Source organism: Ramlibacter sp. G4-7 (assembly GCF_057784995.1).
Window position 1 is genome coordinate 222,319 of sequence record NZ_JBYNTT010000003.1, and the last position, 112,421, is coordinate 334,739.

Annotated in this window: 103 protein-coding genes (2 of these 103 only partly in view); 52 read left to right on the top strand and 51 right to left on the bottom strand. The window is 69.1% G+C overall.

Annotated features, from left to right (window positions below; translation table 11 throughout):
- The 3 genes in view from AC3EGR_RS05960 to AC3EGR_RS05970 are tightly spaced (at most 18 nt apart) and all read right to left on the bottom strand, a layout consistent with a single transcriptional unit that may run on beyond the window.
- Window positions 1-773, bottom strand: the 5' portion of a protein-coding gene (locus AC3EGR_RS05960; RefSeq protein WP_488545526.1) for an aminopeptidase P N-terminal domain-containing protein. The gene continues 625 nt to the left of window position 1, outside the view; the window shows 773 of its 1,398 coding nt (coding positions 1-773); the start codon lies at window positions 771-773; its stop codon lies off the left edge, out of view.
- Between the two features lie 18 nt (window positions 774-791).
- Entirely contained in the window at window positions 792-1,490 is a 699-nt protein-coding gene (murU, locus tag AC3EGR_RS05965; RefSeq protein ID WP_488545527.1) for an N-acetylmuramate alpha-1-phosphate uridylyltransferase MurU, read from the bottom strand.
- Window position 1,491: 1 nt separating this feature from the next.
- The gene (locus AC3EGR_RS05970; protein ID WP_488545528.1) at window positions 1,492-1,866 is read right to left on the bottom strand and encodes an S-adenosylmethionine decarboxylase family protein; all 375 of its coding nucleotides are present in this window, start codon (window positions 1,864-1,866) and stop codon (window positions 1,492-1,494) included.
- A 191-nt stretch (window positions 1,867-2,057) separates the two neighbouring features.
- On the opposite strand from AC3EGR_RS05970, the gene tkt reads away from it, so the two are divergent.
- The 4 genes from tkt to AC3EGR_RS05990 all read left to right on the top strand — a co-directional run bounded on the left by tkt (window position 2,058) and on the right by AC3EGR_RS05990 (window position 5,684).
- A complete protein-coding gene (tkt, locus tag AC3EGR_RS05975) occupies window positions 2,058-4,073 on the top strand; it encodes a transketolase (protein ID WP_488545529.1) in 2,016 nt (671 codons plus the stop codon).
- Window positions 4,074-4,137: 64 nt separating this feature from the next.
- Window positions 4,138-5,139 carry a type I glyceraldehyde-3-phosphate dehydrogenase gene (gap, locus tag AC3EGR_RS05980; protein ID WP_488545530.1) on the top strand — a complete coding sequence of 334 codons (1,002 nt, stop codon included), beginning with the start codon at window positions 4,138-4,140 and terminating at the stop codon, window positions 5,137-5,139.
- 153 nt (window positions 5,140-5,292) lie between these two features.
- A complete protein-coding gene (locus AC3EGR_RS05985; RefSeq protein WP_488545531.1) occupies window positions 5,293-5,499 on the top strand; it encodes a hypothetical protein in 207 nt (68 codons plus the stop codon).
- On the top strand, window positions 5,496-5,684 hold the full coding sequence (locus tag AC3EGR_RS05990) for a hypothetical protein (protein ID WP_488545532.1): 189 nt from the start codon (window positions 5,496-5,498) through the stop codon (window positions 5,682-5,684). The genes AC3EGR_RS05985 and AC3EGR_RS05990 overlap by 4 nt, the downstream gene beginning before the upstream one ends.
- Before the next feature lie 46 nt (window positions 5,685-5,730).
- On the opposite strand, the gene AC3EGR_RS05995 is transcribed toward AC3EGR_RS05990, so the two are convergent.
- The 15 genes from AC3EGR_RS05995 to hydA form a co-directional block, all read right to left on the bottom strand.
- Window positions 5,731-6,765 (bottom strand): pirin family protein, encoded by a 1,035-nt coding sequence (locus tag AC3EGR_RS05995; RefSeq protein ID WP_488545533.1) that lies wholly within the window; start codon window positions 6,763-6,765, stop codon window positions 5,731-5,733.
- 44 nt (window positions 6,766-6,809) lie between these two features.
- Entirely contained in the window at window positions 6,810-7,286 is a 477-nt protein-coding gene (locus tag AC3EGR_RS06000) for an FKBP-type peptidyl-prolyl cis-trans isomerase (protein ID WP_488545534.1), read from the bottom strand.
- Window positions 7,283-8,557 (bottom strand): MFS transporter, encoded by a 1,275-nt coding sequence (locus tag AC3EGR_RS06005; RefSeq protein WP_488545535.1) that lies wholly within the window; start codon window positions 8,555-8,557, stop codon window positions 7,283-7,285. The genes AC3EGR_RS06000 and AC3EGR_RS06005 overlap by 4 nt, the downstream gene beginning before the upstream one ends.
- A 106-nt stretch (window positions 8,558-8,663) precedes the next feature.
- On the bottom strand, window positions 8,664-9,461 hold the full coding sequence (locus AC3EGR_RS06010) for a fumarylacetoacetate hydrolase family protein (RefSeq protein ID WP_488545536.1): 798 nt from the start codon (window positions 9,459-9,461) through the stop codon (window positions 8,664-8,666).
- A gap of 31 nt (window positions 9,462-9,492) precedes the next feature.
- Entirely contained in the window at window positions 9,493-10,560 is a 1,068-nt protein-coding gene (locus tag AC3EGR_RS06015; protein ID WP_488545537.1) for a hypothetical protein, read from the bottom strand.
- Between the two features lie 124 nt (window positions 10,561-10,684).
- On the bottom strand, window positions 10,685-12,094 hold the full coding sequence (locus AC3EGR_RS06020; RefSeq protein WP_488545538.1) for an amidase: 1,410 nt from the start codon (window positions 12,092-12,094) through the stop codon (window positions 10,685-10,687).
- Entirely contained in the window at window positions 12,095-13,135 is a 1,041-nt protein-coding gene (locus AC3EGR_RS06025) for a TRAP transporter substrate-binding protein (RefSeq protein WP_488545539.1), read from the bottom strand. It lies immediately after the preceding gene.
- 26 nt (window positions 13,136-13,161) lie between these two features.
- Entirely contained in the window at window positions 13,162-14,205 is a 1,044-nt protein-coding gene (locus AC3EGR_RS06030; protein WP_488545540.1) for a TRAP transporter substrate-binding protein, read from the bottom strand.
- Window positions 14,202-15,509, bottom strand: a complete 1,308-nt coding sequence (locus AC3EGR_RS06035; RefSeq protein ID WP_488545541.1) for a TRAP transporter large permease — start codon at window positions 15,507-15,509, stop codon at window positions 14,202-14,204. Before AC3EGR_RS06035 ends, AC3EGR_RS06030 begins: the two co-directional genes overlap by 4 nt.
- Window positions 15,506-16,171 carry a TRAP transporter small permease subunit gene (locus tag AC3EGR_RS06040; RefSeq protein WP_488545542.1) on the bottom strand — a complete coding sequence of 222 codons (666 nt, stop codon included), beginning with the start codon at window positions 16,169-16,171 and terminating at the stop codon, window positions 15,506-15,508. The genes AC3EGR_RS06035 and AC3EGR_RS06040 overlap by 4 nt, the downstream gene beginning before the upstream one ends.
- A gap of 37 nt (window positions 16,172-16,208) precedes the next feature.
- Window positions 16,209-17,489 carry a TRAP transporter large permease gene (locus AC3EGR_RS06045; protein ID WP_488545543.1) on the bottom strand — a complete coding sequence of 427 codons (1,281 nt, stop codon included), beginning with the start codon at window positions 17,487-17,489 and terminating at the stop codon, window positions 16,209-16,211.
- Window positions 17,486-18,016 (bottom strand): TRAP transporter small permease, encoded by a 531-nt coding sequence (locus AC3EGR_RS06050; RefSeq protein ID WP_488545544.1) that lies wholly within the window; start codon window positions 18,014-18,016, stop codon window positions 17,486-17,488. The genes AC3EGR_RS06045 and AC3EGR_RS06050 overlap by 4 nt, the downstream gene beginning before the upstream one ends.
- A gap of 19 nt (window positions 18,017-18,035) precedes the next feature.
- Window positions 18,036-19,028: a TRAP transporter substrate-binding protein gene (locus AC3EGR_RS06055; protein ID WP_488545545.1), complete on the bottom strand. Its 993-nt coding sequence runs from the start codon at window positions 19,026-19,028 to the stop codon at window positions 18,036-18,038.
- 12 nt (window positions 19,029-19,040) lie between these two features.
- Entirely contained in the window at window positions 19,041-19,787 is a 747-nt protein-coding gene (locus tag AC3EGR_RS06060; RefSeq protein WP_488545546.1) for an aspartate/glutamate racemase family protein, read from the bottom strand.
- Window positions 19,787-21,205: a dihydropyrimidinase gene (gene hydA / locus AC3EGR_RS06065; protein ID WP_488545547.1), complete on the bottom strand. Its 1,419-nt coding sequence runs from the start codon at window positions 21,203-21,205 to the stop codon at window positions 19,787-19,789. The genes AC3EGR_RS06060 and hydA overlap by 1 nt, the downstream gene beginning before the upstream one ends.
- 319 nt (window positions 21,206-21,524) lie before the next feature.
- On the opposite strand from hydA, the gene AC3EGR_RS06070 reads away from it, so the two are divergent.
- From AC3EGR_RS06070 to AC3EGR_RS06080, 3 genes are all read left to right on the top strand, one after another.
- Window positions 21,525-22,250, top strand: coding sequence for a maleate cis-trans isomerase family protein (locus tag AC3EGR_RS06070; RefSeq protein ID WP_488545548.1), 726 nt, complete (start codon window positions 21,525-21,527; stop codon window positions 22,248-22,250).
- Window positions 22,251-22,327: 77 nt separating this feature from the next.
- Window positions 22,328-23,038 carry a GntR family transcriptional regulator gene (locus tag AC3EGR_RS06075; RefSeq protein WP_488545549.1) on the top strand — a complete coding sequence of 237 codons (711 nt, stop codon included), beginning with the start codon at window positions 22,328-22,330 and terminating at the stop codon, window positions 23,036-23,038.
- A 134-nt stretch (window positions 23,039-23,172) separates the two neighbouring features.
- Entirely contained in the window at window positions 23,173-25,083 is a 1,911-nt protein-coding gene (locus tag AC3EGR_RS06080) for a DUF6600 domain-containing protein (protein WP_488545550.1), read from the top strand.
- 110 nt (window positions 25,084-25,193) lie between these two features.
- On the opposite strand, the gene fusA is transcribed toward AC3EGR_RS06080, so the two are convergent.
- Together fusA and AC3EGR_RS06090 are read right to left on the bottom strand one after the other, a co-directional pair.
- A complete protein-coding gene (fusA, locus tag AC3EGR_RS06085) occupies window positions 25,194-27,281 on the bottom strand; it encodes an elongation factor G (RefSeq protein ID WP_488545662.1) in 2,088 nt (695 codons plus the stop codon).
- Window positions 27,282-27,613: 332 nt separating this feature from the next.
- Window positions 27,614-28,459: an EamA family transporter gene (locus tag AC3EGR_RS06090; RefSeq protein WP_488545551.1), complete on the bottom strand. Its 846-nt coding sequence runs from the start codon at window positions 28,457-28,459 to the stop codon at window positions 27,614-27,616.
- A gap of 97 nt (window positions 28,460-28,556) precedes the next feature.
- On the opposite strand from AC3EGR_RS06090, the gene AC3EGR_RS06095 reads away from it, so the two are divergent.
- The 5 genes from AC3EGR_RS06095 to AC3EGR_RS06115 are packed head-to-tail and all read left to right on the top strand — an operon-like array spanning window position 28,557 to window position 33,698.
- On the top strand, window positions 28,557-29,918 hold the full coding sequence (locus AC3EGR_RS06095) for a glutamine synthetase family protein (RefSeq protein WP_488545552.1): 1,362 nt from the start codon (window positions 28,557-28,559) through the stop codon (window positions 29,916-29,918).
- A 5-nt stretch (window positions 29,919-29,923) separates the two neighbouring features.
- Window positions 29,924-30,424 carry a GNAT family N-acetyltransferase gene (locus tag AC3EGR_RS06100; RefSeq protein ID WP_488545553.1) on the top strand — a complete coding sequence of 167 codons (501 nt, stop codon included), beginning with the start codon at window positions 29,924-29,926 and terminating at the stop codon, window positions 30,422-30,424.
- Window positions 30,421-31,554: an iron-containing alcohol dehydrogenase gene (locus AC3EGR_RS06105; RefSeq protein ID WP_488545554.1), complete on the top strand. Its 1,134-nt coding sequence runs from the start codon at window positions 30,421-30,423 to the stop codon at window positions 31,552-31,554. The genes AC3EGR_RS06100 and AC3EGR_RS06105 overlap by 4 nt, the downstream gene beginning before the upstream one ends.
- Window positions 31,555-32,325 carry a gamma-glutamyl-gamma-aminobutyrate hydrolase family protein gene (locus AC3EGR_RS06110; RefSeq protein ID WP_488545555.1) on the top strand — a complete coding sequence of 257 codons (771 nt, stop codon included), beginning with the start codon at window positions 31,555-31,557 and terminating at the stop codon, window positions 32,323-32,325.
- Window positions 32,322-33,698, top strand: a complete 1,377-nt coding sequence (locus AC3EGR_RS06115; RefSeq protein WP_488545556.1) for an aldehyde dehydrogenase family protein — start codon at window positions 32,322-32,324, stop codon at window positions 33,696-33,698. Before AC3EGR_RS06110 ends, AC3EGR_RS06115 begins: the two co-directional genes overlap by 4 nt.
- 57 nt (window positions 33,699-33,755) lie before the next feature.
- Here the strand turns inward: AC3EGR_RS06115 and AC3EGR_RS06120 are convergent, their stop codons facing one another.
- On the bottom strand, window positions 33,756-34,796 hold the full coding sequence (locus tag AC3EGR_RS06120; RefSeq protein WP_488545557.1) for an AI-2E family transporter: 1,041 nt from the start codon (window positions 34,794-34,796) through the stop codon (window positions 33,756-33,758).
- A gap of 49 nt (window positions 34,797-34,845) precedes the next feature.
- Complete coding sequence (locus AC3EGR_RS06125; protein ID WP_488545558.1) at window positions 34,846-35,415, bottom strand: YbhB/YbcL family Raf kinase inhibitor-like protein; 570 nt, start codon at window positions 35,413-35,415, stop codon at window positions 34,846-34,848.
- Window positions 35,416-35,550: 135 nt separating this feature from the next.
- Between AC3EGR_RS06125 and AC3EGR_RS06130 the strand changes: the two genes are divergently transcribed.
- The gene (locus tag AC3EGR_RS06130; RefSeq protein ID WP_488545559.1) at window positions 35,551-35,946 is read left to right on the top strand and encodes a DUF3703 domain-containing protein; all 396 of its coding nucleotides are present in this window, start codon (window positions 35,551-35,553) and stop codon (window positions 35,944-35,946) included.
- 39 nt (window positions 35,947-35,985) lie between these two features.
- On the opposite strand, the gene AC3EGR_RS06135 is transcribed toward AC3EGR_RS06130, so the two are convergent.
- Window positions 35,986-38,988 carry a DNA topoisomerase III gene (locus tag AC3EGR_RS06135; RefSeq protein WP_488545560.1) on the bottom strand — a complete coding sequence of 1,001 codons (3,003 nt, stop codon included), beginning with the start codon at window positions 38,986-38,988 and terminating at the stop codon, window positions 35,986-35,988.
- Between the two features lie 120 nt (window positions 38,989-39,108).
- Between AC3EGR_RS06135 and AC3EGR_RS06140 the strand changes: the two genes are divergently transcribed.
- The 4 genes from AC3EGR_RS06140 (at window position 39,109) to AC3EGR_RS06155 (ending at window position 41,831) form a co-directional block, all read left to right on the top strand.
- Window positions 39,109-39,630 (top strand): SET domain-containing protein, encoded by a 522-nt coding sequence (locus tag AC3EGR_RS06140; protein WP_488545561.1) that lies wholly within the window; start codon window positions 39,109-39,111, stop codon window positions 39,628-39,630.
- 103 nt (window positions 39,631-39,733) lie between these two features.
- Window positions 39,734-40,495: a biotin--[acetyl-CoA-carboxylase] ligase gene (locus tag AC3EGR_RS06145; RefSeq protein ID WP_488545562.1), complete on the top strand. Its 762-nt coding sequence runs from the start codon at window positions 39,734-39,736 to the stop codon at window positions 40,493-40,495.
- A 5-nt stretch (window positions 40,496-40,500) separates the two neighbouring features.
- A complete protein-coding gene (locus AC3EGR_RS06150; RefSeq protein WP_488545563.1) occupies window positions 40,501-41,157 on the top strand; it encodes an SPOR domain-containing protein in 657 nt (218 codons plus the stop codon).
- A 14-nt stretch (window positions 41,158-41,171) separates the two neighbouring features.
- Window positions 41,172-41,831 (top strand): glutathione S-transferase family protein, encoded by a 660-nt coding sequence (locus AC3EGR_RS06155; RefSeq protein WP_488545564.1) that lies wholly within the window; start codon window positions 41,172-41,174, stop codon window positions 41,829-41,831.
- A gap of 5 nt (window positions 41,832-41,836) precedes the next feature.
- On the opposite strand, the gene AC3EGR_RS06160 is transcribed toward AC3EGR_RS06155, so the two are convergent.
- The 3 genes from AC3EGR_RS06160 to AC3EGR_RS06170 form a co-directional block, all read right to left on the bottom strand.
- A complete protein-coding gene (locus tag AC3EGR_RS06160; RefSeq protein ID WP_488545565.1) occupies window positions 41,837-43,303 on the bottom strand; it encodes a sensor histidine kinase N-terminal domain-containing protein in 1,467 nt (488 codons plus the stop codon).
- 100 nt (window positions 43,304-43,403) lie between these two features.
- Entirely contained in the window at window positions 43,404-44,075 is a 672-nt protein-coding gene (locus tag AC3EGR_RS06165) for a response regulator (RefSeq protein ID WP_488545566.1), read from the bottom strand.
- Between the two features lie 106 nt (window positions 44,076-44,181).
- A complete protein-coding gene (locus AC3EGR_RS06170) occupies window positions 44,182-45,573 on the bottom strand; it encodes an amidase (RefSeq protein WP_488545567.1) in 1,392 nt (463 codons plus the stop codon).
- Between the two features lie 74 nt (window positions 45,574-45,647).
- Here AC3EGR_RS06170 and AC3EGR_RS06175 point away from each other — a divergent pair, with 74 nt between their 5' ends.
- Window positions 45,648-46,595 (top strand): LysR family transcriptional regulator, encoded by a 948-nt coding sequence (locus tag AC3EGR_RS06175; protein WP_488545568.1) that lies wholly within the window; start codon window positions 45,648-45,650, stop codon window positions 46,593-46,595.
- On the opposite strand, the gene AC3EGR_RS06180 is transcribed toward AC3EGR_RS06175, so the two are convergent.
- From AC3EGR_RS06180 to AC3EGR_RS06195, 4 genes are all read right to left on the bottom strand, one after another.
- Window positions 46,586-47,596, bottom strand: a complete 1,011-nt coding sequence (locus tag AC3EGR_RS06180; protein ID WP_488545569.1) for an aldo/keto reductase — start codon at window positions 47,594-47,596, stop codon at window positions 46,586-46,588. The genes AC3EGR_RS06175 and AC3EGR_RS06180 overlap by 10 nt on opposite strands.
- A 4-nt stretch (window positions 47,597-47,600) precedes the next feature.
- Window positions 47,601-48,572, bottom strand: a complete 972-nt coding sequence (locus AC3EGR_RS06185; protein WP_488545570.1) for a Bug family tripartite tricarboxylate transporter substrate binding protein — start codon at window positions 48,570-48,572, stop codon at window positions 47,601-47,603.
- Between the two features lie 46 nt (window positions 48,573-48,618).
- Window positions 48,619-49,305 carry an RraA family protein gene (locus tag AC3EGR_RS06190; RefSeq protein ID WP_488545571.1) on the bottom strand — a complete coding sequence of 229 codons (687 nt, stop codon included), beginning with the start codon at window positions 49,303-49,305 and terminating at the stop codon, window positions 48,619-48,621.
- A 122-nt stretch (window positions 49,306-49,427) separates the two neighbouring features.
- The gene (locus AC3EGR_RS06195; RefSeq protein ID WP_488545572.1) at window positions 49,428-49,904 is read right to left on the bottom strand and encodes a MarR family winged helix-turn-helix transcriptional regulator; all 477 of its coding nucleotides are present in this window, start codon (window positions 49,902-49,904) and stop codon (window positions 49,428-49,430) included.
- Between the two features lie 158 nt (window positions 49,905-50,062).
- Here AC3EGR_RS06195 and recA point away from each other — a divergent pair, with 158 nt between their 5' ends.
- Genes recA through AC3EGR_RS06220 form a run of 5 tightly spaced genes read left to right on the top strand, consistent with a single transcriptional unit; the run spans window position 50,063 to window position 55,600 of the window.
- Complete coding sequence (gene recA / locus AC3EGR_RS06200) at window positions 50,063-51,124, top strand: recombinase RecA (protein ID WP_488545573.1); 1,062 nt, start codon at window positions 50,063-50,065, stop codon at window positions 51,122-51,124.
- Window positions 51,125-51,129: 5 nt separating this feature from the next.
- Window positions 51,130-51,591, top strand: coding sequence for a recombination regulator RecX (gene recX, locus AC3EGR_RS06205; protein ID WP_488545574.1), 462 nt, complete (start codon window positions 51,130-51,132; stop codon window positions 51,589-51,591).
- Window positions 51,592-51,632: 41 nt separating this feature from the next.
- Window positions 51,633-51,926 (top strand): hypothetical protein, encoded by a 294-nt coding sequence (locus AC3EGR_RS06210; RefSeq protein ID WP_488545575.1) that lies wholly within the window; start codon window positions 51,633-51,635, stop codon window positions 51,924-51,926.
- 1 nt (window position 51,927) lies between these two features.
- Window positions 51,928-53,769, top strand: coding sequence for a tetratricopeptide repeat protein (locus AC3EGR_RS06215; RefSeq protein WP_488545576.1), 1,842 nt, complete (start codon window positions 51,928-51,930; stop codon window positions 53,767-53,769).
- A gap of 13 nt (window positions 53,770-53,782) precedes the next feature.
- The gene (locus AC3EGR_RS06220; protein ID WP_488545577.1) at window positions 53,783-55,600 is read left to right on the top strand and encodes a tetratricopeptide repeat protein; all 1,818 of its coding nucleotides are present in this window, start codon (window positions 53,783-53,785) and stop codon (window positions 55,598-55,600) included.
- Here AC3EGR_RS06220 and argC read toward each other — a convergent pair.
- On the bottom strand, window positions 55,597-56,517 hold the full coding sequence (gene argC / locus AC3EGR_RS06225; RefSeq protein ID WP_488545578.1) for an N-acetyl-gamma-glutamyl-phosphate reductase: 921 nt from the start codon (window positions 56,515-56,517) through the stop codon (window positions 55,597-55,599). The two genes, AC3EGR_RS06220 and argC, sit on opposite strands and share 4 nt — an antisense overlap.
- 155 nt (window positions 56,518-56,672) lie before the next feature.
- Between argC and sucC the strand changes: the two genes are divergently transcribed.
- From sucC to AC3EGR_RS06290, 13 genes are all read left to right on the top strand, one after another.
- Complete coding sequence (gene sucC / locus AC3EGR_RS06230; RefSeq protein WP_488545579.1) at window positions 56,673-57,839, top strand: ADP-forming succinate--CoA ligase subunit beta; 1,167 nt, start codon at window positions 56,673-56,675, stop codon at window positions 57,837-57,839.
- An 11-nt stretch (window positions 57,840-57,850) separates the two neighbouring features.
- A complete protein-coding gene (sucD, locus tag AC3EGR_RS06235; protein WP_488545580.1) occupies window positions 57,851-58,744 on the top strand; it encodes a succinate--CoA ligase subunit alpha in 894 nt (297 codons plus the stop codon).
- 340 nt (window positions 58,745-59,084) lie between these two features.
- Window positions 59,085-59,378, top strand: a complete 294-nt coding sequence (locus tag AC3EGR_RS06240; protein WP_488545581.1) for a hypothetical protein — start codon at window positions 59,085-59,087, stop codon at window positions 59,376-59,378.
- Entirely contained in the window at window positions 59,375-60,160 is a 786-nt protein-coding gene (locus AC3EGR_RS06245; RefSeq protein WP_488545582.1) for a Stp1/IreP family PP2C-type Ser/Thr phosphatase, read from the top strand. Before AC3EGR_RS06240 ends, AC3EGR_RS06245 begins: the two co-directional genes overlap by 4 nt.
- 50 nt (window positions 60,161-60,210) lie before the next feature.
- On the top strand, window positions 60,211-60,909 hold the full coding sequence (locus AC3EGR_RS06250) for an FHA domain-containing protein (RefSeq protein ID WP_488545583.1): 699 nt from the start codon (window positions 60,211-60,213) through the stop codon (window positions 60,907-60,909).
- Window positions 60,910-60,934: 25 nt separating this feature from the next.
- Window positions 60,935-63,184, top strand: a complete 2,250-nt coding sequence (locus AC3EGR_RS06255) for a CHASE2 domain-containing protein (protein ID WP_488545584.1) — start codon at window positions 60,935-60,937, stop codon at window positions 63,182-63,184.
- Window positions 63,185-63,199: 15 nt separating this feature from the next.
- Window positions 63,200-63,991 (top strand): 3',5'-cyclic-nucleotide phosphodiesterase, encoded by a 792-nt coding sequence (locus tag AC3EGR_RS06260; RefSeq protein ID WP_488545585.1) that lies wholly within the window; start codon window positions 63,200-63,202, stop codon window positions 63,989-63,991.
- Between the two features lie 185 nt (window positions 63,992-64,176).
- A complete protein-coding gene (locus AC3EGR_RS06265; RefSeq protein ID WP_488545586.1) occupies window positions 64,177-64,329 on the top strand; it encodes a hypothetical protein in 153 nt (50 codons plus the stop codon).
- 132 nt (window positions 64,330-64,461) lie between these two features.
- Window positions 64,462-64,932 (top strand): pilin, encoded by a 471-nt coding sequence (locus AC3EGR_RS06270; RefSeq protein ID WP_488545587.1) that lies wholly within the window; start codon window positions 64,462-64,464, stop codon window positions 64,930-64,932.
- Window positions 64,933-65,124: 192 nt separating this feature from the next.
- Complete coding sequence (locus AC3EGR_RS06275; RefSeq protein WP_488545588.1) at window positions 65,125-65,595, top strand: pilin; 471 nt, start codon at window positions 65,125-65,127, stop codon at window positions 65,593-65,595.
- Between the two features lie 114 nt (window positions 65,596-65,709).
- Window positions 65,710-66,852, top strand: coding sequence for a glycosyltransferase family 2 protein (locus AC3EGR_RS06280; RefSeq protein WP_488545589.1), 1,143 nt, complete (start codon window positions 65,710-65,712; stop codon window positions 66,850-66,852).
- 22 nt (window positions 66,853-66,874) lie between these two features.
- A complete protein-coding gene (locus tag AC3EGR_RS06285) occupies window positions 66,875-67,657 on the top strand; it encodes a hypothetical protein (protein ID WP_488545590.1) in 783 nt (260 codons plus the stop codon).
- On the top strand, window positions 67,654-68,835 hold the full coding sequence (locus AC3EGR_RS06290) for a hypothetical protein (protein WP_488545591.1): 1,182 nt from the start codon (window positions 67,654-67,656) through the stop codon (window positions 68,833-68,835). Before AC3EGR_RS06285 ends, AC3EGR_RS06290 begins: the two co-directional genes overlap by 4 nt.
- A gap of 176 nt (window positions 68,836-69,011) precedes the next feature.
- Here the strand turns inward: AC3EGR_RS06290 and AC3EGR_RS06295 are convergent, their stop codons facing one another.
- The 6 genes from AC3EGR_RS06295 to AC3EGR_RS06320 form a co-directional block, all read right to left on the bottom strand.
- Window positions 69,012-69,602: a class I SAM-dependent methyltransferase gene (locus AC3EGR_RS06295; RefSeq protein ID WP_488545592.1), complete on the bottom strand. Its 591-nt coding sequence runs from the start codon at window positions 69,600-69,602 to the stop codon at window positions 69,012-69,014.
- Between the two features lie 259 nt (window positions 69,603-69,861).
- Entirely contained in the window at window positions 69,862-70,734 is an 873-nt protein-coding gene (locus AC3EGR_RS06300; RefSeq protein WP_488545593.1) for a glycosyltransferase family 2 protein, read from the bottom strand.
- The gene (locus AC3EGR_RS06305; RefSeq protein ID WP_488545594.1) at window positions 70,731-71,852 is read right to left on the bottom strand and encodes a glycosyltransferase; all 1,122 of its coding nucleotides are present in this window, start codon (window positions 71,850-71,852) and stop codon (window positions 70,731-70,733) included. The genes AC3EGR_RS06300 and AC3EGR_RS06305 overlap by 4 nt, the downstream gene beginning before the upstream one ends.
- Window positions 71,849-73,132, bottom strand: a complete 1,284-nt coding sequence (locus AC3EGR_RS06310; protein ID WP_488545595.1) for a lipopolysaccharide biosynthesis protein — start codon at window positions 73,130-73,132, stop codon at window positions 71,849-71,851. The genes AC3EGR_RS06305 and AC3EGR_RS06310 overlap by 4 nt, the downstream gene beginning before the upstream one ends.
- A 10-nt stretch (window positions 73,133-73,142) precedes the next feature.
- The gene (locus AC3EGR_RS06315) at window positions 73,143-74,129 is read right to left on the bottom strand and encodes a glycosyltransferase family 4 protein (protein WP_488545596.1); all 987 of its coding nucleotides are present in this window, start codon (window positions 74,127-74,129) and stop codon (window positions 73,143-73,145) included.
- Window positions 74,130-74,454: 325 nt separating this feature from the next.
- The gene (locus tag AC3EGR_RS06320; RefSeq protein ID WP_488545597.1) at window positions 74,455-75,315 is read right to left on the bottom strand and encodes an FkbM family methyltransferase; all 861 of its coding nucleotides are present in this window, start codon (window positions 75,313-75,315) and stop codon (window positions 74,455-74,457) included.
- A gap of 117 nt (window positions 75,316-75,432) precedes the next feature.
- Between AC3EGR_RS06320 and AC3EGR_RS06325 the strand changes: the two genes are divergently transcribed.
- Both AC3EGR_RS06325 and AC3EGR_RS06330 read left to right on the top strand, forming a co-directional pair.
- Window positions 75,433-76,635 (top strand): glycosyltransferase, encoded by a 1,203-nt coding sequence (locus tag AC3EGR_RS06325; RefSeq protein ID WP_488545598.1) that lies wholly within the window; start codon window positions 75,433-75,435, stop codon window positions 76,633-76,635.
- 16 nt (window positions 76,636-76,651) lie between these two features.
- On the top strand, window positions 76,652-78,259 hold the full coding sequence (locus tag AC3EGR_RS06330; protein WP_488545599.1) for a PglL family O-oligosaccharyltransferase: 1,608 nt from the start codon (window positions 76,652-76,654) through the stop codon (window positions 78,257-78,259).
- Window positions 78,260-78,554: 295 nt separating this feature from the next.
- Here AC3EGR_RS06330 and AC3EGR_RS06335 read toward each other — a convergent pair whose 3' ends face one another.
- Window positions 78,555-79,373, bottom strand: coding sequence for an FkbM family methyltransferase (locus tag AC3EGR_RS06335; RefSeq protein ID WP_488545600.1), 819 nt, complete (start codon window positions 79,371-79,373; stop codon window positions 78,555-78,557).
- A gap of 238 nt (window positions 79,374-79,611) precedes the next feature.
- Window positions 79,612-80,100 carry a cyclic pyranopterin monophosphate synthase MoaC gene (gene moaC / locus AC3EGR_RS06340; RefSeq protein ID WP_488545601.1) on the bottom strand — a complete coding sequence of 163 codons (489 nt, stop codon included), beginning with the start codon at window positions 80,098-80,100 and terminating at the stop codon, window positions 79,612-79,614.
- Here moaC and tfpZ point away from each other — a divergent pair.
- Both tfpZ and AC3EGR_RS06350 read left to right on the top strand, forming a co-directional pair.
- Window positions 80,099-80,896 (top strand): TfpX/TfpZ family type IV pilin accessory protein, encoded by a 798-nt coding sequence (gene tfpZ, locus AC3EGR_RS06345; RefSeq protein WP_488545602.1) that lies wholly within the window; start codon window positions 80,099-80,101, stop codon window positions 80,894-80,896. The genes moaC and tfpZ overlap by 2 nt on opposite strands.
- The gene (locus AC3EGR_RS06350) at window positions 80,893-82,395 is read left to right on the top strand and encodes a M48 family metalloprotease (protein WP_488545603.1); all 1,503 of its coding nucleotides are present in this window, start codon (window positions 80,893-80,895) and stop codon (window positions 82,393-82,395) included. The genes tfpZ and AC3EGR_RS06350 overlap by 4 nt, the downstream gene beginning before the upstream one ends.
- Here AC3EGR_RS06350 and AC3EGR_RS06355 read toward each other — a convergent pair.
- From AC3EGR_RS06355 to AC3EGR_RS06365, 3 genes are read right to left on the bottom strand one after another with little or no spacing between them, the layout of a single operon-like run.
- The gene (locus AC3EGR_RS06355) at window positions 82,363-82,719 is read right to left on the bottom strand and encodes a phage holin family protein (RefSeq protein ID WP_488545604.1); all 357 of its coding nucleotides are present in this window, start codon (window positions 82,717-82,719) and stop codon (window positions 82,363-82,365) included. The two genes, AC3EGR_RS06350 and AC3EGR_RS06355, sit on opposite strands and share 33 nt — an antisense overlap.
- 40 nt (window positions 82,720-82,759) lie before the next feature.
- The gene (locus tag AC3EGR_RS06360; protein ID WP_488545605.1) at window positions 82,760-83,167 is read right to left on the bottom strand and encodes a hypothetical protein; all 408 of its coding nucleotides are present in this window, start codon (window positions 83,165-83,167) and stop codon (window positions 82,760-82,762) included.
- 18 nt (window positions 83,168-83,185) lie between these two features.
- A complete protein-coding gene (locus AC3EGR_RS06365) occupies window positions 83,186-83,863 on the bottom strand; it encodes a TerC family protein (RefSeq protein WP_488545606.1) in 678 nt (225 codons plus the stop codon).
- 286 nt (window positions 83,864-84,149) lie between these two features.
- On the opposite strand from AC3EGR_RS06365, the gene AC3EGR_RS06370 reads away from it, so the two are divergent.
- Together AC3EGR_RS06370 and AC3EGR_RS06375 are read left to right on the top strand one after the other, a co-directional pair.
- Window positions 84,150-84,578 carry a DUF3717 domain-containing protein gene (locus AC3EGR_RS06370; RefSeq protein WP_488545607.1) on the top strand — a complete coding sequence of 143 codons (429 nt, stop codon included), beginning with the start codon at window positions 84,150-84,152 and terminating at the stop codon, window positions 84,576-84,578.
- Between the two features lies 1 nt (window position 84,579).
- Window positions 84,580-84,879: a putative signal transducing protein gene (locus tag AC3EGR_RS06375; protein WP_488545608.1), complete on the top strand. Its 300-nt coding sequence runs from the start codon at window positions 84,580-84,582 to the stop codon at window positions 84,877-84,879.
- 89 nt (window positions 84,880-84,968) lie between these two features.
- On the opposite strand, the gene AC3EGR_RS06380 is transcribed toward AC3EGR_RS06375, so the two are convergent.
- Together AC3EGR_RS06380 and purB are read right to left on the bottom strand one after the other, a co-directional pair.
- The gene (locus AC3EGR_RS06380; RefSeq protein WP_488545609.1) at window positions 84,969-85,529 is read right to left on the bottom strand and encodes a YaeQ family protein; all 561 of its coding nucleotides are present in this window, start codon (window positions 85,527-85,529) and stop codon (window positions 84,969-84,971) included.
- 95 nt (window positions 85,530-85,624) lie between these two features.
- On the bottom strand, window positions 85,625-87,004 hold the full coding sequence (purB, locus tag AC3EGR_RS06385) for an adenylosuccinate lyase (RefSeq protein ID WP_488545610.1): 1,380 nt from the start codon (window positions 87,002-87,004) through the stop codon (window positions 85,625-85,627).
- A gap of 136 nt (window positions 87,005-87,140) precedes the next feature.
- On the opposite strand from purB, the gene AC3EGR_RS06390 reads away from it, so the two are divergent.
- A complete protein-coding gene (locus AC3EGR_RS06390) occupies window positions 87,141-87,755 on the top strand; it encodes a glutathione S-transferase N-terminal domain-containing protein (RefSeq protein WP_488545611.1) in 615 nt (204 codons plus the stop codon).
- Window positions 87,756-88,032: 277 nt separating this feature from the next.
- Here AC3EGR_RS06390 and AC3EGR_RS06395 read toward each other — a convergent pair whose 3' ends face one another.
- Window positions 88,033-88,587, bottom strand: coding sequence for a glutathione peroxidase (locus AC3EGR_RS06395; protein ID WP_488545612.1), 555 nt, complete (start codon window positions 88,585-88,587; stop codon window positions 88,033-88,035).
- 142 nt (window positions 88,588-88,729) lie between these two features.
- Here AC3EGR_RS06395 and AC3EGR_RS06400 point away from each other — a divergent pair, with 142 nt between their 5' ends.
- On the top strand, window positions 88,730-89,590 hold the full coding sequence (locus tag AC3EGR_RS06400; RefSeq protein ID WP_488545613.1) for a ferritin-like domain-containing protein: 861 nt from the start codon (window positions 88,730-88,732) through the stop codon (window positions 89,588-89,590).
- 70 nt (window positions 89,591-89,660) lie between these two features.
- Entirely contained in the window at window positions 89,661-90,137 is a 477-nt protein-coding gene (locus tag AC3EGR_RS06405) for an adenylyltransferase/cytidyltransferase family protein (protein ID WP_488545614.1), read from the top strand.
- Between the two features lie 17 nt (window positions 90,138-90,154).
- Here AC3EGR_RS06405 and AC3EGR_RS06410 read toward each other — a convergent pair whose 3' ends face one another.
- From AC3EGR_RS06410 to glnE, 4 genes are all read right to left on the bottom strand, one after another.
- Window positions 90,155-93,241 (bottom strand): efflux RND transporter permease subunit, encoded by a 3,087-nt coding sequence (locus AC3EGR_RS06410; protein WP_488545615.1) that lies wholly within the window; start codon window positions 93,239-93,241, stop codon window positions 90,155-90,157.
- Window positions 93,238-94,395, bottom strand: a complete 1,158-nt coding sequence (locus AC3EGR_RS06415; protein WP_488545616.1) for an efflux RND transporter periplasmic adaptor subunit — start codon at window positions 94,393-94,395, stop codon at window positions 93,238-93,240. The genes AC3EGR_RS06410 and AC3EGR_RS06415 overlap by 4 nt, the downstream gene beginning before the upstream one ends.
- A 28-nt stretch (window positions 94,396-94,423) precedes the next feature.
- Window positions 94,424-95,833: an efflux transporter outer membrane subunit gene (locus AC3EGR_RS06420; RefSeq protein WP_488545617.1), complete on the bottom strand. Its 1,410-nt coding sequence runs from the start codon at window positions 95,831-95,833 to the stop codon at window positions 94,424-94,426.
- Between the two features lie 117 nt (window positions 95,834-95,950).
- Window positions 95,951-98,758 (bottom strand): bifunctional [glutamate--ammonia ligase]-adenylyl-L-tyrosine phosphorylase/[glutamate--ammonia-ligase] adenylyltransferase, encoded by a 2,808-nt coding sequence (gene glnE, locus AC3EGR_RS06425; RefSeq protein ID WP_488545618.1) that lies wholly within the window; start codon window positions 98,756-98,758, stop codon window positions 95,951-95,953.
- Window positions 98,759-98,782: 24 nt separating this feature from the next.
- Between glnE and AC3EGR_RS06430 the strand changes: the two genes are divergently transcribed.
- From AC3EGR_RS06430 to AC3EGR_RS06445, 4 genes are all read left to right on the top strand, one after another.
- A complete protein-coding gene (locus AC3EGR_RS06430) occupies window positions 98,783-102,913 on the top strand; it encodes a YhdP family protein (RefSeq protein WP_488545619.1) in 4,131 nt (1,376 codons plus the stop codon).
- A 15-nt stretch (window positions 102,914-102,928) separates the two neighbouring features.
- A complete protein-coding gene (locus AC3EGR_RS06435) occupies window positions 102,929-103,738 on the top strand; it encodes a carbon-nitrogen hydrolase family protein (RefSeq protein WP_488545620.1) in 810 nt (269 codons plus the stop codon).
- A gap of 127 nt (window positions 103,739-103,865) precedes the next feature.
- The gene (locus tag AC3EGR_RS06440; RefSeq protein WP_488545621.1) at window positions 103,866-105,854 is read left to right on the top strand and encodes an ATP-binding protein; all 1,989 of its coding nucleotides are present in this window, start codon (window positions 103,866-103,868) and stop codon (window positions 105,852-105,854) included.
- A gap of 2 nt (window positions 105,855-105,856) precedes the next feature.
- Window positions 105,857-106,483 (top strand): response regulator transcription factor, encoded by a 627-nt coding sequence (locus AC3EGR_RS06445; protein WP_488545622.1) that lies wholly within the window; start codon window positions 105,857-105,859, stop codon window positions 106,481-106,483.
- 101 nt (window positions 106,484-106,584) lie between these two features.
- On the opposite strand, the gene AC3EGR_RS06450 is transcribed toward AC3EGR_RS06445, so the two are convergent.
- Window positions 106,585-106,707 (bottom strand): hypothetical protein, encoded by a 123-nt coding sequence (locus AC3EGR_RS06450; RefSeq protein WP_488545623.1) that lies wholly within the window; start codon window positions 106,705-106,707, stop codon window positions 106,585-106,587.
- Between AC3EGR_RS06450 and mltA the strand changes: the two genes are divergently transcribed.
- Window positions 106,655-107,857 carry a murein transglycosylase A gene (gene mltA, locus AC3EGR_RS06455; protein ID WP_488545624.1) on the top strand — a complete coding sequence of 401 codons (1,203 nt, stop codon included), beginning with the start codon at window positions 106,655-106,657 and terminating at the stop codon, window positions 107,855-107,857. The two genes, AC3EGR_RS06450 and mltA, sit on opposite strands and share 53 nt — an antisense overlap.
- A gap of 6 nt (window positions 107,858-107,863) precedes the next feature.
- Here mltA and AC3EGR_RS06460 read toward each other — a convergent pair whose 3' ends face one another.
- Complete coding sequence (locus AC3EGR_RS06460; protein WP_488545625.1) at window positions 107,864-108,340, bottom strand: Lrp/AsnC family transcriptional regulator; 477 nt, start codon at window positions 108,338-108,340, stop codon at window positions 107,864-107,866.
- Between the two features lie 129 nt (window positions 108,341-108,469).
- Here AC3EGR_RS06460 and AC3EGR_RS06465 point away from each other — a divergent pair, with 129 nt between their 5' ends.
- Window positions 108,470-112,039: an indolepyruvate ferredoxin oxidoreductase family protein gene (locus AC3EGR_RS06465; RefSeq protein WP_488545626.1), complete on the top strand. Its 3,570-nt coding sequence runs from the start codon at window positions 108,470-108,472 to the stop codon at window positions 112,037-112,039.
- A gap of 125 nt (window positions 112,040-112,164) precedes the next feature.
- Window positions 112,165-112,421, top strand: partial view of a preprotein translocase subunit YajC gene (gene yajC / locus AC3EGR_RS06470; RefSeq protein WP_488545627.1) — the 5' portion only. 76 nt of this gene lie beyond the right edge of the window; only the first 257 of its 333 coding nucleotides appear in the window; its start codon is at window positions 112,165-112,167; the stop codon falls past the right edge of the window.

The following is a 112,421-nucleotide window of genomic DNA, read 5'->3' on the forward strand; positions in this document are numbered from 1 at the left end:
CCGGCGCGCACGGGGGCGACGTCGGCGCGGTAGTGCAGTACGCAGGCGTTCGGGCCCGAGGCGACGATCGAGCTGTAGGCCGGGTACTGCGAGCCGCCCATGCGGAACTCGTGCATCAGCTCCGCGTCGAGGTGGTACTCGCGCACGTCCTTGCCTTCGCGCAGCATGCGGGCGCTGGCCTGCATGGCACGCACGTGGGCGCGGGCGCTGATGGCGGCCGCGCGCCGCATGGTGTCCTGCTCGTGCGCGTCCTTCACCAGCCGCATCTCGTCGAGGACGGCGCACAGGTCGCGCTGCTGCTCGGGGCACAGGGCGCCGTAGCGCACGCGCGCGCGGACCTGGTTCAGCCAGCCGGCGACGCGCTGCTCCAGCCCCTGGTGGGTGGCAAAGGGGAACCACACCGTCTCGCGATTTTCCAGCAGGCGCGGCAGCTGCTGGTCCAGCTCCGCGATGGAGAGGGCGGCGTCGACGCCCAGCGCGCCGACGGCCGCTTCGGGGCCGAGGCGGTAGCCGTCCCAGATCTCGCGCTCCAGGTCCTTGGGCTGGCAGAAGAGCGTGCTCGTGCCCTCGCCCGTGACCACCAGCCAGGCGTTGGGCTCGGTGAAGCCGGTGAGGTAGTAGAAGTAGCTGTCGTGCCGGAACAGGAAGTCGGAGTCGCGGTTGCGCTGGCGTTCCAGCGCCGTGGGAAGCACGGCGATGCCGTTGGCGCCGAGCTGCGCGGCCATGCGGGCGCGGCGCTGGGCGTAGACCGAGGTGGGCACGGTGGTGTTCATGGATTCATTGTCCCGGAATCAGGCGTTGAGTTGCGCGAGCCGCTCGGGCGTGCCCACGTCCGTCCACGGGCCCTGGTAGAGCTCGGCGCTGACCTGGCCGCGGTCCATGGCGGCGCGCAGCAAGGGGGCCAGTTTCACGATCTGGCCCTGCGGGTTGCCGGCGGGCAGGCCGTCGAACAGCGTCCGGCGCAGCAGGGCGACGGTGGAATAGGTGTGGCGCTCCTCGGCCTGGTTCAAGGCGGTGCCGTCCGGGGCCAGCCCGAAGTCGCCCCTGGCGTTGTGCGGCGGGTTGGGCACGAGGAACAGGTGGGCCAGCTTGCCGCTGGCGCAAAAGCGGTCGTAGGCGGCGCGCGTGAAGCGGAACCCCGGCATGTAGACGTCCCCGGCCACCAGCCAGAAGGCGTCGGCCAGCTGCGGCAAGGCGCGGGCGATGCCGCCGGCCGTCTCCAGCGCACCGCCGAAGTCCTTGCCTTCGTGCGAGTACACGATGCGCGCGCCGGTGGCGGTTTCGTGGCCGTAGTGGTCCTCGATCTGCTCGCCCAGCCACGCGGTGTTGACCAGCACGTCGCGAAAACCGCCCTGGGCGAAGGCGTCGAGGTGGTGCTCGATCAGCGGCTTGCCCTTGACCTTCAGCAGGGGCTTGGGACAGGTGTCGGTCAGGGGCCGCATGCGCTCGCCCCTTCCTGCAGCCAGGATCATGGCCTGCGCGATGCTCATTTCATTCCTCTCCGCGGTCCAGGGAGCGTTGTTCGGTCCACTCCGGCTGGAAGCGGTCGACCAGGGCGGCCATCAGCTCCCGCGCCCGGGCGGAGTGGTCGCCGCCGAAATTGCAGACATACACGTCGAGGGTCACGGCGCGCTCGGCCGGCCAGGTGTGCAGGCACACGTGCGACTCGGCCAGCAGCACGGTGGCGCTGATCCGCCCCGGCGCGCCGGGCGTGGCCGCAAAGGCGTGGAACACCCGCGCCACGGGTTGCAGGCCCACCGCCTGCACGGCCTGCAGGCACCAGGCCCCCAGCTTGTCCGCATCGCTCAGCCACGCGGCCTCGCAGCGGCAGCGGTACAGGTCGGCGGTCAGGTGCAAGCCTTTCATGGGGGCAGTATGACAAAGGACGCCCTTCGCGCACGCATGACTGCGGCGCTTGTGGCGCCGGCCAGGAGAAATGACCCGCTCCTGCGCGAAGCGCGTGATCCTGGCGCGACGATGCCGGACACCGGGCGGTCCGGCCCGGTCATCTAAAATCGCGGGTTTTCCCCTGATCCTCCCCCGGAGCTGCATCCCCGATGGCCAATGAATCCCTGATGGCGAACGCGATCCGCGCGCTCGCCATGGACGCCGTGCAACAAGCGAACTCGGGGCACCCGGGCGCGCCCATGGGCATGGCCGACATCGCCGTCGCCCTGTGGCACCGCCACCTGCGGCACAACCCGAAGAACCCGCACTGGGCCGACCGCGACCGCTTCGTCCTGTCCAACGGCCATGCTTCCATGCTGGCGTACGCCCTGCTGCACCTCACCGGCTACGACCTGCCGCTGGGCGAGATCAAGGGCTTCCGCCAGTTGCACAGCAAGACGCCCGGCCACCCCGAGGTGGACGTGACCCCCGGCATCGAGACCACCACCGGTCCCCTGGGCCAGGGCGTGACGAACGCGGTGGGCATGGCGCTGGCCGAGAAGCTGCTCGCCAGCGAATTCAACCGCCCCGGCCACGCGATCGTCGACCACCACACCTACGTGTTCCTGGGCGATGGCTGCCTCATGGAAGGCATCAGCCACGAAGCGTGCTCGCTGGCCGGCGCCTGGAAGCTGAACAAGCTGGTCGCGATCTACGACGACAACGGCATCTCCATCGACGGCCAGGTCACGCCCTGGTTCATCGACGACACGCCGGCGCGCTTCCGTGCCTATGGCTGGAACGTGATCGGCCCGGTGGACGGCCACGACATCGAGGCCGTGGACCGTGCCATCGCCGACGCCCGGCGCAGCGCCGAGAAGCCCACGCTGATCGTCGCCAAGACCCACATCGGCAAGGGCTCGCCCAATCGCGCGAACACCGCCAAGGCGCACGGCGAGCCGCTGGGCGCCGACGAGATCAAGCTGACCCGCACCGCGCTGGGCTGGGAGCACGAGCCCTTCGTGCTGCCGCAAGGCGTGTACGAGGAGTGGGATGCGCGCGCCAAGGGCGACGAGCTGGAGTCCGCCTGGGAGCGGCGCTTCGACGTCTACCGCGCCGAGCATCCCGAGCTGGCGGCCGAATTCCGCCGTCGCATGCGCGGCGCGCTGCCCGCCAATTTCGCCGACATCGTCGCCCAGGCCGTGCGCTCGGCCAACGAGAAGGCCGAGACGGTCGCTTCGCGCAAGGCCTCGCAGATCGCGCTGGAAGCGTTCACGGCGGCCCTGCCTGAAATGCTGGGCGGGTCGGCGGACCTGACCGGCTCGAACCTGACCAACACCAAGAGCACGCCGCCGCTGCGCTTCGACCAGTCCGGCGACGTGGTGCGTGCCGAGGGCAGGATCGGCCGCCACATCAACTACGGCGTGCGCGAGTTCGGCATGGCGGCCATCATGAACGGCGTGGCGCTGCATGGCGGCTACATCCCTTACGGCGGCACCTTCCTGACCTTCAGCGACTACAGCCGCAACGCGATCCGCATGGCGGCGCTGATGAAGCGGCGCGTGATCCACGTGTTCACCCACGACTCCATCGGCCTGGGCGAGGACGGCCCGACGCACCAGTCGATCGAGCATGCGGCCAGCCTGCGGCTGATCCCGGGCCTGGACGTCTGGCGTCCGGGCGACACGGCCGAGACCGCGGTCGCCTGGGGCGTGGCCCTGGGGAACGCGAACCGGCCGACCGCGCTGCTGCTGTCGCGCCAGAACCTGCCGTATGCGCCCAAGTCGAGGCTGGGCGACATCGCCCGCGGTGCCTACGTGCTGGCCGGCGAGGACGAGGATGCGGACGCGGTGATCATCGCCACGGGCTCCGAGGTGCAGCTGGCGCTCAAGGCGCGCGAGCAGCTGGCCGCCGAAGGCGTGGCCGTGCGCGTCGTCTCCATGCCCAGCACGACGACTTTCGACCGACAGGAGCGCGACTACAAGGAAGGCGTGCTGCCCGCGGACCTGCCGCGCATCGCGGTGGAAGCCGGCGTGAGCGACTTCTGGTGGAAGTACGGTTGCGCTGCCGTGGTGGGCATCGATACCTTCGGCGAGTCGGCTCCTGCTAATGTGCTGTTCAAGCACTTCGGCTTCACGCCCGAAAACGTGGCGGACACGGTGCGGGCCGTTCTGCAAAAGGCTTAAGGCATGTCATGGCGGCCCGAGGCCGCGATGGCATCGGGGTGGTTCTTTCTTCAGGAGTAATCGAATGGCGATCAAGGTAGGCATCAATGGCTTCGGCCGCATCGGCCGCAACGTCCTGCGCTCGGCGGTGCAGAACTTCCCCGACATCGAGATCGTCGGCATCAACGACCTGCTGGAGCCGGACTACCTGGCGTACATGCTGCAGTACGACTCGGTGCACGGCCGCTTCAAGGGCACCATCGCCGTCGAAGGCAACACCCTGGTCGTCAACGGCAAGAAGATCCGCCTGACCGCGGAGAAGGATCCGGCCGCGCTCAAGTGGGGCGAGATCGGCGCCGAGGTGGTGATCGAATCCACCGGCATCTTCCTGACCAAGGAAGGCGGCCAGAAGCACCTGCAGGCGGGTGCGAAGAAGGTGATCCTGTCGGCCCCGTCCAAGGACGACACCCCGATGTTCGTGTTCGGCGTGAACGACCGCAAGTACAAGGGCGAGGACATCATCTCCAACGCCTCCTGCACGACCAACTGCCTGGCACCCATCGCCAAGGTGATGAACGACAAGTGGGGCATCAAGCGCGGGCTGATGACCACCGTGCACGCGGCGACGGCGACGCAGAAGACCGTGGACGGCCCGTCCAACAAGGACTGGCGCGGCGGCCGCGGCATCCTGGAGAACATCATCCCCTCGTCCACCGGCGCGGCCAAGGCGGTGGGCGTTGTGATCCCCGAGCTGAACAAGAAGCTCACCGGCATGTCCTTCCGCGTGCCGACCTCGGACGTGTCCGTGGTGGACCTGACGGTGGAGCTGGAAAAGCCGGCGACCTATGCCGAGATCTGCGCCGAGATGAAGGCGCAGAGCGAGGGCGCGCTCAAGGGCATCCTGGGCTACACCGAGGACAAGGTCGTGGCCACCGACTTCGTGGGCGATGCCCGCACCTCCATCTTCGACGCCGACGCCGGCATCGCGCTGGACAGTACCTTCGTCAAGCTGGTGAGCTGGTACGACAACGAATGGGGCTACTCCAACAAGTGCCTGGAGATGGTCCGCGTCGTCGCGGCGAAGTGACGCAGCGCTAGCTGCATCCTGCCCGCGCAGGCGGGAATCGATGAGGCGCCCCTAGTGGGCGCCTTCTTTATTCCTTCGCCGGATGGGACCATGGTCCCCTACCGCCGCGCAGCCGCGTCGCCGACCATGCACGCGCATTCCCAGGAGGCCCCCATGAAGCTTTCTGTTCCGCTGCTGCTGCTGCTGGCGGCCAGCGCCCTTCTCACCGGCTGCCAGAGCACCCCGCCCACGCCCGAACAGCGCGCCGACCAGTGCCGCCTCTTCCGCGGCTACCTGTCCACCCAGGAGCCGCAGTACGTCCAGGAGGCGTGCATCAAGCAGATGGGCGAAGCGGCCTGCCGGGAGTGCCTGTCCCGATGAGCGCCCTGCGAAGCTGGCTCGCGGCGGCGGCCGTGGTGCTCGCTGCCTGCGCCGCGCCGCCGGCCACCGACGCGGAGTGCTACGCCAACCGCAGCTGGTTCCCGCAGCGCGCGTCCGAAGGCATGTGGGACGAGTGCGTGCGCCAGTTCGGCGCCGCCTGGTGCCAGCGCTGCCTGTGGCAGTGAGCGCGTAGCCGACCGCGTGCGCGGCGATGCCGGCGGCGGGTGGGCTTCACCCGGCCCCCGATGTTTCCTCTCGTCCGTCCGGATAGCGGGCAAAGCGCCGGCCTTCGCTGCCATGCACCGGCGCCGGGTCGGGGAACGCCCAGCCGCCGAACTGCGTGCGGCGGTAGTCCTGCATCGCCTGCGCGATTTCCTGCTGCGTGTTCATCACGAAGGGGCCGTACTGCGCGACGGGCTCGGCGATGGGCTGGCCCTGCAGGACCAGGAATTCGCAGACGGCGTCGCCGGCTGCGATGGCCACCTCGACGCCCGCATCCAGCGTGACGGCCGCCGGTGCTTGCACCGGCTGGCCGCCGACCATGGCAGTGCCGCCCTTGAAGAAGTACAGCGTGCGCCGTGTGCCCGCCAGCGTGGCGGGCGGCAGCTGGAGGCCGGCCCCCGGCTCCATGCGCAGGGTCCAGATCGCGACGTCGGACTGGGGGTCGGCCGCCCACGAGTCCGGCGGGGGTGCGAGCGGGACCACGTCGCCGAAACGGCCGGCGACCACCGTGACTTCGGTCTTGCCGCCGGCCCGGTCCGCGAGCACCAGGCGCGGCACCTGCTCGTTCCAGAACATGGTGAAGTGCGGCTCGGCCATCTTGCTGCGCCTGGGCAGATTCAGCCAGATCTGGAACAGCTCCAGCGGGTTGTCCTCGCCGGTGGCCAGCAGCGGGAACATCTCCGAATGCACGATGCCCTTGCCGGCGGTCACCCACTGCACGTCGCCGCCGCCGAAGCGCGCCACCGCGCCCAGCGAGTCGCTGTGGTCGATGAGGCCCTTGCGCACGATGGTCACGGTCTCGAAGCCGCGGTGCGGGTGCGCGGGAAAGCCCGGCACCGTCTCCCCGTGGTACATGCTCCAGCCGTCCTTGCGGCTGAAGTCCTGCCCGATGTCACGCCCGGCCAGCGACGCCGCCGGCCCCATCTTCCCGTTGCCGCGCGGATAGGCATCGTCGTGGTAGGCGCAAAAGAGGAAGGGGTCCGCGGTTTCCCAGGGAAAACCGAGCGGCTTGACGGCGAGGACGGGGGAGGCGGGAGTGGACATGTGACCTCCTAATTGGGGGCGGGTCCAGGGAAGCCAAGAAGGCGTCAGTGGTGGTGCCCGTGCTCGCCGTGCACGTGCCGGTGCTGGATTTCCTCGGCGCTGGCGGCGCGCACGCCCGTGACCTTCAGGTGGAACTTCAGGGCCTTGCCCGCGAGCGGGTGGTTGCCGTCGAGGTGGACTTCGGGACCCTTGATCTTCATGACGTGGAAGACGTGGGGCCGGCCGTCGTCGGTGCGGCCCTCGAGCTGGCCGCCGACCTTCACGCCGGGCGGGAATTCGCTCTTGGGAATCACGCGCACCAGCGACTCGTCGCGCACGCCGAAGGCATCTTCGGGCTGCAGGTCCAGCGTGACCTCATGGCCCGCTTCCTGGCCATCCAGCGCTTGCTCGATCTTCGGCAGGGTGTTCTCGTAACCGCCGTGCAGGTAGACCATGGGGGTCTTGCTCTGCTCGATCAGGCGGCCATTGTTCTCAGCCACGCGGTATTGCAGCGTGACGACGGTGTCCTTCGCGATTTTCATGGCGCCGATTGTGACGGTTCGGCCGTGGCCGTGCTGGCCACGCGCGGACCCGGCAGGAAGCGGTACAGGCCCGCGCCCAGCAGCAGGAAGCAGGCGATCGCGGCGAACACGGCGGTATAGGTCTCGATGTCCAGCGCGGCGGCGGCCGACGCGGCGAGGCCCGTGAGCCACTGCATGAGCGCGACGCCGAGGAACATCGCCATGGTGAAGACCGCCATCGCGCGGCCTGTCATGTGCGCGGGGTAGGTGGCGCGCACGTCGGCGTACTGCATGACCATGTAGCCGGAGACGATGCCCACGGCGAGCGCCAGCGTGACCTCGAAGGAGGCGGGCAGCCAGAACGCCATCGCAGTGAACAGTGCGGCGCAAGCCAGCGTGCAGCCGACGATCCAGCGGCGCCGCCGCTGCGCATCGCCCGGGTCGAGCCGCCCGAACAGCGGCGGCCCCACCATGCCCAGCACGGAGACGGCCAGCGCCACGTTGCCGCTGTCGACGAGCGTGAAGCGGTAGCGGTCGATCAGCAAAGGCCCCAGCCACAGCCCGCGCAGGGACAGGAAGGACGCGTACGTGAACAGCGCCAGGCCGATGATGCCGGCCGTCTGCGGCAGCCGGAACAGTTCGCCATAGCCGCGCAGTGCCGCGAGCACGCCCGGCCGCGGACCGGTGCGCAAGGGAGCGTCCTCGCGCACGCGCAGCAGGATGGCCAGCCAGGCCAGCGCGGCGCAGCCGGCCAGCGCGACGTAGCCGGCGCGCCAGCTCCACGCCTGGATCACCCAGGCCAGGGGCGTGCCGGTGAGCAGCAGCCCGACCGAACCGATTCCGAGCGCCGCGCCGTTGACCGAGGCGTAGCGTTCCGCCGGGAAACGCCGCGCGATGAACACCGTGCACACCAGGAAGGCCGGCGCGCAGCCGATGCCGGTGAGCGCCTGGCCGACGAGCAGGCCGCCGTAGCTGTCGGCACTGGCCGTCAGGAGCGCGCCGATGACCGTCAGCGGGAAGACGGCCAGCACCGTGCGCCTGACGCCGTAGACGTCGATGCCCATGCCCATGAACAGCTGCAGGCCGCCGAAGGCGAAGTGGAAGACGCCCGCGAACAGGCCCAGTTGCTGCGGCGTGAGGGCGAACGCCTGCTGCAGCGGTGGCGCCATGATGGCCGCGGCGGTGCGGAAGGCCTGGCTCAGGGCAAAGCCGGAGATCAGCACCAGCAGCATGGGCCAGGCGCTGCGGACGGGGGCAGGGGCGGTCAAGCGGTGCACTTTAGCGTGCGGCATGGCGCCGGTGGCAAGCCGTCCCGGTTGGGTCGCTGCGCGCCATGCAGGCAGGGTGGTGGCGGGACACCGCCGGACGCGTGGGCGTCCGGCGAACCCCGCCGCCGGATCAGAGCTGCACTTGCGCCTCGCCGATGCCCTCGAACACCGCCTTGACCTGGTCGCCTGCCTTGGCCTCCAGCATCCCGCACCAGGTCCCGGTGGTGACGATGGTGCCCTTGGGGATGGTGGCGCCATGGCGCGTCACGTGGCGCAGCCAGATCGGCAGCAGCCAGGCCGGGTCGACCAGGGAATGCGTGCCGCGGAAGGACTGCGGCGCGGCGTTGCCGATCTGCACCGTGCAGGCCTGCTGCGCCCAGTCGCGCGGCGCGAAGGGTTTCCAGGCGCCCAGCACCAGCGCGCCGTGCGACTGCAGGTCGGCCAGCTTGAGCAGTGCGCTCGCGGCGCGGTTGTCCCAGCGCGAGTCGACGATCTCGATCGACACGGTCATGCCGTCGATCCACTGTGTCACCGCCGCCGGGTCGAACGCCTGCGCATCCGCTGGCGTGACCTCGCGGCCCAGGCGCAATGCGACTTCCGCCTCGATCAGCCGCCAGTTGAAATGGGTGCCGCGCGCATCGGCGGGGCTGGACCACACGTGCTGCGGCGGCAGTCCGGAGTGAGTCAGGGGCGCCGTGCGCGAGGGCCCGCCCGATTTCCAGTGCTGGGGCACGGGCCGGTCGAACCAGCCCATGGCTTGCGCCACCGCGTCCTGCACCGCATAAGCCTGTTCGGCTTGCTGCAGCAGCGGCTCGAAGGGCGTGGCGGCGATCGTGTGGCGCTGGCGGTGGGCGCCGGCGAGCGCCTCCGCGAGCCGTCGCGTGGCTCCCTCCTCCCCTGGGGGAGGGTTGGGGTGGGGGCTGGGCATGGTGGGAACTCCTGTGGTCGGAGCGCCGATGCTACTTGCTCTTCGCCGCCTCGCGATTCGCATGCAGGCGCGTGTCCACCAGGTCCACCATGCGGTCGATCACCGGATGCCGCAGCCCGAGCTGGCGCGCCACCAGTTGCACCAGCTTGTCCGCGCGCTCGATGTAGGGCGCCCCATTGTTCAGGGCGCGCGCCGCCGAGGCCGGTCGGCTGAGGCTGGCCGCGGCGGCGGCGTACTTGTCGAAGGGCACCAGGTCCTCGTGCCGCGCACCCAGGCGCAGGCACACGTCGTAGACGAAGTCGTACACGGACTTGGATTCCGCGATGTCGGTGTGCACGGCCTCCTGCGCGGTGCGCATGCCGGTGGGCGTGATGCAGCGGTAGTTGCCCGCCAGCAGCATGGACCACTTGGCCAGCGGCACGAACACGGAGTCGGACACGCGCAGCTTCACCGGCAGTTCGATCGGCCCTTCGGGTGCGGCAAAGCGCACGGCATCCACGTCGGCTTCCAGCTGCCGCAGCAACGCGGTGGCCTCGGGCGCGTCGAAGCGCGCGGCCTTGAAGTTGGTGGGCAGCGTCACCTGCAGCACGTTGACCTTCTCCTCCGGCGGGCGCACGGCTTGCGGGTCGGGACTGCACAGCGTCAGCAGGCCGGGTTCGAAACCGTCCCACACGCTCGCGTCGGTGTACGCGGGCTTCAGGGCCTCGGCATCGAGTCCGGGGATGCGGCGCAGGTAGGTCAGCGGCGGCATGTTCATGATCGACATGCAGGGCACGCGCGAACGCGCCACGGCCGCCAGCAGTTCGCGCACGCCGGGGGAGCGGTACTGCGGCTCCTGCATCGCCAGGCCGACGAGGTCGTAGTCGGCCGGGTTCACGTCGCCGGTGCCGGCGGCCGACACCTTGCCGGGCAGCTTGCGCGAATCGATCTCCACCTGCTGCGCGCGGCCGCGCACCGGCATGCGCACGCGAAAGCCTTCGGCGTTGATCAGGTCGGCTTCCGCCGGCAGGCACACGAGCTTGAGCTCGTGCCCCGCGAAGAGCAGCTTGGAAGCGAGGAGCGATCCGTACGACGCTCCGAGCATGAGGATCCTGGCCATCTGTGTCTCCTGTTGTTGGTGAATGCATGGGCTGGTGCCCGGCCGTACGGTACGCCTGCTGCGGCGCGATGTTCAAGGCGAAACGGTTTTGACCAAAAGGGATGGACTCGCTGCAGTGCAGCAGTCACAACCGCGGCCAGCGCTGCGCCCAGGGGTGGGCCGCTTCGTAGGACGCCCCCAGATCCAGCAACTGGTCGTCGGCGCCGTAGCGTCCCACCAGCTGCATGCCGATCGGCAGGCCTTCGGCCGAAGGTTCGCAGGGCAGGGCGAGACCCGGCAGGCCGGCGGCGTTCACCCAGCCGGTGTAGACGGCGTGGCCGCGCGGGCCGACCTCCTGGCCGGCGATGTGCGTCGGGTAGGCGTCCTCCGCCTTCCAGGGCAGGGCCGCCGCGGAGGGCAGCACGAGGACGTCGGTGCCGGCGAACAGCGCGACGCTGTCGCGGCGCAGCTTCTTGACCTGCTCCAGGATCTGCCACAGGCGGGCGGCGGGGATCGCGCGTCCCTTGTCCGCCATTTCCAGGTACTTGGCCGAGGCCTGCGCGGCCCAGTCGGGGCGCCGCTCGAACATCTGCGCGAGGCCGGCCTGCCCGATCTGCGGCCAGGCCTCGGCGAAGAAGTCCAGGTCCAGCGGCAGCGGCCCGTGCCGCACCTCGTGGCCCAGCGCTGCCAGCCGCTGCACGGCCTGGCCGACGCTGGCGGCAATCTGCGGATCCAGCGGCGCGCTGCCGAAGCGTTCGACGTAGAGGATGCGCAACGGGCCGGTCGGGCGCGGTCCGGCCGCCGCCAGCGCCGCGGCGAGCGAGAGCCGGTCGACAGCCGCAGGCCCGCGCATCACGTCGAACAGCAGCCGTGCGTCCGCCACGGTGCGCGCCAGCGGGCCGATCACCTCGAAGTCCAGCAGCAGGCTGGGCAGCACGTGCTCGCGCGGCACCGCCGCCAGGCTGGGCTTGAGGCCCACCAGCCCCGTGTGCGAGGCGGGCCGGCGGATCGACCCGCCGCCGTCCTGCCCGATCGCCAGCGGCGTGATGCCGGCCGCCACCGAAGCCACCGCGCCGCCGCTGGAGCCGCCGGGCGTGAGTGCCAGGTTCCAGGGATTGCGGGTGACGCCGAAGACCGGGTTGCCGGTGTAGCCCTCCAGCGCGAACTCCGGCACGTTGGTCTTGCCGATGACCAGTGCGCCGGCGGCGCGGGCGCGCGCCACGGCGAACTCGTCCTGGCCGGTGGCGTGCGCGCGCAGCGCGGGACAGCCCCAGGTGGTGGGCTGGTCCGCGGTGTAGAGGCTGTCCTTCACCGACAGCGGAATGCCGTCGAGCGCGGACAGCGGCCGGCCGCGCGCGAGGCGTTCGGTGGCAGCGCCCGCTTCGGCCAGGAAGGCCGCATCGCGTCGCGCGACCACCGCGTTGATGCGCGGGTTTACCGCCTCCAGCCGCGCCAGGGCGTCCCGCGCCACCTGCGTGGGCGTCAGGCTGCCCGCGCGGTAGCGGCGCGCGAGCTCGGTGGCGGGCAGCTGCCAGGTGTCGGGAGCGGCGCCCACTTACTTGATGCCGACCACCGGCCCGACCACCTGCTTCCAGGTGGCCGAGCACTTGTCATAGGACTTGTCGCACTGCTCGCTCCAGGTCGGCAGCGAGACATTGGTGAGCGCGTCGTGGATCAGCTTGGTATCCGCGGGCTTCACCGGCACGTCCTTCATCGCGTACTTCTTGACCGTCTTGCACGGGTCCTTGCCGACGTTGCAGCGCACGGCGTCGTCGAACAGCTCCTTGGAGTAGGTCCAGACCTCGGCTTCGTACTTCTTGAAGGCTTCGGTGATCTTCGCCTTCTGGTCGGCGGGCAGCTTGTTCCACTTGTCCAGGTTGATCGCGTAGGCGTTCAGGGCGCTCTGGAAGCCGATGGGCATGAAGTGGGTCGTGACCTCGGGCCAGCCGGCGGAGTTGGCCGAGCTGGGGCCGGTGATGGCGCAGTCGGTCACGCCGCGTTCCAGCGCCTGCTGCGTCTCGCCGAAGGAGATGGTGACGGGGATGCCGCCCATCTTCTCGATGAACTTGGCCAGCGAGGCGTCGTACACGCGCACCTTCTTGCCCTTGAGGTCGGCCAGGCCGCCGATCGCCGTCTTGCAGAACAGCACCTGCGGCCCGAAGGGGTAGATGCCCAGCAGCTTGCCGTTGTAGCGCTCCTGCAGGCGCTTGTCGAAGACCTCGCGGTAGGCGTCCACCACCTTGCGCGCCGTGTCGTAGTCGGTCGACAGACCGACGATGTCCGGGCCGAGGAAGAAGGGCTCGTCGCGCGAGACCTGCGCCAGGCGCAGCGTCACGATGTCGAACAGGCCGGACTTGAGCACGCGCAGGCCGTCGGCGTCCTTCACGCCCAGCACGTCCATGGGCTTGTAGTCCACGTCGATGGGCGTGCCGGTGTTCTTCGCGAAATTCTCGAAGAAGGGCTGCTCCTTGGTCTGCTGGATGAGGCCCGTGGCCACGAGGTTGCCGGCGGCGCGCAGCTTCAGGTTCTCGGCCTGGGCGCCGCAGGCGAGCGCAAGCGCGGTGGCCGCGAGCGCGGCCTTCACGAGGTTCTTCATGGCGGGGTGTCCTTTCGGTTGGGAGATCACTTGAGGCCCACGATGGGGCCGATGGCCTGCTTCCAGGCGGCGGAGCACTTGTCGTAGACCTTGTCGCAGGACTCGGCCCACAGCGGATAGGAGACGGTGCGCACGGCGTCGGCCACGAGCTGGCGGTCGGCCGCGGTCGGCGCCACTTCCTTCATCGCGAACTTCTTGCCGATGCGGCAGTCCTTGCCGGTGTTGCAGCGCGCCGCGTCGTCCCACAGTTCGCGCGAATAGGCCCAGGCTTCGCCCTCGAACTTCTGGAAGGCGGCGGCGACCTTGGCCTGCTGGTCGGCCGACAGCGACTTCCACTTCGCCAGGTTGATCGCGAAGGCGACCTGGTGCACCTGGAAGCCCAGCGGCATCACGTGCGTGGTCACCTCGGGCCAGCCGGCGCTGTTGGCGGAACTCGGACCGGTGATGGCGCAGTCGGTCACGCCGCGCTCCAGCGCCTGCTGCGTCTCGCCGAAGGCCAGCGTCACCGGGATGGCACCGATCTTCTCCATGAACTTGGCGAGCACCTGGTCGCTCACCCGCACCTTCTTGCCCTTCATGTCGGCCAGGCTGGTGAACGCGCCCTTGCAGAACAGGATCTGCGGTCCGAAGGGATAGACGGCCAGCAGCTTGGCGCCATGGCGCTCCTGCAGGCGCTGGTCGAGCGGGCCGCGCCAGGCGTCCCACACCTTGCGCGCGGTGTCGTAGTCCGTGGCGAGGCCGACGATGTCGGGGCCGAGCAGGGTGGGATCGTCGCGGGAAGCCTGCGCCAGGCGCAGCGCCACGATGTCGAACAGGCCGGACTTGATCACGCGCAGCGCGTCGACGTCCTTCACGCCGACCACGTCCATCGGCTTGTAGTCGATCTCCACCGGCAAGCCGGCGACCTTGGCGAAGTTGTCGAAGAAGGGCTGCTCCTTCTGCTGCTGCAGCAGACCCGCGGCGACGAAATTGCCGGCGACGCGCAGCTTCAGCGGCTGCTGCGCCTGGGCGGTCGTGAAGCCGAACGCGAGCGCGGCGGCGGCGAGGAGGGAAAGGTGTTTGCGCATCATCGTCCGAACATCAGGTTGGGAAGGAAGGTGGCGATCGCCGGGAAGTGGATCAGGATGGCCGTCATGGCGATCATGGCCACGAGGAAGGGCAGCGTGCCCTGGAACACCTCGTTGATGGTCCCTTCGCCGCGCACGCCCTGGATCACGTACAGCGTCATGCCGATCGGCGGGCTCAGGAGCGAGAGCTCGCACATCAGCACCATGAACACGCCGAAGAAGACGGGGTCGATGCCGGCGGCCTGGATGATGGGAAACACCACCGGCAGCGTGCCGACCATCATCGGCATGGTCTCCAGCGCGACGCCCAGGACCACGTACATCACCGCGAGCACCCACAGCAGCAGCAGCGGCGAGACGTCGAGCGACTTGATCAGGCTGGCCAGGGACTGCGGCACGCCCAGCATGGACAGCACGAAGTTCAGGTACAGCGCGGCGACCAGGATCAGCGCCGTCATGGCGGTCAGGCGCAGCGTCGAGCGGAAGCACTCGTGCAGCATCTTCACGTTCAGCTTGCCGTAGGCCCAGGCGATGGGCAGGCAGACGATCACGCCCAGCGCGGCGCTTTCGGTGACGGTGGCCCAGCCCGTGTAGATGCCGCCCATCACGACGCCGAACACCAGCAGCGGGCCGGCCAGGTGCACCGAGTGGCGCAGGCGCTGGCCCCAGCCGACGCTGCTTTCGGCCTTGCCCGCCATCGACGGCCGCCACACGCACACCGCGAGGATGGTGAGCAGGAACAGCACCGTCATGATCGCGCCCGGGATCACGCCCGCCATGTACAGGCGCGACGCCGAGGTGTTGGTCATCGACCCGTAGATGATGAAGGCCACGCCCGGCGGGATCAGGTTGCCCAGGCTCGCGCCGGCGGCGATGGAGCCCAGCACCATGCGCTGGTCGTAGCCGCGGTTCTTGAACGCGGGCAGCGCCACGGTGGAGATGGTCGCGGCAGTGGCCACCGAGGAGCCGGACACCGCGGAGAACAGCGCCGACGCTCCGATGTTGGTGTGCAGCAGGCCGCCGGGCAGGCGCTTGAGCCAGTCGGCGAGCGACTGGTACATCTTGTCGGTCGCGCCGCCGCGCATCAGGATCTCGCCGAGCAGGATGTACAGCGGAATGGACAGCAGCAGGTAGTCCTCGCCGGCCGCCCAGATCTGCTCGCCCAGGGCGTTGAACGCCGGCATGCCGAAGTGGATCATGGCGCCGAGCAGGCCGACGACCAGCATGGTGGTGGCCACGTGCAGGCCGACGAACATCAGTCCCAGCATCAGGGCCAGGCCGATGGCGATCTCGAGGGGGCTGATCATGCCTTGGCTCCTTGCGCTTCCAGGGAAAGGGTGGCAGCAGCGGGTGCGGCCGCGGGGGCGCTGCCGGCCTCGGTGTGCAGGTGCAGTTCGGTCTCGGCCTCGATCTCCTCGTCCAGGGTCTGCGGGCCGAAGGTGTCGTTGAGGGCGGCATGGTCGCCGCGCAGGAACAGGCGCAGCGCATGCCAGGCGGCGCAGAGGGCGACGGCGGCGAACAGCACGTAGCCGGCCAGCCAGATGCTCTGCGGGATCCACATCGGTGTCGCCAGGGGCGTCGAGGCCGTGGCCTTCAGGTCGATGCTCTCGTGCACGACGGCGGCGCCGCGCCACAGGCACAGGAGCGCCAGCGCCGTGAGCGTCAGCATCGCCGCCAGGTTCAGCACGGAGCGCACGCGCGGCGAGAAGCGCGAGATCAGGAAGTCCACGCGGGTGTGGCTGCGCGTGATCAGCGTGTGCGCGAAGCCGATGCTGCCGACGATCGCATAGGTGTAGGAGCCGATCTCGTCGATGCCCTGCAGGCTGAAGCCGAAGACCTTGCGCCCCAGCATCTCGACGCAGGTCGCGACGCTCAGGGCGATCAGCCACCAGCCGCAGGCGAGCGCGGCCACGTCGGTGAAGCCGGCGATGGCCGCGCTCGTGCGGCCGGGCGGAAGGAGTGTTTTCATGGGGCTCCTCTGTTGTGGATGGGATGGAGGGAGGGACTCAATAACCCAGCGCGCGCGGCAGCGCGGTCACCAGGGGCGGAAACAGCATGCAGGCCAGCAGCACGCCGTACATCAGCGCGATGAAGGGCCAGACGTTGGCGACCAGCTCGCGCATGCGCACCCCGGTGATGCCGCAGACGACGAACAGCACGACGCCCACGGGCGGGGTCAGCATGCCGATCACCAGGTTCAGCACGAACAGGAAGCCGAAATGCAGCGGGTCGATGCCGTACTGGATGGCGATGGGGTGCAGCAGCGGCACCAGCATGATGTAGGCGGCGTTGGACTCGAGGAACATGCCCACGATGAACAGCAGCACCGCCACCAGCCCCATGTACGCGAGCGGGTTGTCCGTGATGGCCTTGAGCAGGAGCGTGAGCTTCTGCGGCAGCAGGTCCACGGTCATCAGGTACGTGATGACCGAGGCGAACGCGATCAGGGCGCCGACCATGGCCGTGGTGACCGCCGCACGCACGACGATGCCCGGCAGATCCTGCATCTTGAGCGTTCGGGTGACGAAGAAGCCCAGCGCCGCGGAGTACACGACGGCGATGGCCGAGCCCTCGGTCGCGGTGAACGCGCCGCCGACGATGCCGCCGATCACCACCACCGGCATCGCCAGCACGATGGCGGAGCGGCGCAGCTCGGCGAGCACGGCGCGCAGGCGGAACGGGTCGCCGGTGACGGCCCAGCCGCGCCTGGTGGCGATCCACGAGCACAGGGCAATGAAGCCCACGGTGATGATGATCCCGGGCACCACGCCGGCCATGAACATGCCGCCGACCGAGACCGACGATCCGGCCATGAAGGCGTAGACGATCATCGCGCCGCTCGGCGGGATGATCGGCCCGAGGTTGGCGGCCGCGGCCACGATGGCGGTGGCGAAGCCCTTGTCGTAGACCTTGGCGAGCGAGGGCACCAGCGTCGAGGACAGCGCGCTGGCGTCCGACACCGCGGCACCTGACACGGTGGCGAGGCCGGCACCGGCCAGCATGGTCACGTGCGCGAGGCCGCCGCGCACGCGGCCGACCATCGTGTTGGCCAGCCCGATCAGCCGCTCGACGATGCCCGCCTTGATCATCAGCTCGCCCGCGAGCATGAAGAAGGGGATGGACATCAGCGGGAAGCTGTTGACCGCATGCATCATGCGCTGGGGCACCATCGTGAGGTCGACGCCGCTCGCCAGCAGCGCGACGAGCGCGGCGACGCCCATGGCGAACGCGATGGGAAGACCGAGGAGCGACAGCCCCATGAATCCGGCAATGACGGCTCCGCTCATTCGGCGCTCTCCAGCTTCTTCACCGGCGGGCCGGCGATGACGATGCGCAGCAGGTGCAAGGCGCTGAACAGCGCCCCGATCGCCACCGGCACGATGAACCAGCCGACGCTGACGTCCACGGTGGACATCAGCTCGTCCCACTGCTCGCGGCAGGTACGGATCGCGGCCCAGGTGATGGCCAGCATCATCGCGGCCGCGAGCGCGGCACCCGCGCGCCGCAGCACGGACTGCCCCAGGACCGGCAGTTTGTCCACCAGCAGGTCGATCCCGATGTGGGCGCCGTCGCGCACGCCCAGCGGGATGGCCAGGAAGATGGACCAGACGAAGGCCAGGCGCCCGACTTCGTCGGCCCAGTCGATGGACCGGTTGAAGCCGTAGCGCAGCGCGACCTGCGCGGACACGACCGCCACCATCACGGCGACGGCGGCGAGCAGCACGCCGGTGAGCGCGCGGTCACCCGCGCGCAGCAGCCGCAGCGGCCACGCCGGCGCCGCTGCCACATCGGGGAAGGACAGGGCCTGGTCCATGGGGAGCTTCTCCACCGGATCAGTGCCTGGCGGCTTCGGCCAGCACCTGGTTGACCAGGTCGGCGCCGGCGCGCTTCTTCACGTCCTCGATCACCGGCAGCGAGGCCTTGCGCATCTCCTCGCGCGCGGCCGGGGCGATCTCCGTGTAGGCCATCTTGGCCTTCAGCTCCGCGAACTTCTGCGCCTCCTGGTCCGCCGCCAGCTTGCGTTGGAAGGCGATGGTGGAGGTCATCGCCTCGCGCACGGCCTTCTGGTATTCGGGCTTGAGCTGCTCGAAGGCCTTCTTGCTGGCGACCACGGCGATGAAATCGAAGAAGTGGCCGGTGTTGGACAAGTGCTTCTGCACTTCGCCGAACCGGCTGGCGGAGATCACCGTATAGGGGTTCTCCTGGCCATCCACGACGCGCTGCTCGAGCGCCGAATAGAGCTCCTTCACGTCCATCGCCACCGGATTGGCGCCCAGCGCACGGAAGGTGTTCAGGTGGGTCTCGTTCGGCTGCAGCCGCACCTTCAGGCCCTTGAGGTCCGCGACGCCGCGGATCGGGCCCTTGCTGTTGGTGACGTGGCGCATGCCCAGCTCCATCCAGCCCAGCGAGACGAAGCCCTTGTCCTGCAGCCTCTTGTCGATCGCCTGGCCCACGGGTCCGTCGATCACGCGGAAGGCGGCCTCGCGGTTGGGGAACACGAAGGGCAGGCTCACGGCCTCCAGCTCCGGCACGATGCGCGAGAGGAAGGCGGCGCCGACCCACGTGATCGCCAGGGTGCCCGAGCGCACCGCGTCCACGTTCTCCTTGGCGCCCCCGAGCTGCATGGCGGGGAAGACGTCGACCTGCAGCTGGTTGTTCGTCAGGCGCGCGAGCTCCTTGCGGAAGACCTGTTCGACAGCGACGCTGGACGGATGTTCGGTGGCGAAGTTGCCGGCGATCTGCAGCTTCTGCTGCGCGGCCGCGGGCAGGCTGGCGCTGAGCGTGAGGAGGAAGGCAATGGCGAGGCGGGCAAGGGCGTGTTTCATCGTTCGGATCCTTCAGCGGGGGGAGTCGAGCAGCCGCGCGATGGCGTCGGGCAGGCCGCGATGGGGTTTGGAAGGCGGTGGCGCGAAGCTGCCGCGTTGCGCGCGGCCGGGCTGGAGCGCGACCAGGGTCTGTGCATGGCGCACGGCGCTGGAGACGCCGTCGACCACGGGCACGGGAAGCTGTCCCTGCAGCGTGCGCGCAAGGCCCGCGAGCGGCGCGCCGGCGAGGATGATCACGTCGGCGCCGTCCTCGGCCACCGCGCGCTCGGCCAGGGCCTTCAGGGCCTGCGCGTGTTCCTGCTGCACGCCGCCGATCGCGCTGATGGGGCGGTCCAGCGCGCGGATGCTCGCCAGGCGCCCGCCGAAGCCGTAGGCCTCGACCACTTCACGGTACCAGGCCTGGATGCGCTGCGAGATCGCGATGATGGAGATGCGGTGGCCCAGGAGGTGCGCCGTGGCGAGCGCCGCTTCCGTCATGCCGGTGACCGGCACGGGCAGCAGCTCGCGCAGGGCCGCGAGGCCGGGATCGCCGAAGGCGGCGACCACCACGGCGTCGCAGCCTTGCACGTGTTCGGCCGCCACCTGCGCGGTGGCGTAGGCGCCGACCATCGCTTCGAAGCGCGTCTCGATGTAGGCCATGCCGAAGGGCGCGGTGCGCGCTTCGATCTCGGTGCCGGGCGAGGCGCTGCGCTGCGCCTCCGCCCGGATCAGGTCGGTGACGCTGTCGGAGATGTTGGGGTTGACGACCAGGAGGCGCATCAGGTCCTCCGGGGCAGCAGGGTGGGCGTGCCGCAAGGCAGGAACTTGCCGCGTCCCGCGTGGCCCGTGAAGGCGGAGCCGTTCCACACGACCTCGCCGCGCGACAGCGTGAGGCCGGGCCAGGCCTTGAGCTTCATGCCTTCGTAAGGCGTGTAGTCGACGGCGTGGTGCAGCGCGCCGTTGCGCACCGTCACCTCGCGCTCGTCCCACACCACGAGGTCGGCATCGCTGCCCACGGCGATCGTGCCCTTGCGCGGATGCAGTCCGTAGGCTCTGGCCGGGTTGGTCGCCGTGAGCTCGACGAACTTCTGCAGCGTGATGCGGCCGCCCAGCACGCCTTCGGAATAGAGCAGCGGCAGCCGCGTCTCCAGTCCGGGGATCCCGTTGGGGATGTGGCGGAAGGGCACTTCCTCCCCGCCGATCTTCTTGCCCTGCGGATCGTCGAAGCGGAAGGGCGCGTGGTCGGAGGAGAACACCGTGAACAGGCCGTCGCGCAGCCCGTCCCAGATGACCTGCTGGTTGGCCTTGTCGCGCGGCGGCGGGCTGCAGATGCAGCGCGCGCCCTGGTAGCTGTCGTCGATGCCCAGGTCCTCGGCCGTGAGGAACAGATATTGCGGGCAGGTCTCGGCGAACACGGACAGGCCGTGGCCGCGCGCCCAGCGGATCTGCTCGATCGCCTCGCGGCCGGACACGTGCACGATGAGGATGGGCACGTCGACCAGCTCGGACAGCGCGATCGCGCGGTGGGTCGCCTCGCGTTCCACGAGCATCGGGCGCGCATGCGCGTGCCAGCGCGGCGCCGTGCGGCCGGCGGCTTCGAGGCGCTTGGTCAGCCACTCGATGCAGTCGGCGTTCTCCGCGTGGATCATCGCCAGCGCGCCGTGCTGGCGCGCGACGTCCAGCACGTCCAGCATCTGCCCGTCGTCCAGCTTCAGGTCGTCGTAGGTCATGTAGACCTTGAACGAGGTGTAGCCCTGGGCGATGAGCGCCGGCAGCTCCCGGGTGAGCACCTGCGGCGTGGGGTCGCTCACGATCAGGTGGAAGGCATAGTCGATGCAGGCCTTGCCTTCGGCGCGGCCGTGGTAGTCGACGACGGCGGCTTCCAGCGACTGCCCCTTCATCTGCGCGGCGAAAGGGATGATGGTGGTGGTGCCGCCGCAGGCCGCCGAGCGCGTGCCGGTGAGGAAGTCGTCGGCCATCTTCGCCGGGCCCTCCATCGGCTGGTCGAGATGGCAGTGCGCGTCCACGCCCCCGGGCGTGACGGTGCGCCCGGCAGCGTCGATCTCGCGGGTGCCGGCCGGCAGGCCTTCCCCGAGCAGCGCGATGCGGCCGGCGCGGATGCCGATGTCGCAGGCGAAGCTGTCGGCCGCCGTCGCGACGCGCGCATTGCGGATCACCAGGTCCAGGGCTTCAGCCATGCCGGCGCGCTCCCGGCACCAGCGAGGTGCGGACAAGGCCCCGGACAAGTGCCGACACGATTGTCGACAATGAATGCCGGTGCGGTTTCGGTGCGTAGCGATCTGGGTGCATGGTGACGAGGGCCTTGTCTGCAACTTCCGGGCCGCCGGTTGCCGGCCGCCCGGAGGGAAATGAGGAGGAAGGAACTATGAACGCCCGCGCCGCGACACCACATAGTGTTTACACCAGTGTCGACAATCTGATGCAAAATCGTCTTCCCGACCATTTCGCGCTGGCGCATACTGGCCCGGACGCGACCTGCGGATGGAGACCGACCAAGTGACCCGACCCATGCGCCTGGGGGTGCTGACCCCCTCTTCCAACACGGCCCTGGAGCCGCTCACCAGCGCGCTCGTCTCGGCCCTGCCCGGCGCCAGCGCGCACTTCTCGCGCTTTCGCGTGACCGAGATCGCGCTGGACGCGGCGGCGCTGGGGCAGTTCGACGACAGCAAGATCCTGGCCGCGGCCGAACTGCTGGCGGACGCGAAGGTCGACGTGATCGGCTGGAGCGGCACCTCCTCCGGCTGGCTGGGCTTCGACCGGGACCGCCAGCTGGTCGAGCGCATCCGCGAGCGCACGGGCATCCCCGCGACCACCGCGGTGCTGGCGCTCAACGAGCTGATGGCGCTCAAGCGCATCCGCCGCCTCGCCTTGGTCACCCCTTACACGCAAGACGTGCAGCAGCGCATCGTCGCCAACTATGCCGCGCTGGACATCGAGGTGGTCGCGGAGCGGCACCTGGGCATCCGCGTGAACCACGACTTCGCCGGGGTGGAGCCGCAGCGGCTGCGCGCGCTGATGGACGAAGTCGCCGCCAGCGGCCCGCAGGCCATCACCACCTTCTGCACCAACCTGCGTGCGGCGCAGCTCGCGGGCGGGATCGAGCGCACGCACGGCATCCCGCTGCTCGATACGGTGAGCACCACCGTGTGGGGCATGGTGCGGGCGGCCGGCGGCTCGCCGGCGTCGATCACCGGCTGGGGGGAACTGTTCCAGTGGACCTGAAGGACCTGAACCCGAAGGGACGCGCCGGCGCCCCTAGAATCGCCGGCCATTCCCACGCCGCATCCACGAGCCGCCCCATGCCCGCCACCGCGCGCAAGACCCCGCCTGCCCGCAGCACGGAACGCGAGTCCTCGGTCGACGAGATCTACGAGCGCATCTACGTCGCCATCCTGGAGCATCGGCTGCACCCGGGCACCAAGCTGGGTGAGGAACGGATGGCGGAGATCTTCGGCGTCAGCCGCGCGCGCATCCGCGAAGTGCTCGCGCGCCTGGCCCACGAGCAGATCGTGGAGCTGTTCCCGCAGCGCGGCGCCTACGTGGCCAAGCCCACCATCGAGCAGGCCCGCGACATCTTCGAGGCGCGGCGGCTGATCGAGCCGGCGGTGCTGCGCCGGCTGGTGGACACGCACACGCCCGAGAAGGTGCAGCGCCTGCGCCAGCACCTGGAGCTGGAAGCCGATGCCCGCCGGCGCAACGACAAGCGGGCGGTGATCCGCCTGTCGGGCGAGTTCCACACGCTGCTGGCCGAACTGGCCGGCAACTACGCGCTTTCGCGCAGCATGCGCGAGCTGTGCATGCTCACTTGCCTGACCATCTTCCTCTACGACGCGCCCACCAGCCAGAGCTGCCGCGACGACGAGCACCAGATGATCGTCGACGCGGTGGCCCGCAGCGACGCCGGCCGGGCCGAGAAGATCATGCTCGAACACCTGGACCACATCGAGGGCAGCCTGCAACTCGACCAGGGCAACGGCGAAGCGGACCTCGAAGCGATCTTTCGCGGCTAGCGCCCGGCGCCGTTCCGCGTTAAAAAAGTCACTTGCCAGCACCGCCGGTCGTGCGGTGTTGCTTGATTTACGAGGGGTTTACTGCAAGGGTTCAAGCTCACGCGTTGAAGAGTCACCGCCGACCGAGGAGCATCATGCTGTCCGTTTCCTCACGCCGTTTCACCCGCCTGCTGCCCTGGCTCGCCGCGCTGCTGCTTGCAAGCCTTGCAGTCCCCGCCCTCGCCCAGGATGCCGCCGATCCACCGGCCCGGGTCGCCCACGTGAGCCAGCGTGCCGGCGGCGTGGTCTTCGCCCCGCAAGGCGAAGAGGAGTGGTCGGAACTGCCGCAGAACCGGCCGCTGACCGAAGGCGACCGCCTGTGGACCGATGCCGGCGCGCGGGCCGAACTGCAATTGGGGACGGCCACGCTGCACGTGAACGGCGAGACGCACCTGGGCGTGAGCGAGCTGGACCTGGGCGTCGGCCGCTTCATGCTGCAGCAGGGCACGGTGAACGCCCGCGTGCGCGAGATCGCGCAGGGCGAGAACTTCGAGATCGGCACGCCCAACCTCGCCTTCCGCGCCCTGCAGCCGGGCGACTACCGCATCGACGTGGACACGCGCACGCAGCAAACGCGCGTGGTGGTGCACAGCGGCACGGCCACCGTGTTCGGAGAGGGCGGCGAATCCATCCACCTGGGCGCGGGCCAGGCGGCGAGCTTCGCGGGCCGCTTCCTCGCGCAGGTGCAAGGTCCCGCCTTCACGCGCGACGAGTTCGCGCGCTGGGCGGAGGACCGCAACCGGCAGGAAGACGAGGCGGTCGCCGCGCGCTACGTGCCGCGCGGCGTGGTCGGCGCCGGCGAGCTCGACCCGTACGGCACCTGGAGCCAGGACCCCACTTACGGCGCGGTCTGGTATCCCACGGTCACGGTGGCGAACTGGGCGCCCTACCGCTACGGCCACTGGTCCTGGATCGCCCCCTGGGGCTGGACCTGGATCGACGACGCGCCCTGGGGCTTCGCGCCCTTCCACTACGGACGCTGGACGATGATCGGCAATCGCTGGGCCTGGGCGCCCGGGCGCATCGGGCCGCGGCCGGTGTACGCACCGGCGCTGGTGGTGTTCCTGGGCGGCGGTGGCTCGCAGTTCGCCTTCAGTTCGGGTCCTGCCGTGGGCTGGTATCCGCTCGCGCCGGGCGAGGCCTGGTACCCCTGGTACCGCAGCAGCCCGCGCTACGTGAGCTCCGCCAACTGGCGCATCGACCTGAACCACTGGCCGCGCAACGCGACCAACCACCTGTGGCGCCAGCGCCCGATCGGCGTCACCGCGGTGCGCGAGGAGGACTTCCGGCGCGGCCGCCAGGTGGAGCGCCACTGGCAGCCGGTGCAGCCGCAGATGATCGACCGCGCGCGCATCAACGCGGTGCCGCTGCGGCCACTGACCCGCTCGGAGCGCGCCGTGAGCGTGGCCCCGCGCGTCCCGGCGAATCCGCCGGCCCTGGTGCAGCCGGCCGTGAGCCCGCGCGGCTGGACGCAGCACGACGTGCCGCCCGCCGTGCACGACCAGTTCCGCGCCCGGCGCGAACAGGACCGCCTGCAGCGCGATGCCGAGCGCGACGCACGGCAACAGATGCGCGAGCAGTTCCACCAGCGCGCCGATGCGCAACGCAACGCCGGCCGGGTGGAGCCCCCGGGGTCGCAGCGCAATGCCGGCCGGGTCGAGCCGCCCGTGCCGCAACGCGACGCGGGTCGGGTGGACTTCGGCGGGTCCCAGCGCGACGCCGGGCGGGTGGAGATCGACCAGGGCGGGGGCTTCCGCCGGTTCGACCAGCCGCGCATGCAGCGCCAGGTGCAGCCGGCCCCGATGGCGGTGCCGGTGCCGCGCCAGCAGGCCGTGCCCATCGTGCGTGATGAACAACGGGCCCCGCGCGAGCAGCGCGGATGGCAGCGGCAGCAACAGCAAGCGATGCAGCAGCAACAACAACAGCAGCAGCCGCAGCAACAACAATCGCGTCAGTGGGCCGGCGAGGAAGGCCGCGGCCGCGGACACGGCCACTGGAATCGGTAAGTCCGGTTATTCCCGCCGAGCTGGGAACCCAGTGCGTCCAATGCAAAAGCGGCCCTCCGGCCGCTTTTGTTCGTGGGGAGTCCCGGATCGCCGCCGCGGCGGTGACGGACTCACTCCTCCTTCAGCTTGTACTGCGAGGCCAGCTGCTGCTGCACCGCCGGCGGCACCTGCTCGTAGTGGCTGAAGGCGATCGTGTAGCGCCCCTGCCCGCCGGTGAGCGAATTCAGCCGCGACTGGTAGCTCGCCAGCTCCGACAGCGGCGCCTGCGCGAGCACGGTCAGGGCGCCCGCCGTGTCGGCCCGCGTGCCGCTGACCTGGCCGCGCCGCGAGGCGAGGTCGCCGGTGATGTCGCCCATGTTGGCCTCGGGCGCCACGATCTCCACGTTCACGATCGGCTCCAGCAGGCAGGCGCGCGCGGCCTGCACCGCGGCGATCAGCGCCTTCTTGCCGGCGGTGACGAAGGCGATTTCCTTGCTGTCGACGGTGTGGTACTTGCCGTCGTAGACGATGCACTTGAGGTCCACCACCGGGTAGCCCGCCACCACGCCTTCCTCCATCGCCTGGCGCACGCCTTTTTCCACGGCCGGCATGAAGTTGTGGGGAATGGCGCCGCCCTTGACCTCGTCGACGAACTGGAAGCCGCTGCCGCGCGGCAACGGCTCGATGCGCAGGAAGACCTCGCCGAACTGCCCGGCGCCGCCCGTCTGCTTCTTGTGGCGGTGGTGGCCTTCCGCATTGAGCGTGACTGTCTCGCGGTAGGCGATGCGCGGCGGGCGCGTGTCGACCTGGCAGCCGTGCACCTCGGTCAGGCGATCGAGCAGGGTGCGCAGGTGCAGCTCGCCCAGGCCGTAGACCACGGTCTCGTTCGTGCTGGCGACGTGCTCCACCTTCAGGCAAGGGTCCTCGCTGACCAGTTTCTGCAGGATGTCGTGCAGGCGCTGCTCGTCGCCGCGCCGCTTGGGCGTGATCGCCAGGCCGTGCACCGGCACCGGAAAGGAAAGGGGCTTGAGATGGATGCGCGCGTCCTCGGCGGCGTCATGCAGCACGGCGTCGTAGTGCAGTTCCTCCACCTTCGCGATCGCGCAGAGGTCCCCCGGCACCGCCTTGGCCACCTCCTTCAGTTCCTTGCCTTGCAGCATGAAGAGGTGGCCGACCTTGAAAGGGCGGCGCCCATCGCCGACGTAGAGCTGGCTGTCGCGCGTGATCGTGCCCTGGTGCACGCGGATGACCCCCATCTTGCCCACGTAAGGGTCCTGGGTGATCTTGAAGACATGGGCCAGCACGTGCTTGTCCGGATCGGACACCGCCTCGATCGGCCGGGCGTCCTCGCCTTCGCCTTCGAGGAAGGCCGGCGGGTTGCTCTCGGTCGGGTCGGGCAGCAGGCGCTCGATGACGTCCAGCAGCTCCGGAACGCCGGCGCCCGTGCGCGCGGACACGAAGCAGATCGGCACCAGGTGGCCTTCGCGCAGGGCCTGCTCCAGCGGCGCATGCAGTTCCTCGGGTGCGACGTCGCCGTCGTTGAGATAACGCTCGACGAAGTCCGCATCGACCTCCACCACCTGTTCCACCAGCGCGCGGTGGGCGGTCTCGACCGAGGAGAAGTCCGGCGGCGGCCCGTCGTCCTTGAGCTTCCAGAAGCAATCGAGCACGCGCTCGCCCTTCTGGGAAGGCAGGTTCACCGGCAGGCATTCCTTGCCGAACGCCTCCTGGATCCGGGCCACGAGCGCCTGCAGGTCCACGCCCTGCGCGTCGATCTTGTTGACGACGATGATGCGGTCGCGCTCCCGCTCCTTCGCATACGCCATCATGCGAATGGCCATCGGCTCGATGCCGGTGGCGGCGTTGATCACGATGGCGGCGGTCTCCACCGCTTCGAGTGCGGGCAGCGACTGGCCCAGGAAGTCGGGCGCGCCGGGGGTGTCGACGAGATGGGTGGTGATGTCACCGTGGGTGAAGTTCAGCAGCGTCGTGTTCAGCGAACGCTGCCCCCGTTTCTCCAACGGGTCGTGGTCGGAGACGGTGCTCCCCCTTTCCACGCTGCCGGGCGCGCCCACCGCCCCGGCCTTCCACAGCAAGGCTTCGGCCAGGCTGGTCTTGCCTGCGGCGCTCGGGCCCACGAGGGCCAGGGTGCGCCGTGAGGCGATGTCGCGATGAGTAGCCACGAAGCCCTCCTGCAACGTCGAACAAGGGAGGATCATCGTACGCACGCGGCACGCGTGCTGCAACGGAGTGAACGCGCGGCCGGCGCGCGCCCGCCGAGTCGAATGCGTCCCACACGCGGGGAGGCGCCGTCCTACAAGGGCGTTCGGCCGCCGTGTCTTACGCTGCGGCCATGCCGCGCATTCGCCCAGCACGCCGGCCGTCGGCCCATGCCTCGCGTCATCCGACGCGAGGCCGTGCCGTGCGCGAGTGGCCGCCGCGCCTGGCGCCACGCGAGCCGGTGTCCAATGGGGCGAGGCACGGGGAGGACGCGGGTCCCCAGCACGATGGCGCGCCGCCGCGGGAGGACCGCGCCGGTTGAGTTGATCCCTCAACCGAGACGCAACGCCGCCACGCCCGCCACGATCGCGGCCGTGCCCAGTGCCCGCCTGGGCGTGAAGCGCTCGTGCAGCTGCCAGGCGCCGATCAGCGCCGCGAACAGCACGGAGGTTTCGCGCAAGGCAGCGACGCTCGCCACCGGTGCCCGCGTCATGGCCCAGAGCGCGATGCCATAGGAGCCCAGCGAAGCCGCCGCGCCCAGGGCCGCGACGGGTCCGCGGCTGCGTGCGTGCAAGGCGAGCGGCCGCCAGCCGCGCCGGGCCAGTACGACGGCGCCGAACGGCAGGGCATTGAGCACGAACACCATCGCGACGTACGCGAGCGCATTGCCGCTGGCGCGCACGCCCTGGCCATCCACGACGGTGTACGCGGCGATCACGAAGGCATTGGCGAGCGCGAAGACCACCGCGCGCCCCGACTCCAGCCCGTGCCGCGACAGCCCCAGGACCAGCACGCCGCCGCAGACGCCGGTGACCCCCGCCCAGCCCGCCGGCGACAGCGGCTCCGCGAACGCCGCGACCGACACGAGCGCCACCAGCAATGGCGCCGCGCCGCGCATCAGCGGATAGGTGAGCGCCAGCTCCCCGTGCCGGTAGGCGGCCGTGAGCAGTGCGTAATACACGACGTGGATCGCCGCCGACCCCAGCAGCCAGGGCCAGGCCGCAGGCACCGGGACCCCCGCGGCCGCCACGAGCGGCAGCGCCATCGCGCCACCGATGAGGTTCATCACCGCCGTGTCCATGGCCTTGTCGGCCCCGGACTTGACCAGCGCGTTCCAGCTTGCGTGCAGCAGCGCGCCGAACAGGACGGCCACCGCGATCGGCCAGGTGAGGATCATGCGGGCACCATCATGGCCCAAACGGCCTCGCTGGCGGCGCATCCGCGCTAGGATTTTCCCCAGCGCTCATCGACATCGGCGCCCGGGAGAACCTGACTTGGCCTCATCCACCCCGCACCCCGTGCTCGAGCGCCTGCGCAAGAGCGGCGCCACCAAGGTGAAGGTGGCCGTCAGCGACATCGACGGCGTGCTGCGCGGCAAGTACCTGCACATCGACAAGTTCGAGGGCGCGGCCAGCGGCGGCTTCGGCTTCTGCGACGTGGTGCTCGGCTGGGACATGCTGGACGTCACCTACGACAACACCAGCGTCACCGGCTGGCAGCACGGGTTTCCGGACGCGCTCGCGGCGCTGGACCTGGGCACCGCCCGCAACGTGCCCTGGGACAACAAGGTCCCCTTCTTCCTGGGCGAGTTCGTCAACGCCGATGGCTCGCCGCATCCGCTGTGCCCGCGGCAGACGCTCAAGCGGGTGCTGGCGCGCGCCGAGAAGCTCGGCTACCAGGTCATGACCGGCATGGAGTTCGAGTGGTTCAACTTCCGCGAGACGCCGCACACCTGGGCCGAGAAGCGCGGCCTGCCGCCCGAGCCGATCACGCCGGGCATGTTCGGCTACTCGCTGCTGCGCATGGCGGACAACCCGGAGTTCTTCAACGCGCTGATGGACGAGATGCTCGCCTTCGACGTGCCGATCGAAGGCCTGCACACGGAGACCGGCCCCGGCGTGTACGAAGCGGCCATCGGCTTTTCGCCCGCCCTGCAGCAGGCCGACCGCGCCATCCTGTTCAAGACCGGCGCGCGCGAGATCGGCAAGCGCTTCGGCATCATGCCCAGCTTCATGGCCAAGTGGAGCCAGAAGTACCCGGGCTGCAGCGGGCACATCCACCAGAGCCTGTCCGACGGCAAGACGAACCTGTTCTACGACGGCGGCACGCAGCGCAGGATGAGTTCCCTGTTCGAGAGCTACCTGGCCGGCCAGGTGGCGTGCATGATGGACTTCGGGCCGATGATCTGGCCCACCGTCAACAGCTACAAGCGCCTGGTCGACGGCTTCTGGGCGCCGGTGAAGCCGACCTGGGGCGTCGACAACCGCACGGCGAGCTTCCGCGTGCTGGCGGGCTCGCCCAAGGCGACGCGGCTGGAAACGCGCTGCCCCGGCTCGGACGTGAACCCCTACCTCGCGATGGCGGCGGTGATCGCCGCCGGCATGCACGGCGTCGAGAAGGGCCTGAAGCTGACGACGCCGCCCATCACCGGGACCAACCAGGGCGGCGAGAACGTGCCGCGCGCCCCGCGCACGCTGATCGAGACCACGCGGGTGTTCCTGCAGTCCGAAGTGGCGCGCGACTGGCTGGGCGACACCTTCGTCGAGCACTACGCCGCCACCCGCGACTGGGAATGGCGGCAGTGGCAGGATGCGGTGACCGACTGGGAATTGAAGCGCTACTTCGAGATCATCTGAACGCCATGCAGGTCCGCCGCCTCGCGCCCGCCGACGCCCTGTCCTACCGGGCGCTGCGGCTGCGGGCGCTGCGCGAGCACCCGGACGCCTTCACCTCCAGCTGGGAGGACGACCGCGCGCAGCCGGTGGAGGCGGCCGCCGCGCGCCTGGCCGCGCACGCCTTCTGGGGCGCTTTCCAGGGCGCGGAACTGTACGGCTTCGTCGGCCTGGAGTGCGAGCCGCGGGCCAAGAACCGGCACAAGGCCACCGTGGTGGGCATGTACGTCGCGCCCGAGGTGGCGGGGCAGGGCGTCGGCCGCGCGCTGCTGTCCTCCCTGCTCGCCCATGCGCGCAGCACGGGCCTGGGCTCACTGGTGCTCACGGTCACCGAAGGCAACCTGCAGGCCGCGAGCCTGTACCGCGCGGTCGGCTTCCGCAGCTTCGGCATCGAGCCCGACGCCATCCGCGTCGGGGGCCGCTCGTACGCCAAGAACCACATGCACCTGGACCTGGGCACCGCACCATGAGCCTCGCGAACTTCTCTTTCCCCACCGCCATCGCCTTCGGGCCCGGAGCCCGCAAGGAGGTGCAGAAGCACCTGCAGGAACGGGGGCTCAGGCGGCCGCTGCTCGTGACCGACAAGGCGCTGGCCGCGCTTCCTGTGCTCGCCGAGTTCCGCTCGCACCTGCAGGCGCTCGACGTTGCGGTGTATGGCGGGGTCGCCGGCAACCCGACCGCGAGCCAGGTGATGGAGGGCGCGGCGGCGTACAAGGCGCACGGCGCCGACTGCGTGATCGGCTTCGGCGGCGGCGCCGCGCTCGACGTCGCCAAGGTCGTGGGGCTCGCGGCCACGCACGAAGGCGACATCCTCGAGTACGCATGGGACCATCCGCGCGTGCGCGCGATCGACCGGGAGCTGCCGTACTTCGTCGCGCTGCCCACCACGTCCGGCACCGGCTCGGAGGTGGGGCGCTCCTCCGTGATCAGCGAGGACGACACGCATCTCAAGCGCGTGATCTTCAGCGCCAAGGTGCTGGCGAAAAAGGTGTTCGCCGACCCGGAGCTCACCGTGGGACTGCCGGCGCACGTCACCGCGGCAACCGGCATGGACGCGCTCACGCACAACATCGAGAGCTACCTGTCGCCCGCCTGGCACCCGCTGTGCGACGGCATCGCGCTGGAAGGCACGCGCATCGCGGCACGCTCGCTGGTGAAGGCGGTGCGCCAGCCCAACGACCTGCAGGCGCGCAGCGACATGATGATGGCTTCCATGATGGGTGCCATCGCCTTCCAGAAGGACCTGGGCGCGGTGCACTCCTGCGCCCATGCGCTGGGGGCCGTGTGCGACATGCACCATGGCCTGGCCAACGCGCTGATGATCGAGACGGTGATGGCCTGGAACATCGAGGCGGCGCCGGACAAGTTCGAGGAACTGGCGCACGTCTGCCGGGTGGCCGGCGGCGGGCCGGGCCTGGTGCGCTGGCTGGGCCACCTGAAGCAGCAGGTCGGCATCACCGGCACGCTGTCCGCGCACGGCGTGAAGAAGGAGCAGGTGCCCAGGCTGGTGGACATCGCCGTCAAGGACATCTGCCACCAGACCAATCCGCGGCCCGTGACGGCGGGGGACTTCGAGCGGCTGTTCCTGCAGGCGATGTGAATGGACCGCCTGAAGATCGGCATCAGCGCCTGCTTCTTCCACCCCGATGGGGAACGCAAGGCCGCGCCGTCCAAGACCCTGCTGTGGATCGAGCAGTCCACCGCGCACTGGGTGATGTCCGAAGGGGCCTTGCCGGTGATGATCCCGTCCTTCGAAGGCTCCACGTTCCGCGGCGAGGTGCGCGTGCAGGACTACGCGGACTGGCTGGACGGGCTCGTGATGCACGGCGGCGCGGACGTCTGGCCGGGGACCTACGGCGAACAGCCGCTGCGGCCCGAGTGGCACGGGGATCGCCTGCGCGACGCGTACGAGATCGAGCTGGTGCGGGCGTTCAGCGCCGCCGGCAAGCCGGTCTTCGGCATCTGCCGCGGCGTGCAGCTGATCAACGTGGCGCACGGCGGCACCTTGTTCCAGGACATCCGCACGCAGAAGCCCGGCGCGCTGGTGCACCGCGACGCGGAAATCTACGACCTCAATTTCCACGAGGTCGACATCCTTCCGGGCACGCGCCTGGCGCAGCTGCTGCCCTCCGGCCGCCACAAGATCAACAGCGTGCATCACCAGGGCATCAAGGACCTGGCGCCCGGTTTCGTCGTCGAGGCGGTGTCGCCAATGGACGGCGTGGTGGAAGCCATCCGCCAGACGAGCGGCCCCTGGGTCGCCGGCGTGCAGTGGCATCCTGAATTCCACCGTCCGGAGCTGGGGGTCGTCGACGACACCCCGCTGCTGCGCGACTTCCTGCAGGCCGCGCGCGCGGCCAGAAACGAATGAGCACCCTTCTCGTCATCCACAACCCCGCCACGGGGGAAGTCATCACCACCTTGCCGGCGGACTCGCCGGGTTCGGTTGCCGCCAAGGCGCGCGCGGCGCGCGAGGCGCAGGCCCTGTGGGCGCTGCGGCCGCTGGAGCAGCGCAAGCGCTGCATCGAAGGCTTTCGCGCCGGCGTGGTGCGCGACCTGGAGCAGCTCGCGCGCGTGATGAGCCAGGAGACCGGCAAGCCGATCCGCATGTCGCGCAACGAGTTGAACGGGCTGCTGCCCCGCATCGACTTCTTCCTGGCGGAAACGGACAAGGCGATCGCGGCCGAGGACGTGTACGAGGAAGGCGGCATGCGCGAGCAGATCCAGCACGAACCGCTGGGAGTGGTCGCCAACATCTCCGCCTGGAACTACCCCTGGTTCGTGGGCTGCAACGTGATCCTGCCAGCTTTGCTCACGGGCAATGCGGTGCTGTACAAGCCCTCCGAATACGCGACGCTGACGGGGCAGGAGATCACCCGCCTGCTGCACGAAGCGGGCGTGCCGCGCGAGGTGATGGCGTGCCTGGTGGGCGGCGGCGAGGTCGGCGCGGCCCTGCTGGCGCAGCCCGTCGACGGCGTCTTCTTCACGGGCTCCCACGCGACCGGCCAGCGCATCGCGGAGGCGGTGGGCAGGCGCTTCGTGAAGCTGCAGCTGGAACTCGGGGGCAAGGACCCGACCTACGTCTGCGAGGACGCGGATCCGCAGGCGGCGGCCGAGTCGCTCGCCGACGGCGCCATGTACAACACCGGCCAGAGCTGCTGCTCGGTCGAACGCATCTACGTCCACGAGCGCATCCACGATGCCTTCGTCGAACACTTCGTGCGCACCGTGCGCGGCTTCAAGCGCGGCGATCCCCTGAGCGAGGACACCTACATCGGTGCCATCACGCGCGCACCGCAGCTGGACGTGCTGGACCACCAGGTGGCGGACGCGCAGCGCAAGGGCGCCGACCTGCTGCTGGGCGGCCGCAAGGCGCCGGGGCCGGGCAACTGGTACGAACCCACCGTGATGGTCGACGTCGACCACGACATGGACATCATGCGCGAGGAGAGCTTCGGCCCCGTGATCGGCATCCAGAAGGTGGGCAGCGACGAGGAAGCCGTGCGGCTGATGAACGACACGCGCTACGGCCTCACCGCCGGCGTGTACACGAAGGACGAGGCCCGTGCGCGCCGCGTCCTTTCGCAGGTGCGCGCCGGCAGCGTCTACTGGAACTGCTGCGACCGCGTGAGCCCGCGGCTGCCCTGGAGCGGGGTCGGCGATTCCGGCGTGGGGCTCACACTCTCGACGTACGGGATCCAGACCTTCACGCGGCCCAAGGCCTGGCATTTGCGCTCGCCCTGACCGCTGCGCGGCCGCCGGGACTCGCGCGCCCGCCGCCCGCGGCTTCGCCGCGCCGCGCTACACCCAGGAACCTTCGCGCAGCTCGCGCGTGAGCCAGGCCACGTAGATCGGGGCGGCGACCAGCCCCGCGAGGCCGAAGGCGGATTCCAGCACCAGCATGCCCGCGAGCATGGCGTAGGTCGGCACGTTGGTGCGGCCGCCGACGATGCGCGCGTTGAGGAAGTACTCGAGCTTGTGGATCACGACGAGGAAGCCCAGCGATGCGACACCCAGCCACATCGACACCGTCAGCGCCGCGATGGTGATCGCCGCGTTGGACAGCAGGTTGCCGATGATCGGCACCAGGCTGGCGAAGAAGGTGAACCCCACCAGCGTGGGTGCGAGCGGCACCCGGTAGCCGAACATCGGCAGGATCACGAGCAGGTAGATGCCCGTGAGCACCGCGTTGATGAAGGAAATGCGCAGCTGGGCGGAGAACACGTCGCCGAAGGCGTCCGCCAGTTGCCGCATGCGTGCCTGCGCCAGCAGGATGAGCGGCCGCCGGGGCGCGGCGCCTGGCGTGGGCTTGGCCGCTGCCGCCATCAGGCCGATGGCCAGGCCGATGATGATGTGCACGAGGATCTTCAGCGCCTCCGCACCCCAGCGTTGCATTTCGCCCGCGTGCTCGCGCAACCACACGCTCACCGCCTGTTGCACGGCCTCAGCCGACTCGGGCAGCCGGTCACCGATCCACACGGGGGCCATGGCCCGGATTTGGTCTAGCGTGTCGGCGACCAGTTGCATCAGGCGGCCGAGGCCGCCCGCCTTGAACAGGAGGTCGAACGCGAAGAGCAGGCCGGCACCGATCCCACCCACCACCGCGAAGACGACCAGCCAGCGGAAGGTGCGCTTCTGCCAGGACCCTTGCGCCGGCCCGGTGAACCTGCGCACGCGGCGGTAGAGCACGTAGCCCGCCAGTCCGGCGAAGGTGGCCGAGAGCAGGTGCAGCCACAGGATGCCCAGCAGCACCACGGCCATCGCGAGCACGCCACGCAGGCGCAGGTGGCCATGCGCCAGCTCGGGAGCCGTCGTTTCGGTCGGGGTCAGGGGCCGCTTCACCGGCCCATTTTGCCGCGCGGCACCAGCGCGCGGGGGCGCGGCGGCCAGGCTATTTCTTCGCCTTGGGCCGTCCGTACTTTGCCGTGAAGCTGGCCTTGGCGAGGCTGTTGGCGTTGATCATGAAGCCGGCGAGCGCCGCGGTGGCGTCCGCCGGGATGTCCAGCTTGTCGGTCTTGAGCGCGTAGACGGTGAACACGTAGCGGTGCGGCTTGTCGCCCTCGGGCGGGCAGGTGCCGCCCCAGGCCGCCGTGCCGTAGTCGATGCGCACCTGGCGCGCGCCCGGCGGCAGGTTGGCATTGCTCGCGTTGCCCGCATCGGGCTTGAGCTCGGTGACGTTCGCCGGAATGTTGATCACCGACCAGTGCCACCAGCCGGAGCCGGTGGGCGCGTCGGGGTCGTACACCGTGACCGCATAGCTTTTCGTGTCCTTGGGCGCGCCGCTCCACTTGAGGGCGGGCGACTTGTTCTCGCCGGAGCAACCGAAGACGTTGGCTTCGAAGCGCTTGTCCATCATTGCGTTGGGCTTCACCTCCGGGCTTTCCAGCTTGAAGCCGGCGGCGTGGGCGGCGCCGCTGGCGAGCGCGAGCATGAGGGCGGCGGCGAGCAGGGTGCGGGTCATGGGGGCTCCTGTCGTGTGGAGGGCCGCATGCTAAGCCAGGCGCCGCCTTCCTGCCGGGGCCGCAGGTCCGCCCGGCGGCGGGGAAGCCGCATCGAAGTTTGACAAAATGCAAGCAAGACTGTTACAGATTTCTGCATGCACACCCTGCGCGCGGCCGAGCGGCCGCTGGTCTACGAGCGCCTCGTGCGTGGCTTCGCTTCCGTGCGCCCCACTCCCTTCAGCCTGGAGGAGCGGTGGGTCTGGCTCATGGCGGCGCACGTCGTCGGCCAGCACCAGCCGGGGCTGCACTTCGACAGCCACCGGCGCATGCTGCATCTCGCGCGCGAGACGCGCGACTGGGGCGAGGTGGCCGGCCAGGTGCTGCGCATCGCGCTGCTGCCGCTGGGGCACCTCCTGGGCAGGATCCCGCTTGGCAACGTCGGACGGTCCACGGTCGGCGTGACCCGGGTGATGGACCCGCCCGAGGCCGTGCAGCGGCTGATCGACTGGGCGATCCTGGCGGTGCGCTTGCCGGGGATGGCGAAAGCGTAGACCGCCAGCCTGCAAGAGACCGCCGGGTGGCGGTGATCCCTACTGCGCCGACAGGTGCTTGCCCACGATCCCGGCCAGCTCGAACATCGTCACCTGGTTCTTGCCGAACACGGGCCGCAGCTTGTCGTCGGCATTGATCGCGCGCTTGTCCTTGGCGTCCTGCAGGCCCTGGGCCTTGATGTAGTCCCAGATCTTCTTGATCACCTCGGTGCGCGCGACCAGGCCGTCGCCGATCACCGCGGCGAGCTCCGGACTCGGCTTCAGCGTGCCGGCCGGCGCCTTCTTGGCCGCCGCCTTCTTCGCGGGCGCGGCCTTCTTCGCCGGGGCCGCCTTCTTGCCCACCACCGCCTTGGCGGCCTTCGCGGTCGCCTTGTAGTCGCTCGCCGGCTCCTTCGCCTTCGCGCGTGACGCGGCGGTGGTCGCCGTCGCGGCGCCCGCCGTCTTGCGCGGCGGGAACTTCGACTTGCGCTCCTCGAACTTGAAGTTCACCTTGTTCGCCTCCGCGTCCCACACGAGGAAGGCCTTGAACGGGCGGCGCGTGCGCATGGAGATGAACTTGTCCAGCAGGTCCGTCGTGCCCGTGGCCAGCAGCTTGGCCATCTGCTCGCGCTCCACCGGCTGCTGCAGGATGATCTTGCCGCTGCGGAAGTCGCAGGTCGGCGTGGGGTGCTTTTCGGTGGGCACGGAGCGCTCGCACACGTAGTTGCTGCCCCACTCGAACACCTGGTGGCCGCACTTCGGGCACGGGCCCAGCGGCTCCTGCGCCGACAGGTCGATGATCTCGCCGGTCTCGGCCGGGTCCTTGCTCTCGCCGAAATCGAACTCCAGCTTCCAGTTCTTCTCTTCCTCGTCGTAGTTCAGCGCCAGTTCGGCGGTGAAGGGCCAGCCCGCCTTGGAGCGGAACCCCTGCAGCGGGCCGATGCGCTTGTCGCGCAGGAAGGTCTCGACTTCCTCGAGTTCGAAGGCGCGGCCGGCGGGGATCTTGGTGAAGGAAAAGCCGCAGGGCTGCTGCCCGGCCTTGCCGATGCAGTTGTAGCGGCGGTAGCTTTCCTGCACGACGCCGCCGCAGTTGGGGCAGGGCGTCTTCAGCGTCGCATAGTCGCCGGGCACCGTGTCGCGGTCGTACTCCTTGGCCTTCATGACGATGCGCTTGGTCATGTCGGCGATCTCGTGCATGAACTGCTCGCGCGAGAGCTTGCCGTGCTCCATCTGGGACAGCTTGTATTCCCACTCGCCAGTCAGTTCCGGCTTGCTCAGTTCTTCCACGCCCAGCCCGCGCAGCAGCGTCATGAGCTGGAAGGCCTTGGCGGTGGCGATCAGCTCGCGGCCTTCCCGCAGCATGTACTTCTCGTTGATCAGGCCTTCGATGATGGCCGCCCGCGTGGCCGGCGTGCCCAGGCCCTTCTCCTGCATCGCTTCGCGCAGCTCGTCGTCCTCGACGAACTTGCCGGCGCCTTCCATGGCGCCCAGCAGCGTGGCTTCGCTGTAGCGCGCGGGCGGCCGGGTCTTGAGGCCCTTGGCGTCGACCTGCTCGGCCAGGACCTTCTCGCCGGGCTTCACCGGCACGAGGTTCTGGCCCTTCTCGCCTTCCTTGCCGGTGGACTCGGCGTCCACGTCCACGGCTTCCTTGCCGTAGATGGCGAGCCAGCCCGGCTTGACCAGCACCTTGCCCTCGGTCCGGAAGTGGTGGCCCGCGGCCTTGCTGATGCGGGTGGTGACCAGGTACTCGGCGCTGGGGAAGAACACCCCCAGGAAGCGGCGCACCACCAGGTCGTACACCTTCTGCTCCGCGTCCGACAGGCCGCTGGGCGCCTGCAGGGTCGGGATGATGGCGAAGTGGTCCGAGACCTTGCTGTCGTCGAACACGCGCTTGATCGGCTTGACGTAGCCTTCGGCGATCGCCTGCTTGGCGAAGGGCGCGAGGTGGTTCATGCCGCTGCTGGCGAGCATGCCCATGGTGTCGTGCACCACCTTCACGTAGTCCGAAGGCAGGTGGCGCGAGTCCGTCCGCGGATAGGTCAGGGCCTTGTGCCGCTCGTACAGGGACTGGGCGATGGCCAGCGTCGTCTTGGCGGAGTAGCCGAAGCGGCCGTTGGCCTCGCGCTGCAGGGACGTCAGGTCGAACAGGCCGGGCGCGGCCTGGGTGGTCGGCTTGGACTCCTCGGTGACCGTGGCGGCCTGGCCGCGCACGGCATCGGCGATGGCGCGCGCCTGCTTCTCGTCCCAGACCCGGTCGGCGCGCTTCTCGGCATCCTCCGGGTCCTTCCGGAAGGCAGGGTCGAACCACTTGCCCGGATACTCGCCGGCCTCGGCCACGAAGCTGCCATGCACCTCCCAGTAGTCGCGGCTGACGAACTTGCGGATCTGCTCCTCGCGCTCGACGACGATCGCCAGCGTCGGGGTCTGTACCCGGCCGACCGTGGTGAGGAAGAAGCCGCCGTCGCGCGAATTGAAGGCCGTCATGGCCCGGGTGCCGTTGATGCCCACCAGCCAGTCCGCCTCGGAGCGGGAGCGAGCGGCGTGGGCCAGGCCTTCCATCTGCTTGTCGGTGCGCAGCTTCTCGAAGCCTTCGCGGATGGCCTGCGGGGTCATGGACTGCAGCCACAGGCGGCGCACCGGCTTCGTTGCCGCCGCCTTCTTGCCGGCGGCGGCGCCCTCGGTGCCGAACGCGAACTGCTCGATCAGGCGGAAGATCAGTTCCCCCTCCCGCCCCGCGTCGCAGGCGTTCACCAGGTCGGTGACGTCCTTGCGCTTGGCCAGCTTGACCACCGCGTTCAGGCGCGACTTGGTCTTGTCGACCGGCTTCAGGTCGAAGAAGGGCGGGATCACGGGCAGGTGGGCGAAGCTCCACTTGCCGCGCTTGACGTCGTATTGCTCGGGGGCGTGGATCTCCACCAGGTGGCCCACGGCGCTGGTGACGACGTACTTGTCGTTTTCGAAGTACTCGTCATGCTTGTCGAATTTTCCGGCCACGGGCGTGAGGGCCCGGACGATGTCCTGGGCCACGGATGGCTTCTCGGCAATGACCAATGTTTTGCTCACGGGATCATCTGGCGCTCTCGGCGCCCCTCCTGGAGGTTCTTACAATCTGCGCTTCTCGCGCACGTACGCGCACGCGCACACGCGCACGTGTACGAATCCAAATTAACACGAATTCATTTCATGCCCGCCAAGTCCCCGGTGAACCCCCGCGCCGCCGCCCCCAGGAAAGCCCCCGCCGCCGCTCCCAAGACCAACCGCAGGATCCAGGTGCGCAAGTCGGGCGTGCACGGCAAGGGCGTGTTCGCGCTGCAGGACATCCCGGAAGGGGAGACCCTGATCGAATATGTGGGCGAGATCATCACTTGGAAAGAGGCCCAGCGCCGCCACCCGTGGAACCCGGAAGACCCGAACCATACGTTCTACTTCCACGTGGACGACGGCCGGGTGATCGACGCCGCGGTGGGGGGCAACGCCGCCCGCTGGATCAACCATTCCTGCAACCCCAACTGCGAGGCGGACGAGGAGGAGGGCCGGGTGTTCATCAAGAGCCTGCGCAACATCAAGGCGGGCGAAGAGCTGAACTACGACTACGGCCTGATCATCGACGAGCCGTACACGAAGAAGCTCAAGGCGGAGTATCCCTGCTGGTGCGGCAGCAAGAACTGCCGGGGCACGCTGCTGGCGCCCAAGCGCCGCAAGTGATGAGCCGCAAGGACGTCATTGCGGGCCTGACCCGCAATCCATCGGGCGGCCGACCAGGCGGCCCATGGATGCCGGCACCGACCCGGCGTGACAGGTCCGGGCCATGAACTGGCCGGCCGAGGCGCTCTGGGAGGCGCTGGCGCCGGTGCTGCCCGGCTTCACCGTCGAGATCCTGCCGGAAATCGATTCCAGCAATTCCGAGCTGATGCGCCGCGCCCGCGCGGGGCAGACGGACCCGGTCCTGCTGGTCGCCGAAAAGCAGACCGCCGGCCGCGGGCGGCTGGGTCGCGCCTGGCAAAGCGCGCCGGGCGAATCGCTGACCTTTTCGCTGGCGCTGCCGCTGGCGCCGGCGGACTGGTCGGGGTTGTCGCTGGCGGTCGGCGTGAGCCTGGCCGAAAGCCTGCATCCCGCCGTGCGGCTGAAGTGGCCCAACGACCTGTGGGTAGGCGAGCGCAAGCTGGGCGGCGTCCTGATCGAGACGGCGAGTTTCGGCGACGCAGGCGGCCGGCGCCAGGCCGTGATCGGCGTGGGGATCAACATCGCGCCGCGCACGGCCGAACGCTTGTCCACGCCCCCGGCCGCGCTGCGCGAACTGTTGCCGGAAGCCGACGCTCCGGCTGTGCTGGAGCGCGTGGTGCCGGCGCTCGTGCGCGACGTGCTGGGCTTCGCCCAGACGGGATTCGCGGCCTTCCGTGCCCGTTTCGACGCCCGTGACGCCCTGCGCGATCGGGAGGTGGTCCTCAGCGACGGCACGGCCGGCACCGCGCACGGCGTGGGGGAAGACGGCAGCCTGCTGGTGCATACTGCGGCCGGCCTGCGCGCCGTCGGCAGTTCGGAAGTCAGCGTGCGCCCGGCCCCCCGCTGAACCGCATGCTGCGCCTGCTCGTCCTGCTGCTGCTCCTGGCCAACGCCGCCTTCTTCGCCTGGTCGCAAGGCCTGCTGCTGGCGTGGGGCGTCGGCCCGACGCAGCAATCGGAGCCGCAGCGCGTGCAGCAGCAGGTGCGTCCCGAGACCGTGCAGCTGCTGTCCCCCGCCGACCTGAAGCAGGCCGAGACGGTGGCGGCGCAAGGACCGCGTCCGCCGGAATGCCTGCAGACCGCGACGCTGGATCCGGCGCAGGTCGGCCCCTTGCGCGCGCTGCTGGACACCTGGCCGGCCGGCTCCTGGGCCCTGGAGGCCGCGACGGAGCCGGCGCGCTGGATCATCTACATGGGCAAGTACCCCGACGTGGAGCAGGTGGCGCGCAAGCGGGCCGAGCTGCGCCAGCGGGGGATCTCCTTCGAGGCGCCGGCCAATCCAGCGCTGGAGCCTGGCCTGGCGCTGGGGTCCTTCCCCAGCGAGGCGGCGGCCACCGCCCAGCTCAACGTGCTGGCCGACAAGGGCGTGCGCACCGCGCGGGTGCTGCAGGAGCGCCCCGAGCACAAGGGCCAGCGCCTGCAGCTGCCTTCCGTCGACGACAACCTGCGCCCGCGGCTGGACGAACTCAAGTCCGCGCTCGCCGGCAAACCCCTGCGGCCCTGCCGCTGACCCTGGAGTCTCCCATGGCCATGAAGCTTTATTTCGCCCCCGGTGCCTGTTCCTTCGTGCCGCACAGCCTGCTGGAGACCGCGGGTGCGGCCTACGAACCGGTGATGGTCAAGCTGCACAAGGGCGAGCAGAACGACGCGCCCTTTCGCGCCGTGAATCCCCGCGGCCAGGTGCCGGTGCTGGTCGACGGCGAGCAGACCATCACCCAGATCGTGGCGATCGTGACCTGGCTCGATGCGAAGTTCCCGCAGCAGCAGTTCCTGCCCCGCGACCCCTTCGAGCGCGCCAAGGTGCTGGAGACGCTCGCCTGGATGAACAACACCGTGCATCCGACCTTCACGCACGTGTTCATGCCCTTCAAGTTCGCCGGCAGTCCCGAGGCCCAGGAGGAACTGAAGTCCTTCAACGCCAAGGCCTACGCGGGGCTCCTGGGCGAGATCGAGGCGATGGCGAAGAAGGCGGCCGATGCCGGCAAGTCCTGGTTGGGCGGAGACACGCTGGGTCCGCTGGACGTGTACGCGCTCACGCTCCTGCGCTGGGGCGGCTTCGCCGGCATCGACCCCACGTCCTTCCCGGCGCTGTGGGCCCATGTGCAGAAGGTGGCGCAGCAGCCGGGCGTGGCGAAGGCCATCGAGCGCGAGCGGCTGCAGCTGAACCTGTACAAGGCCGGCTGAAGGCGCTATGCGGTTTCGGTCGCTGCGCCGGCCTCCGACTCCGCCGCGGCCGCATCGAAGCGCACCGTCACCCGCGTCCCCGGCGGCACCTGTCCGGGGCGCGCGTCCTCGATGGCGATGCTGGCCTGGTGCTGGCGGGCGATCTCGAGCACGATAGGCAACCCCAGGCCCGATCCGTCCACGTTGGTCCCCAGCGCGCGGTAGAACGGCTGGAACACCAGTTCGCGCTCGGCCTCCGGGATGCCGGGCCCCGTGTCCTCCACCTGCAGCACCAGCACGCGGCCGAAAGGGTCGGCCAGCACGCGCACGGTGACCACGCCCGGTTGCTGCGCGCTGGAGGGCGTGTAGTTCACCGCGTTGTCCAGGAGGTTGCGCACCAGCTCCTTGAGCAGCGTGGGATTGCCCTGCAGGGTCACGCCCGAGGCGCCGGGCTGCGCGCCGTCGTAGCCGAGGTCGATGTGGCGTTCGATCGCGCGCGGCACGGTGTCCTGCACCGCCTCGATGGCGAGCGCGGCGAGGTCGCAGGGCTGGCGCACCAGGGCCTTGCCGCTGCTTTCCGCGCGGGCCAGGGCCAGCAACTGGTTGACCGTGTGGGTGGCGCGCATGCTGGAGCGACCGATCTGCTTGAGGGACTGCTTGAGCTGCTCCGCATCCATCTGCTCGCGCTGGGCGAGGTCGGCCTGCATGCGCAGGCCGGCCAGCGGCGTCTTCAGCTGGTGCGCGGCGTCGGCCAGGAAACGCTTCTGGGTCGCGATGGAGCCCTTCAGGCGCGTGAGCAGGTCGTTCACGGAGGACACGAGCGGCGCCACCTCCAGGGGCACCACCTTCTCGTCCAGCGGGCTCAAGTCGTCGGGCTTGCGCTGGCGGATGCGCTCCTCCAGCTCGGACAGCGGCTTGATCCCGCGCACCAGCGCCAGCCAGACGAGCAGCACCGCGAGCGGCAGGATCACCAGCTGCGGCAGCATCACGCCCTTGATGATCTCGGTGGCCAGGACCGAGCGCTTCTCGCGCGTTTCACCCACCTGCACGAGCGCGGGCGCGGCACCGGGCACCTCCACCCAGGTGTAGGCCACGCGCACGTCGAGGCCGCGGAACTCGCCGTCGCGCAGGTGGGTCTCGCCCGGCACCGGCCGCTCGTCCTCGGGTGGCGGCGGGAAGTCGCGCTCGCCGGAGAGCACCTCGCCCTGGGGTCCCAGCACCTGGTAGTAGACCTGGTCGGAGTCGTCCGCCCGCAGGATCTCGCGCGCGGGCTGGGGCAGGTTGAAGTTGGCCCGCTGCGCCTGCACGCTCACGAGCTGCGCGAGCGCCTGCACGTTGTATTCGAGCGCGCGGTCGAAGGGCTTGCCGGCGATGCTCTGCGCCACCAGCCAGGTCAAGGCCAGGCTCACCGGCCACAGCAGCAGCAGCGGCGTGAGCATCCAGTCGAGGATTTCGCCGAACAGGGAACGTTGCTCGCGCTGGAAAATCTTCATGCGCTGTTCTCGTCACCCCCCGCGCAGGCGGGGACCCAGGCTGGGCGCAGACGCGTTTCGCGACCGGGCGGTTCCCGCCGACGCGGGAATGGCGACATGGTCAGGGAATCTTCTCCAGACAGTAGCCCAGGCCCCGCACGGTGGCAATGCGGATCGGGCCTTTCTCGATCTTCTTGCGCAGGCGGTGGATGTAGACCTCGATGGCGTTGTTGCTCACCTCCTCGCCCCATTCGCACAGGCGCTCCACCAGCTGGTCCTTGCTCACCAGGCGCCCGGCGCGCTGCAGCAGCACTTCCAGCAGCCCCAGTTCCCGGGCGGAGAGTTCGACCATCTTGCCGTCGATGGTGGCGACGCGCCCGGCCTGGTCGTAGACCAGCGGGCCGTGCTTGATCGTGCTGCTGGCGCCGCCGAGCCCGCGGCGGGTGAGCGCGCGCACCCGCGCTTCCAGCTCCGTCAGCGCGAAGGGCTTGGCCATGTAGTCGTCGGCACCGAGGTCCAGGCCCTTGACGCGTTCCTCCACCGCCTCGGCCGCCGTGAGGATCAGGACCGGCAGCGCGGAGCCGCGCGCGCGCAGCTTGCGCAGCACCTCCAGGCCATGCATCCGCGGCAGGCCCAGGTCGAGGATCAGGAGGTCGAACTCGTTGTTCGTCATGAGCGCCGCGTCCGCCTCGGTGCCGCTGGCCACGTGGTCTACAGCCGCGCCCGAAGCCCGCAGGCTGCGCAGCAGCCCATCGGCCAGCACCTGGTCGTCTTCGGCGATGAGGATCCGCATGCTCGTCTCCTGTCTGGGGGACGCCTCTGCGGGCGCTCTGCCGAAATTGTAGGGTGGACGGCGAACGCTGCCAAAGAGGGGCGCGAGCCCCTCCGCGCCCCTGCCCCTAGTCGGGCCGGCGCAGGTGCCAGTCGCTCGCCGCCTGGTACGCCCAGCCGATGCGCAGCGCCATCGCCTCCTCGCCCGAGCGGCACACGACCTGCAGCGAAGTCGGCAGGCCCTGGGGATCCAGGCCGTTCGGCAGCGCCAGCGCGCACAGGTCCAGGTAGTTGCCAAAGCGCGTGTAGTGCGCGGGCGCCTTCGTCTGGTCCACCTCGTCCAGCGGCACGGCCGTCGTCATCGTGGTGGGCGTGAGCAGGGCGTCGATGCCGTCCAGGGCGGCGGCGTACTGCTCCTTCATCGTGTCGCGCATGCGCAGGGCCTCGATGTAGGCCTGCGCCGTGAGGTCGCGGCCGGCGGCGATGCGCGGGCGCACGTGGGGGTCGAGCGGCGCCTGGTCGTCGTCGATCAGCGCGTGGTACAGCGCATAGCTTTCGGCGGCCATGATGCGCAGGTTGAAGGCCGCGACGTCGGCGAAGGCGAAGGGCAGCTTCACCTCGACGATCTCGGCCCCCAGCTTCTCCAGCTCCGCCAGCGAGCGGTCGTAGGCCGCGAGCACCGGGCCGGAAGCGAAGCTGCGCTCGGACTCCGGCATGCGGGCCAGGCGCAGGCCGCGCACGCCCCGCTGCAGCGTGGGGAGCGGGTCCGTGTACGGCAGGCCGCGCGTGAGCGGGTCCAGCGGGTCGGCGCCTTGCATCGCGGCGTAGAGCAGCGCCGCGTCGTGCGCGTTGCGCGCCATCGGCCCGGGCGTGTCCAGCGAGGGGCTCAGGGGCAGCACGCCGTGCGTGCTGATGCGGCCGATCGTCGTCTTCAGGCCGGTGATGCCGCACCAGGACGCGGGCAGCCGCACCGAGCCGCCGGTATCGGTGCCCACGGCCCAGGGCGCCAGGCCGGCCGCGACCGCGACGCCGGAGCCGCTGCTGGAGCCGCCCGGCGTGCGTGCGCGCTGCCGGTCCCAGGGGTTCCACGGCGTGCCACGCCGCGAGTTGGTGCCCCAGCCGCCCATGGCGAACTCCACGGTGTGCGTCTTGCCCAGGACGATCATCCCCTGTGCCAGCAGCTTGCGCGCGAGCGTCGCCGTGCGCGTGGCCTTGCGGCCCAACCAGGCCTCGGTGCCGCCGGTGACGACCTTGCCTTCGATCTCGACCAGGTCCTTCAGCGCGACCGGGATGCCATGCAGCGGCCCCACGGCGTGGCCCGCCCGCAGCGCCGCCTCCGCCCCGCGCGCGGCGAGCCGGGCTTCCTCGCCGTACACCTCGACATAGGCGTGCAGCTTCGGGTCCTGCGCGGCGATGCGCTGCAGGAAGGCTTCGGTGAGATCCACCGGGGACAGCTTGCGGGACTGCAACTGCTGCGAAAGCTGGTGCACGGGCACCGCGGTGAGGTCTTGCTGGCTCATCCCCGCGAATCTACCGCGCGTCCTTGCGCAGGGAAATCAGTTATTTGGGGGCGGGTTGATAACATTTGCGAATCATGCGAGTCACCCTGCGCCAGATCGAGGCCTTCTACTGGACGGCCAAGCTGGGCAGCATCCACGCCGCCGCGAACCACCTGAACTTCAGCCAGCCCGCGGTGTCCTCCCGCGTCAAGGAGCTCGAAGGGGCGCTGCACATGGAGCTGTTCTCGCGCAAGAACCAGCGCGTGCAGCTCACGCCCGAAGGACGCAATGCGCTCGCGCATGCCGAGCGCGTGCTCAACGCGGCGCAGGATTTCGAGCGCCTGGGTGGCGCCGGCCCGCCGCTGGAGGGCGTGCTGCGCCTGGGCTCCGACGAGTCGACCGCCTTGCTTGCGCTCGCCGGAGTCCTCAGCCGCCTGAAACTGCGCCATCCCAAGCTCATCGTCGAACTCAGCATCGACATCGGCGCGGTCCTCACCGAGAAGTTGCGCAAGCGGGAACTGGACGTGGCGCTGCACACGTACGGGGGCGCCGCGTCGCACGTCTTCGACGAGCTGCTGGGATGGGAGGAATTCCTGTGGATCGCCGCGCGGGACATGCCCGTGCCCGAAGGCGAGTTCGTGCCCGCCGTGGCCTCGCAACTGCCCATCGTGACGAACTCCCCGCCTTCGACCTTGAACGCGCTGGTGCGCAAGTGGCTGCAAGGCGGCGGCCAGGACTTCGAGGGCGTGAACTCCTGCAACTCCCTGCAGCTGATGCTGCAGCTGGTGCGGGCGGGCCATGCCATCGCCGTCCTGCCCGAGCCGCTGGTGCGCGAGCACCTCGCGACGGGTGAGCTGCGCCTGCTGCCGGCGCGGCCGCACATCCCGCCGGTGCCGTACTACGCGTCGTACCTGAAGGAAGCGCGCGGCCCGCTGACGGAAGCGATCGTGGAGATCGTCCGCTCGGTGCTCGAGCAGGTGCGCTTCCTCGCACGCATGACGGAGGCCGGGCCGGAGCCGGCGCCGGCCGCGCGTCAGGCGTGACCGAGGATGGCGCGGGGCTCGTACGCTTGTTCGAGCGCGGCCAGCTCCGCAGCGGTCAGCGTGACGTCGAGGGCAGCCACCGCCTCGTCGAGCTGGTAGGCCTTGCTCACGCCCGCGATCGGCGCGGTCACGCCCTTGTGCAGCAGCCAGGCGTAGGCGAGCGTCGCGGGTGCCACGCCCTGGTCCTTGGCCAGCGCGTGCAGGGTCTCGCGCACGGCCAGGTCGGCGGGGCGGCCATACATGCGCCGCTCCGCGTTGTCGGAGGCGCCGCGCGCCGTACCGCGCGGCGTGGTGCTGGCGAGGAAGCCGCGCGCCAGCGGGCTCCACGGCAGCAGGGCCACGCCCTGGTCGCGGCAAAGCGGGATCATCTCCCGCTCCTCCTCGCGGTAGACCAGGTTGTAGTGGTCCTGCATGCTCACGAAGCGGGTCCAGCCGTGCTCCTTCGCGATCTGCTGCAGCTTGGCGAACTGCCAGGCCCACATGCTGCTCGCGCCGAGGTAGCGGACCTTGCCGGCCTTGACCACGTCGTGCAGCGCCTCGAGCGTTTCCTCCGGCGGCGTGTCCGGATCGTAGCGGTGCACCTGGTACAGGTCGATGTAGTCGGTGCCCAGGCGCTGCAGGGACGCATCCACGGCGTGGAAGATGCGCTTGCGGCTCAGTCCATCCAGGTTGGGACGCCGGCGGAAGGAGGCGTGGTCCACGCCCTCGAACGCAGGGTCCACCGGGTTGTAGACCTTGGTGGCGATCACCACTTCCTCGCGCCGGGCGCCGGGGAACAGTTCCGCCAGGCAGCGGCCGGTGACCTTTTCGCACTCGCCGCCGGAGTAGGTGTCCGCGGTGTCGAAGAAGTTGATGCCCTGCTCCACCGCGCGGCGGAACAGGGGTCGCGCCGCGGCCTCGTCGAGGACCCACGGCCGCCAGGCAGGGGAGCCGAAGGTCAGCGTGCCGAGGCAGACACGCGAGACCTTCAGCCCGGAGGCGCCGAGTCGGACGTACTGCAAGCGCTTATTGCGGCTCGACGCCGGCGGCCTTGAGGATCCTGCCGTATTCGGCCTGGTCCTGCCGGATCGCCTCCGTCATCTTCTGGGGCGTGCCGCCGGCCGGATCGAGGGCGATCTCGGCGAACTGCTTGCCCATGTCGCCCTGCAGCCCCTTGTTCAGTTCGGCGTTGACGCGGTCGACGATCGCCTTGGGCGTGCCCGCGGGCGCCACCATGCCGATCCAGGTCACCGATTCGAAACCCGGGATGCCGGCTTCCGCGACGGTGGGCACGTTGGGCAGCGAGGGCGAGCGCTTGGCGCTGGTGATGGCGATGCCGCGCAGCTTGTTTTCCCTCACCACCGGGACCGCGGTGGGCGAGGTCTCGAACATGGCGTTGATCTGGCCGCCCAGCAGGTCGGCCAGCGCGGGCGCGCCGCCCTTGTACGGGACGTGCAGCACCTTGGTGCCGGTCGTCGCTTCGAACTGGCGGGCGGCGATGTCCTGGCCGGTGCCGATGCCCGCGTTTCCGATGGTGACCTTGCCGGGCTGCGCCTTGGCCAGCGCGATCAGATCCTTCAGGTCCTTCGCCGGCACCGAGGGATGCACCAGCAGGACGTGCGGCTGGATGACCAGCTGGGCCACCGGCGTGAAGTCCTTGAGCGTGTCGAAGCCGGTGCGCTTGTACAGGAACTGGTTGGCCGCGAGCACGCCGGAGCTCGAGACGAAGAAGGTGTACCCGTCGGCCGGTGCGCGGGCCGCGGCCTCGGCGCCGATGTTGCCCGAGGCGCCCGCGCGGTTGTCGACGATGACGGGTTGCCCCAGCGCGTCGCTCAGGCGCTTGCCCACCGCGCGCGCCACCATGTCGACGCTGCCGCCCGCCGGGAACGGCACGATGATCTTGATCGGCGCGGACGGCCAGGCGTCTGCGGCGGACGCGGATCCGGCAACGGCGAGGAAGGCGAGCGCGAGGACGCTGCGGCGCATGCGGTTGGTCATGGGTGGGTCTCCTGGGTGCGTTTGGGGGGGACGGGGGCGCGGCGCGTTACTTCGCCAGCTTCTGCTTGTGCTTGTCGATGGTGTCCAGGATCACCTGGGTCGTGCCCATGATGTCCGGGTACTTCTCGCCGGCGTCGATGCGCGCGAGCGTGCGCTTCTCGTCCTGCATCATCTGCAGCGCGCGCCTGGCGGAGTAGTCGATGTCCTCGGCGGGCAGCACCAGGATGCCGTTTTCGTCCGCCAGGATCGCGTCGCCGGGGTTGACCGCGACGCCGCCGCAGGTGACGGGCACGCAGAACTCGCCGCCCAGCCCCAGCGTCTTCACGGTGACCGCGGAGGTGCCCTTGGACCAGACGGGAACGCCGTACGCACGCAGCTCGCCCAGGTCGGTGACCAGCCCGTCCACGATGATGCCGGCCACGCCGGCCGCGCGCGCCGCGTAGGCCACGGCGCCACCGAGGGACGCGATGGACATGTCGCCGCACCGGTCGATCACGATGAAGTCGCCCGGCCGCGCCTGGCCCACCGCGTAATGGACCATGGCACCGTCCATGCCCGGCATGCGAACGGTGATGGCCGTCCCGGCGACGCGCCGGTCCTGGAACAAGGCGCGCAGTTCCGGACCCATGAAGCCCGTGTAGCGGAAGTGGCCGATCACGGCCGGCTCCGCCTGGACGAGCAGGTCCAGCAGTGCGCGGTCGACCTGGGGCGGGAGGGGGTTCAGCTGGTACATCGGGAAGTTGGGGCGAACGGGTTGGGGATGCGGCGGAATTTAGCCCGCGCCGCACCTCAGGCAAAGCTTGATATCTGGACGGGAGTTGATCGGGTTTTTGGATGGATGTCGGTGCCGGCAGTTCAGGCCAGGCCACCGGCATACGCCTCCAGCCCGATCTTCACCACCGTCGCCACGTCCGCGCCGACCTCCGCGCGGAACTCCTTTTCCGCCTGCGCCACGGCCTCCTTGAAGGCGGCCAGCCACAGCAGTCCGGTCGGCGTGAAGCGCACCATGCGGGCCCGGGCGTCGCGCGGGTCCGGCTCGCGCGCCACGAGGTCCCAGGCCTCGCACTGGTTCACCAGGTCCCCCATGGCCTGCTTGCTCATGCCGGCCTTCTGCGCGAGATCCGTCAGGCGCGTGCCGTCCAGGTCCAGGTGGCGCGTGATGTGGATGTGGGCGGCGGTGATCTGCGCCCGCGCCGCCAGGTTGGACAGGGCGAGGGGCACGTCGATGTTGTGCGCCATGAGGTGCAGCACGCGATCGTCGAAACGCCGCATCGCATGCCCCAGCAGGCGGCCGAGGTGGGTGAGTCGCCAGCCCTCGTCCAGTGTTGTCATTCACCAATCGTAAGGCAAACTGACCAAAAAACCTGTTGTCCGCCGCGCACCTCGCTCGTTACATTACTGGGCATGCATCCAGCCTGTTCGTCGAACCAGTGGCTGCACCCCACTCTCACAGACTACCTAAACCATTGATGCGCAAGGAGAAACAAGGCATGGACGTTCAAGTCAAAGGCACCCGGATCGCGCCGGCGGCGGACACCGAAAAGGCCAAGGCCTTGCAGGCCGCGCTGGCCCAGATCGAGAAGCAGTTCGGCAAGGGCACCATCATGCGCCTGGGCGAAGGCGAGGTGATCGAGGACATCCAGGTCGTCTCCACCGGCTCGCTGGGCCTGGACATCGCCCTGGGCGTCGGCGGCCTGCCGCGCGGCCGGGTGGTCGAGATCTACGGCCCGGAATCGTCCGGCAAGACCACGCTGACCCTGCAGGTCATCGCCGAGATGCAGAAGCAGGCCGGCCAGTGCGCTTTCGTCGACGCCGAGCACGCGCTGGACATCCAGTACGCGCAGAAGCTGGGCGTCAACGTGTCCGACCTGCTGATCTCCCAGCCCGACACCGGTGAGCAGGCGCTGGAGATCGTCGACAGCCTGGTGCGCTCCGGCGCGGTCGACCTGATCGTGATCGACTCGGTCGCGGCGCTGGTGCCCAAGGCCGAAATCGAAGGCGAGATGGGCGACTCCCTGCCCGGCCTGCAGGCCCGCCTGATGTCGCAGGCGCTGCGCAAGCTGACCGCCACGATCAAGAAGACCAACTGCATGGTCATCTTCATCAACCAGATCCGCATGAAGATCGGCGTGATGTTCGGCAGCCCGGAGACCACCACGGGCGGCAACGCGCTGAAGTTCTACGCCTCCGTGCGCCTGGACATCCGCCGCACCGGCACCATCAAGCGGGGCGAGGAGGCGATCGGCAACGAAACCAAGGTCAAGGTGGTGAAGAACAAGGTCTCGCCCCCCTTCAAGACCGCGGAGTTCGACATCCTGTTCGGCGAGGGCATCAGCCGCGAAGGCGAGATCGTCGACATGGGCGTGCAGAACGGCATCCTGGAGAAATCCGGCGCCTGGTACGCCTACAACGGCGAGAAGATCGGCCAGGGCCGCGACAACGCGCGGGAGTTCCTGCGCGAGAACGCGGACCTGGCGCGCGAGATCGAGAACAAGATCCGCGAAGCGATCGGCATTTCCCTGCTGCCCACGGACGCGGCCGCCGCGGAGTAGGCGGGTTGGCCTTCGGCCAGCTCTCGCTCAAGGGCCGCGCGCTGAAACTGCTCGCGGCGCGCGAGCATTCCCGGCAGGAACTGGAGCGCAAGCTCGCCCGGCACGAGACGGAGCCGGGCCAGGTGAAGGCCGCCCTCGACGAACTGCAGGCCCGCGGCTTCATCGACGAGCAGCGCGTGGTCGACTCGGTGTTGCACCGGCGAGCGGCCCGGCTGGGTGCGATGCGCATCCGGCAGGAACTGCAGGCCAAGGGCATCGGCAGCCAGCAGGTCGCCGAGGCGGTGGCGGCCCTGCGCGGCACCGAAGTGGCCCGTGCGCGCGAGGTGTGGCGGCGCAAGTTCGATGCGCCGCCGGCGGACGCGCAGCAACGCGCAAGGCAGGCCCGGTTCCTCATCGGCCGTGGTTTTTCCGCCGAAGCGGTGCGGCGTGTGCTCGCCTGGGACGAAGCGGACGACGGGGAAGGCTGACGCGGCTTGCGGTCGCCCGCCCGTCCGCGACAATAGCCGCCATGCTCAGCTGGTTTTCCACTTCCGAGTCCGTGCGCTTCGGCGAGGAACTCGCCGCCGACCTCATGTCCGAACTCGCGGGCTCGACCGGCAAGGCCGATGCCAAGTTCACCGCCAAGGCGGAACGCGCCCTGGTGCGCGCCGACCAGCGCGTGCGAGAGTTCAAGACGCGCGAGCGCCTGAACGTCTACAAGAAGGGCAAGCTCGCGAACGCCTTCCTGTGGAAGCTCAAGGACAGCGGCTGCAACGCCGAATACGCGAACCAGCTGACCGACTGGCTGAGCGTGCGCCTGTAGCGTGGGCTGGCTGCGCGACGCGATCGGCCGCCTGGGAGGCGGCGCCACGCCGGACCGCCCGCCGCCGGCGGCAGCGGCCGTGCCGTGGCTGCGGCGCGGCAACGACGCCCTGGCTGCCGGCAACTTCGTCGAAGCGGCCCGCTGCTACGGGCAGGGCATCGCGGAGCAGCCCGGCGATCCGGCCCTGCGCCTGAACCTGGGCTTCGCCCTGCTCGAACAACAGCAGTTCGGTGCCGCGCAGGAGAGCCTGCAGCGGGCGCTGGCCCTGCGCCGGCCGGGCGACGCCTTCGTGCACGAAGCGCAGTACCTGCTCGCCCGCGCGCAGGCGGGCTCCGGTGAGCCCGAGGCCGCGCTTGCCAGCCTGCAGGCGGCGCTGGACGCGCGACCGGACTTCGTCGAAGCCATCAGCGAGGGCGCGCGGCTGCTGATGCAGCTCGGGCAGCGGGAGCAGGCCGTGGCCTGGCTGCACAGGCTCGTCCAGCTGCAGCCCACGGCCTTCCACCGCATGCTGCTCGCGAACGCCCTGAACGATGCGGGCCGGCACCAGCAGGCGCTGGACCTGCTGGATGCGGTCTGCGGCGAGGAAGCTTCCAATGCCGATGCCTTCGTGCTGCGCTACACCGCGCACATGGGCCTCGGGCGGCTGGAGGAAGCGCTGGCCGACGCGGACCACGTCCTCACCCTGGTGCCGGCGGATGCGCTGCTGCACGCGAACCGCGCCGTGCCGCTGCACCACCTGGGCCGGCACGACGAAGCACTGCAGGCGGTGGACGCGGCGCTGCGCCTGGATCCGGCGCAGCGGCAGGCGCTCGTCAACCGCGCCACGGTCCTCCTGGACCAGTTGCGCGTGCCCGAAGCGGTTGCCGCCGCGCAGGAGGCGCTGCGCCTGCATCCGGAAGACGCGGACCTGCACTGGACCCTTGCCATGGCCCTGCTCGTCCAGGGCGACCATGCGCGGGGCTGGCCCGAAAGCGAATGGCGCCTGCAGCGCGCGGCGCTGCGGGGCAAGGTCGTGCAAGTCACGCAGCCGCGCTGGCAAGGCGAAGACCTGCGTGGGCGGACGATCTTCCTGCATGCGGAGCAGGGCTTCGGGGACAACATCCAGTTCCTGCGCTTCGTCCCCGAGGTGGCGGCCCGCGCTCAGACCGTGCTGCTGCTGGTTACGGCGGATCTCGAGCCGCTGGTGGCCAGCGCGCTGCCGGCCAATTGCCGCCTCCTGCCGCAGCACTCCGCGCTGCCTGCGATCGATTGCCACTGCCCCCTCATGAGCCTGCCGGCCGTGCTGGGCACGACGCTGGCCACGCTGCCCGCGGCGGTGCCCTACCTTCGTGCCGAGCGCGACGCGGTGCAGCGCTGGCGCGAGCGGCTGGGTGGCGACGGCCTGAAGGTCGGAATCGCGTGGTCCGGCAACCCGCAGCACGTCAACGATCGCAACCGCTCCATGCGCCTCGCCACCTTCCAGGCGGTGGACGTGCCGGGCTGCCGCTTCTTCACCGTCCAGCCGCAGATGCGGGACGGCGACCGGGAGCCGTTCACGCAGTGGACGCGCGCCGAGGACGCCGGCCGCGAGTTGCGCGACTTCGCCGACACGGCGGCCCTGCTGGAGGCGCTGGACCTCGTGGTCACGGTGGACACGAGCGTCGCCCACCTCGCCGGCGCGCTCGCCCGGCCGGTCTGGATCCTGCTGCCGCATGCGCCCGACTGGCGCTGGATGCTGGAGCGCGAAGACTCGCCCTGGTACCCCACGGCACGGCTGTTTCGGCAGCCGCGCCACGGTGACTGGGGCACGGTGCTCGCGCGCGTGCAGGCAGAGATGGCGGCGCTTGCGGCGCAGCGGCGTTGAGGAGGAGAAGAAGGTGTTTGGTTTCTGGCGCAAGGCCAGCACGGCACCGGTTGCGGCCCCCACGGCCGCCGATTGGCGCGCGCGAGGCAATGCCGCGCTGGGTGCCGGGAAGCTGCGGGAGGCGGGCGACTGCTACCGCCAGGCCACCGCGGCGGACCCGGCCGATGCCGCGGGCTGGCTGAATCTCGGCTACGTGCTGCTGGAGCAAGGCCAGGCGCGCGATGCCGCAGTGGCCTTGGAGCGCGCCACCAGTCTCGCAGCAACACAGGTGGACGTACAGGCGGACGCCGGCTACCTGCTCGGTCGCGCGCGGCTGCTCCAGGGTGACACGCGGGGAGCCACCGAGGCGTTCCACAAGGCCCTGGTAGCGCGTCCGGCTTTCGTCGAAGCGCTGCAGGAGCTGGTGCCGCTGCTGATTGCCTCGGGCCAGGCCGCGGAAGCGGTGGCTTGCACGCAGGCAGCGGCAGCAAGCGGCAACCCGCAGGGGCTCATGCTGCTTTCCCAGTCACTGCATGCGGCCGGGCGAGCGGCGGAGGCGCTTGCACCGCTCGCTGCGGTGCTCGCCGCCCATCCCGGGGACGCAGGCGCGCTCGCGTGCCGCGGCAACGTGTTGCTCGAGCTCCGGCGCCCGGCCGAAGCCCTTGCCGATTTCGAAGGCGCGCTGCAGGCGCACGGTCGCGCGCCGGACGCACTGGCGAACGCCAGCGCCGCCCTGCTGGCACTGGACCGTCCTGCGGACGCACTGGAACTCGCGGACGAAGCGCTGCGCGCGGATGCGGGGCATCGCGCTGCGCTCCACAACAAGGCCTGCGCGCTGAAGGACCAGGGCCGCATCGCCGAAGCGCTCGCGCAGGCGCAGCAGGCCAGTCATCTTCATCCCGGGGACCCCGACCTGGCGTGGGTGCTCGCGGTGTCCCACCTGCTGCAGGGCGATCTCGCGCGCGGCTGGCAGGCGCACGAGGCGAGGTGGCAGGCAAAGGGCTTCCTGGCCGCTGCCGGCCGTCCCGCGACGACGCAGCCGCAGTGGACGGGTGAGCAGCCGCTGGCGGGGCGATCCATCCTCCTCTACGCGGAGCAGGGCCTGGGGGACACGATCCAGTTCCTGCGCTACGTGCCGCTGGTGGCCCAGCGCGCTGGCACGGTGCTGCTCCACATCCAGCCTGCGGTCGTCCCCGTGCTGGGGCCGCTCCCGGCGAATTGCCGCGTGCTGCAAGCGGGCGAGCCGCTGCCCGCGCACGATCTGCAATGCCCGCTCCTGAGCCTGCCGCACGCGTTCCGCACCACCCTGGCCGACGTGCCGGCCGCGGTGCCGTATCTCCACGCCGATCCCGCGCGTGTCGAGGCCTGGCGCGATCGCCTTCCAGGCGGCGACAAGCCTCGCGTGGGCATCGTGTGGTCGGGCAACCCCGGGCACGGCAACGACCGGCACCGCTCGATTGCGCTTTCCACTTTCCGCGCGGTCGATCCGGGGCAGGTGCAGTTCGTCGCGCTGCAGCCGCAGGTGCGCGAGCGTGACCAGGCTGCGCTCGCGCAATGGAGCGGCCTCCTCGACGCCGGTCCGCATTTGCGTGACTTCGGGGACACGGCGGCGCTGCTGCAGGCGCTCGATCTCGTGGTGACGGTGGACACGAGCGTGGCCCACATCGCCGGCGCATTGGGGCGGCCGGTGTGGATCCTGCTGCCGCATGTGCCGGACTGGCGCTGGATGCTCGAGCGCGACGACTCGCCCTGGTATCCCACGGCACGCCTGTTCCGCCAGCCGGCTGTGGGCGACTGGACTTCGGTCGTCGCGCAGGTAAGAAGCGAGCTGGGACGGCTCGCCGCCCCTTAGACCCCCAGCATCAACTTCAGGTTCTGCACCGCCGCGCCGCTGGCGCCCTTGCCCAGGTTGTCCAGGCGCGCGATCAGCACCGCGTGCGCGTAGTCCATGTTGGAGTACACGCGCAGTTCCATCATGTTGGTGTCGTTCAGCGCCTGCGGCTCCAGCTTGCCGTCCTCGGTCGGGGGCTCGACGCTGACCCACTCGCTGCCCTGGTAGTGGCGCTTGAGCACGTTCTCCAGGTCCGCCGGCGTCGGCTTGCCGGGCAGCGTGTTCAGGTGCAGCGGCAGCTCCACCAGCATGCCCTGGCGGAAGTTGCCCACCGAGGGGATGAAGATGGGGCGGCGCACCAGGCCGGTGTACTTCATGATCTCGGGCAGGTGCTTGTGCTTGAGGCCCAGCGCATAGACCTCGTAGGCGGGCGCAGCGCCGGACTCGTAGGCTTCGATCATGCTGCGGCCGCCACCGGAATAGCCGCTCACCGAAGGCAGCACCACCGGGTAGTCCTTGGGCAGCACGCCGGCATCCACCAGCGGGCGCAACAGCGCGATCGCGCCGGTGGCGTAGCAACCCGGGTTGCTGACGCGATCGGCCTTTGCGATCGCCTCGCGCTGGCCGGCGGCGAGTTCGGGAAAGCCGAACACCCAGCCTTCGGCGGTTCGGTGCGCCGTGGAGGCGTCGATGATGCGGGGCTTGCGGCCGCCCGCGCGGCCGATCTCGTCGATCATGGCCGCCGACTCGCGCGCGGCATCGTCGTGCAGGCAGAAGATGACGAGGTCGACCCCGGCCATCAGTTCCTTCTTGGCGCCCGGGTCCTTGCGCTTTTCGGGCGCGATGCTCACGAGCTCGACCTGCGGCATCGTCTGGAGCCGCTCGCGGATCTGCAGGCCGGTGGTGCCGGCTTCGCCGTCGATGAAGACCTTGGCCATCTGGGTTCCTATAACCGGAGCTTATGGAGACGGAAAGCTGCCGCCCGACATTGGTGCAATGCACCATGATACAGTCGCCGTTCGTTTTCCGCTGACCGCCGCCCCCGCCCCGCGCCTCGTCGGCCGTCCAGTTTTCATCCCCCGAGAGAACCCTCATGAAGATCCACGAGTACCAAGGCAAGGAGATCTTGCGCAACTTCGGCGTGCCCGTGCCGCGCGGCATTCCCGCGTTCACGGTCCAGGAAGCAGTGGAAGCGGCGCAGAAGCTCGGCGGCCCGGTCTGGGTGGTCAAGGCCCAGATCCATGCGGGTGGCCGCGGCAAGGGCGGCGGCGTCAAGGTGGCCAAGTCGGTCGACGACGTGAAGAAGCTCGCCGGCCAGATCCTGGGCATGCAGCTCAAGACCCACCAGACGGGTCCCGAGGGCCAGAAGGTCCGCCGCCTGTACATCGAGGACGGCGCCGACATCCAGAAGGAGTACTACCTCTCCGTCGTGACCGATCGCGCGACGCAGAAGGTGGCCTTCATCGCCTCCAGCGAAGGCGGCATGGACATCGAGGAAGTGGCGCACGCCACCCCCGAGAAGATCGTCAAGGTGTTCGTCGATCCGCTGGTGGGCTTCACGCAGGCCCAGGGCGCGGAGCTGGCCAAGGGCATCGGCATGCCGGCCGATTCGGAGGCCCAGTTCATCGACATCTGCCAGAAGCTCTACAAGTGCTACATGGACACCGATGCCTCGCTGGTCGAGATCAACCCGCTGAACCGCGACAGCAAGGGCAAGGTCATCGCGCTGGACGCCAAGTTCAACTTCGACCCCAACGCGCTGTTCCGACACCCCGAGATCGTCGCCCTGCGTGACCTGGACGAAGAGGATCCGGCCGAGATCGAGGCGTCCAAGTTCGACCTGGCCTACATCTCCCTGGACGGCAACATCGGCTGCCTGGTGAACGGCGCCGGCCTGGCCATGGCCACCATGGACACCATCAAGCTGTTCGGCGCCGAGCCGGCCAACTTCCTCGACGTGGGCGGCGGCGCCACCCCGGAGAAGGTGACCGAGGCCTTCAAGATCATGCTGAAGAACAAGAAGGTCGAGGCCATCCTGGTCAACATCTTCGGCGGCATCATGAAGTGCGACACCATCGCCACCGGCGTCATCACGGCCTGCAAGGCGGTGAACCTGAGCGTCCCCCTCGTCGTGCGCATGAAGGGCACCAACGAGGAACTGGGCAAGAAGATGCTGGCCGACAGCGGCCTGCCGATCATCAGCGCGGACACGATGGCCGAGGCCGCGCAAAAAGTCGTGGCCGCCGTGAAGAAGGCCTGAGGAACACTGCAATGTCGATCTACATCAACAAGGACACCAAGGTCATCACCCAGGGCATCACGGGCAAGACCGGCCAGTTCCACACCGAGAAGTGCCAGGAGTACGCGAACGGCAAGAACTGCTTCGTGGCCGGCGTGAACCCCAAGAAGGCGGGCGAGTCCATCTTCAACATCCCGATCTACGCCTCCGTCAAGGAAGCGGCCAAGCAGACGGGGGCGACGGTCTCGGTGATCTACGTGCCGCCCGCGGGCGCCGCGGCGGCGATCTGGGAAGCCGTTGAAGCCGACCTGGACCTGGCCATCTGCATCACCGAAGGCATCCCGGTCAAGGACATGCTGATCGTGCGCAACAAGATGAAGGCCAAGGAAGCGGCCGGCGGCAAGAAGACGCTGCTGCTGGGCCCCAACTGCCCCGGCCTGATCACGCCCGACGAGATCAAGATCGGCATCATGCCCGGCCACATCCACAAGAAGGGCCGCGTGGGTGTCGTGTCGCGCTCCGGCACGCTGACCTATGAAGCCGTGGCGCAGCTCACCGAGCTGGGCATCGGCCAGTCCTCCGCCGTGGGCATCGGCGGCGACCCCATCAACGGCCTGAAGCACATCGACGTGATGCAGGCCTTCAACGACGATCCCGACACCGACGCCGTGATCATGATCGGCGAGATCGGCGGCCCCGACGAGGCGGACGCCGCCCGCTGGTGCAAGGACAACATGAAAAAGCCGATCGTGGGCTTCATCGCCGGCGTCACGGCGCCCCCCGGCAAGCGCATGGGCCACGCCGGCGCGCTGATCTCCGGCGGCGCCGACACCGCCGACGCCAAGCTGGCGATCATGGAGGAATGCGGCTTCAAGGTGACGCGCAACCCGTCCGAGATGGGCCGCCTGCTCAAGGCACTGCTGTAAGCGCGAACTTTCCGCGTCCAAGGGGCCAGGCCGGTCGCCGCAAGGCGCCCGGCCTTCTTTTTTGTTGGCGTGCTTGACCACGGCGGGCCGTTCTGCAACAAAATGTTCACCTTGCACAGGCCAAGGGGTGGAAGTGAGCAAATCGTCGGCCGCGGGACGCGGGGGGTTGAGGCGCAGCGACCGGTTCGGGCGCGGCGCGGTCGCGTCGCGGCGGTCCTGCGCTTGGACGAGCCTGGCGAACGCGTTGCCATGCGGAAGCGGCAGCGCTGCGACCCGGCGCGCATGCAGCCATCGCGCGAGTCGTCCGAGCCCGTCGCGAGGGTCGCGCGCGAGGCCCAGCGTGCACACCGCCTTCGTGCGCGACCTGCGCGTGGGGATGGCCGGTCTGCCGGCGGACCTGGACGGCACGCGCACGATCGCCTGCGGCGCAGCCGCATGCATTGCGGTGATGGCGGCAGGCAACGCTTTCGTGTCGGCTTGCGCATCCCGCGGCTATGATGCGTTCCAGAAGGACGAGCAGGCGCCGGGGGTGCCGCTCGCCAAGATCACCTTGATGAACAAGTCGGGGGCTCCGGAGAGGCCCCAGGCCGCCGGCGGGGAACACCGGCCTGAAGCCTTGACCCGCGAACTATGAACTACGAGTTTTGCTTCCGCACGGACCCCGGTCTGGCGCGGGAAAACAACGAGGACTCCGTCGCCATCGACGAGCCCACCCGCCTCGGGATCCTCGCGGACGGCATGGGAGGCTACAACGCCGGCGAAGTCGCCAGCGGCATGGCCACGACCTTCATCAAGTCGGAACTCGGTCGCTGGCTGGCCCAGGCGGGCCGCCACGCCAACGGGCGCGAGGTGCGCCGCGCGATGGAGATCTGCGTCGACAACGCCAACCGCTCCATCTTCAACGCCGCGAACTCCAATCCGCAGTACAGCGGCATGGGCACGACGCTGGTGGTGGGCGTGTTCCAGGACGGCCGCCTGATGCTTGGCCACATCGGCGACTCGCGCTGCTATCGCCTGCGCGCGAACCACCTGGACCAGATCACCAAGGACCACTCGCTGCTGCAGGAGCAGATGGACGCCGGCCTGATCACGCCGGAGCAGGCCGCCACCTCCACGAACAAGAACCTGGTCACGCGCGCGCTCGGCGTCGAGGACGCGGTGCTGCTCGAGGTCAACGAGCACAAGGTGGAACCCGGCGATCTGTACCTGATGTGCTCCGATGGGCTGTCGGATATGCTGGACGACGACGCCATTGCCCAGATCCTCGCGGGCGATGGCTCGCTGGAACAGAAGTCGGTGCAGTTGGTCGATGCGGCGAACGCGAACGGCGGGCGCGACAATATTTCGGTGCTGCTGGCGCAAGCCAACACCGGCTCCAGGAAGCGCGGCCTCATCTCCCGCTGGCTGGGCCAGTGAGCCGCGGGAAGTACCACAGGCTTTAGAGAACTGAATCAGAGGAGTCGGCCATGCCGAAGATGATCGTTTCGATCGACGGTGTCGTCATCAAGGAAGTACAGCTGACGAAAGACCGCACGACCCTCGGACGGCGGCCGTACAACGACATCGTCATCGACAACCTTGCCGTGTCGGGCGAGCACGCGGTGCTGCAGCTCACGGGCAACGAGGTCTACCTCGAGGACCTCAACAGCACCAACGGCACGTACGTGAACGGCAAGGCGGTGAAAAAGCAGTTGTTGCAGAACAACGACACCGTCGAGATCGGGAAGTACAAGATCAAGTTCATCAACGAGGCGCCCGGCGCCACGTTCGAGAAGACCATGATCTTCAAGCCGGGCATGGTGCCGCCCGTGCCGGCCAAGGCCGGCGCGGAGCCTGCCGGTGCGCCTGCGGCTGCCCCGGCACCGGCTGCGGCCAAGACCCTCGGCGCGCCCGAGGGTGGTGTCAATGCCAGCATCAAGGTGCTGTCCGGCGCCGCCGCCGGCCGCGAAGTGCCGCTGGTGAAGGTCGTGACCACCATCGGCAAGCCGGGCGTTGCCGTGGCCGCCATCACCAAGCGCTCGCACGGCTTCGTGGTCGCCCACGTGGAAGGCGCCAACAAGCCGACGCTGAACGGCACCGCCATCGGTCCCGAGCCGGTCGTGCTGAAGAACGGCGACATGCTGGAGCTGGCCGGCACGCAGATGCAGTTCCTGCAGGCGAGCTGAGCGCGCGCCACGGCGCGCCCGCCGCATGGGCTTGCTCGCGAGGCACTGGCCGCGCATCGCGGTCACCTTGGCGCCGCTGGTGTTCGCGCTGCTGCATGCCGTCGGCGCGCTGCCCATCGGCTTCCTGACCCGGCTCGACGCCATCCTGTACGACGCGCGCCTGCGCGCCGCCATGCCGCGCACGATCGACCCGCGCGTGGTGATCGTCGACATCGACGAAAAGAGCCTCGCCGAAGTGGGCCGCTGGCCCTGGGCCCGCAATCGCCTGGCCGCGATGCTCGACGAGCTCTTCGACCGCCAGAAGGCAGCGATCGTCGGTTTCGACGTGGTGTTCGCGGAGCCGGACGACTCCTCGGGCCTGCGCCGCCTGCGCGAGCTGGCCGAAGGCGAGCTCAAGGAGGCGGCGGGCTTCCGCCAGCGCCTGTCGAATCTGCAGGCCAGCCTCGACTACGACGCTGCCTTCGCCCGCGCGCTGGAAAAACGGCCCGTGGTCCTGGGCTACTACCTCACGAGCGACCGCGACGGCCGCAAGAGCGGCGTGCTGCCTGCTCCGGTGATGCAGCGCGAGGCCCTGCAGGGCCGCCCGGTCACCTTCTACAGCTTCGACGGCTACGGCTCCAACATTGCGCAGCTCGCCGGGGCGGCGCCGGCGGCGGGCTACTTCAACGCGATCACCGACACGGACGGCGTCGTTCGCTCCGTGCCGCTCGTGGCCGAGCACGGGGGCGCCTATTACGAGTCGCTCGCGCTGGCCATGTTCCGTGTGATGGCGGGGCAGCCGCGCGTCGAACCGGGCTTTCCGCGCGACCGCCTCGCGGGCAGCAAGTACGGGGCCCTCGAAAGCATCGTCCTCAAGCTGGGGCAGCGCCAGTTCGAGATTCCCGTCGACGACAAGGTGGCCACGCTGGTGCCGTTCCGCGGCCCCGGCGGCGCATCGGGCAAGTCCTTCCGCTACGTGTCGGCATCGGACCTGCTCGCCGGACGCCTGCCGGCGGGCGACCTGAAGGACATGATCGTGCTGGTGGGCACGACCGCGCCCGGCCTGCTCGACCTGCGCGTGACGCCGGTGGCGGAGACCTATCCCGGCGTGGAGATGCATGCGAACCTGATCTCCGGGCTCATGGAAGGCCGCCTCTACGTCAGGCCGGACTACGCGATGGGCTACGAGGTGGTGGTGCTGCTGGTTGCCGGCCTGCTGCTCGCGTTCCTGCTGCCTTTGCTCTCGGCCACCGTGGCCGTGCTGGTGAGCGCCGTCGTCGTCGGCTTGCTGCTGGCGCTGAACTACTGGCTGTTCTCCGCGTACGGCCTGGTGCTGCCGCTGGCGGGCGCCCTGCTGATGGCGGGCCTGGCGTTCGCCCTGAACATGAGCTACGGCTACTTCGTCGAAAGCCGCAGCAAGCGCGAGCTCGCCAACCTGTTCGGCACCTACGTGCCGCCGGAGCTGGTCGACGAGATGGTGAAGGACCCGGACAGCTACAGCATGAAGGCGACCAGCAAGGAGCTTACCGTCATGTTCTGCGACATGCGCGGCTTCACCAGGATGTCCGAGAAGATGGAGCCCACGCAGCTGCAGGAGCTGCTCAACGCCGTCTTCAGCCGCCTCACGGACATCATCCGCGCCAACCGCGGCACCATCGACAAGTACATGGGCGATTGCGTCATGGCGTTCTGGGGCGCGCCCGTGGAGACGCCGAATCACGCGCAGCTCGCGGTGAAGTCCGCCCTGGAAATGTCGCAGGCCGTGCGAGCGATCAACGCGGAACACCGGGCCCGGGGGATCCTGGAAATCGGCGTCGGCATCGGCATCAACACCGGCACCATGTGCGTGGGCGACATGGGCTCGGACATCCGGCGCAGCTACACGGTGATCGGCGATGCGGTGAACCTGGGCTCGCGCCTGGAGGGCCTGTCCAAGGTCTACGGCGTGGACATCGTGGTGAGCGAGAGCGCGCGAATGCAGGCCGGCGACTTTGCCTGGCAGGAGCTGGACCGCGTGCGCGTGAAAGGCAAGGAGCAGGCCGTCGGCATCTTCCATCCGGTGGGCGAGGCGGCGCGCGTGGACAAATCGACGTCCGACGAACTGGAAACCTGGGCCGCGTTCCTCCGCGCCTACCGCGCACAGGACTGGCAACAGTGCGACTTGCGGCTGCGCGAACTGCAGCGTCCCGGCGCCAAAAAATACCTTTACGACCTGTACGCCGAGCGGGTAGCCTCCATGCGGTTGTTGCCATTCGACCCGGGCTGGGACGGCGCGACCAATTTCGAGACGAAATAAGAGAGGCGCTGCCAGATGAGGGTGCGGGTGCTGGGTTGCTCCGGCGCAATCGCGAAGGACTGCCGGACCACGTCCTTCCTGATCGACGGCGACCTGCTGGTCGACGCCGGCACCGGCGTGGGCGACCTCACGCTGGAGGAGATGCGCGGCATCCGCCATGTCCTCCTGTCGCATTCCCACCTGGACCACATCGCCGCGCTGCCGCTGATGGTCGACGCGGTCGCCTCCCAGCTCGCCGAACCGATCCACGTGCACGCGCTTGCCGGCACGATCGCCGCGCTGAAGACCCACCTGTTCAACAATGTGATCTGGCCGGACTTCAGCCGCATCCCTTCGCCGCAGTCGCCTTTCGTGGCCTTCCACGAGGTGCAGGTCGGCCAGGTGCTGGAGTTGCAGGGCAAGTCCATCGAGGTGCTGCCTGCCGTGCACACGGTGCCGGCTTGCGGCTACGCGGTGACGACGGGGCGCGGCTGCTGGGTCTTCACGGGTGACACCGAGCGCAACCCGCCCTTCTGGGAGCGCCTGAACCAGCTGGAAGTCGCGGCGCTCGTCATCGAGACCGCCTTCTCCAACCGCGAGCTGGACCTCGCCCGGCGCAGCCTGCACCTGTCGCCGCAGGCCCTGGCCGAGGAGCTGGACTGCATCGACAAGAGCAAGAACTTCCCGATCTTCATCACGCACACCAAGCCGGCGGAAACCGAGCTGATCATGACGGAGATCCAGCGCTTCGACCAGACGCAGCCCTTCGGGCCCGACGTGAGCCACGACATCCGCTGGCTGCGGGCGGGACAGGTGTTCGATCTGTGAGTGCGGTCCTGAAGAACAGCGACAGCGAACAGGAATTTCTCAGCTCGCAGCAACTGCCTCCGGACAAACGCGCGTCTCCTTCGAGGCGCTGTTCTTCCGGCAGCTGCAGACCGTCACCTGCTCGCCGACGGCGTGCTGACGCGCGATGAACTCCAGGCGCAGCTTGCCCGGACGCGCGAGGACGCGTGCCGGTCGACCATGTGCTGGTGGACGACTGCTTCATCAAGTCGGCGCAGATGGGCGCCTCGCTGGCGAAGTTCTTCGGCGTGGCCTACCAGCCCGATGGGACTGACCGGCCTGAAGCAAGTTCGGTCGGTGTGCATGCGCTAACGGCGTGATTTGTCACGCGCGCGACGCTTTAGGTCGCTGAAAGCAGCGCAGTGACGCTGCCGGATGCCAACAAGTTCACGAACTCGGGCTGGCACACCGATTGCACATCCTCCTCGCTTTCAACCAACCCGGAGCTTTTAATGAAGCGTCAACTCCAACAGGGCTTTACCCTGATCGAACTGATGATCGTGGTCGCGATCATCGGTATCCTGGCCGCCGTGGCCCTGCCCGCGTACCAGGACTACACCAAGCGCGCCAAGATGTCCGAGGTGATCCTCGCGGCGTCCGCCTGCCGCACGACCATCACCGAGGTGTACCAGTCGGGTTCGCAGTCCACCATGTCCGCCAACAACTGGGGCTGTGAGAGCACTACGGGCTCCAACTCGAAGTACGTCTCCACCATCGTGACCGACGCCAACGGCAAAGTGACGGTGACGTCGCAAGCCATCGGCACGGGCGCCGACGGCGACGTGACGCTGATCCCCTCGGACAGCGCGGGTACCGCCATGTCTTACTCGGGCACGTCCCAGACCATCTTCAAGTGGATCTGCGGCGGCTCGGGCACCACGGTGCAGGCCAAGTTCCTGCCGGGTTCCTGCCGCGGCGGTTGATCGGCAGTCACTGCTGGAAAAAGGGGCCGCGAGGCCCCTTTTTGCGTCCTGCGAGCAAATTTGTCAGGAGGGGCGACGCGTTACGTCGGCGCGATGCGCCGGAAAACAGCGCGGCCCGCCAAAAGGATCACAAAACGGCGTGGCACGCCGATTGCTCATCCCTTGAAGCTTTCAACCAACTCGGAGCTTTTAATGAAGCGTCAACTCCAACAGGGCTTTACCCTGATCGAACTGATGATCGTGGTCGCGATCATCGGTATCCTGGCCGCCGTGGCCCTGCCCGCGTACCAGGACTACACCAAGCGCGCCAAGATGTCCGAGGTGATCCTCGCGGCGTCCGCCTGCCGCACGACCATCACCGAGGTGTACCAGTCGGGTTCGCAGTCCACGATGTCCGCCAACAACTGGGGCTGTGAGAGCACCACGGGCTCCAACTCGAAGTACGTCTCCACCATCGTGACCGACGCCAACGGCAAGGTGACGGTGACGTCGCAGGCCATCGGCACGGGCGCCGACGGCGACGTGACGCTGATCCCCTCGAACAGCTCCGGCACCGCCATGTCCTACTCGGGCACCTCCCAGACCATCTTCAAGTGGATCTGCGGCGGCACGGGCACGACGGTGCAGGCCAAGTTCCTGCCGGGTTCCTGCCGCGGCGGCTGATCGGCGATGTATGCCGAAAAAGGGGCCGAAAGGCCCTTTTTCCGTCCTGCAGAGAATGCGGGGCAGTCGCCCGCGCGTTCTCCTACACTCTCTGCAGTGGAGCTTACGATTCTAATGCCATGCCTGAACGAGGCGAGGACCGTCGTTCAGTGCGTGAATGCTGCTTTGAGCTTTCTGCGGCGCTCCGGCATCCTGGGAGAGGTCCTCGTCGCCGATAACGGTTCGACAGATGGCTCACAGCAACTCGCCCGTGCGGCGGGCGCGCGAGTGGTCGACGTGGCAGAGCGTGGTTACGGCGCGGCATTGATGGGGGGGATCGAGGCGGCCAGCGGCCGCTTCGTGATCATGGGAGATGCGGATTCCAGCTACGACTTCGCAAACCTGGAAGCGTTTGTCGAGCGGCTGCGCTCAGGTTCTCGTCTCGTCATGGGAAATCGCTTTCGCGGGGGGATCGAGCGGGGTGCAATGCCACCCTTGCACCGCTATCTGGGCAATCCGGTCCTGAGTTTCGTCGGGCGCCTGTTCTTCCGCACGAACATCGGCGACTTCCACTGTGGCATTCGCGGATTTCATCGGGATTCCGTCGCTGCGCTCGGCTTGGTGAGCACCGGCATGGAATTCGCCAGCGAGATGGTCGCGAAGGCGGCGCTTGCCGGCCTGCCGATTTCCGAAGTCCCCACGCGGTTGCGGCCGGACGGGCGCGACCGTCCTCCACACCTGCGTACATGGCGCGACGGCTGGAGGCATCTCAAGTTTCTTCTTCTCTTCTGCCCGCGGTGGCTGTTCCTCTATCCAGGCGCGCTACTACTGGCGGGCGGTCTCCTCGGATTTGCGACGCTGCAGCACTCGTGGGGCGGAGGACAGGACTTACGTGTCCACTCGATGTTGTATATGGCGGGCGCGATGATCCTTGGTGTGCAGCTCATGCAACTGGCCGTGCTGACGAAATGGCTCGGGGTGCAATCCGGCATCGTTCCGGCGCCCCGTTGGCTGCACCGCGCGCAACCGTTTCTCAGCCTGGAAGCCGGCCTGTTGTTGGGCGGCGGCCTGCTCGTTCTGGGCCTGCTCTGGTCAGTCGGCCTCGTACAGCAGTGGGGGACCGAGGGATTCGGCCCTCTTCCGCCCACCGAAGGCATGCGGGCGGCGATTCCAGCGGTGACGCTGATGATTTTGGGCATGCAGGCCATGGCGGGGACATTGTTCGCCGCTGCCATCGAACTGGCGTGGCGCACGGGTCGCAGGAAGCAGAATGCCTAGGTTCGGTTCCGCGCAGCGATGGATGCTGCATAACGAGGCTCTTCTGATCTATGTCGTGGGAGCGATGGTCTTCATGGCCATTCCGCTGTCGCTAGGGCATATCGGCCTCAGCTGGGACGCGCTTAACCACCACATCTATCTCGGTTGGGCGGCGGAACAGCCGCGCCTGCACCGCGACCTAAATCCGGCCGGGTACCAGGCTTACCAGTTTCCGTACCTCTATTGGCCTGTCTACAAGCTGGCGGCGATAGGAGCGAGCGGCGTCACGGCCGGTGTGGTTCTGGCGCTTCTCCATTCCATAGCCATCCCCGCGGTCTGGAGGGTTGCGCGCGACTGCATTCCGGACGAGGACGGCTTCGGATTCTTCATGCGCGCGCTGGCCGTCACGCTCGCGTTCCTGACAGGGGCTGTGCTGTCCCTGTTCGACACCACCTCGAACGACCTTCTCGCAGGCATTCCGTTGCTCTGGGCCTATGCCGCGGCCCTGCGGCCGATCGCCGATGCGCGCCTCGATGCGATGCGCTGGAGCCTCGCTTCAGGGGTTCTCGCAGGCCTCTCAGTTGCGCTCAAGCTGAGCAACGGATTCCTCGTGATTGTGCTGCCGCTCCTTTGGATGTGGCCCGCGAGCAGCCTTTTTCTGCGGATCAGTAGAACCGCGTTGGCCGGCGTTTGTCTCGTGGCCGCGTTCTTGCTCGTCTACGGCTATTGGGGGTGGCAGATGTGGTCGCACTTCGGCAACCCGATTTATCCGCTTTACGATTCAACCTTCGAGGGCCTGCGCGGGCTCTTGGGCTGGCAGCAATGATCCGTTTCCAGCCCGACTCGGTTCTGGAGGCGTTCACGCGCTTCTTCGACATGGCGGCACCCGATGCCAACGTATATATCGAAGTGCCGGCACCGGATGTGCGCATGGGCGCGTTGGTGCTCCTGGCATTGGTGGCAGCAGTGCTCTGGCGCCGGCTCGGGCCGCGACGCGCGCCCACGCTCGCCATGGTCGCGGTACTCCTCGCCTCGAGCGTAGCTTGGTTGCTGACGACGGGTAACGGCCGCTATTTCCTGCCCATGCTCATATGCACAGGGCCGATCGCGATCGGGTTGCTCTGTCTGTTGCCGATTGCTCGCCGATGGAAGGCCTTGTTGGGGGTGGGCCTTGCCGCGACGCAGGTGTTCGTCCTCACGCAGCAATCACCCTGGCATTCCTGGGAGTGGGTTGATTGGACCGATGCGCCGTATTTCGCCGTACAACTCCAACCAGCCAAGATCGGCGCACCTCCCACGACTTACGCGACCATTTCCGTTATTTCCTATTCCCTCATCGCACCGCAGTTCCCACCGGATTCGCGCTGGATTAACCTCTCCAGTGGCGGTGCCACGCCGCGGGACGACGCAATGGCGCGTGCTTTCATTCGCCGCGCTGCAGTCGAAGGGCCGGTGAGATTGATTGTGCCCTCGCTGCCGGGCGCTATGCTGGATGACGGACGGCCCAACGACGCCGCCGTCGCAGGATTCAACCACCTGATCTCCCCACGCAACCTGCGCGTCTCGGGCGCGTGTGACCTGATCCTGTCGCCGGGGCAGGCCAGGCTGGAAGGCGTGCAGGCAGCAGCGCGGGGGGGCCGCCTGCAGCCAGTCGGGTTTTGGAGTTGCCCGCTCGCCTACGCCGAGGGCGGCAAGGACATCGCGCGCCTTCCCGATCCCCCCGAGCAAGCCCTCGCCTCCGTTCGGAAGCTGGGAGAACTGTGCCCGCGCTTCTTCCCGATGGAAAACGGCGGCATGCTGCGATTGCCCGAAGGTTGGGTCAAGCACTACAGTTCCGACGCGCGCGTGTACGTGATGGACAACGGCGAAGTCTGGTACAAGTTCTGGCGCTCGCTCAATCCTGTGTTCGTCGGCAGCGTCCAGAATGTGGCCGCCGGCAAAGCGACGCTTGATTGCTCCGCGATCCGCGGAAGCGACCGCGCCTGGCGCACGGGCGCGCAGTAGAGCCGGGTATTCCAGCCTTTACCCCTGACTGGACGGCGCTCTACTTGTGGAAGCAGCCGCCACCCTGGCCCGTTTCGGGCGTAGCGCTTGGACGCCGTGGGTTTGACCGAATACGAGGGGCGACCAGAACGGTTCCGCTTGCGCTGCACGTACCCCTTGCTTCGCAGTGGCGACACTCAGGGTAGAGCGGCTGCAATTTGCTCGGAAGTCCACAGACACATTTCTCGTTCCGGGTGCGGCTCGACCCAGTCGGCGATTCGCGCCAGCGGCTCCCGCGGGAGATTGAACGGCTCGGCAAACAAGTCGATGCGACGGAACGAACCGGTCAGGATGTCTTCATTCCTGAAGGTGCCGCGGTTGGTGTGCGTCGTGGTCAGAAGATAGGGAATTCCAGACTTTACAAAGTTGCGAAGCGCCGCCCGTACGTCGGCGTACGACAGGTGAAAAAGGCAGTCGCGACACATCATCAGATCTGCCTGCGGCAGCGGATGACGAGTGATATCCAAGTGCACAAAGCGCGTGCTGGCGTTCGCATACTTGGACTGGTTGTCTTCGATGATTGGCTTGACGATATCTGCGCCGGTGTAATCGATTTCCAGTTGGTTCGTCACAAGCCGCATCCAGTGGAAATCGCCGCAGGGCGCATCGAGCACGGATCGGATACCAAATTGCTCAAAGAGTCCCGGAAGGTGAGCGCGCAAGTTCACCGTGTATGCCAACGAGGAACCATGGCCGCTGATGCTTTCCTCGCCACCCCAGTGGTTCACCTTGTAGATTGCGTTGAATCGTGTTTCGGGGGCACGCGTCCGCAGAGTCACCTTTGTGAGATACAGGTTCTTCAGGTAGTGGACGACACGTCGCTGCGTGGGATGCAGGCCGTCCCGGCGCAGTGAAGCAAGAGTTGTCTGGACGAGTGTCTTGATGACGAGCCTCCGCAGTTGCTAACTCGACTATAGCGGCTCTGTCTAGGTCCGGTCTACCGCCGCTGGCCTGGAGTAGGAGGAAACGGCTAGCAGGCCTTATTACTCACGTCGATCGCGCCCACCAGCCGCGCCACCGCCCCCGCAGCACGCAAAGGTGGAAGCGGACCATGCCGGGACGCAACATCGCGGTGCCCAGGCAAGCACCGGCCAGAGCACGAAGCATCATCAGGGCAGCGAACCAGCGGGGAGCGCGATTCTTGCGGAGCACCCGTCCGAGCCCCGCTCCGTACGAGAGCCCGCGAGCGAACGATTGATCGGTATACATGCTCGAAGGTGGCGGGTGCCATACCACAAGAGAAGGCTCGTAGCGCAGAGGAAAACCCAATGCCAACGCGCGCAGCAGGTAGTCGGTTTCCTCCCCGCTTCCCCACGGTGTTCCTGCCCCTACTCCAAGCGTTTCGTCGAAACGGCCTACCGCCTCGACTACTTGTCGCCGCAGGAAGATGGTGTAGGAGATCGCCAGCCGCCAGACGCTGATCGAGTTCAACATCTGGGGCCGAAGGCCGGAGTTCAGGTGGCTGGGTGTTCCGGACGGTGTGGTGCTCTGCCCGCAAATTCCGCCCAGTTCGGCCGCATTGTCGAACAACCTAAAGGCAACATCCAGCGTCTCGGGAGGAAACCAGCAGTCGTCGTCCGGAAAAGCAACCAATTCGCCCTTGGCCAAAGCAAGACCGTGGTTTCTCGCCCGCGACAGTCCGGTGAACGCAACGTGTTCATGTCTGATCGTGAAACGCGCTTCGTGGGCGCACACGATTTCGGTCACGCGCTCGTCTGGGTTCTGATCAACGATGATCAGCTCGAAGTCCGTGCGCGTCTGTGTGACAAGCGAATCGAGTAGGCGAGTAAGCTCCGTCGTTCGGCCCTTTGTACCGACGACGAGCGAGAACGTGGGAAGGTGTGACAGAGGATCGCTCATGAATCGCGGGCGATAGAGTCCTTCAAAAGCTGCAGCCACTCGTCGACGAACCCGTCCACAGCGAAGTGACGTGCACGCTCACGCCCGGCCGCCGCGGCAACCCTGCCTTTTTCCGGATCCCGAAGTACGGACTCGATCTCGCGGGTCAGGGATTGCTCGTCCTCGGGCGGCACAAGGATGCCGTAGCGACCGTCGTCCAGTACTTCGCGCGGTCCGTGCGGGCAATCGGTCGCGATCACCGGAACGCCATGTGCCATCGCCTCGAGCAACACCATGGAAAAGCCTTCGAAGCGGCTGGGCACCACGAAGACGCTCGCACGCTGGTACATGGCCTGGATGTCGGCAAGGAATCCGGGCAGAGACACCGATCCGGAAACGCCAAGTTCCCTGCACAATGCTTCCAGCAACGGCCTGTCTCGGCCTTCGCCGGCAATGACCAGCCGGTGTTCCAGTCCCGCCTGCAGCAGGCGAGCGTGACTGCGTACGAGCAGGTCGAAGCCCTTCTGCGCGCACCACAGTTGTCCCGCCGCCAGTACGATGGGTGGCTGCTCGGGCCGCCGTGTCACCGGGTCCGGGATCCCGACCATGTCGAGGGCGTTGTAGATGACATGCGTAGCCTTCCGTGACCTGCCGCTGAACCGGAGGAACGAATCCCGCACGCCTTCCGAGACGCAAACCGTATTCCCAACCAGACGGTACGCTGCCCTGTGTACCCCCCGTTCGACGGCGTTCCACCGCGCCGCATAGCGCGGGAGGTCGATATGGGCCCATGCCACGGAAGGCCTGCGGGCCCATCGCGCGGCGAGTGCCGACAGTGTCGTTGCCCACCCCTCCAGGCCGCCGATCACGATGTCGCTCTCGCGTGCTGCGCGGACCAGCCATGCCAACAACTTTCCGGCGGACAGGCCCACTGGACGCCCATCTGTCACGAAGGCTTCCACCGAAACATCAGGCGGAACAAGTGAGGTGTAGGCATTTTCCGGGTGAAACAGCGCAATGCGTACGCCGAACCCGCGTTCCCGGAGCCCCCGTGCCAACAGGAGCGCCATTCTTTCTGCCCCGCCGCCGCGGAGGCTAGGCAAGACGAGCAGCGCCTGCGGACGATGCTTGGGATTCACCGAGCAGACCCTAGTCGGGAGAACAGGGTAAGGTTCCAGCCGGTCCGGCTTCGCACGGCCACTGCCAAGGCGAGGCTCGTTCCAGCTGTCGCGAACCCAGCAGCCAGCGCCAGCGCGGGCAGTCCGCCCCACCAGGCGGCAGCAATCTCCACAGGAACAAATAAGAGTGCGGCCAGCACGTTGCACTGGACGAGAGTGCGCGCGTCTCCGTTGAGCAATAGCATGTAGCCGTTCGGTCCCAGCGACGCACGCAGTGCGATCCCGACGCCCAGCGGCAGAACCACTGCGATGGCCGCTTCATATCCGTGACCAAAGGCAAGCGAAAGCACATCGCCGCCGGCAATCCAGAGTACTGCGAGTCCGGCAACAACCGCCAAAGTCTGAAAGGCTGTCGCACGAATCAAGGTCGTGCCGACGAATCCCGGAGTTACATGCAGCCGCGCGAGCAGAGGTGCGGTGGTGCTTTCCATGACCTCCACAGGCAGGAAGAGGATGGCCGCGATACGCGTCGCAGCACCATACAATGCCGCGTCTGGGAGGGAAAGCAGAATCCCGGCGATCCACAGGTCTGCATTGGCATAGCCGAAGCTGGCCAAGCTGTTGACGGTGACGAATGCGCATTGATGACGCTCTTCCTTGCTTCGCCGCGGTCGCGCTGCCGGCGCGATCCCCCGAGCTCGCAGTTGCACCAACGCCAGCCAAGCCGAAGCGGTATAGCAGCCCACCAATACCAGCAGCACCGCCGCAAACGAAATTGCTCCTGCGAGAAGAAGACTCGCGAGTGTCAGGATCAGCAGACCGTTGACCTGCAAGCCACTGATCAGCGTGGCCTGCACGGGCCGATGTAGGCCACGCAGCAGATCGGAGACAGTCGCCTGTATGGCGAGGCCGCTGGCGACAACACTCGCGGCGATGACGGCGATCGTTGTCAAACCTGGCCCCCCAAGTAGCCAGACCAGTGCGCCGGTCGCCGTGCCGGCCATGGCTGTGCCTATGGCGCTGCGTGTGGCCACTGCGAGGAAGCGGCTTGCCTCTTGCCCGGCGCGCTCCGGCTCGCCATGCGCCATCGCGTCGGCAGTGACGGCCAAGCCGAGCGTTGCACACCCTTGCTGGGCCAACATCGACAATGGCGTGGCAGCGGACATGAGCAGAAAGTAGATGCCCAGTTCTGAAGGCGGCAGCGCCCGCGCCAGGCATCCCGCGATTGCGAACGCAAAACCCACGTTGATCAGACGGAGCATCAGCGACGCGAAGGAGCGGTTGACGACGGAAGTCAACATCGACAGCAGATCAGAAGCTGAGCGCTTGTTGTACCCGTCGCGCAACGGTAGGCCAGGAGAATGCGCGCGCACGGTTCAGACCGGAATTGCGCATCGCCTGCCTAAGGGAATTGTCTTCCAGTACGCGCTCGATGGCGTTTCGGAGCGCCTCGACATCCACCGGATTGACCAGCAGCGCGTTTCCTTCGCCTGCGATTTCAGCGGTGGAGCTCAGGTTGGAAGTGACCACCGGGGTGCCACATGCCATGGCCTCGATGATCGGAAGTCCGAAGCCTTCGTGGAGGGAAGGGAACACCAGGGCTTCCGCGCCCCTGTACAGATCCGCGAGCGTCCTGTCCGAAACCGCGCCTGCGAACACGACCCGGTCCTGAACGCCGAGAGCTCGGGCAGAAGCCACGGTTGCCGCATCGGCATGGCCGGTGAAAACCATCCGGACCTCATGACGGGCGTTGACAGCGGCAAATGCCGTCAACAATCGGCCAATGTTCTTGTGACTCGACCGCCGTCCGACATGCAGGAGGTACCGTCGATCTGAGCGCCGTGCCGATCCGGGCGTGAATTCCTCCGATACACCATTGCCGACGACGACCACGCTATCCCCGGGGATGCCAGACCATTCCAGAATGGCTTCGCGGGAGAACTCCGATACGGTGAGGATCCTGGCGGCCTTTCTCATTGCGGGCTTGACGACCGCCGCGTAGTACAAGCGACGAAGTGCGTTCGATTCCGTCGGCACGTGCAGGTGGATCAGGTCGTGGATCGTGAACGCGAAAGGGATGGCGCTGGCGAGGGGAGGATTGAAGCCGGGCGTGAAGAACACCCCGTGGCGACGCCATGCGAGAGCCAACGTTGAGGCCACGGGGTCGATCGGTGAGAGCTTGGCACCCGCGATCCGCAGCGGCACGACATTTGGGAGACGCCGCTGGATCTCCGCTGAGAAGCGGCCGATCCCGTGGAGGCCGGTCCAGCGTGTGTCGAAGTAGATGGGCGTCTGCACGTGGCATGGGAAGGCTACTGCCTCAGTTTAGCGTCGAAGGTTTTCCAGCATCCATATACGCGCGCGCGGCGCGCCCGAACGGCCCCCGGATGGGGCACCCTGTTGCAGCCGCGCAGCACGCCCGTACCTGATTGCGTCCTCGGGGCGGATCTTTTGGCACGGGTGACCCTGGGAGGTCACGGCTCCGCCGGGTTCGCAAGGGCTGATGGATTACCAAGTCGCTGCACTTTTGGGACAGTCCTCGTTCAGGACGATCCCCTCCATGGGCGCACAACGCGCTGCGCAGAGGCCTTCGCGCCGTCCGGCCCTGCACGGTCCGAGGGCGTCAGGACTTGGAGAACACGATGCCGTCGTCCCCGGCGTCCGCGTCAAACATCTCCGTCAACAAAGGCATGAATTGATGGCGGGGGACGGTCTGGCGCCAGGTCGGCACGTACAGGCGATCGAAATGCGGTTCGACGAGTTCGGTGAACTCCTTGGCCGTCACCCCAGCAACGTGGCGGAAGTGGTGAGGCAGGAACTCCGACACCAGGTGGCGTGAGCGCGAAATCAGACGGCTCATGCCTCGCAACGCGAAGTATTCGGAGCCCTCAATATCCATCAGGATGAGGTCGTAGTCTTCCGGAAGCACGTCGTCCAGGCGTGCACAACGCACGCGTGTGATCTGCGGCCGGTCGTAGAAGTACATTCGCCGCCGCACGACCGGCAGCCGTTTCGAGCCACCCGAGTTGACCGTATTCTGGACAAACTCGATCTCGCCGTCCCGATCGCCCGCCGCCAAGTGCAACGTCCGTACGTTGTCGCAGCCATTGAGCTTGATGTTGAGGTCCAACAACTCGAAGGTGTCCGGGTTCGCCTCGACCGCGGTGACGTGTGCCACCTTGCGCGACACCGGCACAACCAGCGCGCCGATGTGCGAGCCCACGACGAGCACCCGGCTTTGCGAATTGGTGAGGGACAAGATGCGCTGGAGTTCGTCCGTACCGTAGCTTCCGGTGCGCGCCAGCCGGCCACCTACCGTGCAGTCTTCCGGGCGAGCCAGGAACCGGCCCTGTTGGCATTCAACGAGCACGGCCTTCGCATACCGCCCCAGGAACGCGGTCTGCAGCCGCGACAACGCCCGCTCTGCTGTCAGTGAGAGCGCGAGCTTCGACGCCTTGAGTGCTCTGCGCAGATGATTCCTCATTCTGTCCCGCAGGGTAGCACGCACAGCGCCACGCCTTGTCTGCACCGCGCCAAGAGCGTTGTTTATTTCATAATCCAAGTGCCGACAAAAAAACGACAACGACGACGGAAGGATTGAATGCGAGCGCCGAGGCTAGCTTACGTCCACGAATGGCTCACCGACTGGGGCGGCTCCGAGGACGTCACGCGCGCCATGCTGCAGGCCGTCCCTGGCGCCGCGCTCCACGCAACCATCGACTTCCTCTCCGACACCAACCGCGCGAAGTTCGGCGGCATCCCGATCCGCACCACCTTCCTGCAGAAGGCCCCCGGCGCGCGCACGAAGTTCTGGAACTACCTCCCCCTCACGCCGCTCGCCGTCGAAACCCACGACCTGCGCGGCGCCGACGTGATCGTCTCCAGCTCCCACGCGTTCGCCAAAGGCGTGCTGACCACCGCCGAACAACTTCATGTCAGCTACGTCCATTCACCCATGCGCTACGCGTGGGACCTGCACCACGAATACCTGGCGGACTACGGCCTGGCCCGCGGTGCGAAGGGCATGCTGGCGCGCTACATGTTCCATCGGCTGCGGCAATGGGACCGGCAGACCGCCAACAACGTCGACCTGTACCTGGCGAACTCGCGCCACGTGCAGCGCCGCATCTGGCGCACGTATCGCCGCGTCGCCCAGGTGTTGTATCCGCCGGTGTCGGTGGCGCGCTTCCGGTACCAGCCGGCCAAGGGCGACCACTACGTGAGCGTGTCGCGGCTGGTCTCCTACAAGCGCATCGACCTGCTGCTGGACGCGTTCCGCGCCATGCCGAACCGCAAGCTGGTCGTCGTGGGGGATGGCCCGGAGATGCCGAAGCTGCGTGCGATGTGTCCGCCGAACGTGGAGCTCCTGGGCTTCCAGAGCGATGCGGTCGTGCAGGAGCAGTTGGGCAGCGCGCGCGCCTTCCTGTTCGCCGCGCACGAGGACTTCGGCATCTCGCCCGTGGAGGCGCAGGCCTGCGGCACGCCCGTGATCGCCTACGGCGTCGGCGGCTCGCGCGAGACGGTGCGCGACGTGCGCAGCGAAGCGCGGCCCACCGGCCTGCTGTTCGACGAGCAGACGCCGGCCAGCCTGCAAGCCGCGGTGGAAGCCTTCGACGGCGTCGCCATCGATCCGCAGGACTGCCGCCGGTGGGCCGAAACCTTCGACGAGGCCGTGTTCCAGCAGCGCTTTCGTGCCCTCGTGGACGACGCCTGGGCCGCCTGGTGCCGCGATCCGTCGACGGTGGAGACCGCCCTTGGCCTGAACGCCGGCCTGCAGGCACCGGCGCGCGACTTTCCGGCGTGATCTCCAGGTGAACGCGGTGAAGCCTGACTGGCGCTTCGGCCTGGCCCTGACGCTGGCCGCGCTGCCCTGCCTCAACCCCTTCTCCCGCGGCCCTTCCCCCTCCGTCACGCCCTGGCTCGTGAGCGCGCTGTGCGGCATCGCGCTCTGGATCCTCGCGGCCGCAGGCCCTCGCCGCGCCACACTCCCCCGCGGCCTGGCTTGGCTTGCTCTCGCACTCGTCGTCTGGGCGGCCCTCGCCCACTCGCCCCTGCGGCCCGAAGTCGTCATGCTGGCAGCGGGACTGATCCTCATCCTCCTCGCCGCGGGTTCTTCCTCGGATCCCGACATCGCGCGCGGCCTGCAAGCCGGCTTCCTCTTCGCCGCCGCGGCGAGCGCCGTCGTCGGCCTGCTGCAGTACTTCGGGCTGTCCCCGCTGCTCGCGCCCTGGATCAACACGGCGGAGGCCGGCGAGGCCTACGCCAACCTGCGCCAGCCGAACCAGTACGCCACGCTGTGCTGGATCGGCGGGGCGATCGTGCTGTTCGGGACCTTGCGGCTGCAACGCGGTGTGGCCATCGCCCTGCTGGTGCTGCTGGCCGCCGGCAGCGCCGCCTCCGTCTCGCGGACCGGGCTCGTGCAAGGGCTGGTGCTCACCGTCCTTGCCGCGCTCTGGCCCGGGCCGCGCCGCGAGCGCCTGCAGCTGTGCGCGGTTGCGGCTGGCGCCTATTTCACGGCCACCGTGCTGCTGCCCGTCGCGCTCGATGCCGCCACCGGCGCGATGCCGGCGCGCACGCTGTGGGGGCGCCTGGGTGGCGGCAATCCATGCAGCAGCCGGGTCGTTCTCTGGTCCAACGTGCTGCACCTCATCGCGCAGAAGCCGCTCGCCGGCTGGGGCTGGGGCGAGCTCGATTTCGCGCACTTCACCACGCTATACGACGGCCCGCGTTTTTGCGACATCCTGGACAACGCCCACAACCTGCCGCTGCACATCGCCGTCGAACTGGGCGTGCCCGCCGCAGTGGCCCTGAGCGCAGTCGCCGCCGTGTGGGCTTGGCGACGGCGCCCCTGGTCGGAGGACGCGCCGCTGCGCCAGCTCGCCTGGGCCCTGCTGGCGCTCATCCTGCTGCACAGCCTGCTCGAATATCCGCTCTGGTACGGGCCGTTCCAGATCGCCTTCGGCGCGGCACTGGGCTGGCTGCTGGCCGGCGTACCGCAGGAACCGGAGGCCGCGCACCCCCGGGCGCCCGCGTTCATCTTTTCTGCGTTCCTGCTGGCCGCCATCGGCTATGCCGCCTGGGACTACACCCGGGTGAGCCAGATCTACCTGCCGCCGGAGCGGCGCATCTCGCGCTGGGCCGACGACACGCTGGAAGTGGTGCGCCGGTCCTGGCTGTTCGGCGGCCCGGCCCGCTTCGCCGACCTCACCCTCGAGTCGCCGGCACGCGAGAACGCCACCCGGCTGCACGCGCTGTCACTGGACGTTCTGCACTACTCCCCCGAGCCGCGCGTGATCGAACGCGCGATCGAGACGGCCACGCTCACGGGCCGGCAGGACGAGGCGGTGCTGATGCTGGCGCGCTACCGCGCCGCCTTCCCGAACGACTACGAAGCGTGGCGCCAAGCGCAACGCATCACCTCCCCCTAAGGAGCCACGTAGCTGCCCAACTGGCGGCCGAAGCCCTGAGGACGGGCGGGATGACTGCGCCTGACAGCCGCTTAGATCAGTCGTTTCTGTCGGAGAAGCCACGTAGCTGCCCACTTGCCGCCGTGCGTCTCCAGCCGCTTTACTTCGGAGACGGACATGCCTCGGTCGACTGCATCGCAAATCCTGCCCAGCTGGGACACCGAAGTCCTTGGTTCTTTCAGCGGCAACGCATACATCCGCATCGTTGCACAGAGCGCCTACGGCCAAATGGCCGCAATTCGGAATGACCGGTGTCTCAGCGTCCGCGCTTCGGAATGGCGTACAGGTGAACTTGGTCCATTTTCAGTCCGGACAGACGCTCGCCGGCATACGGCAGCGGAGTGGCGTCGGCGCCGGCCTGCAGCCAAAGGTCATAGTCCGCCGAAGGGAAATAGTTGAAAATCTCGTCTGCGCTCCGGCCAAACCGTTGCAGCAGTTCCACATGCACCTCGATAGCCAACTTAGGCTTGCGCTGCAGCACTTGCTTGGCCCCCTCCAGGACGTCCAACTCGAATCCCTCTACATCCAGCTTCAGAAAGGTGGGCTGTAGGTGAGCGTAGTCGTCGAGCGGAACGCATTCCACTTCCGTTCCAGCCGATGACTCGCTTCGGATCGCCACGGCATTCGATTCGTCAGTCACACGGATCTTGCTACGGGTGGCGCCAACCGCCTTGGCGTGTATTTCCACACGGCCCTCGAAGTGGTTAAGCGCGACGTTCCGCGCGGCGATGCGGGCAGACGAAGGGGCGGCTTCGAAGCCAACGATGCGTCCTTGCTCTCCGACCCAGTGAGCGAGCAGGATTGTAAATAGCGCATGGTGCGTGCCACATTCCAGAATCAGGTCGCCTGGGTTCGTCATGGACTGAATAAAGAGGAGCTCAGGTGAAAGCTGAACAGGCTTGGCGTACCACTCCTCCCCGCAGCGGTCACCCAGCAGGAACGGAAACGCAAGATCCCCGACTTGCTTCTGAATGATGCTCTCGCGAAATCCGATGTTCTTTACCGAGAATCGAACACCGCGCGCGATCGCTCTAATGGGCTCGGGCAACATGCGATTGAGCCGGTTATGCATCATGGACGTCCCTCCATTCGCTAGTCTACCGCGAGGACAAGAGTTCCCCGAACGACAGCGCCCCAGGCGCGCCGCTTGATCCGGGCAGCTGTTCGGGTTCCGCGCTTCTTGATTAACGCCATCGCGCCTCACTTGGACAAGCGATGGACAAGACGACTATTAAGCCTCTTTGAGGCCCTGCCGCTTAGTCCTGTGAAGTGCCGGATCCAGCGATCCCAGACTACCTCATGACCAATCGTCCCTAACGGGCCACGTAGCTGCCCGACTTCCCCCCGTGCTTTTCGAGCAGCTTCACGTCGCGGATCACCATCCCGCGATCGACGGCCTTGCACATGTCGTAGACCGTGAGCAGGGCGACGTTCACGGCGGTGAGCGCCTCCATCTCGACACCGGTCGGCCCCACGGTTTCCGCGGTGGCCGTGCAGCGCACCGCCGCCGGCGTCTCGCCTTGCGCGGCCTGCACTTCGAAGTCGATGGCCACCCGCGTCAGGGGGATGGGGTGGCACAGGGGAATCAGCTCGCTGGTGCGCTTGGCGCCCTGGATGCCGGCGATCCGGGCCACGCCCAGGACATCCCCCTTCTTTGCAGACCCGCTCTGGATCAGCGCGAGCGTAGCCGCTAGCATCTCGATATGGCCCCGGGCGACCGCCACCCGGTGCGTCGCGGGCTTGGCCGCGATGTCGACCATGTGGGCCTGTCCTTGTGCGTCGAAATGGGTCAATTCGCTCATGCAGCAACCATCGGTTTCCATCGATCATCATAGGGCTTTCGCCTGGGGCTTCCGCCTGCGGGGCGCCGGCATCCACCTGGGGCTGAGCGTGCTCGTGGCGGCCATCACCGCCCTGCTCGTGTTCGCGGCCTGGTACCCGTGGCCCTACAACGAGATCTCCGGCGGCCGCGAGCTGTTCCGGCTGGTCGTGGCGGTCGACATCGTGCTGGGTCCGCTGCTCACGTTCGTGGTGTTCCAGCCGGCCAAGCCGCGCAGCGAGCTGCGCCGGGACCTGGCCCTGATCGTCGCCCTGCAGCTTGCCGGCCTGGCCTACGGCCTGTGGACGGTGCACATCGCCCGGCCGGTGCACATCGTCTTCGAATACGACCGCTTCCGGGTCGTGCACCAGGCCGACATCCCGTCGGAGCTGGAGTCGCGGGTGCCGCCCGGCATCGCCCTGGCCCCGCTCGGGGCGCCCACACCCCTGGCGCTGCGGCCCTTCCGCAACCGCGCCGAGGACAGCGAGTACACCCTGGCGGCGCTCCAGGGGCTGCCGCTGGCGGCCCGGCCGGAACTTTGGCGGCGCTACGAAGTCGGACGCGCACAGGTGCTGGAAGCAGCGCGGCCGCTGTCGCAGCTGAAGCAGCGCTTCCCGCAGCGTGCCGCGGAGATCGACGAGGCGGTGCGCAAGGCCGGCCGTGCGTCGGCCGGCGTGGCTTTCCTGCCGGTCGTCGCCCGCCAGGCCCAGGCCTGGACGGTGCTGCTGGACGCGCAGAGTGCAGAGATGATCGGGTTCCTCCCGCTGGATTCGTTTTGAAACCCTTGTCCCCCGCGCGCTGGCGCGCTCCCACCGCTGCTGCCCTGGCCTTGCTCCTGGCCGTGCTGCCGGTGCGCGCCCAGCTGCCGCAGCTGGGGGACACGGGGGACCTGGGCACGGGCGCCGAGCGCAAGCTGGGCGAGCGCATCGCGCGCGAGCTGTACCGCGACCCGGATTACATCGACGACCCCATCCTCGTGGAATACGTGCAGGGCCTCTGGCAGCCCTTGCTCGATGCGGCACGCGGGCGCGGCGAGCTCACCCCCGAGCTGGACGAGCGCTTTGCCTGGCAGGTGCTGCTGGGCAAGGACCGCACCGTCAACGCCTTCGCGCTGCCGGGCGGCTGGCTGGGGCTGCATTCGGGGCTGGTTGCGGTCACCGCGAACCGGGACGAACTCGCCTCCGTCCTGGCGCACGAACTCAGCCACGTCACGCAGCGCCACATCTCGCGCATGGTGACGCAGCAGAACCAGCAGGCCCCGCTGATGGTGGCGGCGATGATCCTGGGGGCGATGGCCGCCAGCAAGAACGCGCAGATGGCGGGCGCCATCGTCGCCGGCAGCCAGGGGCTCAGCGCCCAGCAGCAGCTGAATTTCTCGCGCGACATGGAGCGGGAAGCGGACCGCATCGGCTTGGGCGTCATGACGGCCGCGGGCTTCGAGCCGCAAGGCTTCGTGACCATGTTCGAGAAGCTGCAGCAGGCCGCACGCCTGAACGACAGCGGCGCCTTTCCGTACCTGCGCACCCACCCCATGACGACCGAGCGGGCGGCGGACATGCAGGCGCGCCAGCAGCTCGCCGGTCGGCCGCCGGTGCAGCCCTCGCTGGAGCACGCGCTGGTCGCCGCACGGGCCCGGGTGATCTCCAACGCCGCCGTCGATTCCCTGCGTGCCATGGTGGGCGAGGCCGAGTCCGGCGCGCTGGCCTCCCAGCCGCGCCCCAGGCAGGCAGCGGTGCTCTACGCGGCCGCCCTGTCGGCGGCGCGCCTGCGCGATGCAGCCGCGGCCCGCCAGCTCATGGCCCGGCTGGACACGGTGGTCGCGGGCGACGCCGCGGGCCAGCGCCTCGCGCGCCTGCTCGCCGCCGAGGTCGCGCAGGCGCAGCAGGACTGGCCACGCGTGCTGCAGCTCGTCGACACCGCGAGCGAGCGCCGGCCGGAGGTGCTGCTCACGACCCAGGCCTGGGCGCACACGGGCCGCGCGCGCGACGCCGCGCAACGCCTGCAGTCCTGGGTGGCGACGCAGCCGCGCGACGCCACCGCCTGGCAACTGCTCGCCGGCGCGTACAACGCGCAAGGGCAGGCCTTGCGGGGCGTGCGGGCGGATGCCGAGGGGAGGGTGGCGCAGCTGGATTACCGTGCGGCGATGGACCGTTTCCGGGCAGCGCAGGACATGGCGCGCAAGGCAACGGAGCGCAGCGACTACATCGAGGCGTCGATCATCGACACCCGGGCGCGCCAGGTCGAATCACTTCTTCGCGAACAGGCGCTCGAGCGCTGAGTCGATCACCATGCCGAAGACGGTGTAGAGCACCGAGCCCACCAGGGCAGCGACGAAGTTGCGCACGGCGAAGCCATCCAGCACGGCGGACGCGGACCAGAAGACCACCGCGTTGATGACGAACAGGAAGAGGCCCAGGGTCAGCACGGTCACGGGCAAGGTGAGGACCACCAGCACCGGGCGCACCACCGCATTGAGCAGGCCGATGACCAGGGCCGCCAGCATCGCCGCCGTGAAGGAGCGCAGCTCCACGCCGCTGTAGAGGTAGGCGACCAGGAGCAGCGCCGAGGCGCTGAGCAGCCACTTCGTGATCAGCTTGATCATGGGCGCGGAGCATAGCACCGCGCCCCGGCCGGCCCTCGCTTCAGTCGAAGGTGAGGAGCAGCGCTGCCGCCAGGCCCATGAGCGCACCCGGCGCCCAGTTGCCGCGCTCGCCGGGCGGATCCTGCCGGGGCCGGCGCGCGTCGAGCACGCGCTGCGTGCCGTGTTCGGCCATCAAGCTGCGCGTGAGTTCCGGCAGCGGCCCGCGCGCGAGGATCGGGGTGACGGTGTCGCCCTGGGCCCGCAACTGCGGCACCACCTGCTCGAACAGGCGGTCCGCCCACTTGGCACGCCAGTTCTCGCGCGCCGAATGGCTGACCCACTTGCTGATGCGGTGGGTCATGCGCGGCGCGCACGCCACGAGCAGCCAGTGGGTGGGCTGGCCCGCGCCGCCCGGCATGCGCTGCCGGGCGTAGGCGGGGTCGTCCAGGTACACGATGACCTTCTCCATGCGGCCTCCTGTCGCGGCTCAGGAGTTGGTCCGGCGGGCGCGGGTCGCCAGCCAGCCGGCACCGAGCACGCCGACGATGCACACAGCATAGATGCTCCAGCGCGCGATTGCACTGGGGTCGAACACCTCACGCAGCAGCGGCTCCGTGACGATCATCTTCGCCGCCGTGAAGGCCAGCACGGCAGCGCCGGCCTGGATGATGACGGGGAAGCGCTCGACCAGCCTGAGCACCATGGTGCTGCCGAAGACCACGATCGGCACGCTCACCAGCAGGCCGATCACCACCAGGTCGAACGAACCGTGCGCCGCGCCGGCCACGCCCAGCACGTTGTCCACGCCCATGAGGGCGTCGGCGATGACGATGGTGCGCATGGCCGACCAGAAGGTGCTGGCGACCGGACCGTGGTCCTCGCCGCCGCTGTCCTCGGCGATCAGCCTGTAGGCGATCCACAGCAGGGCGGCGCCGCCCAGGCCCATCAGGCCGGGGATCTTCAGCAGCCAGACCACGCCGACCGTCATGAGGGAGCGCACGACGATGGCGCCCACGGTGCCCCACAGGATGGCCTTCTTCTGCAGGTGAGCGGGCAGGCTGCGCGCGGCGAGCGCGATCACGATGGCGTTGTCGCCGGCCAGCACAAGGTCGATGAGGATGATGGCCAGCAGTGCGGACCACCAGGCAGCGGACAGGAATTCCATGCAAAAGCTCCGGATCAGGCAAGTGTTCGCCCGGACGGGAACGGATCGGAGCTGCGCGGGGGAGCGACGGGATGCTTCGATCCGGGCCCGTCCTGGGCCCGATCGAAGGTCTTGCTCGGCATTGCCTGCTGGCACTGCCCGATACGCCGGAAGCCGCAGCTTCGTATTGACGACGCATCGACAGGGAGCTACTCCCCTTCGCTGGGGCAGATTACACCACAAGAGGGCCGCTTGCGCACCTTGTCCGGGGCTATCATGCCCATCCGCAGTCACCTCGCTTCGCGCCATGGCCGGCATCCACATCACCGACATCGAAGCCGCCATCAACTTCTGGCGCGGGCGTCGCCCCTCGCCCGACGGCGTGACGCTGGTGCCGGAGCTGCGCGCGCTGGCCGAGGTGTACGCGCTGATGGTGTTCTACCGCGAGGACGAGGCCGACGAGGGCAGTTTCCCGCCCGCGGCCTACGCTGCCTGGAAGGCCTGGTACGACAGCCAGCCGGACACGCCTTGCATCGCCATCTGTTCCACCAGCCAGGGCGACGCCCAATGCAAGGGGTGCGGGCGCAGCTTCGAGGAGGTGCAGCGCTGGACCGAGATGAGCCCCGCCGAGAAGCGCGGGGTGTGGCGCCGCATCACACTGCATGCAGACGCGTGGCGCTTCAACCGCTACGCCGAGCGCGCCGCCGAAACCGTCGGCGAGTCCGGGAAACGCTGACGTGCGGCGCCTGCGCCAGGCCCCCAACCTCGCCATCGCGGCACTCTGGGCGGACCTGTTGCGCGAGGCCGGCATCGCAGCCAGCGTGCAGCGGCAGTTCCTCAGTGGCGTGGCCGGCGAGATCCCGCCCGACCAGTGCCTGCCCGAGATCTGGGTCACCTTCGACGAGCAGCTGGTGCAGGCGCGCACCCTGCTCGACGAGCTGCTGAGCCTGCCGCAGCGGCGCTGGCGCTGCGTGTGCGGCGAACTGGTGGAGGGCGGCTTCGAGTCGTGCTGGAACTGCGGGCGGCTGATGCCGTGAAGCGGTGGGGTCGCTTGCGCTCACCGCGACCCCACGATTGCCGGCATCGATTCAGGGGGTGGTGAGGGAGAGCGGACGCCGCGGCCGGTTCACTTCCACCGAACCGGCTCGATGTCCACGTGCCGCTGCGCGTTCCCCAGCATCAGCACGCCCTCCTGGATCGTCGCCTGCAGCTGCATGGAGCGCTCGGCCAGTTTCTCCAGCTCCTGCGAGGCCTCCGAAGGAATGCGCCACACGGCCAGGTTGCTCAGGCGCGTGAGCTTGGTGGCGATGCCCTTCCACCAGACCTCGGCCGCGTGGTGGAAGGCGTAGAGCGCGACCTGGTCGGCCTGGCGGCAGGCCTTGGTGATCGCGACTTCGTCCGGCTGTCCCACCTCGATCCACAGGCGCGTCGCGCCCGTGAAGTCGCGCAGCCAGGCATCGGGCTCGTCGGGATCGGACAGCCCCTTGCCGAACGCCAGCGTGCCGTCGCCCCCGCACACGGTCTGCAGCGTGTGCGCCTGGAAGGCGAGCGCGGCCAGGCGCACCATCATGCGTTCGTCGGTTTCGCTGGGATGGCGCGCGAGCGTCAGCGCGTGGTCGGCGTAGTAGCCGTGGTCGATGTCGGCGACCGCGAGCTGCGCCTTGAAGACGGTGGATTTGAGGGCCATGGGCGGTCCGGTGAGGGGCCGCCTTCAGGCGGACCAGCCCCCTGGAGGGGCAGTGAGGAGGAAGCGAAGCGGCGAGCCTGCAGGCACCGGGACCTTCAGCAGCGGCGGGCGAGTTCGGCCGCCTTGCCGGTGTAGCTGGCCGGCGTCATCGCCAGCAGCCGGTCCTTCTCCGCCTGCGGAATCTCCAGGCCGCGGATCAGGCCGTGCAGGTCCTCGGGCGCAACGGTCTTGCCGCGCGTGACGTCCTTCAGGCGCTCGTAGGCGCCGTGCAGGCCGTAGCGGCGCATCACCGTCTGGATCGGTTCGGCCAGCACTTCCCAGGCAGCGTCCAGGTCCTCGCGCAGCGCCTCTTCGTTCAGCTCCAGCTTCGCCAGGCCGATGCCCAGCGAGTGGTAGGCGAGGGCGGCGTAGCCGAGCGCCACGCCCATGTTGCGCAGCACCGTGGAGTCCGTCAGGTCACGCTGCCAGCGCGAGACGGGCAGCTTCTCCGACAGGTGCTTCAGCAGCGCGTTGGCCAGCCCCAGGTTGCCTTCGGCGTTCTCGAAGTCGATGGGATTGACCTTGTGCGGCATGGTCGACGAGCCGATCTCGCCTTCGCGCAGCCTCTGCTTGAAGTAGCCCAGGCTGATGTAGCCCCAGATGTCGCGGCACCAGTCGATGAGGATGGTGTTGGCACGGGCCACGGCGTCGAACAGTTCCGCCATGTAGTCGTGCGGTTCGATCTGGATGCTGTAAGGCTGGAACGTGAGGCCGAGGCCGAGCGGCTCGGGGCTTTCCACGACCTTGCGGGCGAACGCTTCCCAGTCGAACTCGGGCCAGGCGGCGAGGTGCGCGTTGTAGTTGCCGACGGCGCCGTTCATCTTGGCCAGCAGCTTCACGCCCGCGATGCGTTCGCGCGCGGCCGCCAGGCGCACGACCACGTTGGCGATCTCCTTGCCGACCGTCGTGGGGCTGGCGGTCTGTCCGTGGGTGCGGCTGAGCATCGGGACGGCCGCATGCTCGTGCGCCAGCGTGCGCATCTTGGCGATCACGGCGTCAAGCCCGGGCAGCAGCACCTGCTCGCGCGCGGCCTTCAGCTGCAGGGCGTGGCTGGTGTTGTTGATGTCCTCGCTGGTGCAGGCGAAGTGCACGAACTCGCTGGCGCTGCGCAGCTCGGGGCGCGCCTCGAACCGGGACTTGATCCAGTACTCCACCGCCTTCACGTCGTGGTTGGTGGTCTTCTCGATCTCCTTGATGGCCGCGGCGTCGGCCTCGGAGAAGTTCTTGACCAGGCCGAGCAGGTAGGTGCGCGCGCCGGGGGACAAGGGCTTGAATTCCGCGAAACCGGCATCGGACAGGGCGATGAACCAGCACACCTCCACCTGCACGCGGCGATGCATGTAGCCCTGTTCGCTCATCAGCGGGCGCAGCGCGGCGAGCCTCGCGGCGTAGCGGCCGTCCAGGGGCGACAGCGCGGAAATCGTGGAGGGTGCCATGCCCGAATTGTAGGCGCCGTGCGCATGCGGGCCGCCCGGGCCGGCCATGTCGCGGGTGCACGACATGGGCGCAAAGCTCTTCCCCTAGAATGAATCGCTCCCCCTCCCACCTTCATCCAGAACTCGAATACAGACCATGAAGTTGATCGGATCCACCAGCAGCCCGTACGTGCGCAAGGTGCGCGTCGTGATGGCCGAGAAGAAGCTGGACTACCAGTTCGTCGAGGAAGACGTGTGGTCGGCGGGCAGCAACATCATGCAGTCCAACCCGCTCGGCAAGGTGCCGTGCCTGGTGATGGAAGGCGGCGAGGCGCTGTTCGACTCGCGCGTGATCGTCGAGTACCTCGACACGCTGTCGCCCGTGGGCAAGCTGATTCCCGCCGTGGGCCGTGAGCGCGCGGAGGTCAAGACCTGGGAAGCGCTGGCCGACGGCGTGATGGACGCCCTCGTGCTCGCGCGCCTGGAGTCGCACTGGCAGGGCCGGGCCAAGGGCGAGCGCTCGCAGGCCTGGATCGATCGCCAGCTGGCCAAGGCCGACGCGAGCTTCAAGGCGATGAGCCAGGGCCTGGGCGAAAAGCCCTTCTGCGCCGGCATCTACCTGAGCCTGGCGGACATCGCGGTGGGCTGCGCCCTGGGCTACGCGGATTTCCGCTTCCCGGAGCTGCCTTGGCGCAGCACCCATCCGAATCTGGCCAAGCTGCAGGACAAGCTCATGCAGCGCGCCAGCTTCGCGGACTCGGTGCCCGGCTGAAGCGCCGCGGCGGGTTCACAAAAATTTACCCCGTGCGCGGGGCCGCAGTGGGAACTGGCGGACTTGCGGACGAGTCCATTGGCACAGAGGCAGGGACTTTCCGCTCACCAGTTTTGCTGCTGCGAAGCCGTCCGCGCGCATGCGCCCGGATGCAATCCCGAGGCGACTCTTCTCCTCCTCCCTCCCTCCCTCCTTCGTCACGGAGCGCTTCGCGGCATTTTTATTTCGACGATCGACAACGGCGGCCCTCGGGCCGCCGTTTCGCTTCCGGGCAGGCTCAGCGCGCGAGCGCCTTCTCGACGGCCTGCAGGAAGTCGCGGTCTTCCGGCTTCGTCATGCTGCTGTAGGCGGCCACCACCTTGCCGTCCCGGCCCACCAGGTACTTGTAGAAATTCCACAGCGGCGCGCGCCCGGTCTGTGCCGCGAGCTCGCGGAACAGCGGGTTGACGTCGCTGCCGCGCACCGCGGTCTTGGCGAACATGGGGAAGCGCACGCCGAAGGTGTTCTCGCAGAAATCGGCGATGTCCTTGTTGCTGCCCGTCTCCTGCGCGAAATCGTTGGACGGGAAGCCCAGGACGACCAGGCCGCGCTCGCGGTAGCGTGCGTACAGCTTTTCCAGGCCTTCGTACTGCGGCGTGAAGCCGCAGAAGCTGGCCGTGTTCACCACCAGCAGCACGCGCCCGCTGTACTGGCACAGGGACTGCGGCTTTTCGTCCTGCAGGCGCGGGAAGGTGTGCTGCAGCAGCGCCGGGCAGGCCGCCGGCGGGTCGGCCGCGGCGACGGGGCCCGCCAGGGCGGCGGCGAACAGGAACGCGAGCAAGGGTCTGGCCATGCCGGGCATCTTGGCGCCGCGCCCGGGAGGTGTCCAGCGCGACGTTCGTCGCCGATTTCCCCCCGCCGGCAGGGCGCCATGGCTCGCCGGCCAGCGTTTGTCACATACCCGGCCTAAAATGAGGGTTACAAGAAGGCCTGCCATGCTGTATCCGGAACTGTTCAAGCAACTCGAGTCCGTCCGCTGGGACATGGACAAGGACATCCCGTGGGCGACGTTCGACGCCTCCCTGCTGTCCGAGGAGCAGGCGCAGACCATCAAGATGAACGCGATCACGGAGTGGGCCGCGCTGCCCGCCACCGAGATGTTCCTGCGCGACAACCGCGACGACAGCGACTTCTCGGCGTTCATGTCGATCTGGTTCTTCGAGGAACAGAAGCATTCCCTGGTCCTCATGGAGTACCTGCGCCGCTTCCGGCCCGACCTGGTCCCCACCGAAGAGGAACTGCACGAGATCCGCTTCGAGTTCGACCCGGCGCCGGCGCTGGAGACCCTCATGCTGCACTTCTGCGGCGAGATCCGCCTGAACCACTGGTACCGCCGCGCCTCCGAATGGCATACCGAGCCGGTCATCAAGCACATCTACCAGACCTTGAGCCAGGACGAGGCGCGCCACGGCGGCGCCTACCTGCGCTACATGAAGCGCGCCATCAACAACTTCGGCGTCGAGGCGAAGGCCGCCTTCGTCAAGGTGGGCGTGCTCATGGCCAGCGCCCGCCGCACCGCGCAGGCGCTGCATCCGACCAACCTGCACGTGAACAAGGCGCTGTTCCCGAACGACACGATCCAGTCGCGCCTGCCCAACCCCGAGTGGCTGGAGCACTGGCTCGACACCCAGATCAAGTTCGATGCGGTCTGGGAGAACAAGGTCGTGGAGCGCATCCTGCACAACATGAGCCTGCTGATGGACCGCAGCTTCAAGAGCGTGCAGGAGCTCAATCGCTACCGCAAGGAGCTGCAGGGCAGCCTCGGCGGCACTGCGGCCGTGCCCGACCCGGCGTGAGCCCCGCCCGGCCGCCCGAAGGGGCTCGCCCCACTGCAGCCCGCTGGGCGCAGGTGCTGGTGTGACTGGCGTGGCGTTCCTGGACAAGATCGTCGGGCGGCGCGAGGCGGCCGCCCGCATGGCGTCCCTGTCCGGGCCTGTCGTCTTCACCAACGGCGTCTTCGACGTGCTTCACCGCGGCCACGTCACCTACCTCGCGCAGGCGCGCGCGCTGGGCGGCAGCCTGGTCGTGGCGCTCAATACCGACGCCTCCGCACGCCGCCTGGGCAAGGGGCCGGACCGTCCCCTGAACGGCGAACAGGACCGTGCCATCGTCATGGCGGCGCTGGAGGCCGTGAGCCTCGTCACCTGGTTCGACGAGGACACGCCCGTGCAGCTGCTGTCGGAGCTCAGGCCGCAGCTGTACGTGAAGGGTGGCGACTACGACATGCGCACGCTGGCCGAGACGGCGCTGGTCGAAGGCTACGGCGGCCGCGCCCTGGCGATCCCCTTCGTGGACGGCTATTCGACGTCCGGGCTGGTGCAGCGCATCCGCGCCGCATCCTGAGTTTCAAGGTCCCCGCCTCAGGCGGCCCGCGGCCGCCGCCGCAAGCGGCGTTTCACGCGCGACCTCGCCGACTTCACGAAGTGCTCCGCGTCGTCGACATACTCGAACACCACCGGCACCACCAGCAGGCTCAGCGCCGTGGACGTGATCAGCCCGCCGATCACCGCGATCGCCATCGGCGAGCGGAAGCTCGGGTCGGCGGCGCCGAAACCGATGGCGATCGGCAGCATGCCCGCGCCCATGGCGATCGTGGTCATGATGATCGGCCGGGCGCGCTTGTGGCAGGCATCGAGCAGCGCGTCGAAGCGCGACAGGCCCTGCTCGCGCCGCGCGACGATCGCGTATTCCACCAGCAGGATGGAGTTCTTGGTGGCGATGCCCATGAGCATGATCAGTCCGATCAGCGACGGCATCGAGAAGCTTTTCTGCGCGACCAGCAGGCCCACGAAGGCGCCGCCCAGCGCCAGCGGCAGCGCGCTTAGGATGGTGACCGGGTGCAGGAAGTCCTTGAACAGGAGCACCAGCACGATGTAGATGCACAGCACGCCGGTGAGCATGGCCAGGCCGAAGCTGGCGAACAGCTCGCCCATCATCTCGGCGTCACCCACGGTGGCCACGCGCACGCCGGCGGGCAGGTTGCGCACGGCGGGCAGTTGCTGCACGGCGTCGGCCACTTCGCCCAGGGGCTGGCCGGAGAGCTCGATCTCGAAATTGACGTTGCGCGAGCGGTCGTAGCGGTCGATCACCGCGGGACCGCCGGTGAGTTCCAGCGTGGCGACCTGTCCCAGCATCACGGGGCCGCGCGCGCCGGGCACCGACAGGCGCTCCAGCACGGCGAGGTCCTGGCGCGCATCGGAGCGCAGCCGCACGTTGATGGGGACCTGCCGCTGCGCCAGATTGAGCTTGGGCAGCGCCACGTCGTAGTCGCCCGTGGTCGCGATGCGCAGGGTGTCGCCGATCGCCTGGCTGGTCACGCCCAGGTCGGCCGCCTTGGCGAAGTCCGGTCGCACGACGATCTCGGGACGGATCAGGCTCGCGGTGGAGGCGATCTGGCCCAGACCGGGGATGGTGCGCAGGTCCTTCTCCACCGCCACGGCCGCCTGCTGCAGGGCCTTGGGATCTTCCCCCGTGAGGACCAGGATGTACTTCTCCCCCGAGCCGCCCAGGCCGACCTTGGTCCGCACGCCGGGCAAGGGTTCGAGCGCGGTGCGGATCTCGTTCTCGATGCCCTGCTTGCGCGGGCGATCGCCGCGTTCCTGCAGCAGGATCGTGAGCGTTGCCTTGCGGGCCTCGGCGGCGCCCACGTTCGCCATGGGGTCGCCGCCGGCCGCGCCGCCGCCTATGGTGGTGTAGACGCTCTGCACGTGCTTGACGCGCAGGACGGCCTGGCGCGCCTGTTCGGCGGCCGCGCGTGTCTGCTCCAGCGTGGAGCCGGGCGGCAGCTCGAGGTAGACCTGCGTCTGCGAGTTGTCGTCCGGCGGGATGAAGCCGGTGGGCAGCAGGGGGATCAGCGCGACCGAGGCGATGAAGAACAGGGTGGCCAGGATCATGGTCTTGACCCGGTTCTTCATGCTCCAGGTCACGCAGCGCATGTAGAAGCGCAGCCATCCGGGCTCGTGGTGCCCGTCCTTCGCTGGCCGGAGCATGTAGGCCGCCATCATGGGCGTGAGCAGGCGCGCGACCACCAGGGAAGCGAACACCGCGAGCGCGGCCGTCCAGCCGAACTGCTTGAAGAACTTGCCGGCGATGCCGCTCATGAAGGCGGTGGGCAGGAAGACCGCGATCAGCGTAAAGGTGGTGGCGATCACCGCCAGGCCGATCTCGTCGGCGGCGTCCATCGCGGCCTGGTACGGCGTCTTGCCCATCTGCAGGTGGCGCACGATGTTTTCCACTTCCACGATGGCGTCGTCCACCAGGATGCCGATCACCAGCGACAGCGCCAGCAGCGTCACGACGTTGATGGAAAAACCGAGCAGGTGCATGCCGACGAAGGCCGGGATCACGGACATCGGCAGCGCCACGGCGGACACGAAGGTGGCGCGCCAGTCGCGCAGGAACAGCCACACCACGATCACCGCGAGGATGGCGCCTTCGTACAGCAGGTGCAGCGAGCCTTCGTACTCTTCCTGCACCGGCGTGACGAAGTCGAAGGCCTGGGTGAGCTGGATGTCCGGGTGCTGCGCCTTGAGCTGCGCCAGGGCCTGGTGGACGGCGGCCCCGACCTGCACCTCGCTCTCGCCGCGGCTGCGCGAAACCTCGAAACCGACCACCGGCTTGCCGTCCAGGTAGGCGGCCGAACGGCGCTCGGCGATCGTGTCGGTGACCTCGGCCACGTCGGCCAGCCGGATGGTCCGGCCGCCGCCGATGCCGATCTGCAGCAGGCCGATCTCGCGCGCGCTCTGCACCGTGGCCAGCGTGCGCACGGGCTGCTCGCCGCCGCCCACGTCGGTGCGGCCGCCCGCGCTTTCGGTCTGCACCTGGCGCAGCTGGCGCGAGATGTCCGAGGCCGTCACGCCCAGGGCTTCGAGCCGCAGCGGGTCCAGGGCCACGCGCACTTCGCGGCTCACGCCGCCGACGCGGTTGACCGCGCCCACGCCCGGCACCGCCAGCAGCCGGCGCGAGAGGTCGTTGTCGACGAACCAGGACAGCGCTTCCTCGTCCATGTTCGGCGAGGCGATGGTGAAGGCCAGCATCGGCTGGCTGGCCAGTTCCAGCTTGCTCACGATCGGATCGCGCAGGTCCGCCGGCAGGTCGGAGCGCACGCGCGCGACGGCGGAGCGCACGTCGTCCACCGCCTCCTGCACGGGCTTTTCCAGGCGGAACTCCACGGTGTGTGTGACCACGCCGTCCTGCACCTTGGTCGTGATGTGCTTGAGCCCCTGGATGGTGGCGATGGAGTTCTCGATCTTGCGGGCGACGTCCGACTCCAGCTGCGAAGGCGACGCTCCTGGCAGCGCAGCCGTGACCATCACCGTGGGCAGGTCGATGTCCGGGAAGTTCTGCACCTTCATCGCCTTGAAGGACAGCAGCCCGCCGAACGTGAGCAGCACGAACAGCATCACCGAGGGAATCGGGTTGCGGATCGACCAGGCCGAAACGTTCATGGCTTCCTCTCGGCCGATGCCGGCGCGGAGGCGGCCGCCGCTCCGGCCGCCGCGGTGGCGCCGGCCCCGTTGGTGACGCGCACGAGGTCCCCTTCGTTGAGGAAGCCGCCGCCGCTGGCGACCACCCGGGTGCTGGTGTCCACGCCGGAGATCACTTCCACGCGGTCGCCGGCAATGCGGCCGATCTGCACCTTCACCTGCGCCACCCGGTTGTCCGGCAGCACGCGCATGAGGTAGTTGAAGCCCTCGCGCACGACCAGCGCCTGCTGCGGCACCGTCAGTGCCGGCTGCGTGCCGAGGTCGAACTCGCCTCGCGCGAACATGCCGGCCCGCGCGGTGTCGGCGGCGGGGCCGGGCAGCGGGGTTACGTCGACATAGACGATGGCGACGCGGCTTTGCGGGTCCACCGTGGGGCCGATGGTGCGCACCCGGCCTTCCAGCCGCGCGTTGCTGGTCGCGGTGACCAGCGCCCGTGTTCCCGGCCGCACGCGGCCCAGCTCCGAGGAAGTCACCTCCGCACGCCACTCCAGGCGGCCCTTGCGGATCATGCGAAAGAGCTCGGTTCCGTTGTTGACGACCGCGCCCACGGTGGCCGTGCGCGCGGAGATCACGCCGTCGTCCGGCGCCAGCACCTGCGTCTGCTTCAGGCGCACGCGCTGCTGCTGCATCTGCGCACGCGCCGCTTCCACGCGCGCCTGCGCCGTCTTCTCCGCCGTGAGGTACTGGTTGATCTGGGAAGCGCTCATGGCGCCGGTCTGTTGCAAGGTGCGCGCGCGCGCGGCGTTGTTGGCCGCTTCCGCAGCGGAAGCTTCCGCCTCGGCGACCGAGGCCTGCGCCTGCGCCGCCTCCGCACGCACGGAGTCGTCCGCGAAGCGCGCGAGCACCTGGCCGTGCCGCACCCGGTCGCCGACGTTGACCAGCACTTCGGCGATGCGCAGGCCGCTCGCCTCGGCGCCGACGCTGGCCTCCTGCCAGGCTGCCAGGTTGCCGTTGGCCGCCAGCACCACGGGCAGCAGGACCTGCTGCGGCGTCACCGTCGTCACCGTGAGGGCAGGCTTGGGGGCCGACTTCTTCGCCGGTTCGCCCTTGTCGCCGCAGGCCGCCAGCAGCGTGCAGGCCAGCAGCACGGCGCCCAGTGTTTTCGCTCGAGCCATCACCGTCTTGTTCCTCGTTCTCGTGCCGTCATTGGCTGGCCAGGGGCGCGTCGGGCCGTTCCCAGCCGCCGCCGAGCGCACGGTACAGCGCGATCCAGGCGGCAACGCGATCGCGCTGCACGTTGGCCAGCGCGAGTTCCGCGCCCAGCGCCAGGCGGCGCTGGTCCTCCATCTCGAACAGGCTGCCCAGGCCGCTGCGGTAGCGCGCTTCCGCCGCGGCGAAGGAGACGCGGTAGCCCTCGAACGCTGTGCGCACGTCCTCGCTGCGCGCGCGGGCGCTGTCCAGGTTGACGAGCGCCTCCTCCACCTCGCGCACCGCCTGCCGCACGCGCGCGGCGTAGAGCGTCGCTGCCTGCTCGTAGCGCGCCGCCGCCGCGTCCTCGGCGGCTGCCAGCCGGCCGCCGTCGAACAGCGGCAGCGTGAGCGCCAGCGGCCCGATTGACCAGGTCTGCGCGTTCGCCGTGTGGCCGTTGACGTGGATCCAGCCACTGCTGATCTGGCCGGTGAGCGACAGCCGCGGAAAGCGGTCGGCGCGGGCGGCGCCCACGTCGGCGCTGGCAGCGGCGACTTCGCGCTCGGCCGCATAGATGTCGGGCCGCTGGGCGATCAGGGCCGCGGGCACGGACGGGATGGCGGCGCTGGCGATCCCGGTCGGCTCGCGCCACGGCGCGGCCAGGCGCCGGCGCAACTCGGGCTCCGGCAGGCCGGTCAGGGCCACCAGGCCCTTGGCCAGCAGGTCGCATTGCGCCTGCTGCTGCGTGGCGCGGACGGCACCTTCGGCCGCGCTGGCGCGCGCTTGTGCCGCGACCGCCGGTGCGGTGAAGCCGGCGTCGGCGCTCAGGCCGGTGAGCCGCGCGGTCTCCGCGCGCGAGGCGGCGTCATTGCGCGTGACCGCGAAGAGCTCGAAGCAGGTGCGCAGGTCGACGTACGTGGTGGCGGTTTCGGCGGCGACCGCGACCCGGGCTTCGTGCCAGCCTGCTTCGGCGCCGGACAGGCGGGCCGTGGCGGCGTCCGCGCGCGCGCCGAGGCCGCCGAACAGGTCGGCCTCCCAGGCGACCTGCACGGTGTTCTGCACGATGGTCGACAGCGGCACCCCGGCCTGCGCATTGCCGCGCGTGGCCGTCGAGCTCGCGTCCACCGTGGGCAAGCTCGCGGCCCGCGCGGCGACGCGGGCCGAGCGGGCCTCCGCGATGCGTCCGGCCGCGGTGGCCACGTCGGGACTCGCCGTCTGCGCGGCCTCGACCAGGTCCACCAGCAGGGGGTCGTCGAACTGCTGCCACCACTGGCGCAGGTCCGACACCGTGCCGCCGTGCGGCAGCGGCGCGTACCAGTCGGGCGGGGCCGTGCCGGCAAGGGTGGATGGCGGGCGGGGAACGGCGCAGCCGGCGAGCACAGACAACAAGCCGGCCGCCGCCGCCAGGTGGCGCAGAAGCTTCATCGGTCCTTCCCCGGTCGGGGCGTTTCGCTTGCACCGCGGCGGCCCGCCCTCGTGCGGCGGGGTCGCGGCGAAACGGGCTAGCCTATCACCACGGCGTGATGTCGTGCGACAAAGGTCTCAAGCCGTAACTCGGCCGAACACGTGCTCCCACAGGGCCAGGATGGGATCGCGCTGCTGCCACAGGCCATCCTGTTCGACCTGGGTCGATTCCTCGTTCAGGCGCGCGTGGTGCTGGTGGCGGCGCAGTTCCCGGTAGGCGGACGCGGCCGCCTGGCCGACGCCCGCCGGCAACAGGCCGGCGGTCTCGGCCCGCTGCAGCAGGGCGATGTTGCCGACGTTGGGCCGCAGCTCGGGATGCGCTCCGGACTGCGACAGCACCAGGAACTGCACCGCGAACTCCGCATCGACCATGCCCCCCGGGCTGTGCTTCAGGTCGAAGCGCCCGGCCTTGACCGGGTGCGCGCTGCGCACCTTCTCGCGCATGGTGATGATCTCGCGCCGCAGCGCGTCCAGGTCGCGTGGGGCGGTGATGACCGCCTCGCGCACCGCGTCGAAGCGCGGGTGCAGGGACTCCAGGCCGGCCACGAAACGCGCGCGCGTCATGGCCTGGTGCTCCCAGGTCCAGGCCGTGTTGCTGCCGCGCCCCTGCTGGTAGTTCGCATAGGCCTGGAAGCTCGTCACCAGCAGGCCCGAGCTGCCATTGGGCCGCAGCGCCGTGTCGATCTCGAACAGGTCGCCTTCGGCCGTCTTGGTCGACAGCCAGTTGATGATCCTGCGCACGTAGGCCGCGTACACCTCGGGCGCGCGCTCGTCCTCGTCCTCGAAGACGAACACGATGTCCAGGTCGCTGCCGTAGCCCAGTTCCTTGCCGCCCAGCTTGCCGTAGCCGAGGATGGCGAACAGCGGCTCCTCGCGGTGGCGCTGCTTCAGCCGCTCCCAGCACCAGCGGGCGGTGACCTTCAGGGTGGTGTCGGCCAGCAGGCTCAGCTCGTCGGCGACCTCTTCGACGGTCAGCACGCGTTCGACGTCGCGCGCGAGCGTGCGGAACAGCTCCGCGTGGTGCGCGCGGCGCAGCAGGTTCAGCAGCTCCTCGTCGTCGGCCTCGCCGGTGCGCTGCAGCGCGCGCTTGCGGTCGTCGAGGTCGCGCTCGAAGTCCTCGGGACTGAAGCGCTCCTGCAGCAGGCTGGCGCTGGCCAGTTCGTCGATGACGCCCGGGTGCTGCATCAGGTAGCGCGCCGGCCAGCGGGCCTCGCCCAGCAGCCGGATCAGGCGCTCGTGCACGCCGGGACGCTCCCACAGCAGCGCGAGGTAGCTCTCCCGGCGCAGCAGCGGCTCGATCCAGTCCGCCATGCGCACGGCCGCTTCCTCGGTGACGCGTCCTTCGCGCAGCCATTGTGCCGTGCGTCCCAGCAGGCGAGTCAGGCGTTGCCGCGCGTCGTCGCGCAGGGCCAGCACGCGCGGATGCTTGCGCCAGCGTTCGATGCGCATCTGCAGCTGCGCGGGCAGGGTTTCGATCAGCGCGTCGAGGTCGGGCGGCGGCGCCTTGCTGGCCCCCTTGCAGCCCTTGCACTCGGTCGTGCCGCCCAGCAGGCGGTCGAACTCCTCCGCGACGAATTCGCGGTGCCCGTCCAGTTCGTGCAGGAAGGGGCAGCAGTCCGCATAGCCCATGGTTCGGGCGATCCAGGACAGGTCGGAGCCGTCGTCGTCGTCGCGGCAACCCATGGGCAGCACGTGCGTCTGCTGGTCGTCCAGGTACTGGATGCGGTGTTCCACGCGCCGCAGGAAGGTGTACGCCGCCGCCAGCGCGCCCGCCGTTTCGTCGGACATGAGGCCCGCCGCTGCGAGCCGCTGCAGCGCCTGCAGCGTCGGGCGCGTGCGCAGCTCGGGGAACTGGCCGCCGCGCACCACCTGCAGCAGCTGCACGATGAACTCGATCTCGCGGATGCCCCCGCGCGAGAGCTTCACGTCGTTCGCGCGCTCGGGCCGGCCGGCGGCGCGGCGCGAGGCGTGCTCGCGGATCTGCCGGTGCAGCGTGCGCAGGGCCTCGAAGACGTTGTAGTCCAGGTAGCGGCGGAACACGAAGGGCAGCACCACGGCACGCAGTTCGCGGGCCGAGCGGTCCTCGATGCAGCTGCGCGGCGCCACCACGCGGCTCTTCATCCAGGCGAAGCGCTCCCATTCGCGGCCCTGCACCTGCAGGTAGTCCTCCAGCGCGCCCAACGAGACGGCCGGCGGGCCGGAGTTGCCGTTGGGACGCAGCGCCAGGTCGACCCGGAACACGAAACCGTGCTCGGTGACGTCGCCGATCAGCCCGAAGACGGCCTTGACCGCCTTGCCGAAGTATTCGTGGTTGCTGATGCGCCCGCGGCCGTCGGCGCCGCCGGCGGTCTCGCCGTCCTGGTCGTAGACGTAGATCAGGTCGATGTCGCTGGACACATTGAGCTCGCGCGCCCCGAGCTTGCCCATGCCCACGACCCACAGCTGCGCGCGCTGCCCTTCGGGCGTGAGCGGGGCGCCATGCAGCAGGTCGAGGTCGGCGAAGGCCTGCCGGCAGGCCGCATCGAGCGCGAATTCCGCGAGCGTGGTGACGGCGGTGGTGATCGTTTCCAGCGGCGCCTGCCCGTCGCAGTCCAGCGTCACCAGCCGTTCCATGACCAACTGGCGCAGCACGCGCAGCGCCGGCGCGACACCGTGGCCGCGTGCACGCAACGCTTCGTAAGCGGCGACCATCTCGGGGGAACCCGGGACGCCCGGCGGCAACAAAGCAAGTTCCGCGGCGTAGCGGCGGCGCAGCCGCTGCACGAAGCGCGAATGCGCCGAAGGAGGAGTTTCCCCGCTGCCCGTGTCTGCCGGGATCGGGGCCCCCCCGACGCCGGGGGCTGGAATGTCCATGCCTGCAGAACCCGGCGCGGCGCCCAGGGTCATAATTCCTGCCTGTCCGATGTATTCATGAATGCGACGCCGCCGAATCCCTCACGCGCGCTGAGGTTGTTTGCAGCAGCGGCCAAGTGGTCCTTGTGGCTGCTCCTGGCCGCGGCCTTGCTGCTGTCGCTGGCGTGGGGGGCGCTTCATGCATTCATTGTGCCGCGAATCGGCGAGCTGCGCCCCGCGCTGGAAATCCGGGCCAGCCGGGTGCTGGGGATCCCGGTGCGCATAGGCGCCATCAGTGCGCGCAGCGAGGGCCTGATCCCGTCGGTCACCCTGCGCGATGTGGTGCTCCTGGACGACCAGGGCCGCGCCGCCCTCACCTTGCCCCTGGTGGTCGGCGCGGTCTCGCCGCGGTCGGTCTGGAACCTGGGCTTCGAGCAGCTGTACATCGAGGGGCCGCGGCTGGACATCCGGCGCACCGCGGACGGCCGCGTCTTGGTGGCCGGCCTGGACCTCTCGCGCAGCAGCGACAACGACGGCCGGGCGGCCGACTGGTTCTTCGGCCAGGGCGAATTCATCATCCAGGGCGGCTGGCTGCAGTGGACGGACGAACAGCGGGGTGCGCCGCCGCTGGTCCTGAGCCACGTGGACTTCGTCGCGCGCAATGCGGCGCGCCGCCACCTGCTGCGGCTGGAGGCGACGCCGCCGCCGGATTGGGGGCAGCGCTTCTCCGTGTCCGGCATGTTCCGCCAGCCGCTGCTCACGCAACGCGCAGGCCAATGGCGGCAGTGGAGCGGCGAGATGCACGCCGACTTCGCCGCCGTGGACCTGTCGCAGCTGCGCCGCCAGGCGGATCTGGGCATCGACATCGCGCAGGGCCAGGGGCGGCTGCGCGCCTGGGCCGACGTGGAACGCGGCGAGATCGTGGGCGGAACGGCGGACGTGATGCTGCGCGACGTGAACGCCACGCTGGGGCCGCAGCTGGAGCCGCTGGCGCTGCAGTCCGTGTCCGGCCGTCTGGGCGGGCGGCGGCTTGCGGGCGGCTTCGAGTTCCACACCCAGGAGCTGCAGTTCCTCACCCAGGATGGCCAGCGCTGGCCGGGCGGCAACGTCGCCCTGACCTGGACGGGACCCGATGGCCTGGCGCCGGCGCAGGGCGAGCTGCGCGCGGACATGCTGGACCTCGGCGCGCTCAGCCAGGTCGCCAGCCGCCTGCCGCTGGGTGCCCCGACGCATGCCGCGCTACAAGCGTATGCGCCGCGCGGGCTGGTCGAGCGGGTGCAGGCGCGCTGGCAAGGCCCGCTGGAAGGGCTGCAGAAGTACGAGGCGCGCGGCCGGGCGACGCGGCTGGAACTGGCCGCCCGGCCGCATCCCGAGGGCCATGCCGGGACGCCCGGCGTGCGTGGCGCCAGCCTGGACTTCGACCTGAACCAGTCCGGCGGCAAGGCGCAGCTGGCGCTCGCGCAAGGCGCCCTGGAATTTCCCGGCGTGTTCGAGGAGCCGGTGCTGCCGCTGGACTCCCTGCGCGCGGACGTGCAATGGCAGATCGACGGCGAGCAGTTGTCCCTGAACGTGACCAATGCGCGCTTCGCCAATGCCGACGCCAGCGGCGAGGCGAAGGCGAGCTGGCGCACCGCGAATTCGCGCAAGCAGCCGGGCGCCAGCCGCTTTCCGGGCACGCTGGACCTGAGCGGCAGCCTCAGCCGCGCCGACGGCACGCGCGTGTGGCGTTACCTGCCGCTGGGCGTTCCCAAGGCGGCGCGCGACTACGTGCAGGAGGCGGTGCAGGCGGGGCATGCCACGGGCGCGAAGTTCCGCGTGCGCGGCGACCTGCGCCAGTTCCCCTTCCCGGACAACAAGGGCGGCGAGTTCCTCGTCGCCGCGCAGGTGCGCGACGTCACCTACGCCTACGTGCCGCGCGGCCTGCAGGAAGGCGGCGCACCCTGGCCGGCGCTGGCGGACGTCGACGGCGAACTGGTGTTCCGCGGCAACGGCATGCAGGTCAAGGACGTGCGCGGGCGCGTGCTGGGGCTGCCCAAGCTGCAGGTGCAGGCCGATGCGCAGATCCCCGACTTCCACAAGTCGGTGGTGCAGGTGCAGGGCAAGGTGGCGGGGCCGCTGGCGGACGCGCTGGCCCTGGTCAACACCTCGCCGCTGGCGCCGATGACGAACAACGCCCTGGCAGGGGCGACCGGTGGCGGCAAGGCCGACACGAGCCTGCGCCTGGTGCTGCCCTTGTCCGACCTGGCGCGGTCCCAGGTGCAAGGCACGGTGACGCTGGCCGGCAACGACGTGCAGCTTTCGCGCGATTCGCCGGTGCTGTCTCGTGCCCGTGGCACCGTGCAGTTCTCCGAACGCGGGTTCCAGCTGGCCGGAGTGCAGGCCCGAGCGCTGGGCGGCGACGTGCGGTTGGAAGGCGGGACGCGTGCCATGGCCGGTGAGCCGAGCCCGGTCGTGCAACTGCGCGGCCAGGGCACGGCGACCGCCGAGGGCCTGCGGCAGGCCGGCGAACTCGGCTTCCTGGCGCGCCTGGCACGGGACTTCAGCGGCTCCACCAGCTACAACCTGGGCCTGCTGTTCAGGCGCGGCGTGCCGGAGGTGCAGGTCACGAGCAGCCTGCAGGGCCTGGGCATCAACCTGCCGGCACCGCTGAACAAGGCGCCGGAGGCGCAGCTGCCCTTGCGCTACGAAACGGCGCTCACGCGCGAGGCCCTCGCGCCGGGCGCCCGGCTGCACGAACAGTTGTCGGTGGAGATCGGGCGGGTCGCGGCCGTGCACTTCGTGCGCGACCTGGGCACGCCGGAGGCGCCGGTGCTGCGCGGGAGCATCGGCGTGGGGCTGGCGCCGGGCGAGACGGTGCACCTGCCCGCGGACGGCGTGACGGCCAACCTGCAGCTCGGGCGCTTCGACGTCGACGCCTGGGAAGAAGCGCTGGGGCGCATGACCGGCAGCGACGCCGCTGGCGGCACTGCAGCGCGCAGCGAAGGGGGCAGCGGCTCCAGCTATCTGCCGACGATCGTCGCCTTGCGGGCCAGGGAGCTGAGCATCGAGGGCCGGCCGCTGCACAACGTGATCGTGGGCGGGTCGCGCGACGGGCGCGTGTGGCGCGCCAACGTGGAGGCGGACGAACTCAATGGCTACATCGAGTACCGGCAGCCGCAGGGCGCGGGTGCGAGCGCCGGTGCCAGCGCCGGTGCCGGCCGCGTGTACGCGCGTCTGGCTCGCCTGAACATCGCCGCTTCGGCGGCGAGCGACGTCGAGAGCCTGCTGGAGCAGCAGGCCGGCACCATGCCGGCGCTGGACGTTATCGTGGAGGAGTTCGAACTCAAGGGACGCAAGCTCGGGCGCCTGGAGATCGACGCGGTCAACCGCGGCGCGGCCGCCGTGGCGCGTGAAGGCGGCGTGCGCGAGTGGCGCCTGAACAAGCTGGCGCTGACCATGCCGGAGGCGAGCTTCTCGGCTTCCGGCAACTGGGCGGCCGTCGGCGCGCAGGCCGTGGCGTCGAGCCCGCGCCAGGCGCGCGTCGCGGAGCAGCGCCGCACGTCCATGAAGTTCCGCATCGACATCGCCGATGCCGGCCAGGTGCTCGCGCGCTTCGGGACCAAGGACGTGGTGCGGCGCGGCCGCGGGCAGATGGAAGGCACCGTGTCGTGGATGGGGTCGCCGCTGGCGTTCGACTACCCCTCGCTGACCGGCAACTTCCGCGTGAACGTCGAAAGCGGCCAGTTCATGAAGGCCGACCCGGGGCTCGCGAAGCTGCTCAGCGTGCTGAGCCTGCAATCGTTGCCGCGCCGCCTCTCGCTCGACTTCCGGGACGTGTTCACGCAAGGCTTTGCCTTCGACTTCGTGCGGGGCGACATCGCCATCGAGCAGGGCATAGCCTCCACCAACAACCTGCAGATGAAGGGCGTCAACGCCGCCGTGCTGATGGAAGGGCGCGCCGACATCGCGCGGGAGACGCAGGACCTGAAGGTGGTGGTGGTGCCGGAGATCAATGCCGGGACCGCGTCCCTGGTGGCCACCGCCATCAACCCGGCCATCGGTGTCGGTACCTTCCTGGCGCAGATGTTCCTGCGCGAGCCGCTCATGAAGGCGGCGACCCAGGAGTTCCACGTCGACGGCACCTGGGCGGACCCGCGGGTGACCAAGGTGGAGCGCACGCAGACGGCCACCGGGTCCTCCGGCGCGCCCGTCGAACCCGCCACCCGCTAGGACGGAGGAAGACCCATGAAGATCGCCGCCTTGCAGACCGTCTCCGGCACCACCGTCGCCGGCAACCTGGAGGTGGCGCGCGCCCTGCTCGCGCGCGCCGCCGAACGCGGCGCCGAACTGGCCGTGCTGCCCGAGTACTTCTGCCTCATGGGCCAGCGCGACCGCGACAAGCTCGCCGTGCGCGAGCGCTTCGGCAGCGGGCCCGTGCAGGACTTCCTGGCCGCGCAGGCGCGCGCGCTGGGCCTGTGGATCGTGGGCGGCACGCTGCCGCTGGTGGCCGAGAGCGAGGAACACGTGCGCAACGCGAGCCTCGCCTACTCGCCGCAAGGCGAATGCGTGGCGCGCTACGACAAGATCCATCTCTTCCGGTTCGACAACGGCCGCGAGCAGTACGACGAGTCGCGGGTCATCGAGCCCGGTGCGGCGCCGCAAAGCTTCGTGCTGCCGTCGCGCGACGGCCATGCCTGGCGCGTGGGCCTGTCGGTCTGCTACGACCTGCGGTTCCCCGAGCTGTACCGCGGCCTCGGTGCCGAGCTGCTGCTGGTGCCGAGCGCGTTCACGCATCCCACGGGCGAGGCGCACTGGGAACTGCTGCTGCGCGCGCGCGCCGTGGAGAACCTCACCTACGTGTGCGCGCCGGCGCAGGGCGGGCGGCATGAGAACGGCCGCCGCACCTGGGGCCATTCCATGGTCGTCGATCCCTGGGGCGAGGTGGTGGCGCAGCGCGCGGAAGAGGGCGCCGGCGTCGTGCTGGCCGAGCTCGATGCGGCCCGCGTCGCGCAGCTGCGCACGCAACTGCCCGCGCTCGATCACAAGGTGCTATGAGCGGCGCACGGCCGTCGGGACGCGCTCGCCCGCTGCGCTCGCGCACGGGCGAGGCGCTGCCCGCGGCAGCCGGCCGGCCTGCAGGAGGTTCCTGATCATCGCACTGGCGCTTCCGTTTCCCGCCGGCATGCGGCGGTTTTCCAGCTGGCGGCGCTGGTCGCTGTGGATGCTGCTGGGCGTGCTCGTCGTCGGCATGCTGGTCACGCTCGTCTACCTGGCCGCCCGCTACGAGGCGAGCGTGGCGCAGGGCAACGTGGAGCGCGACGTGGCCGACGCGCTGAGCGACATGCGTGCGGCGCTCACCCGCAACGTGCAGGAACTGCAGGCGCTGCAGGCCGGGCCCCACGACGCGGCCGGGTGGCGGGTGCAGGCGGACGCGTTGCTGCGGCGGCACCGCGAGTGGGTCCGCATCGAGCGGCGCGGACCGGCCCTCGAGCCGCTGGTGGAAGTGGACACGCCGTACCGCTCCCCGGTGTTCGAGCGCCTGGGCCGCGCGAATTCGCTGCCCGAGGTGCAGCAGGCCTGCGCCACGGCCCGGCGCCTGAGCAGCCACGCCTATGCGCGCAGCCACTTCGAGCCGCAGGCCGACGGCCTCGGGCTGGAACTGATGGAGCTGTGCCTGCCGCTCGTGGAGGTCGGGCGCCTGCGCGGCTTCGTGGTCGCCACCTATTCGCTCACCGACCTGCTGGCCACGCAGATCGGACCGCAGTTGGGTCGCAGCCAGGAGATTTCCTTCACGGAGGCGGACGGCACGCGGCTGGCCATGCACGGGCTGGCGCGCCGCGGCACCCGCGTGTTCTCCGCGCAGCAACTGCTGGACCTGCCGGGCAACACCATGGTGCTGCGCATGGACAGCTGGCGCCGCTCGGAGCCGGACCTGTTTCCCAACGTGCTGACCGCGCTGGTGACGGTGATGTCGATCGCGCTCGTGATCGTGCTGTTCCTCCTGGGCCACGACACGCGTCGCCGCCTGCGGGTGGAGCAGGACCTGGCCGACGCGCTCGCCTTCCGCAAGGCCATGGAGGATTCCCTCGTGACCGGGCTGCGGGCGCGCGACCTGCAGGGCCGCACCACCTACGTGAACCCGGCCTTCTGCCAGATGGTCGGCTTCGCACCGGAGGAGGTGCTGGGCCGCGGCGCGCCTGCGCCCTACTGGCCGCCCGAGCGCGCCGAGGAATACGGCAAGCGCCAGGCGGTACGCCTGACCGGCGGCCACCGGCCGCCGCGCGAAGGCTTCGAGTCGGTGTTCATGCGCAAGGACGGCACGCGCTTCCCGGCACTGATCATCGAGGCGCCGCTGATCAACGCGCAAGGGCTGCAGACCGGATGGATGAGCGCGGTTCTGGACATCAGCGAGCAGCGGCGAGTGGAGGAGCTCTCGCGCGCTAGCCAGGAGCGGCTGCAGGCCACCGCGCGCCTGGCCACCGTGGGCGAGATGGCCTCCTTGCTGAGCCACGAGCTGAACCAGCCGCTGGCGGCCATCGCCAGCTATGCCCACGGCTCCATCAACCTGCTGCAGCACGCGCCGCCGCCCGCGACCGACCTGCAGCTTGCGCTGCGCCGGATCGCGGAACAGGCGGACCGGGCGGGTCGGGTGATCCGGAGCGTGCACGACTTCGTCCGCCGGCGCGACCAGGCCCGGCAGCCCGTGGGCGCGGATGCGCTGATCGACGCGGTGCTGCCGCTGGTGAACCTGCAGGCGCGCAAGCTGGGCGTTCGGGTGGAGATCCGCGTGCCGAGCGGCCTGCCCCGGGTGCTGTGCGACCGCACGATGGTGGAGCAGGTGCTGCTGAACCTGGCGCGCAATGCCATGCAGGCGATGGACGAAGCGCGCATCGCCCAGCCCGAGCTGCTGCTGCAGGTGCGCGCCACGCCCGCGACCGAAACCGGCAAGCGCTGGCTGGAGTTCTCGGTGGCCGACTGCGGCCCGGGGATCCCGGAGGAGGTGCAGCAGCAGCTGTACACGCCCTTCTTCACGACGAAGGCCGAGGGGATGGGTCTGGGCCTGAGCCTGTGCCGCACGGTGGTCGAGCAGCACGGCAGCCAGCTGGTGTTCGAGCCCAACCATCCACAGGGTACGATCTTCCGCTTCACCCTCCCGGTACAAGACGCCTGACCATGCAACCCTCGGCGGACGCCACCGTCTTCATCGTCGACGACGACGCCGGCGTGCGCGACGCGCTCGCCTGGCTGCTGCGCTCGCGCCGGCTGCTGTCCTCCAGTTTCGCCAGCGCCGAGGAGTTCGATGCGCTGCTGCAGGGCGGCTTCCTGCCGGCGCAACCCTGCTGCCTGCTGCTGGACGTGCGCATGCCGGGAATGAGCGGCCTGGCCCTGTTCGAGAAGCTCACCGAGCGGGGGCTGGTGCAGGCGCTGCCGGTCATCTTCCTCACCGGCCACGCCGACGTCCCGACCGCGGTGGACATGGTCAAGCGCGGCGCCTTCGACTTCTGCGAGAAGCCGTTCTCCGACAACGCCCTGGTGGACCGCATCGAGGAGGCCTTGCGCCGCTCCGCCGAAGTGCTCGCCTCGCAGCGGGAAAAGGGTGCGCTGCAGAGCCGCCTGGCGGAACTGACGGAGCGCGAACGCGACGTGATGCGGCTGGTGGCCAAGGGCCTGCCGAACAAGCTGATCGCCGACCAGCTCGCCATCAGCGTGCGCACGGTGGAAGTGCACCGCGCCCGCGTGTTCGACAAGATGGACGTCAAGTCAGCCGTGGAACTGGCGAACCTGCTGCGGGACCTCTAGGGAAGCCTGCACCAGCGAGCGCAGGGCAAGGAGGGGGATCCCGCTGGCCATGGCTCCGCAGTCCTCTGTGTCCTCTGCGCCTCTGCGGTGAAGGTGGTTGTCTAGGACTCCCGTTCGTCTTCCGGCGGCGGCTCCCCGCCCTTGCGGCCGGAGAACATCGTCCACCAGACGATGAACACCAGCAGCAACAGCGCGGCGAGCGCTTCCAGCAGAATCAGCAGCATGTTCCGGGTCTTATTCCTCGCGGCGATTGTAGGGACGATCGCGGGCTGCGCCGCCCCGCCACGCTACGAGGCGCCGCGGGGTCCCGTCCCTTCCGCGCAGCCAGGCGCGCCTGCATCGTCGCTGCCGCCGGCCGACGAAGCGGGGCCCTTGCCGCCCGCGCGTGTGCAGGGCAAGGCGCGCTGGGTGCCGGCGCGCTGGGCGGAGCTGCCGGGATTCTCCAGCGACGCCTTGCACGAAGCCTGGAACGCCTGGATCCGCAGCTGCGAGCGGCCGCTGCCGCCGCAGGCGGCGCTCTGTCCGGAGGTCCGGCGCCTGTCCATCGCCACGCCGGAAGAACAGAGTGCCTGGATGCAGCAGCGGCTGCAGCCCTGGCGCGTGGAAGCGCTGCAGCCCGGGGCCGAGGCGCTGCTGACCGGCTACTTCGAGCCCATGCTCGACGCGTCGCGCGTGCCCACGGCGGCGCAGCAGGTGCCGCTGTACCGGCCGCCGGCGGACCTGAACTCCCGGCGCCCGTGGTACACGCGGCAGGAGACCGATACCTTGCCGCAGGCACGGGCGGGGCTGCGCGGGCGAGAGATCGCCTACGTCGCCGACCCGCTCGATGCCCTGTCCCTGCAGATCCAGGGCTCGGGGCGGGCGCGCATCACGGAGCCCGACGGACGCGTCACGATGGCGCGCCTGGCCTACGCCGGCAACAACGAACAGCCTTATCGCAGCGTCGGTTCCTGGCTGCTGCAGCAACGCGCCATCACCGACGCCTCCTGGCCGGGGATCAAGGCCTGGGCGCGCGCCAATCCGCAGCGCGTGCAGGAAATGCTGTGGGCCAACCCGCGGATGGTGTTCTTCCGCGAGGAGCCGCTGTCCGACCTCGACGCCGCCTTCGGCCCGCGCGGCGCGCAAGGCGTGCCGCTGACGCCGGGGCGATCGATCGCGGTCGACAGGGATGGCATTCCCTACGGCACGCCCGTGTGGCTGTCCTCGCCCGGCCCGGTGCTGCCCCTGAACCGCCTGGTGTTCGCCCAGGACACGGGCAGCGCCATCGTGGGCGCGGTGCGCGCGGACTACTACGTGGGCACCGGACCGGAGGCAGGCGAGATCGCCGGCCGCCTCAAGCAGCCGCTGGCGCTGTGGGTGCTGTGGCCGCGATGAAGGGGCTCACGCCTTCAGGTGCGACAACGGCAGGCTGGAACTCGCCTTCACCTCCCCCAGCGAAAAGCTGGTGTGGATGTCCTTCACGTTGGGCAGGTTGATCAGCACCTTGCGCGCGAACTGCGAGAAGGTGTCGAGGTCGCGCGTGACGACCTGCAGCTCGAAGGTGCCCGCGCCGCTGATGTAGTGGCAGGAGACGATCTCGGGGATCTGGCGGATCGCGTCCTCCATCTCGCGGGTGCGCTCGCCGGTGTTGCGGTCCGCGTCGAGTCGCACGAAGGCCAGCACGCCCAGGCCGATGCGGTGCCGGTCGATCTCGGCGTGGTAGCCCTTGATGTAGCCGGCCTCCTCCAGCGCCCGCACGCGCCGCCAGCAGGGCGCCGCCGACAGGCCCACGCGCTGGGCGAGCTCGGTATTGGTCAGGCGCGCGTCGGCCTGGAGCTCGGTAAGGATTTGGATGTCATACCTGTCAAGTGTTTCCATCAGGCGCGCTTTCGAGAAAGAACCTTGCGCATCTTAGGGTTTGAACGGCATCAAAAGCAATAACTGATCCCGGCATCACGCATACACTGTGCGGCAGCCCCTGGTCCCTCCGCTGGAGACGAACGCACGATGAACGCCCCCCTGCCAGAACACATTCGCAAGGCGCTGGAAACCGTCACGCTGGACGACAAGTACTCGCTCGACGTGGGGCGCGCCTTCATGAGCGGCGTCCAGGCGCTGGTGAAACTGCCCATGGTGCAGCGCCAGCGCGATGCGCTGCAAGGCAAGAACACCGCCGGCTTCGTCAGCGGCTACCGGGGCTCGCCCCTGGGCGGCTACGACCAGGCGCTGTGGAAGGCCAAGAAGTACCTGCAGGCGCAGAACATCGTCTTCCAGCCCGGGGTGAACGAGGAACTCGCCGCCACGGCGCTGTGGGGCACGCAGCAGATGGGCTTTGCGCCCCCCGGCACCAACAAGTTCGACGGCGTCTTCGGGATCTGGTACGGCAAGGGCCCGGGCGTGGACCGTTGCTCCGACGTCTTCAAGCACGCCAACATGGCCGGCACCACGCCCTGGGGCGGCGTGATCGCGGTGGCCGGCGACGACCACGTGGCCAAGAGCTCGACGGCGGCGCACCAGAGCGACCACATCTTCAAGGCCTGCGGCCTGCCGGTGTTCTTCCCGGCCAACGTGCAGGAAATCCTGGACCTGGGCCTGCATGCCTTCGCCATGAGCCGCTACGCCGGCGTGTGGGCGGGCATGAAGACCATCCAGGAGATCGTGGAGTCGAGCTCCACCGCGGTGATCGACCCCGAGCGCGTGCAGATCCAGCTGCCCACGGATTTCCACATGCCCCCGGGCGGCGTGCATATCCGCTGGCCGGACGCGGCGCTGGAGCAGGAGGCGCGCCTGTTCGACTACAAGTGGTACGCGGCGCTCGCGTACATCCGCGCCAACCGCCTCAACTACAACGTGGTCGAGACGCCGCAGGACCGCTTCGGCATCATCGCCAGCGGCAAGGCCTACAACGACACCCGCCAGGCCTTGCTGGACCTGGGCCTGGACGACGACACCTGCCGGCGCCTGGGCATCCGCGTGCACAAGGTCGGCGTGGTGTGGCCGCTGGAGGCGCAAGGCACGCGCGAGTTCGCCCAGGGCCTGCGCGAGATCCTGGTGGTCGAGGAGAAGCGCCAGGTCATCGAATACCAGCTGAAGGAAGAGCTGTACAACTGGCGTGCCGACGTGCGCCCGAACGTGGTGGGCAAGTTCGAGGAAGGCGAGGGCGACTACTCGGGCGGCGAATGGTCCATGCCGAACCCGACCGCGCACACGTTGCTGCGCGCCAATGCGGACCTGTCGCCGTCACTGATCGCCCGTGCCATCGCGCGCCGCCTCAAGAAGATGGGCCTGGACGGCGACGTGCAGGCGCGCATCGATGCGCAGCTCGCCATCCTGGAGGCGAAGGAACGCTCCATGCAGGCGGTGGAGGTCAAGGGCGACCGCATGCCCTGGTTCTGTTCCGGCTGCCCGCACAACACCTCCACGGTCGTTCCGGAAGGCTCGCGGGCCATGGCCGGCATCGGCTGCCACTTCATGGCCACCTGGATGGACCGCGCCACCGTCGGCTTCACGCAGATGGGCGGCGAAGGCGTGCCCTGGGTGGGCCAGCAGCCTTTCTCCACCGAGAAGCACGTGTTCGCCAATCTCGGCGACGGCACCTACTTCCACAGCGGCCTGCTGGCGATCCGCCAGTCGATCGCGGCCGGCGTGAACATCACCTACAAGGTCCTGTACAACGACGCGGTGGCCATGACCGGCGGCCAGCCCGTGGGCGAGCGTCCCGAGGGCCACACGCCGCTGCAGATCGCGCACAGCCTGGTGGCCGAAGGCGTGCGCAAGCTGGTCGTCGTGACCGACGAGCCCGAGAAGTACGAGGGCGCAAAGCTGCCCGAAGGCGTGGCGGTGCACCACCGCGACGAGCTCGATCGCATCCAGCGTGAGTTCCGCGAGCTCGAAGGCACCACCGCCATCCTCTACGACCAGACCTGCGCCACCGAAAAGCGGCGCCGCCGCAAGCGCGGCACCATGGTCGACCCGGCCCTGCGGGTCATGATCAACGACCTGGTGTGCGAAGGCTGCGGCGACTGCAGCGTGAAGTCCAACTGCCTGTCGGTCGAACCGCTGGAGACCGAGTTCGGCCGCAAGCGCACCATCAACCAGAGCACCTGCAACAAGGACACGAGCTGCCTCAAGGGCTTCTGCCCCAGCTTCGTCACCGTCGAAGGCGGCCAGCTGAAGAAGAAGGCGACGTCCGCCGAGAAGGCACCCTCCCCCTACGACGGCCCCGAGCTTCCCGAGCCCCTGCTGCCTTCCACGGCGCAGGCGTACGGGATCGTCGTGGCCGGCGTCGGCGGCACCGGCGTGATCACCATCGGCCAGTTGCTGGGCATGGCCGCGCACATGGAAGGCAAGGGCATCGTCACCCAGGATGCCGCCGGCCTGGCGCAGAAAGGCGGTGCGACCTGGAGCCACGTGCTCATCGCCGACCGCCAGGACGACATCCGCACGACGCGCGTGAGCATGGCGGCGGCAGACCTCGTGATCGGCTGCGATCCGATCGTCACCGGCGGCAAGGAAACGGTGCTGCGCATGCGCCCCGGCCGCACCCGGGTGGCGCTCAACGGCCACAGCACGCCGACGGCGGCCTTCGTGAAGAACCCCGGCTGGGAGAATCCCGCGGACGCCTGCGCCGCCGAGATCGGCAAGTCCGTGGGCGACGAGGGCCTCGCGGCCTTCAATGCCGATGCGCTGGCCTCGCGCGTGCTGGGCGACAGCATCTACACCAACCCGCTGATGCTGGGCTTTGCCTGGCAGAAGGGCTGGGTGCCGCTGGCGCGCGAATCCATCCTGCGCGCGATCGAACTCAACGCCGTGGCGGTCGAGAACAACAAGGCCGCCTTCGAGTGGGGCCGCCGCGCCGCCCACGAGCCCGCGCGCGTCTCGGCGCTGCTCGCGCCCAGCGCGCAGGTGATCGCGTTCAAGCAGCGTGAAACCCTGGACAGCCTGGTCAAGCGGCGTGCCGGCTTCCTGGTGGACTACCAGGACGCTGCCTACGCGGACCGCTACAAGGACCTGGTGGAACGCGTGCGCCTCGCGGAGATGCCCCTGGGCAAGACCATCCTGACGGAAACGGTCGCCAAGGGCCTGTTCCGCCTGATGGCCTACAAGGACGAGTACGAGGTCGCCCGGCTGCACGCGGAGACCGGTTTCCGCGAAAAGGTGGCCGCGCAATTCGAAGGCGACTTCAAGATCCACTACCACCTGGCGCCGCCCCTCATCGCCAAGCACAACGAGAAGGGTGAGCTGGTCAAGCGCAAGTTCGGTCCCTGGACCTACCAGCTGTTCCGTGTGCTGGCCAGGTTCAAGGGGCTGCGCGGCACGGCGCTGGACCTGTTCGGCCGCACCGAGGAGCGCCGGACCGAGCGCGCGCTGATAGACGAGTACCGCCGCACGGTGGAGGAGCTCATCGCGGGGCTTCAGCCTGCCAGCCATGGACTGGCCGTGGAGATCGCGGCCCTGCCCGAGAAGGTCCGCGGCTACGGCCACGTGAAGGAGCGCAACCTGGCCGCCACGCGGCCCGAATGGGAGCGCCTGATGCAGCAGTGGCGCGCCCAGGGCGGCGAGCGCCGCGCCGCCTGAGCCCGGCCGGGCGTGGCCCCCGGAGGGCCCGCATACAATCCCGGATCCTCCCGCGGCCGGTGCCTGGCAACCGGCCCGCCGTGCCGCGGGTGTCCCCTTCCCCGGTTTTCGTACCTGGAGCCACCGTGTTCATTTCCTCCGCCTACGCCCAGACGGCGCCGGCCGCCGCAAGCGGCGGCGACATGCAGTCTTCCTTCATGAGCCTGCTGCCGCTGGTGCTGATGTTCGTCGTCCTGTACTTCGTGATGATCCGCCCGCAGATGAAGCGGCAGAAGGAGCACCGCGCCATGGTCGAGGCGCTGGCCAAGGGCGACGAGGTCGCGACCTCCGGCGGCCTGGTCGGCAAGGTGACCAAGCTGGGCGACACCTTCCTGGGCGTGGA

Bases quoted from the DNA above. Each gene is read 5' to 3' on its own strand.
- AC3EGR_RS06415 (WP_488545616.1), bottom strand. From the start codon at position 94,395: ATGGCTCGAGCGAAAACACTGGGCGCCGTGCTGCTGGCCTGCACGCTG.
- purB (WP_488545610.1), bottom strand. From the start codon at position 87,004: ATGGCACCCTCCACGATTTCCGCGCTGTCGCCCCTGGACGGCCGCTAC.
- AC3EGR_RS06005 (WP_488545535.1), bottom strand. From the start codon at position 8,557: ATGCCGCACGCTAAAGTGCACCGCTTGACCGCCCCTGCCCCCGTCCGC.
- murU (WP_488545527.1), bottom strand. From the start codon at position 1,490: ATGAGCATCGCGCAGGCCATGATCCTGGCTGCAGGAAGGGGCGAGCGC.
- AC3EGR_RS06040 (WP_488545542.1), bottom strand. From the start codon at position 16,171: ATGAAAACACTCCTTCCGCCCGGCCGCACGAGCGCGGCCATCGCCGGC.
- AC3EGR_RS06290 (WP_488545591.1), top strand. From the start codon at position 67,654: ATGATCCGTTTCCAGCCCGACTCGGTTCTGGAGGCGTTCACGCGCTTC.
- AC3EGR_RS06165 (WP_488545566.1), bottom strand. From the start codon at position 44,075: ATGCGGATCCTCATCGCCGAAGACGACCAGGTGCTGGCCGATGGGCTG.
- AC3EGR_RS06245 (WP_488545582.1), top strand. From the start codon at position 59,375: ATGAACTACGAGTTTTGCTTCCGCACGGACCCCGGTCTGGCGCGGGAA.
- AC3EGR_RS05995 (WP_488545533.1), bottom strand. From the start codon at position 6,765: ATGTCCACTCCCGCCTCCCCCGTCCTCGCCGTCAAGCCGCTCGGTTTT.
- AC3EGR_RS06260 (WP_488545585.1), top strand. From the start codon at position 63,200: ATGAGGGTGCGGGTGCTGGGTTGCTCCGGCGCAATCGCGAAGGACTGC.
- AC3EGR_RS06195 (WP_488545572.1), bottom strand. From the start codon at position 49,904: ATGACAACACTGGACGAGGGCTGGCGACTCACCCACCTCGGCCGCCTG.
- AC3EGR_RS06410 (WP_488545615.1), bottom strand. From the start codon at position 93,241: ATGAACGTTTCGGCCTGGTCGATCCGCAACCCGATTCCCTCGGTGATG.
- AC3EGR_RS06025 (WP_488545539.1), bottom strand. From the start codon at position 13,135: ATGAAGAACCTCGTGAAGGCCGCGCTCGCGGCCACCGCGCTTGCGCTC.
- AC3EGR_RS06100 (WP_488545553.1), top strand. From the start codon at position 29,924: ATGCAGGTCCGCCGCCTCGCGCCCGCCGACGCCCTGTCCTACCGGGCG.
- sucD (WP_488545580.1), top strand. From the start codon at position 57,851: ATGTCGATCTACATCAACAAGGACACCAAGGTCATCACCCAGGGCATC.
- AC3EGR_RS06440 (WP_488545621.1), top strand. From the start codon at position 103,866: ATGCGGCGGTTTTCCAGCTGGCGGCGCTGGTCGCTGTGGATGCTGCTG.
- AC3EGR_RS06435 (WP_488545620.1), top strand. From the start codon at position 102,929: ATGAAGATCGCCGCCTTGCAGACCGTCTCCGGCACCACCGTCGCCGGC.
- AC3EGR_RS06055 (WP_488545545.1), bottom strand. From the start codon at position 19,028: ATGAAACACGCCCTTGCCCGCCTCGCCATTGCCTTCCTCCTCACGCTC.
- AC3EGR_RS06185 (WP_488545570.1), bottom strand. From the start codon at position 48,572: ATGACCAACCGCATGCGCCGCAGCGTCCTCGCGCTCGCCTTCCTCGCC.
- hydA (WP_488545547.1), bottom strand. From the start codon at position 21,205: ATGGCTGAAGCCCTGGACCTGGTGATCCGCAATGCGCGCGTCGCGACG.
- AC3EGR_RS06190 (WP_488545571.1), bottom strand. From the start codon at position 49,305: ATGTACCAGCTGAACCCCCTCCCGCCCCAGGTCGACCGCGCACTGCTG.
- AC3EGR_RS06280 (WP_488545589.1), top strand. From the start codon at position 65,710: ATGCCATGCCTGAACGAGGCGAGGACCGTCGTTCAGTGCGTGAATGCT.
- AC3EGR_RS06335 (WP_488545600.1), bottom strand. From the start codon at position 79,373: ATGATGCATAACCGGCTCAATCGCATGTTGCCCGAGCCCATTAGAGCG.
- AC3EGR_RS06035 (WP_488545541.1), bottom strand. From the start codon at position 15,509: ATGATCAGCCCCCTCGAGATCGCCATCGGCCTGGCCCTGATGCTGGGA.
- AC3EGR_RS06310 (WP_488545595.1), bottom strand. From the start codon at position 73,132: ATGTTGACTTCCGTCGTCAACCGCTCCTTCGCGTCGCTGATGCTCCGT.
- glnE (WP_488545618.1), bottom strand. From the start codon at position 98,758: ATGACCCTGGGCGCCGCGCCGGGTTCTGCAGGCATGGACATTCCAGCC.
- AC3EGR_RS06370 (WP_488545607.1), top strand. From the start codon at position 84,150: ATGGCCGGCATCCACATCACCGACATCGAAGCCGCCATCAACTTCTGG.
- sucC (WP_488545579.1), top strand. From the start codon at position 56,673: ATGAAGATCCACGAGTACCAAGGCAAGGAGATCTTGCGCAACTTCGGC.
- AC3EGR_RS06170 (WP_488545567.1), bottom strand. From the start codon at position 45,573: ATGAGCCAGCAAGACCTCACCGCGGTGCCCGTGCACCAGCTTTCGCAG.
- AC3EGR_RS06380 (WP_488545609.1), bottom strand. From the start codon at position 85,529: ATGGCCCTCAAATCCACCGTCTTCAAGGCGCAGCTCGCGGTCGCCGAC.
- AC3EGR_RS06060 (WP_488545546.1), bottom strand. From the start codon at position 19,787: ATGCGCCTCCTGGTCGTCAACCCCAACATCTCCGACAGCGTCACCGAC.
- AC3EGR_RS05990 (WP_488545532.1), top strand. From the start codon at position 5,496: ATGAGCGCCCTGCGAAGCTGGCTCGCGGCGGCGGCCGTGGTGCTCGCT.
- AC3EGR_RS06210 (WP_488545575.1), top strand. From the start codon at position 51,633: ATGCTCAGCTGGTTTTCCACTTCCGAGTCCGTGCGCTTCGGCGAGGAA.
- AC3EGR_RS06465 (WP_488545626.1), top strand. From the start codon at position 108,470: ATGAACGCCCCCCTGCCAGAACACATTCGCAAGGCGCTGGAAACCGTC.
- AC3EGR_RS06140 (WP_488545561.1), top strand. From the start codon at position 39,109: ATGCCCGCCAAGTCCCCGGTGAACCCCCGCGCCGCCGCCCCCAGGAAA.
- AC3EGR_RS06445 (WP_488545622.1), top strand. From the start codon at position 105,857: ATGCAACCCTCGGCGGACGCCACCGTCTTCATCGTCGACGACGACGCC.
- AC3EGR_RS06000 (WP_488545534.1), bottom strand. From the start codon at position 7,286: ATGAAAATCGCGAAGGACACCGTCGTCACGCTGCAATACCGCGTGGCT.
- AC3EGR_RS06150 (WP_488545563.1), top strand. From the start codon at position 40,501: ATGCTGCGCCTGCTCGTCCTGCTGCTGCTCCTGGCCAACGCCGCCTTC.
- AC3EGR_RS06015 (WP_488545537.1), bottom strand. From the start codon at position 10,560: ATGGCCAGGATCCTCATGCTCGGAGCGTCGTACGGATCGCTCCTCGCT.
- AC3EGR_RS06050 (WP_488545544.1), bottom strand. From the start codon at position 18,016: ATGGACCAGGCCCTGTCCTTCCCCGATGTGGCAGCGGCGCCGGCGTGG.
- AC3EGR_RS06115 (WP_488545556.1), top strand. From the start codon at position 32,322: ATGAGCACCCTTCTCGTCATCCACAACCCCGCCACGGGGGAAGTCATC.
- fusA (WP_488545662.1), bottom strand. From the start codon at position 27,281: ATGATCCTCCCTTGTTCGACGTTGCAGGAGGGCTTCGTGGCTACTCAT.
- AC3EGR_RS06325 (WP_488545598.1), top strand. From the start codon at position 75,433: ATGCGAGCGCCGAGGCTAGCTTACGTCCACGAATGGCTCACCGACTGG.
- tkt (WP_488545529.1), top strand. From the start codon at position 2,058: ATGGCCAATGAATCCCTGATGGCGAACGCGATCCGCGCGCTCGCCATG.
- AC3EGR_RS06045 (WP_488545543.1), bottom strand. From the start codon at position 17,489: ATGAGCGGAGCCGTCATTGCCGGATTCATGGGGCTGTCGCTCCTCGGT.
- AC3EGR_RS06255 (WP_488545584.1), top strand. From the start codon at position 60,935: ATGGGCTTGCTCGCGAGGCACTGGCCGCGCATCGCGGTCACCTTGGCG.
- AC3EGR_RS06105 (WP_488545554.1), top strand. From the start codon at position 30,421: ATGAGCCTCGCGAACTTCTCTTTCCCCACCGCCATCGCCTTCGGGCCC.
- AC3EGR_RS06430 (WP_488545619.1), top strand. From the start codon at position 98,783: ATGAATGCGACGCCGCCGAATCCCTCACGCGCGCTGAGGTTGTTTGCA.
- AC3EGR_RS06300 (WP_488545593.1), bottom strand. From the start codon at position 70,734: ATGAGCGATCCTCTGTCACACCTTCCCACGTTCTCGCTCGTCGTCGGT.
- mltA (WP_488545624.1), top strand. From the start codon at position 106,655: ATGAACACCAGCAGCAACAGCGCGGCGAGCGCTTCCAGCAGAATCAGC.
- AC3EGR_RS06275 (WP_488545588.1), top strand. From the start codon at position 65,125: ATGAAGCGTCAACTCCAACAGGGCTTTACCCTGATCGAACTGATGATC.
- AC3EGR_RS06090 (WP_488545551.1), bottom strand. From the start codon at position 28,459: ATGATCCTCACCTGGCCGATCGCGGTGGCCGTCCTGTTCGGCGCGCTG.
- AC3EGR_RS06030 (WP_488545540.1), bottom strand. From the start codon at position 14,205: ATGATGCGCAAACACCTTTCCCTCCTCGCCGCCGCCGCGCTCGCGTTC.
- argC (WP_488545578.1), bottom strand. From the start codon at position 56,517: ATGGCCAAGGTCTTCATCGACGGCGAAGCCGGCACCACCGGCCTGCAG.
- AC3EGR_RS06175 (WP_488545568.1), top strand. From the start codon at position 45,648: ATGCGAGTCACCCTGCGCCAGATCGAGGCCTTCTACTGGACGGCCAAG.
- AC3EGR_RS05985 (WP_488545531.1), top strand. From the start codon at position 5,293: ATGAAGCTTTCTGTTCCGCTGCTGCTGCTGCTGGCGGCCAGCGCCCTT.
- AC3EGR_RS06080 (WP_488545550.1), top strand. From the start codon at position 23,173: ATGCTGTCCGTTTCCTCACGCCGTTTCACCCGCCTGCTGCCCTGGCTC.
- AC3EGR_RS06130 (WP_488545559.1), top strand. From the start codon at position 35,551: ATGCACACCCTGCGCGCGGCCGAGCGGCCGCTGGTCTACGAGCGCCTC.
- AC3EGR_RS06420 (WP_488545617.1), bottom strand. From the start codon at position 95,833: ATGAAGCTTCTGCGCCACCTGGCGGCGGCGGCCGGCTTGTTGTCTGTG.
- recA (WP_488545573.1), top strand. From the start codon at position 50,063: ATGGACGTTCAAGTCAAAGGCACCCGGATCGCGCCGGCGGCGGACACC.
- AC3EGR_RS06155 (WP_488545564.1), top strand. From the start codon at position 41,172: ATGGCCATGAAGCTTTATTTCGCCCCCGGTGCCTGTTCCTTCGTGCCG.
- AC3EGR_RS06125 (WP_488545558.1), bottom strand. From the start codon at position 35,415: ATGACCCGCACCCTGCTCGCCGCCGCCCTCATGCTCGCGCTCGCCAGC.
- AC3EGR_RS06075 (WP_488545549.1), top strand. From the start codon at position 22,328: ATGCCCGCCACCGCGCGCAAGACCCCGCCTGCCCGCAGCACGGAACGC.
- AC3EGR_RS06160 (WP_488545565.1), bottom strand. From the start codon at position 43,303: ATGAAGATTTTCCAGCGCGAGCAACGTTCCCTGTTCGGCGAAATCCTC.
- AC3EGR_RS06270 (WP_488545587.1), top strand. From the start codon at position 64,462: ATGAAGCGTCAACTCCAACAGGGCTTTACCCTGATCGAACTGATGATC.
- AC3EGR_RS06250 (WP_488545583.1), top strand. From the start codon at position 60,211: ATGCCGAAGATGATCGTTTCGATCGACGGTGTCGTCATCAAGGAAGTA.
- AC3EGR_RS06390 (WP_488545611.1), top strand. From the start codon at position 87,141: ATGAAGTTGATCGGATCCACCAGCAGCCCGTACGTGCGCAAGGTGCGC.
- AC3EGR_RS06365 (WP_488545606.1), bottom strand. From the start codon at position 83,863: ATGGAATTCCTGTCCGCTGCCTGGTGGTCCGCACTGCTGGCCATCATC.
- AC3EGR_RS06450 (WP_488545623.1), bottom strand. From the start codon at position 106,707: ATGCTGCTGATTCTGCTGGAAGCGCTCGCCGCGCTGTTGCTGCTGGTG.
- AC3EGR_RS05970 (WP_488545528.1), bottom strand. From the start codon at position 1,866: ATGAAAGGCTTGCACCTGACCGCCGACCTGTACCGCTGCCGCTGCGAG.
- AC3EGR_RS06400 (WP_488545613.1), top strand. From the start codon at position 88,730: ATGCTGTATCCGGAACTGTTCAAGCAACTCGAGTCCGTCCGCTGGGAC.
- AC3EGR_RS06285 (WP_488545590.1), top strand. From the start codon at position 66,875: ATGCTGCATAACGAGGCTCTTCTGATCTATGTCGTGGGAGCGATGGTC.
- AC3EGR_RS06110 (WP_488545555.1), top strand. From the start codon at position 31,555: ATGGACCGCCTGAAGATCGGCATCAGCGCCTGCTTCTTCCACCCCGAT.
- AC3EGR_RS06355 (WP_488545604.1), bottom strand. From the start codon at position 82,719: ATGATCAAGCTGATCACGAAGTGGCTGCTCAGCGCCTCGGCGCTGCTC.
- AC3EGR_RS06010 (WP_488545536.1), bottom strand. From the start codon at position 9,461: ATGCCCAGCCCCCACCCCAACCCTCCCCCAGGGGAGGAGGGAGCCACG.
- AC3EGR_RS06360 (WP_488545605.1), bottom strand. From the start codon at position 83,167: ATGGAGAAGGTCATCGTGTACCTGGACGACCCCGCCTACGCCCGGCAG.
- AC3EGR_RS06320 (WP_488545597.1), bottom strand. From the start codon at position 75,315: ATGAGGAATCATCTGCGCAGAGCACTCAAGGCGTCGAAGCTCGCGCTC.
- moaC (WP_488545601.1), bottom strand. From the start codon at position 80,100: ATGAGCGAATTGACCCATTTCGACGCACAAGGACAGGCCCACATGGTC.
- tfpZ (WP_488545602.1), top strand. From the start codon at position 80,099: ATGCAGCAACCATCGGTTTCCATCGATCATCATAGGGCTTTCGCCTGG.
- AC3EGR_RS06395 (WP_488545612.1), bottom strand. From the start codon at position 88,587: ATGGCCAGACCCTTGCTCGCGTTCCTGTTCGCCGCCGCCCTGGCGGGC.
- AC3EGR_RS06145 (WP_488545562.1), top strand. From the start codon at position 39,734: ATGAACTGGCCGGCCGAGGCGCTCTGGGAGGCGCTGGCGCCGGTGCTG.
- gap (WP_488545530.1), top strand. From the start codon at position 4,138: ATGGCGATCAAGGTAGGCATCAATGGCTTCGGCCGCATCGGCCGCAAC.
- AC3EGR_RS06460 (WP_488545625.1), bottom strand. From the start codon at position 108,340: ATGGAAACACTTGACAGGTATGACATCCAAATCCTTACCGAGCTCCAG.